Below are 115,343 nucleotides of genomic sequence, written 5' to 3' on the forward strand. Positions count from 1 at the left end.
GCCGATTGTGACAGTTTTATGAAGAAAGCAATTGACAGCTATTCTTGGCTCATGCAGCATTTGCACACGCTTGCAAAGGCGGGCGACGTGGAGGCGTCGTCATAGGAGGAGGAAAATATGCGTTCGATCAAAATAGCTGCAGCCGTGTTTGCAGCGAGTGTGTCCTTTGTTGCCTACGCCGCACATGCCGCCGGCGATCTCAATCTCATCTGCTCCGCAGACGTCGTGATCTGCGAAATGATGAAGGATCGCTTCGAAAAGGAAACGGACATCAAGGTGAACATGGTTCGGCTTTCGTCGGGAGAAACCTATGCCAAGATCCGGGCCGAGGCGCGCAACCCCAAGACGGACCTATGGTGGGCGGGAACGGGTGACCCGCACCTGCAGGCGGCGGCGGAAGGTCTGACGCAGGAATATAAGTCGCCAATGCTTGACCAGCTCCAGGATTGGGCAAAGCGCCAGGCGGAGAGTGCGAACTACCGCACGGTGGGCGTCTATGCCGGTGCGCTGGGCTGGGGCTACAATAGTGACATTCTTAAACAAAAGGGATTGAAAGAGCCGAAATGCTGGGCTGATTTGCTCGACCCTTCCTATAAGGGCGAAATTCAGATGGCGAACCCGAATTCATCAGGAACAGCCTATACTGCGCTTGCCACTCTGGTTCAGATCATGGGGGAGGACAAGGCATTCGATTATCTCGGCAAACTGAACGCCAATATCTCGCAATACACGAAATCCGGTTCCGCGCCGGTTAAGGCTGCAGGCCGCGGCGAGACGGCGATCGGCATCGTTTTCATGCACGATGCGGTTGCCACGGCCGTCGAAGGTTTTCCGATCAAGGCTGTCGCACCCTGTGAAGGGACCGGTTACGAAATCGGTTCGATGTCGATCATCAAGGGCGCAAAAAATCTCGACAACGCCAAGAAATGGTATGACTGGGCTCTGACGGCGGACGTCCAATCCCATATGAAGGATGCAAAGTCCTTCCAGCTTCCGTCAAACAAATCCGCCGAGGTGCCGAAGGAGTCCCCGAAGTTCGAGGACATCAAGCTGATCGACTACGATTTCAAGACCTACGGCGAGCCGGAAAAGCGCAAGGCGCTGCTTAGCCGCTGGGACAAGGAAATCGGCGCGAAGGCAAATTGATGTTCCAAGCCGCAGCGCATGGACGGCTGCCGAAGAAGTGGCCGGCCATCGAAGCGCGGCAGAGCCGGGAGCGCATTCAATGAACAACAATAATAGCAGGCTGGATGTCGCTCTCGTCTCTGCATTTGCCGCCCTGATGCTGCTCCCGTGGTATCGGATAGAAGGCGGCTTCTTCGGCTTTGACTGGCTGTCTGATTTCCCCGGTGCCGCCTCCACAGCGCCCGGGATCTTTCAGATCGTCGAGCATGGCCGATGGTGGCTCGCGATCGCCGTTCTCCTTGTTCTGATTGGCGGCATCGCGCGCTTCCTCCCTGACCCGTCGAAACGCGGAACCCTTCTTGTCTGGACAGGCGCCCTCGGCATTCTCTTCCTCGGGATCCAGGGTCTGGCGATCGGCTTTACCGGATGGAGCTGGACCATAAGTGAAACGCTGTTCGGCGCTCTTCCCGACGGCCAGCCTTCGATGGGCGCCGGGGCCGTGGTTGTCGGCCTCATCTTCGTGCTCTTCTTTTCCTTCGGCCTTGCAGAACGCGGCACCATGAAAGGTGACGCCTTTGTGATCAGCGCGATCACAATGCTGGTTTTTCTGGTGACGATCTTTGTCTTCTATCCGATCGGCAGCATGTTCGTTGGCGCTTTCCAGGATTTCGACGGATCCTTCAAGCCGGATGGCTTCATCAACAATATTCAGGATTCGTCGATCTGGAGTCTCGGCTGCGTAGTGGGCGGAGAACGCTGCGGCGTCGCATGGCGAACGCTCTGGCTGGCAATCATGACCGCCACGGGCTCAACGGTCCTCGGTCTTGCTTTCGCACTCGTGGCGACCCGCACGCAGTTCCCGTTCAAGAAAGCGCTGAGGCTGTTGACGATCCTGCCGATCATAACGCCTCCCTTCGTGGTCGGCCTTGCCCTGACCCTGCTCTTCGGCCGCGCCGGCGTTGCCACGCAGGCAATTTCAGCGTTGCTCGGTGTCGAACCTGGCCGCTGGCTTTATGGTCTCACCGGCATTTGGATCGCCCAGGTTCTGTCCTTCACCCCAATTTCCTTTCTCGTGCTGATCGGCGTCGTCGAGGGAGTAAGCCCCTCGATGGAGGAAGCCTCGCAAACACTGCGCGCCAACCGTTGGCGCACCTTCTGGCGCGTCTCGCTGCCGCTGATGAAACCGGGTCTGGCGAACGCCTTCCTGATCGGTTTCATCGAAAGCATGGCGGATTTCGGCAATCCGCTGGTCCTCGGCGGCAGCCATGGTGTGCTTTCGACCGAGATCTTCTTTGCCGTGGTCGGTTCGCAGAACGATCCGACGCGCGCCGCTGTGCTGGCCATGATCCTGCTCTGTTTCACGCTGACGGCCTTTCTCGCCCAACGGCTGTGGCTGTCCGGCAAGAATTACGCAACCGTCACCGGCAAGGGCGATTCCGGTGCGCACATCGCCTTGCCGCGTGGCCTGTCGATCGCCATCCATGCGATCGTCATTCCGTGGATAATGTTTACGATCGTCGTCTATGCAATGATCCTCTTTGGCGGGTTCGTCCGCACCTGGGGCCTCGACAATACGCTGACATTCGAGCATTACGCCCGCGCCTTCTCGATTGGTTTGCGCGATGACGGTGGGCTGGCGTGGACCGGCGTCGCCTGGAATTCGTTCTGGACGACGATGGAAATCGCCTTGATCTCCGCTCCGCTCACTGCCGCGGTCGGCCTTCTGACTGCCTATGTCATCGTCCGACAGAGGTTTGCCGGTCGGAATCTCTTCGAATTCGCGCTGATGATGAGTTTTGCGATCCCCGGCACTGTCATCGGCATCAGCTACATCATGGCTTTCAATCTGCCGCCGCTTGAAATGACCGGCACGGCGCTGATCCTTGTTGCCTGCTTCGTCTTTCGCAATATGCCTGTCGGCGTGCGCGGAGGGATTGCCGCCATGAGCCAACTCGACAAAAGCCTTGACGAAGCGTCCCTGACGCTTCGCGCAGACAGCTTCCGCACAATCCGTAAAGTCATCCTGCCGCTGCTGCGACCCGCGATAACGGCCGCCCTCGTCTATTCCTTCGTGCGCGCAATCACGTCGATCAGCGCCGTCGTCTTCCTCGTCAGTGCGCAATACAACATGGCGACATCCTATATCGTCGGCCTTGTCGAGAACGGTGAATATGGCGTGGCGATCGCCTATTCCACCACGTTGATCGTCGTGATGATCACCATCATTGCAGGCTTCCAGCTTCTGGTCGGCGAGCGGCGTCTAAGGCGCGTAAATCGTGTCGCCCTTGCGGCGCCTGATGCCAAATCAGCGCCCATTGGTCAGGAGAAAACCGCATGAGCGTCAACAAACCCGGTTCTGTCGTCTTTCAGAATGTGCGCAAGAATTTCGGCGCCTTTACCGCAATTGCCGATCTGTCTCTGACGATCGAACCCGGAACACTCGTGACCTTGCTCGGGCCTTCCGGATGCGGCAAGACCACGACCTTGCGCATGCTGGCGGGCCTCGAACATCCCTCGGCGGGCCGCATCCTCATAGGCGGCAAGGACGTTACCATGCTGCCGGCTAACGAGCGCGACGTCTCGATGGTTTTCCAGTCCTATGCACTTTTCCCGCACATGACCGCGCTCGACAACGTTGCCTACGGTCTCGAATCCTCCGGCCTCAAACGTAAGGAGGCCCGCGAGCGTGCCGAGGACGGTCTGAAGCTCGTCGGCCTCGCCGGCATGGGCCAGCGTCTGCCTGCCGAGCTCTCCGGCGGCCAACAGCAGCGCGTGGCCGTCGCCCGTGCACTGGTTCTCGAGCCGCAGGTTCTGCTTCTCGACGAACCGCTGTCGAACCTCGATGCGCGCCTGCGCCGTCGGGTGCGAACGGAAATTCGCGAGTTGCAGCAGCGCCTCGGCTTCACCGCAGTCTACGTGACGCACGATCAGGACGAGGCGCTGGCCGTTTCCGACCAGATCATCGTCATGAAAGATGGTGAAATCGCCCAGCAAGGCGCACCGCGCGATCTTTACGATAAGCCGGCATCTGCCTTCATCGCCGATTTCATGGGTGAGGCTAACGTTGTCCCGTGCGACATCGTCGGCATCGAGGGTGAGAAGGCAACGATCAATGTCGAAGGGCTCGTGCATCACATTCACGGTCATAATGTTCACCCCGGCCCAGCACAGCTCGCGGTGCGACCGAACGCCATCACGCTCTCACCTCGAAACGGCGGCGCCTTCAACGGTCAGATTACCCATGCCGCCTATCTCGGCGACCATGTGGAATATGAAGTCAAGACAAAGAGCGGGACCCTCTTTGTCGTCGATCCGGCGGTTGAACGGGAACTTCAGCCTATGATGGAGGTGGAGATCGGCTTCAAAGATCGCGGTATAGCCATCATCGGCGCCTCAGCGCCACGTCGTTCATCAAGGGAAGTTATTACATGACATCAATCGTTCCGGGCCTCAAAGCGCGGCTGGCACTGACGGAAGAGATCGCCGAAGAAGCCGGCTCGCTGGCACTCGAATACTTCAATCGCCGCGAAACGCTTATTGTCGAAACAAAGCGCGATCTCCAGGATGTTGTGTCGATCGCCGATCGGGAAGTGGAAAATCTCATTCGAGCGCGCCTTCGCGAAGCGTATCCCGACGACGGCATTCTCGGCGAAGAATATGGCCTGGAAGCAGGAAGCTCGGGCTTCATCTGGGTCGTCGACCCAATTGATGGAACCAGCCCTTTTGTGAATGGCATGCCGAACTGGTGCGTGTCCATCGGCCTCCTGCATGAGGGCATGCCGGTGATCGGCGTCATCTACGCACCCTGCCACAAGGAGCTTTATTCCGCAGCGCTTGGCCATGGCGCCACGCTCAACGGCAAGACGCTCAAGCTCGACACGACCCGCAATATCCGAAACGCCGTTACGGGCATCGGCGCCAATAACTATGTCACGCCTTCTGCCGTTGCGAAAATTGTCGAAGATCTGCTTTCGGCGGGCGGCAACTTCATCCGCAACGGCTCGGGTGCGCTGATGCTCGCCTATGTCTCGGCTGGGCGGCTGGTCGGCTATTACGAACCCTATATGCACGCATGGGATTGCATGGCGGGTTATTGCCTCGTGAAGGAAGCCGGCGGCTGGTACCAGCCCTTTCCTACGGAAGGTGACCGGCTGACGAAAGGAGCGCCGGTTCTTGCCGCTGCCCCCGGTGCCGTCGACGATTTACGACAGGTAGCTGGCTTATAAAAAAAGCTGGCCGGGGACCTGTTCTGTGCTGGACAGAGAACAAAGCGGCGCTAGCTTGCGTTGAACACGTTTGCAACGCTAGTGCGCCCGTCCTCGGGTGCCACTGTTGCGCAAGATTTCCGCCGCGATCGAGGAGGGTCGCCCGCGGAAGGGTCAGAAGCCGGCTGTGCCGGCCTCGTCAAGGGACAGGGAGGAAAAAATGTCCATTCGTACAATGCTCGTATCGACGGCCGCTATCGCCCTTTCGCTCGGGTCGACATCGCACGCCTTTGCAGCGACCGAGCTGCAGTGGTGGCACGCCATGGCCGGCGCAAACAATGAGGTGGTCGAACAGCTGTCGAAGGAGTTCAACGAGAGTCAGAAGGAATACAAGATCGTTCCGGTGTTCAAGGGCAGCTACCCCGAGACGCTGAACGCCGGCATTGCAGCATTCCGCGCAAAGCAGGCTCCGGCAATCCTTCAGGTTTTCGACGCCGGCAGCGGTGTGATGATGGGAGCGGAAGGTGCGATCATGCCGGCCGCCGAGGTATTGCAGAAGGGCGGATATACGTTCGACAAGTCGCAGTATCTGCCCGGCATCGTGGCTTACTATTCAAAACCGGACGGCACGATGCTGTCGTTCCCCTATAACTCATCCTCTCCCATCCTCTATTACAACAAGGACACCTTCAAGAAGGCCGGCCTTGATGCGGAAAATCCGCCGAAAACCTGGCCCGAAGTGTTCGAGGCTGCCAAGAAGATCAAGTCGAGCGGTGCCGCTCCCTGCGGCCTGACCTCGACGTGGCTTACATGGATCCAGACGGAGAATTTCGCGGCCTGGAACAACGTCGCCTATGGGACGGGCGAGAACGGCCTTGCCGGGGTCGACGTCACGCTCGAGTTCAACTCACCGCTCTTCGTACAGCATTTTCAATCGATCGCGGATCTCGCCAAGGATGGTGTCTTCCGCTATGGCGGACGCACGTCCGAAGCCAAGCAGCTGTTCACGTCAGGGGAGTGCGGCATCATGACGGAATCCTCCGGTGGCCTGGGCGACATCATCAAGACGGGCATGAACTACGGCATCGGTCAACTTCCCTATTATGAAGGCCATGGTCCGCAAAACACGATTCCCGGCGGCGCCAGCCTCTGGGTCTTTGCCGGCAAGAGCGACGAGGAATACAAGGGCATCGCCGAATTCTTCCACTTCCTGTCCCAGACAAAGATCCAGGCCCGCCTGCATCAGGTCTCCGGCTACATGCCGGTGACGATGGCCGCCTACGAGGAAACCAAGAAGTCGGGTTTCTATGAGAAAAACCCCGGCCGCGAGACGCCGATCCTGCAGATGATGGGCAAGGCACCAACGGAAAATTCGAAAGGGGTTCGCCTCGTGAACCTGCCGCAGGTCCGTGACATCATGAACGAGGAATTCGAGGCAATGCTTTCGGGCAAGCAGGATGCAAAAGCCGCACTCGACAAGGCCGTGGAACGCGGCAATGCCGCCATAAAGCAGGCTGTTAGCCAGTAATCACCGGCGTCTCCCCGTCCGCAGCCGAGGGGCCTGCGGGCGGTTCCTTCATGTCGAGGAGGCCGCTGTGCAGCGCGTCGTTTTTCCGAACAAGATACTTCCCTATTTCCTGCTCGCCCCGCAGATCATCCTGACCCTTGTCTTCTTCTTCTGGCCCGCAAGCCAGGCGCTCTATCAGTCGACACAGCGCGAGGATCCCTTCGGCTTGAAAAGCGGCTTTGTGGGGTTCGCCAATTTTCGCAGCGTTCTTTCGGATCCGAATTACCTTCATTCCGTGGAGGTCACGATTATCTTCAGCATACTCACGGCGCTTCTCGCGATGGTGCTGGCTCTGGCGCTCGCCGCCGCCGCCGACAAAGTCGTACGGGGTCAGACCTTCTATCGTACGCTGTTGATATGGCCCTACGCCGTTGCCCCCGCCGTCGCGGGCATGCTCTGGCTCTTCATGTTCAATCCGGCAATGGGTACCTTCGCCTATCTCCTGCGGCGCAACGGCTTTCACTGGGACCCGCTTTTGAACGGTCCCCAGGCCATGACCCTCGTTGTCGTTGCCGCGGCCTGGAAGCAGATCAGTTACAATTTCCTCTTCTTCGTCGCGGGTCTGCAGGCGATCCCTAAATCGTTGATCGAGGCAGCCGCAATCGACGGCGCCCGCGGCAGCCGACGCTTCTGGACAATCGTCTTTCCGCTGCTGGCGCCGACAACCTTCTTCCTGCTCGTCGTCAACACCGTCTACGCCTTCTTCGACACCTTCGGCATCATACATTCGGTGACCGGCGGCGGACCGGCCAAAGCCACGGAAACACTGGTCTACAAGGTCTACAACGACGGCTTCGTCAACCTCAATCTCGGCTCTTCGGCGGCGCAATCGGTGATCCTGATGATCATCGTCATCGCGCTGACCGCATTCCAGTTTCGCTTCGTCGAGAAGCGCGTGCATTATGCGTGAGGCCGAGAGATGATCGAAAATCGCCCGATTGCCACTCTCCTCGGCCACCTGATGCTGGTCATCGGCATCATCATCGTCGCTTTCCCGATCTATTATACCTTCACCGCCTCGACGATGACTTCGGCCGAGATCATCCGCCCGCCCATTTCGCTGCTGCCCGGCGGGCATTTCGCCGAGAACTACGAACAGGCCATCGCAGGTGGCGTCGAGCGCGTGGTCGGCGTCAGTCTGGAGCGGCTCCTGCTCAACACCTTCATCGTGGCGACGGCGATCGCCGTCGGCAAGATCGCGATTTCCTTCCTTTCCGCCTTTGCGATCGTCTTCTTTCGCTTTCCCTTCCGGATGGTCTTCTTCTGGATGATCTTCATAACGTTGATGCTGCCGGTCGAGGTACGGATCCTTCCGACCTACAAGGTCATCGTCGATCTCGGCATGATCGATACCTATGCCGGATTGACCCTGCCGCTGATGGCATCGGCGACGGCGACCTTTCTCTTCCGCCAATTTTTTATGACCATCCCTGGCGAGCTGGTGGAGGCAGCCCGAATCGACAATGCGGGTCCCTTCCGCTTCATGCGCGACATCCTGCTGCCGCTGTCGAGAACGAATATCGCCGCTCTTTTCGTGATCCTCTTCATCTATGGCTGGACACAATACCTTTGGCCGCTGCTCGTCACCAATGACGCGAAGATGAACACGATCATCATCGGGCTCAGAAAAATGATGGATTTCGCAGATGCTGCAACGCCATGGAACTTTGTGATGGTCACCGCAATCCTCGCGATCATCCCGCCAATCATCGTCGTGGTCCTGATGCAGCGCTGGTTTGTCAAGGGACTTGTGGAGACCGAGAAGTAATGGCCAGGATTAGCCTCAAGGATGTGCGCAAGACCTATGCCGGCAACATCGAAGCCATCAAGGGCGTGTCTCTGGATATAGCTGACGGTGAGCTGGTGGTGCTCGTCGGTCCCTCTGGATGCGGAAAGTCCACGCTTCTGCGCATGATCGCGGGGCTTGAAGGCATCACTGGCGGTGAGATCGTGATCGGTGCGCGCGTCGTCAACAAGCTGGAACCCTCCGAACGCGATATCGCCATGGTTTTCCAGAACTACGCGCTTTATCCCCATATGACGGTTCGCCAGAATCTCGCCTACGGGCTGAAGAACCGCAACACGCCCAAGGACGAAATCGAACGGCGGATCAAAAAGGCGGCCAAGTCACTGGAGATCGAGCCATATCTCGAGCGCAAGCCGCGCCAGCTTTCGGGAGGCCAACGTCAACGTGTCGCAATGGGTCGCGCCATTGTTCGTGAACCGGCAGCCTTCCTCTTTGACGAGCCTCTGTCGAACCTCGACGCCAAACTGCGCGTACAGATGCGTGTGGAGATCAAGCGGTTGCAGCGCGCGCTCGCGACGACAAGCGTCTATGTAACCCACGACCAGATGGAAGCGATGACGCTTGCCGATCGTCTTGTCGTCCTGAACGGTGGCAGGGTCGAGCAAGTCGGTACGCCAATCGAGCTTTACGAAAAGCCTGCAAGCACTTTCGTCGCAACCTTCATCGGCTCTCCATCGATGAATCTTCTGGAAATCGCCGGCAACTTCATTATGCCTGCGGCAGTTTCGATACCGCCAACCACTGCAACGATCGGGATTCGACCGGAGAACCTTCGCCTCGCTGTTCCTGGGCGGCAGGCCGATTTCACCGCCGAAGTTCGCGTGGGTGCGGTCGAACTCGTTGGCGCCGAAAGCTATGTGCACAGCGCACTGCCAAATAAACGGGACATTGTCTTCCGCGTTCCCGGCCGCTCACCGATCTCGATCGATGAACGCCTTTCGATAGCGGCAGATCTTCAGGATTTGCACTTTTTTGACGAGGAGGGGCATCGGATTTCAATCGCTTAGAGCCGGATGATTTAGGTCGAATTGCCCTGAAATCTCAATCCGTCCCATCCACAGCTGCTCTTCACGAGACCATCGCGGTCAGCCAATAAGAGAACGCAGAAATAGCAGCCGCTGCAGGCAAGGTTATCACCCAGGCAACCACGATATTTCCTGCCACTCCCCATCGTACTGCCGAGACGCGTCTTGCCGCCCCGACCCCGATGATAGCGCCGGTAATCGTATGGGTCGTCGAAACGGGGATACCGAGCCAGGTTGCGCCGAACAAGGTGAGCGCACCGCCGGTTTCGGCGCAGAAGCCTTGCATCGGGTTCAGGCGCGTGATTTTTGAGCCCATTGTATGAACAATGCGCCAGCCGCCGAAGAGCGTTCCGAGTGCCATTGCAGCCTGACAGGAGAGAACCACCCAAAGGGGTACGTGGAACTCGCCACCGAGATAACCTTGCGAATAAAGAAGCACCGCGATGATGCCCATCGTCTTCTGGGCATCGTTGCCGCCGTGGCCCAGTGAATAGAGCGAGGCCGAAAGGAACTGCATTCCTCGGAAGGTACGGTCCACGGCAAACGGAGTCTGGCGGACGAACATCCAGGACACGATCAAAATAAGCAGCAGTGCGAGCAGAAAACCGATCAGCGGCGACATTACGATCGCGCCCGCAGTCTTCAGCAACCCGCTCCAGACAATTGCACTGAGCCCTGTCTTCGCAACGCCGGCTCCAACGAGACCTCCGACCAGCGCATGAGATGAACTGGAGGGAATGCCGAATATCCAGGTGACGATGTTCCAGATGATCGCCCCTATCAATGCCGCAAATATAACCTGTGGCGTGACGATCATCGGATCAATGATGCCGGTGCCCAGCGTCTCGGCCACATGCAGACCGAAAAAAAGGAATGCAATGAAATTGAAGAAGGCGGCCCAGATTACCGCATAGTGCGGCCGCAGCACACGCGTTGAGACGATGGTTGCTATCGAATTGGCCGCATCATGCAGGCCATTGAGAAAATCGAAGAACAGCGCGACGACGATGAGGCCGGCAAGCAAAGGGAGGGCGAGGGCAGTGTCCATCAGACATTCTCAATGACGATGCCGCTGATTTCATTGGCGACGTCCTCGAACCGATCGACGACCTTTTCCAGCTCACCGTATATTTCGCTACCGATCATGTAGGCCATCGGATCGCTTTGCCCGTGGCGGCGAAACAGATCCTTCAATCCCTGATCGTGCAACTCGTCCGAATGGCCCTCCACGCGCGTCACTTCTTCAGCAATTGCGGCAAGGCGCGCGGCATTTGCATTCATGCGGTGAAGAAGGGGGATTGCCTCGGCGATGAGACGGGCGGCCTGCACCACCGTCTTGCCCATCTCCTGCATACCCGGGTCGAAACTGTTCTGCTCGAACAAGCGGATCGTCTTGACTGCTTTGTGCATCATGTCGATCGCATCATCCATGGACTGGATCAGATCCTTGATGTCGCCGCGATCAAAGGGCGTGATGAAGCTGCGCCTGATGGCCTGCATGACCTCCCGGGTAATATCGTCTGCTTCATTCTCAAGCCGGACGATCGTTTCGCATTGATACTGGATGTCCTTTCCGGCCAGCAGATTGTCCAATGCTTCCGCAGCACCGACGGTGACACGGGAATGCTGCTCAAATAGATCGAAGAAGCGATCCTCACGTGGCAATAGCTTACGAAACCAGCTTAACATCAGCACTCCACCGACTCTGTCATCAAAGTGTCATAAAGGAGCGGTTGCGAACTGAAAAGTGTACGCTTCGTCATGCGGCCAGCTCAGCCGTCTTATCCTCAAAGCGGAGGCGGCGGTTCCCACCCAAAACACTGCGGCCGCGGCAAGAGGAGGGAATTTGTCGGTCGTAAGGCCTTTAAGGGCAGGGCCCGCGGGCGCGTTGCCCGATTTTCCCGCTTCTGGGCCGCAGATTCATTCGCGGTCGGCTGACATGATTGCCTTACGGGCCTGGCCCCAGTCTTGACCGGCGGGAGCAGGGAACCTTGGCGGCCGCCCCGTGTTAGCTCTCCAGCAAGGAGGAACTAACATGGGCACAAACAGACCTAAAGATGGTGCTGGAACGGCCGATCAGTCTCCACGTTCATATCCCCGAAAAGACGCTGAAGGCCAGTTTGCAAAGTCGCAGGCCGATCGAAAAAGTTCAGGCGTGCATAGCGCAAAGCCGACCGTGGTAACTGGTTCGGAAGATGCGACCGTTCATCGTACTCCGCCTGGCAAAAAGAAAGAGAAAGACTGGGATCTGAACTACGACCCGGCTGAGATGAACGAAGGTAAGTCGCGTTGAGGCGGGTTCCCTACGCTGTCATAGCGCGCCCATAACCCGCAGGCGGTCTTATTATTGGGACCCGGGGAGTTGCCCGGGACTTCCTGGGCCGGCAGGGAGCCGATCTTCGGTGTTCTGCCGGTCGGGCGGTACGCTCGGAGCGGTATCCGTGTTTGTCTGGATCCAGTACCCGATCGCCAGAGCGATGAGCAGAACGACAACGGCACCGATGATGGGACCAATCGCTTGTTTTTTCGCCATCGGATTGCCTTTCCTTATCCGGGGGACAGAACAAGGCAAATCACGTTAGGTTCCTTTCTATGCCCGTACTAGAGCGGGATTCCGAAAACTGTGCGCGGTTTTCGGGGCGACATCCAGCTCTAACCTTTAATTGAGAGGCGGATTCAGATTTCAAGGCGACTCGACCTGAAATCATCCGGCTCTAGCGCCGCCTCGTTGTGGAAGTCTACTTGCGCCGAGCGTCTCACCCACTCGGCATGCATCCTGTTGCATCCCTGTCTGACGCTCGAAGCCACTGATAAGCAAATATCGCCCACAAGCGCGGGACCCTTGAAGTCAGTCATTTAGACAATAAGTCATTTCTAATATACAAAAAGGGGGGCCACATGCTGACTGGAGACCGTTCCACATTCTTGGTGGAGATTTTCGAGGCTCCGACGCCCGATGCCGGTATCTACACCTGGGACATCGTAAAGAACCTCTTATTTGCCGATGCCGCGCTCGCTGATCTGTTCGGGCTCGATCCGGAAGAGACCGTGCAAGGTCTTCCGCTCGAAACATACCTGGATCGTGTCCACCCTGGCGACCGGCCAACCCTCGCGAAAATCATCAGTCAAACGATTATCGCTGAGACGCCGCAGCAGACCGTATATCGCGTGCAAGGTCGTGATGGATCATATCGATCGGTGGCCGCATTCGGTCGCGCATTCCGCGATAAAACTGGGACGCCTATTCTCTATTCCGGCATTGTCGTTCCGGCCGATGAGGTAATAGACGGCGGAACATTGTCTCATTAGCCTCGATCAATTCAGTCGAGCGCGACGGCTTTTTACTTGCGTGTCGGGGAACCGGGCGATCAAAACGGCTTTTGCATTTTAGATCTGGCTGATATAGTGAATTTTTGTTGCGATCACATGGGGCGTATCATGTATCGCGTTGTGGCATGCTGTGTCATCTTGACAGCTCTCGCAAGCCTCGTTGCTGCAGACGAGGATGACGTTGCGACGGGAGAGCGGCTGGCCGCGTTTCTGCGGGCGGGTCGCTCCGTCATCTCTAGCCACCAAAAACTGATCAACGATGCATCGATCGGCAAGAAGAACCTTACCGGCCAGCGGGTGGTCGATGAGGCGCTCGTCCTCTATCGAGAAAGCAAGGCCGTGCCGCCCTCGACCGCCGGGCTTAGCGAACTGGACAAGCAGCTGTTCGATGCGCAGGTTGAGGCGATGCGCGAGATCGTCGACGAACAGCAGGAGGTAATCGACGCGAAGGGCGTCGGCTTCAAGGGGCTCATTCCGGCGACCTTTGGCCGGCTGGTCAACGAACGTTTCGAGGAGAAAGTCGGCAATTTGGCGCGGATGAAGGTCACGGCTCCCGAGGAGCTCGTGCGTAACCGCAAGGCGCGGCCCGACGAATGGGAGCAGCACGTCATCGACAGCAAGTTCCTGGCCGCCGGCTGGCCGAAAGGCCAGCCATTCGTCGAGGAGGTCGACGTGGAAGGACGCAAGTCATTCCGAATGCTCATTCCCGAATATTATTCCGCATCCTGCCTGACATGCCATGGCCAGCCCAAGGGCGAGGTCGATATTACCGGCTATCCGAAAGAGGGGGCGGCCGAGGGCGATCTGGCAGGCGCGATCAGCATCACGCTGTTCAAATGACCGCCCTTGACGCCATCAGGGCAATGTTCGGCCGCCTCGCGGATCGGAAGATCCCGCTTCGGCTTATCTGCCTTTCGGCCGCGCTGCTCGGAGCGCTGCTGATAAGCGTTGCCTTCATGGCGCACGACTTGCTCGACAATCAGCAGCGGGTCGAGGAAGCAAACGCCCGTTTCCACATGTTCGACGAGGCCGCCAGGGCACATCGGCATTTCAGCGAGGTGCGCTACTGGCTCACCGATCTCTCCGTCAGCCTACTGACGCTTTCCGAGCGGCGGGCAAACGCGGCTCGGGTCGCTCTGGAAGAGGATTTGAGCCGCATCAAGGTTTTTGCGCCCGATGCTGCAGAGACTATCCAGCAGGGTTCGGCTGCGTATTACGAGAAGGCCATGCAGGCCGTCGATGCCTATACGGCGGACAACAGAGTGATAGGAAACACGCTGTTGGCAGCAGCACGGGCCCATAGCGACGAGATCGACAGTGTGCTGACGGCGCTCGAGGAGCGCCTCAAGAGCGAGGCGGACCGGGCCCGCGATGCAGCGGCCGTTACGGCGCGGAATACCTACACCCGTGCCCTGACCGCGGTGGGATTCATCACGATTGCCGGTGCCGTCATGACCTGGCTCATACTCCGCTCGATCCTGGTGCCGCTCGGCCGCCTCGATCGGGCGATGGTACAGCTGACGGAAGGGCAGGAGAACGTCGAACTGCCACCGGACGGCCGCGACGAATTCGGACGGTTGTCGACCACTCTGCGGCTGCTGCGCGACAGCCAGGCCGAACGTCGCCTTCTCGAAGCAGCAGCGGAGCAGCAACGCAACACGATCATCACAGCGATCGAGACCATTCCAGACGGCTTTGCCTTCTTCGATGCGGAGGATCGCCTGGTCATGGTCAACCAGCGCTATCTGGAAATATTCCCTGAGATCGCCGATCTCATGACGCCGGGCAGGACCTTCGAGGAGATCATGCGGGCGCAGGCCGAGCGGGGGACTGCAGAGATCGACGATGCCCGCGTGGAGGATTGGGTGCGCGAAGCATTGCGGCGCCAGCACGATCCTCGTGGCATGGTCGAGCGGCAATTCGCCAACGGCACATGGCTGCGCATTGCCAAGCGCAAAACCCCGGAAGGCGGTACCGTCGCTGTCTATACTGACATTACCGATTTCAAGCATCGTCAGGCCGAACTGGAGCAGGCGCGCCGTGGCGCGGAAGTTGCGAGCGAAGAGAAGAGCCGTTTCCTCGCCTCCATGAGCCATGAGCTTCGCACACCGCTGAATGCGATCATAGGCTATAGCGAGATGCTGATTGAAGATGCCAATGATCTCGGCCAGGCTGGTTTCGTCGCCGATCTCCAGAAAATCATAGGGTCCGGACGCCACCTGCTGGCGCTGATCAATGACGTGCTCGACCTATCCAAGATCGAGGCGGGCAAGATGGAGCTCTATGTCGAGCGCCTCAGCCTGCGCCAGCTTCTCGTCGAGGTCGAAAGCACCGTCGCGCCACTGATCGCAAAGCGCGGCAACCGCCTGACGGTCGCGGCTGAAGTCGAGCCCGACGAGATTGAGACCGACAAGACCAAGCTGCGGCAGAACCTGTTCAACCTTCTGTCCAATGCCGCCAAGTTCACCGATAACGGCGAAATCCGGCTTAGCGTCGAGCGCCTTGCGGACGAGAGCGGCGACTGGTTGGAGTTTTCGGTCACCGACAACGGCATCGGGATGACCGCCGAGCAGCAGGCCAAGCTGTTCCAGGCCTTCGTGCAGGTCGACTCCTCCACGACCCGCAATTATGGAGGCACCGGCCTGGGGCTGACGATCACCCAACACTTCGTCAGGATGATGGGCGGGAGCATCGAAGTGGAGAGTGAGGCCGGAAAGGGATCAACCTTCCGCTTCAGGATTCCTGCGACCAGCGGCGCCCAAGCCGTACGGGAGGCTCCACCACCGATCGAGGCACCGCAGAGCCCGCACAGCCACGGCACAATCCTGGTCATCGACGACGAAGCGCGGGCGCGCAAATTCGTCTCGGATGCGGTCCGCGGTGCCGGTTTCGACGTGGTCGAGGCCGAAGGCGGCGAAGAGGGAATGGCGATCGTGCGACGATCGCGTCCGGATGCGATCGTCCTCGACGTGATCATGCCAGGACAGGACGGATGGTCGGTCCTGCGGGAGATCAAGTCGGACAGATCGCTCTGCGATATCCCGGTGATTTTGGCGACCGTCGTCGCCGACCGCGAAATGGGGCTGGCATTCGGAGCGGCGGACCATCTGATCAAGCCGATCGATCCGCAGCAACTCGTGGACACACTGAACGCCGTTGCCGGCGACGGGCGTCATGATGTGCTGGTGGTCGACGATGACCCAGCGACGCGGGAGCTCTTTCGCCGTGTGCTCGCCCGCGAGGGCTGGCGTGTTCGCGAAGCGAGCGACGGCAGGCGCGGCCTGGAGCAGCTCGAGGCGAGCCGTCCGACTATCATGATCCTCGATCTGATGATGCCGGACATGGATGGTTTTGCGCTGCTGGAAGCATTGCAGGCACGGGAGGACCTTACCGATCTTCCCATCGTCGTTGTCACCTCCAAGGATCTGAGCCGTGATGAGCTGGATTGGCTCGGCCTGCGCGCGAGCGAGATCGTCAGAAAAGGAGGCAAGGGCCGGGCCGATCTGATTGCCGCCCTGAAACGGCATGTACGGCTGAGCGAAGATGCCTGAGGAACCGAACGCATGGTCAAGATCCTTCTGGTTGAAGACAACGAGATGAACCGCGATATGCTTTCCCGCCGTCTCGAAAAGCGTGGATATGAAGTGGTAATCGCGACCGATGGTCTTGCCGGCGTGGAAGCGGCTGCGAAGACGAAGCCCGATATCGTGCTGATGGACATGAGCCTGCCGGTGATCGACGGCTGGGAAGCGACACGGCGGATCAAGGCGGATCCGGCGACCTCGGCCATACCGATCATCGCACTGACGGCCCATGCGATGGCCGGCGACCGACAAAGGGCCATGGAGGTCGGTTGCGACGACTACGACACCAAGCCGATCGAACTGGCCGCACTGCTCGATAAAATCATCCGCCTGACCGGAGGATGACGTCTTGGCCCAGTCCCGTGACATCAGACGTCGTGCCTATATCGCCCGGATCGTGCAGAAGATCATCGATCCGGCCCAGGCGATCCTGGGGTATCAGGAGCTCATCGTCGAGGAGATCCGCGAGACGGGGGTCGTCGAAGCTCTTCCCGATCTGGAGAAGGTGCTCGATGCTGCGCGAGAACTGAATCGGTTGATCGACCGGCTCCTCGAGACGGAGCATCCCGACACTGCGACCTCGCCGACAATCGACAGGCTGTTGCGTCACGATCTGCGCACGCCGATGAACGCGATTCTCGGCTATTCCGAAATGGTCATCGAGGATTGTGGGGAGGCATTGCCGGAGCGGCTGTCGGCGGATATCGGACGGGTCATCCAGGAGAGCCGGCTGCTGCTCGATGAGATCGATCGGACGCTCGATGCGCCTGCGCGCGATGCCGAGGAAAGATCGGAAAACATTGCGGATGCAATGATCGCGGCCAATCTTGCGCAAGCCATTGCCGCGAGGCCGGCCGTGCCGCCGGAAGAGGCCGGGCGCATCCTCATCGTCGACGACGCTGCCTCGAACCGCGAGGTCTTGGCGAGGCGCCTGGGGCGCGACGGCCATATGGTCGCAGTCGCCTGTTCCGGCAAGGAGGCGCTCCGCATTCTGGAGACGCAGGAATTCGATCTCGCACTGGCCGACATCCTCATGCCCGACATGAACGGCATCGAGCTCCTCGCCCGACTCAAATCGGACGCGCGACTGCGCGAGATTCCTGTCGTGATGATCTCGGGTCTCAAGGACAACGAGGCGGTCATTCGCTGCATCGAAGCCGGAGCCGAGGATTATCTGCAGAAACCGATCGATCCGGTCTTGCTGCGGGCCCGCATCACCGCCTGCCTCGAGCGTAGCCGCTGGCGCGAGCGGGAAAGACGGTATCTTGCCCAGATCGAATTCGAGAAGGAGCGGACGGACGCGCTGCTGCATGCGATCCTGCCCGGACAGGTGGTCAAGCGGCTGGCGGAAGGAGAGGAGGTGATCGCCGACCGTATCGAGATGGCGACGATCCTTTTTGCTGACATCGTCAATTTCACGGAGTTTGCCGCGCGGACGCCGGCAAATACGGTGGTGCAGAGGCTGGGGGAGCTTTTCTCCCGTTTCGACGAACTCGCCGACCAATATGGCATCGAAAAGATCAAGACCATCGGGGATGCCTATATGGCTGCCGCCGGTTTGCCCGATCCCCGCCCGGATCACGCCCCGGCCGCCGTCGCTTTCGGCAGAGCGCTGCTGGCCGAAACGGCCAGAACCATGGGACCGGAGCCGCCGCTCCGCTTGAGAATCGGGATCAACAGCGGCCCGGTCATCGCAGGTCTGATCGGTCGCAAGCGCTTCGTCTACGACGTGTGGGGACATACGGTCAACGTCGCAAGCCGCATGGAATCCTGTGGAATTCCCAATCGGATCCAGATATCGCAGAGCACTTTCGATGCCCTTGGCGAAGGTTGCGCGAACGCCCATCGTGAAGTCATGGAGATCCGCGGCATCGGAAAATACACGACCTATCTGCTGTCTTGATGCCGCGCGGCCTTCCTGCGTGCGCTGCAAACGTAATCAGTTCTCCCTTGGCTCACATCGTGTTGACATAAACGGGGATATTAATCGGGGACCTGGCAACCAGTATGATGCTGGACGCCCGTTTCCATACGTCTTGGCGCAAAATGTCATGACAGACTTCTCTGTGGATAGGCATAGCGATGGTCAAGCATGTCCTCTTTTCCATTCTCGATTTTGCTCCGGTGCGGGCCGGCGAGACTGTGCGCGATGCTCTTCACCAAACGGTGCAGCTGGCCAGACTGGCCGAAATGTTGGGGTTTCGGCGGTTTTGGGTTCCGGAACACCATGGGATACCCCTCATGGGAAGTGCGGCCACGGCGGTCGTCATTGCGCATATCGCGGCGCAGACATCCAAGATACGCGTCGGTTCCGGTGGCGTGATGCTTCCGAACCATTCGCCCCTGGTGGTAGCCGAACAATTCGGCACTCTGGAATGCCTCCACCACGGCCGGATCGATCTTGGAATAGGGAGGTCCTCCGGGAGCGCCACCCCCGCCATAGCGAAGGCGCTGAGGTACACGCCGGAGGCGCGCGATCGATTTCCTGACGATGTACGAGAGTTGCAGTCCCTGTTCGCCAAGACGATGCCAGACCAGGCTGTTGAAGCTGTACCTGGAGCAGGGCTTGAGATTCCGATCTGGTTGCTCGGATCGTCTACGTTCTCTGCACAACAGGCGGCAATGCTTGGGCTGCCGTTTGTATTTGCAACGCAGATTGGCCATGATGAGCTACACCCAGCCCTTGATGCATACCGTTCTAATTTCAAGCCATCTGCAACGCTGGCTTCCCCCTACGCAATGATTTGTTCAATCGCGGTGGCAGCCGACACGGATGAGATAGCGGAAACGCTCTTTTCCTCGGCCAAGCAACTGTTGATTGGCGGCCTTCGCAAGAACCATTCCGACCTGCTTCAGCCCCCCAGGGACTTTTCGATCTCGGATGAGGAGAAGACCATGCTGGAAAAATCGTCGCGTCATGCCATTGTCGGATCGGCAGAGACCGTTGAGCGCCGTATTAGGCAATTGATACAGGCGACCGAGGCAGACGAGCTTATGTTTCTTTCATTTATCCACGACCTGACTGCACGGCAGCGATCACTTGAGATCTTGAGCCATGTGCAGGCCAGAATAGGCGGGTGACGAGAGAGCAGTTAGCTGAACAACGGCCCAGCGCGTTCATCTCTGGGCACTCAGTTTCAAGTCCCGGCGAATATGGACCTAGATCAGGATGATTTCAGGTCGAATCGGCCTGAAATCTGAATCCCTATCTACATCAATAGTTAGAGCGGGATTTCAGCCGAAAACCGCGCACAGTTTTCGGCATCCCGCTCTACAGCGCCGTGCGTCTTATCAGACGCACAAAGGTCGCTGTAGCACTTTGAATTGCTGCATGTTTTTTCCTCAAATCGGCTCCGATTTAAGGAAACATGCAGTAGCGCAGGTTGCCGGAACGCGACAGGCCATTTCACCGCGATTGGCCATCAGGAATTTCCTGGACCCGTCAGGCGGCGTTTTCGCGCAATCCGTCGTTCCGGCGCTTGTTGCGAAACACATAGGCGACGATGGCCGCATGCATCAGGACGGCCGATCCGAAACCCAAAACATGATGGCCGAAACCGGTACCGGGGGCCGCGGAAATCTCGGTGAGAGCCCAGAGGGACAGCGGCAGGAAGACGATGATCGCAGTCACCAGTCCCGGATTATAGCGGCGAAGCACGACGGTCGGGCCAACATGCACCAGTGCGTTGACCAGCGTCAGATAAACGGCAACGAGTCCGAAGCCGGGCGCGATCTTCATCGCAAGCCAGAGCGACAGGGCGATGACACCCCAGACCCCCGGAACGTTGATCAGGAAGATTGCGCCATCCGGCAGGACCATTTGCCCGCCGCCGATCTGGCGATTGATGAAGGCGCCGAAGCGACCGGCATCGTGTTCCTCGAACTGATGTAGCATATAGGCCGGCAATTGCAGGAAAGTGGCGATCAGCGGCCAGGACCAGCCGCTGACAATGAGCGGCGCCAGCGCCAGCAGAAGGAGGCCTGCGAGCGAACCGCCGTAGACCCAATGCTCGATAACCCGCCTGATCGCCCCCATCAGACTTCCATCACGTCTTCAAAGGATTCCGGGAAATTCTGCCGCGCTACCTTTTCGTCGATCACCAGCATCGCCTCATAGGAAGTCGGATCGAAATCCTTGTCCGTCGCCACCACTTCCCGCCCAAAGAGCAGGTTCAGCCGGGCGGCATCCAGATTGCCGCGCTCGAAAGGCTTCGCCCCGAAATGGTGCCAGAGCGCGTGCAGGAAGGCTGCGTCGACCCGGTGTTCCGGTGAGCCCGGTCGGGCGCGGCGGGGCAGGGCCTTGATCGGCGTCACGCCCTTGGGATTGGCGCGGCGGATGGTGAACTGAATGCCCGTTCCCGGCATGCCTGATGGAAAGCCGCGGTGCTTCGTCATATCGGGAAGCTTCGCCATGGCTACTGCTCCTGCCTCACAATGCGATCGTATCGTGCTGCTTCTAATGGGGGCGGGCTGGTTGTTCAATCCCGGCGGCAGTCCAGGTGCCGCAAAGCTCACCGACCCGGCGTCGACGGCGGCAATCGCACCTTCCACCAGGTTCATGCGGGGTGAGCCGGTGAAGCCTGCGACGAAGGTATTGCGGGCGGTTGTAGAGCTCGAGACGGGCGCCCACCTGCGTCGATGACGCCGCGCCGGAGCACCACTTTGATGGTAACAGCCCCGACGGCGTATCGCTGGTTCCGGCAACACGATTTTTCCGCGTGACAATTGCCAGCTGCATGATTACATACGCGGCATGTCGTTCACGTCCGTCTATGCATCGCGATTTTATGCATACCGCTGCTCTCAGCGGATGCGGGTCCGTGCGTAGCTGAAACAAAGCCACGACATCACCCGAACAGCCGCTAGTCTACCTGGCGGCTTTTTTGTCCCGCACGGTATGACCAACAGGAGCCATGCCAGTGCCTAATACCACCGCAAATATCGTTGACGATCTTCGCATCGTCGAGATCAATCCACTCACCACTCCCGCTGACATCATTCGCGAAATTCCGCGCGATGACGCCGTCACGGCAACCGTGACCCGGACGCGCGATACTGTCCATCGCATTCTGCATGGTGGGGACGACCGCCTGATCGTCGTCATTGGCCCATGCTCCATTCACGATCCCGTCGCAGCAAGAGATTACGCCAACCGGCTGGAGGAGCAACGGCGACGCTTCAGCGACGATCTCGAGATCATCATGCGCGTCTATTTCGAAAAGCCGCGGACCACCGTCGGTTGGAAGGGCCTGATGAACGATCCGCATCTCGACGGCACCTACCGCATCGAGGAAGGGCTGCGGATTGCACGGCGCCTGCTTCTCGATATCAATGAAATGAACCTCCCGGCCGGCTGCGAATTCCTCGACACGATCACCCCGCAATACATTGCCGACCTCGTCAGCTGGGGCGCGATCGGCGCGCGGACGACCGAAAGCCAGGTGCATCGCCAGCTTGCCTCCGGCCTCTCCTGCCCGATCGGCTTCAAGAACGGCACCGACGGCGGTGTCGGCATCGCGCTCGACGCCATCCTGGCCGCATCGCAGCCGCATCATTTCCCGGCGGTGACGAAGGACGGCCGAGCCGCGATCGCCGCGACGACCGGCAACGAGGATTGCCACGTGATCCTGCGCGGCGGCCGGAGGCCGAATTATGAAGCTGCCGATGTTGCGGCGGTGTCCGCGGAAGCCGCAAAACGCGGCCTCGAGCCCCGTATCCTCATCGATGCCAGCCATGCCAACAGCGGCAAGGACCCGATGAACCAGCCAATGGTCGTCAAGAACGTCGCGGAACAGATCGCCGCCGGCAACGGAGCAATCAAGGGCATGATGATCGAAAGCAATCTGGTGGCGGGCCGCCAGGATCTCGTCCCGGGCAAGCCGCTCGTCTACGGCCAGAGCATCACCGACGGCTGCATCGACTGGGACATGTCCGTTGCCGTGCTGGAAGATCTGGCTCGATCCGCTCGTGAGAGGCGCAAGGCGCGCGGGTAAGGGGGGCGCTTCATCGCAGAAAGAGAAAGACCGCTCCAGGGAGCGACCTTTTCTGAACGTCGAAGGCTTGCTGAAGGATTTGATGAAAGGCCGCGTTCATTCGAACACTTCCGATAAGCATTACTTATCGGAAGTGAGGCATGGCCTGGAGCATCATAGGCGGTGACGAACTTTAATCACGTAATAGAGTTCGTTTAGCAAACTATTTACCATGATTTCAATGACTTACAATTTCGCAAATTGCCTCTCCAGAGCCTACTGCGGCCCATCGCGGACGCCGGCATCGCACTCGCCCGTCTCGACGAACGCATCGCCCGTTCGCCGGTCGGTGACGGCTTTCTCGAGAGGATGCATTTTGCCGATGTCGGAGCGATTCTGTAAGTGAAGGCCATTGCGTTCACCTGCGGGAAAAGCGGCGAACAGGCGTTGTTGAAACAACGTGACATCGCCTTTAGGACTGTTGTGAACTGCCTTACCAGCCATAGCTGAAGGTAGCACCACTGCCGTTATCCCCATCCTGCACCACGTCGGTCTCAGTATTTCGCCCATACTGGAAAATGCCATAGGCATTGTTGTTGCCGTTCTGCCGCAAGGTCGCGGAATGACCATTGCCCCGCTGCCGGATGAAGCCGAGGTTGCCGCGGCCGGCCTGAGCGATACCAGCCGAGTTACCCCGGCCCAGTTGCCGGATGTCGGCATCTTTCAGGCCGCGGTAGAGCGAATAGACGCGCAGCCCGGTTGAAAAAAGACCCGCATCCTCGGCATTGTCCGGTGCGAGGTTGAACGAGATCCGGCCGCCGGCATAGGCTGGCGCAGACAAGGCTACTTGCCCCAGGCTCCCGGCAAGAAGAGTGACGGTAAGGATCTTAAACACGTTGCGGGTCATTCTGATCTCCATTTCCGGCTGCCTTGGCCGATGATCAACTTTCGCATCTTGCAGCTGAACCCAGTCGGAATTGCCCGTTCAGTTGTCGTTCAGTCGTTCGGCCTGATTGAAAGCAAAAGGACGCCGGAAACCGGCGCCCTTTTAGGAAAATTGCAGAGTGTGGAGGTCGATTAGTTGCCGCCGATCTGCTTCGTGCAGCTGAAACTCTTATCCCCGATCACGACATCCAGTGTGGCTTTGTATTTGGTTCCTTTGGAGTCGAGCGAGACCGAACCAAGGATTGCCGCATGTCCCCCTATGGCATCAAAATCGCCACTCTGGTTGATCGTGGAGCTTCCGCCGTCTCCCGCTTTTTCGACATGGAAGGTGTAAGTCCCGCCGACATGCTTGTCGGCGTGGACGAGCGCATCCAGTCTCACCATACCTGCTCCAGGCGTTGCTTTGATTTCGCAAAGCTGCGCCCCGTCAGATTGGTTGGCAGTCGTCATGGCGGCAACCGCGCCAACGGGAAGCAGGACCAGCGCGAGAATCGTCATCGCGCGGCGCGGATGTTTGACGCTATTTGGCATGGGTCGTTTCCCTTAATGGTCTGCTGTTGCGATCCTGACCTCTTTCACGTCATCGTGCAGCCGCTTACGGGCAGGCCTGGACGAAGGCCGCGACGTTGCCGTTGCCGCCCTGGCTGACATTGGCGCTGCAGCCATGGCCGACCTGGACGCCTGCCGCGATGTTGCCATTGCCGTCCTGGGTAAGGATGGTCGTATGGCTGGAGCCAAATTGGCCGATGCCCGCTACGTTGCGGTCGCCGTGCTGATAGGTGGCGCCATAGTTGTCATTGCCTTCCTGACCGACAGCTGAAAGATTATGACGACCATATTGATGGCCGAGAATCCGGTTGTAGCCACCGTGCTGGTAGGTTCTGATCCGGTTTCCGTATCCCTCCTGCTCGCCACCGGCAGAATTCGACCAGCCATATTGTTCGATACGCACATCATTGGCCATGGCGGGGGCTGCGGCGGTGATGCCGACGAGAGCGACGAGTGCGGTTGCAATGATAGACGTGCGGATCATGACTATGTCTCCTCAGGCGGATAAGACCGCGGTTGAACGGCTTTCTTCTAGACGCTCCGTTTGGAACGGAAGCTGAAGGCACCATTCAGTCGGGGTTCATTCGCGGAGATCGGCGCCCCCTCCTTGCGGCCAGCAAATTCGATGCCCCCTCGTCGTTTTCGGTTGGCCATTTTCACGTGCCGCAGCAAATGCGCTTTGCCGGCGATTGCAACCCGGCAGCTACTTTCAACGCCTATATGTCGGAGATCCCTGCAGGTCAGATAATCGAAGGCACGTACTATCTCCGGGGCACCAGCCAACGCGCTGATGTATTCTTGCTGTTGTGCGAAGGGCAGCAACGTCAGGCGGGCGGCGCACATCCTGTACGGTCTTCGCCAGTGGGCTAACGAAGGCCTTCCGCTACGACGAAGAATCCTCAGACCAATCCGTTTCAAGTTGCGGACTGGCATGGCATCAATCTTCGCGACAAGATCATAGCTTGAGCGGCCATCGGTCGCGACATAGAGGTCGCAATCGTACGGGCCGTACATGCCTGGCCAGGAAGTTTTGACAATATGCCAACCGTTCCGGGTCGCCCATCACAGACAAAATAACGCAGACAACCTATACGATTCTTCACGCGTTGATCCCGGCTCTCTCACCGCGCGACGACTTGCCAGACGCCCCAGCCCGAGGACGTTGATGTCGGCGGCTTGCGAAGGACAGACTTGTCTTCAGTTTCGCTTCAGTTACGCCTAATCCAGCGCTCATAAACGATAGCTAAATAGCGATGCAAAGCTCGCCAGCCGTCTCTGGCGAAAACTCATACAGCTGGCCCCGACTTTGCGGGGGGCTCACAGTGAACTGCATCACATGTTGATTGGAAGAAACTGTATGCCTTCTCTTCTTTGGACAATAGGGCTGTCGTCTAACAAGACGACCTGGACATTCTTTGCCGTTGTGCTGGTTCTGGTCGGTATCGCTTCCGTAAATCCAGTCGAAGCGCAAGGTTCCCCTGAAAAGAGAATAGCGTTCGTCGTGGGCAACGCCGCCTATAAGGCAGGCGTCTTACTGACGCCCGCCAACGATGCCGGGCTCATTGCACAAACGCTGCAGGCGGCCGGCTTCGACGTGATCGGCGCGCGCGACCTCGACCAGAACGGATTGCGCGACGCGATGCGGGACTTTCTGACGAAAGCGAATGCATCGGGACCCAATACCGTCGTTTTCGTCTATCTGGCAGGCTATGGCGTGCAATATCAGGGCGATAACTATTTCGTGCCGGTCGACGCCCAGATCGCCAATGCCACGGATGTGCCGGTCGAAGCTCTGCGGATAACTGATCTCACGAGATCGCTGGCCGGCATCAACAATCGCGGCAGCATCGTTGTGCTCGATGCAGCAAGAGCCAATCCATTCGTGCAGTCCAATCAGCCGCTGGCCGGTGGTCTGGCGCTCGTCGATCCGGACGCCAATCAGCTGATCGCCTTCAATGCCGCGCCGGGCACGGTCGCCCCGCAGGAGGCTGGCCCCTATGGTTCCTATGCCCATGCCCTGGCGGAAATGATCCGCATCGGCGGGATTTCGCTCGATGATGTGTTTGACCGGACACGGTTGCGGGTCAGCGATCTGACCAAGGGCGCGCAGATTTCCTGGAATGCCTCCAAATTCAGGAACGCCTTCACGTTTTTCGATCGTGTTCCCAATCCGCCGCCCGCCCAGGTGTCCAGCTACGACAATGCCGCTATCCGGACGAAGCCGATCAGCGATTTCGACGAACGCGATGCCTATTTCGCCGCACTCGATCGCGACACGATGCGTGGTTACGAGGATTTCCTGGCAGCCTATCCGAACGACTCCATGGCAAGGCGGGTGCGCGCGATCATTGCAGCGCGCCGCGAAGCGATCACCTGGCGCGAAACGTCGAATGCGGATACGCCGGAGGCGTATTGGTCCTACCTGAGACGTTATCCGCGTGGTCCCCATGTCTGGGATGCCCGCCGTCGTCTGGAGCATTTCGAGGCAGCACTCGAGCCGCCCCCGTCCTTTTCGGTGATCGAGTATGACGTGCCGCCGCCGCCACCACCGGAAATCGTCTATGTCGACCGGCCTGTTCTGTATTTCGATGATGCCGACTTTGGTTATGCGCCGCCGCCGCCAGTCGTCTTCCTGGCACCGCCGCCGCCGGATTTCGTAACGCTTGCGCCGCCCAGACCACCGGTCGATCTCTACGTGCTGCCGGCGCCGGTCTTCGTTCCGGTCCCCGAATGGGTTAAACCCCCGCGTGATATCGCGCCGCCCGAAAACAACATCATTTTCAACAACATTCACAATACGGTCGTCAACAACACGGTTGTCAACGAGAGCGAGGCCGCGCCGGCTGCGCCCGGATTGACGACAGGAGAAAAGCTCGCCCGCGCAGCCGTCATCGCAGGGGCGGGTGCAGCTGCGCTCCACGTTGCCTTGCCGCCCTCGGTACAGAAAAAGGCTGCGGTTTTGCAAAAGCAGGTCCCGGTCGCAGCCGAGAAGCCGACACCTGCAGCCGGTTTGGCGCCGGCGCCCGTCCCTTCGGTCCAGCCCCAGACACAGGCACAACAGCCGCAGACACCGACCGGAAGTGCTGCCACCCACACACTTCCCGGTGCCAACGGCCAGCCGCTGCCGCCTGCCGGCAAGCTGGCGAACGAGCCGCAAGCGGCTCCGGCAGAAAAAACGCAGCCGCCCAAAGCAGAGCCCAATACGGCTCATAATCCGACGACGGTCGCGCAACCGCCGCTTCAGAGCGCAAATCCCGACGCGCATGCGCTCCCAGGTTCAAAGGGCCAGCCGCAGTTGCCCGAGGCCAATGCGCCTGCCGTCAAAGGTCAAAGCCAGATCGCCAAGACCCCTGCACCGACCGCAGCTCCGAATGCGCAGCCGAGGGAAGGTGTCGCAGCCCCGAAACCCGACGCTCACGGCCTGCCGACAAAGCCCGCGGCACCGGCAATTATTGACAATACGCCAGCAAAACCCAGCGTTCCCAATAGCAGCGAGCCGCAGCTCGGCAATCTGCACCATGTTGTTCCGCCACCGTCTCGAGAGGTCGCCCCGCCGCCATCCTTGCCCAGGGAGCCGCATGTTGCAGCGCCGGCGCAGGCACCTGCTCTAAAACCACAGCCCGAACCCAAGATGCAGGTCGAACCCAAGCCCCAGGCTGAGCCCAAGCCCCAGCCTCAGCCCAAGCCGGCGATCGTCGAGCCGCAGGCGAAGAGACCGCCGGCCGCAGAAAAGAAGAAGTGCGGCGCTCCGGATCTACCTGCATGTCCCTAAGGCAGTTGGCATAGAAGAGAAAATTGCTTTAAAAACTGCAGCGGCGCCGCCTCCGAAAGTGGGATCGTTCGCTGACGTTCGCGGCGGAGCAGGCAACTCGGATCGCCGCGGTGAGTTTAGGCGGCGACCGACACCAGAAACAGATATCAGCGACGTGTTATCAGGTCGGGATTTGTGTTTCGATATCTGGCCGTCGGCGGATACGAGTGATCCCATTCAGAGCGATCGCAATGAGTATGGGCCGCAATCAGTACAAAGTCACCGACAGCCCTGTACATCAGCGCACCAATGATGCCGCCGATCAGGAAGGCAAGGATCGTGTGCAGATGTATCAGCAGCTTGCCAAGGTTGTGCTCTGCCTCGCTCGATCGTTCCTTGCCACACAAAAATATCGAAGGCGACGCCACCGGGGCATCGGAAATCCGGGTGCGACTGCATTTTGCAGTCACTTCGGCTTCTTCCTTGGACTGGCGAACCGCTTGTTGTAGACGTCCTCGGTTGCATCAGAGCCCGCGAGACTTGTGTGACGCTTAGCTACCAGCTTTGGGTTCGAAGCGTTCTCAAGGAACGCCATGGGTCATTTTGACTGATAAATTGCCGCGAAAGTTTGAGAACTTGCGCGATTGCGCCCCGGCGGCTAGCGCGCTCCGCAGGTCAAACCATTGTCGCCCGTCCATGCGATGCGGCCTATATCCCGTATAGCGCAGAATGATTATGCATGCGGTCGACCAACCCGCAGTTGGCGGAGTGGACGGTACTCTCGATCGGTCTCTTAAAGCCGGCCGAATTCATCGAGCAGATCCTCGAGCGTTTTCCCCTGAGCGACCCTCTCCCGAGTCTTCTGCTCGCGTTCGGCCTGTTCGCGCGCCGCTTCGAGGACCACTTCCGCCATCGGCATTGGGACGACCGTCACGCCGATCGTGTCGGCCACTACGAAATCACCCGGATTGACCGTCACCCCTCCGCACTGGATCGGCACATTGACAGAAAGCTCCTCCTTGCGTCCGGAATACATGGTGTGGGTGCCGCGCGCGGTGATGGCGCGGGTCCAGATTGGCCATCCTATGTCGCGCAGCTCATCAATGTCCCGACCGGCGCCGTCGACGATCATGCCCCGGATGCCACGATTGCGCGCAAGGCCGCCCATCAGCCCGCCGCAAACCGAAGTCTGGCGATCGCCTCCGGCATCGACCACGATGACGTCCCCGGCCCCGCTCATCTCGATTGCCCGCAGCGGGTCCACGAGATCGCCGGGCGAAAGCTGGACCGTCACCGCCTGTCCGACGATCTTGGCTGGGAAGGCCGGCTTGATCTCGGAATCCATCACCCCCTGGCGGTATTGGGAATCTGCAAAAACGCAGGAGGCGCTATAGCACTGGGCTACCGCATCGAATTTCGCGGTGAGCGCAGGATTGCGCTCGAAATCGTTGAACAGCTTCAGCATCTTAACCTCTTTCAATCCTGCTGGAGGTCACCGTCTTGCCCGTCCAGCGTCACTTCGTTCACCGGATTGAGCGGGCGCTCGCCCTTCAGCACGCGAGCGACCTCCGAGGCGGCCGTCTCGCGGGCGAGCCCGATCGATTCCTCGGAATAATAAGCGACATGGGAGGTGATGATCACATTTTCGAGCGAGAACAAAGGATTGCCGGAGGGGATCCAGTTCCTGAGCTTTGCCGGCTCTTCCTCGAGATCGTCGAGACCGGCACCGGCAATGCGCCCCTCAGCTAGGGCTTTGGCGAGAGCACGGTTGTCGATCGTCGGGCCGCGGCCGGTATTCACTATGATGGCGCCGTTCCTCATCTTCGCAAGCTCGGCCTCGCCCAGAAAATGGTGCGACTCGGCCGTCATCGGCACCTGCATCATCAGATAGTCCGAGCGGGCAAGGATCTCGTCCTTCCCCACAAGCGCGACCCCCTTCGCTTCAGCGATGCCTTCGGCTAGGTAGGGATCGTAGGCGATGATCGTGACGCCGAACGCCTTGGCGCGCTCAGCTATCGCCTGGCCGATCTTGCCGAAAGAGACGATTCCCATGGTGCGGCCCTTGAGCCGACAAACGGGTTTACCCGTCTGCCAACGCCAGATGCCGTTGCGGATCGCCGCGTCATAGCGAATGAGCTTACGGGCGAGCGCCAGCCATAGCGCGATGGCGTGGTCGGCTACCTCGTCGGTGCAGTAATCGCGGACATTGGTAACGAGGATCCCCTTCCGGGTCGCGGCCTCGACGTCGACAATGTCCACGCCGACGCCGTAGCGCGCAATCACTCGGCAATGCTCCATGCGATCGATGGTCGCCGAACCCACACGGGCATATTGATTCATGATCGCATCGCAGTCGCGCGCTTCTTCGAACAGCTCCTCCTCCGACTTGGCCTGCAGGGCGACAACCCGGGCTCCCGCCGCTTCAAGGATCGGCAGCTCAATGTCAAGATTGCCGTAGTCGTAGTCGGTGATGACGACCTTGGGTTTGCGCGCCATGCTCGCTCCCTTCAGACGTAGGCGCCGGCCGAATAGGTGAGCTCGTAGGAATGGCTGTAGAGCTCGATGATGTTGCCGAACGGGTCCTCGCAATAGACCATCCGGTAGGGCTTTTGCCCCGGATAATAGAACCGCACCTGCTTCATCCGCTGCCGGCCGCCGAGCGATTCGATGATCTTGACCCGCTCCTCGAGATTTTCGTCCTGCAGGCAGAAATGGAAAAGGCCAGGCCGCCAATATTCGAATGGCTTTTCCTCCGACGCCGTTCTGGGGAATTCGAAGAGCTCGATACCGATGCCGTCGCCTGTCGCGAGATGGGCGATGCGGAAGCTTCCCCACCCGGGACCGAACACATCGTCGCACATCTGTCCGATAGCGCTGTCGTCGTGCCGGATTTCGGTCGGCTGCATTATCACGTAGAGGCCGAAGGCCTTTGCGTAGAACGCGACCGCCTTCTCGAGATCTGGGACGGTGACGCCGATATGGGAAAACGTGATGGCCGTCATTGCGCTTTCCTCCTTTCCTGCCGTGCGCCCCGCGCCGAGTGCAGCAGACTGAGGGCCCAGACGAATCCGCGGCTGAGTTCGCCGCGCCACATGTCGATCCCCACGGCCAGAACGATAATCGCGCCGATCACGACATTCTGCGTGGATGTCGCCACAGCATTGAGGTTCAGTCCGTTCTGCACGATCGTTACCGTCAGCGCACCGAAGAGAGTGGCGACCATATCACCGCGCCCGCCCGCGAGGCTGGCGCCACCGATCACGGCTGCGGCAATCGCCTGTAATTCGAGGCCGGCGCCGTAGTTGGGCGAGCCCGAATTCAATCGCGCCGCCATCAGAACCGCTCCGATCGCCGCCATCAGGCCAGCCAACGTGAACGCGCAAAGCTGGATATGCCGCACCTTGATGCCGGATAGCCGCGCCGCCTCGGCATTGCCACCTACCGCATAGATCGAGCGTCCGAGGCGGGTGCGCCGCATAAGCCAGTGGGCGATCGCGAAGAACAGAACAATATAGATCAGGGGAAGCGGAATGCCGGCCAGTCTACCGTAGAACAGCGGCTCGAGACGGTCCGACGCCTCGAAGACGGGCGAGCCGTTGTTGAACATGAATGCCAGGCCGCGATAGGCGCTCAGGCCGGCGAGAGTGGTAATGAAGGCCGGAATGCGGAGATAGGCGGTGATCGCTCCGTTGAGGGCGCCGATCGCAGCGCCGGTGGCGAGAGCGAGCACAAGGGCAGGCCAAAATCCGAAGCCCCAGAATTTCAGCATCATGGCGAGCAGCATCGTCAGAAGCGCGATCATCGATCCGGGGCTCAGATCGATGCCGCCGACGATGATTACCGCCGTGGAACCGATCGCCACGAGAGCGACGATGCTGACCTGAAGAGCGAGATTGTTCAGGTTGCCTGGGGTAAGGAAACGGTCCGTCGTGGACATGACGAGAAGCGCAACGACGATTGTGGCGATCGCCGGGCCGGTGACGGGTAGGAAAAACAGACGCTTCATGCCGCATCCTGCCTTTCTCCGGCGCCCATGAGCTCGGCCTTGGTCAGCGTCTTCGCCTCAGCGATGCGGATGATGCGGCCCCGCCGCACGATCGCGATGCGATCAGACATGGCGAGTAGCTCCTTGTCGTCGGAGCTGATCAGTATGACGCCTCTCCCCGTTGCAGTCAGCTCGTTGATCAGCCGGTAGATGGCGACCTTGGCACCGACATCGATACCTTTCGTCGGTTCATCGAGAATGAACACCTCGGCATTGGCGTTCAGCCATCGCGCGAGCAGGATCTTCTGCTGGTTGCCTCCCGACAGCCGCCCGACCAGCTCGGTTTCGGCGGCACGGCTTACTTGCAGGCTGCGGATGAGATCGCCCGCAACCTTGCGCTCGCGCGCAAGGTTGAGCCAGAGACCACGGTCGAGATCGGCGAGGCTTGCGGCAGTGATGTTCTCCGGGCCGGTGAAGTTGAAGAACAGGCCGTCGATATTGCGGTTTTCGGTGAGGAGCGCGATGCCGGCGGCGATTGCGTCCGCTGGGCTACGAATCACTTGCGTCTTTCCATGCAGCCGAATTTCTCCCCCGGCCAACGGCACCACGCCGAATAGGGCGCGCGCGATAGCGCTTCGGCCGGAGCCGAGCGGCCCGCCAAATCCAAGCACTTCGCCGCGGCGGAGAGTGAAGCCCACGTCATGGAGCGCGGGATCGGCGGAGATGCCGCGCGCTTCCAGAAGCACCTCGCCGTGCCTGCAATGGATCTTCGGGTACTGCTCCTCCATCTCCTTGCCGATCATGAGCGAGATGATGGCGCCGACATCGAGCGGCGTGTGGCCGGCTCCGCTGACAATGCGGCCGTTGCGCATGACGCTGACCACGTCACAGAGATCGACAACCTCGTCCAGCCGATGGGAAACATAGAGGATCGCCGCGCCGTTTTTTCGTGCCCGCCTGAGAAGCTCGTGCAGATGCTCGATCTCCGTCACCCCGAGCGCCGTGGTCGGCTCGTCGAGCACAATCAGGCTCGCCCTCGCCGCTATCGCCTTGGCGATTTCCACAAGCTGCTGCTGCGCGACCGGTAACTCGCCGACCACAGCGTCCGGAGGGATGTCGAGCTCGAGCTCCATCAGGGTTCTGTGCGCCGCCTCGCGCATGGAGCGCCAGTCGATGCTGAAGTAGCTGCCGAGCCATCGCCCTAGGAACACATTCTCCGCGACAGTCAGTTCAGGAACGAGAGAAAACTCCTGAAACACCGTGGCGATACCGAGCGAGCGGGCCGTGAGCGTGCTGTCGAGCGTGACGGGCGCACCCGCGTGCAGGATCATGCCTCCGTCCGGCTGGTGCGCGCCTGAAAGCGTCCGGATAAGAGTGGTCTTGCCGCTACCATTCTCGCCGACGAGCCCGTGGATCTGGTTCCGGCGAAGCGCGAGCGAAACATTGTCATTCGCCAGCACCACGCCGAATGCCTCGCTGATGCCCCGCAACTCCCAGACGGTATCGCTGTCCACGCTCATAACTTCACCATGTGTCCGTGTTGCTCCAGCCGGGATCCAGCGATCTGCCATGCTCCTGCGCATCAATATGCCTTGGAGGGCATCGGATAGAGCGTTTCGGGGTGGCGCAGGATGTCGATCACGTTGTTCTTGTCGACGATCTGCGTCGGGGTCTCGACCCAGCCGCCCGGATATTTGTTATCAAGGACATCGGCGGTGATGGCGAGCGCGATCTGGCCCATCACAAAGGGCGTTGTGTCGACCGTCGCGGTGACGTTGCCGGCGGCGATCTGCTCTAGGCCGGCGCCGGTATCCCCGTCATTGCCGAACAATAGAAGGTCGGTGCGGCCGAGCGCTTTCGCAGCCTGCGCGGCGCCCATGATCTCGTAATCGTTGGCAGCGAAGATCAGCTGGATATCGGGATGGGCCTGCAGCATGTCCATCGCGGCGGCGTTACCGCCCTCGACGTTCCACTTGCCGTCTAGGCTGGCGACGACCTTGAAATTCGAGCCCTTGATGGCGTCGACGAATCCGCCCACCCGCTCGGTCGAATGATAGCCCGGCTGCCCCTCCAGAATCCCGACGATCATCGGCTTTCCGTCAGTCAGTTTCAGGGCATATTCGCCGAGCTTGTGCGTGCCCTTGCGCTGCGAATAGCCGACCACCGCGTGGACAGGGGCAGGAAAGTCGGGAATGTCGGAATTGACGATCACCACTGCGATTCCGGCATCCACCGCGCGCTTCACCAGGGGAGCCGCCGCGTGTTCGTCATGCGTCGAGAGGATGATCGCATCGACGCCGCGCGTGATCACGTCCTGCAGCATGCCCATCTGGCCGTTGATGTCGGCTCCGCTTTGCGGCGCGAGTAGGAAGGTGTCTATGCCGCGCTTGGCAGCCTCCTTCTTGATGCCCTCGCCGATCGCGATGTAGTAGTTGAACTCGGTTGCCGGCGGCATGTAGGCGATATGAGCCCCCTTCGATCCCTTGAAGCTCTTGATTGGAGCCTGGGCCGACGCCTGAAGCGGTTTCGGCGCTGGGTAAGGGGGTTCCTGTGCCCAAGCGGCTCCAACCGCCAGCCCTATGGCAAGCGCCAGACCGGCAGCGAGAATTTTCATTGCGTTTCTCGTGACGTTCATCCTGTTCTCCCTGGGCGTTGCGCGCTTCCTTTTGTTGTTTCTCATCCGGCGAAAGGCTGGTCTGCGAGGCCGCGCACGCCGGGCCGGAATGCAAAAAGCGCCCCGGCCGTCGGCCCCGCTGCGAGCTGCTCCGGGGTCATGGCCAGCCGTGACGTGGTGATGTAGAGCGTATCCAGTTCCGCTCCGCCGAAGGCGCAGCATGTCGGTTTCAAGACCGGCACCTCGATTGTCCGGTCGGCCCTGCCGTCGGGAAGGATGCGGACGATCCGTTGGCCTTCCCAGACCGCGTTCCAAACAGCACCCTCGGCATCCACGCACGAGCCGTCCGGAATGCCGGCTTCGCCCTGAAAATCCTTCAGCACGCGGCGGCTGGAGGGGAGGGCTGTACGAGGATCGTAGTCATAAGCCCAGATCGTGCCAGCGAAGGAGTCGGCGAAATACATCGTCCGCCCGTCCGGCGAAAAGCAGATGCTGTTGGCGCACCCGACCCCGCTGATGATGGTGGATACCGATCCGTCTGGATCGACGCGCACGACGGTGGAAACCGGCTCCGAGGAACCCTCGTTCATGCCGCCGGCTATGAAGCGGCCTTGGCGATCGGTGCGGCCGTCGTTGAGGCGCGTGTCCGGCTTGTCGGGCTCGAAGCGATGGATAGAGGACACTGTGCCGCTCTCCGGATCGAAGAACGCAATTTGCTTGGCGAAGGCGACGATGAACCCTCCGCTCCGCCGGGGCGCGAAGCAGCACGCGCGGTCCGGCATGGTAACAGAACCGGACCTGTCGGACTCAGGCTCGTACCACCAGAGATGCCAGCCATGGATATCCGTCCACCAGACGCGGCCGTCCTTGGGGTTCCACAGCACACCCTCGCCGTGCTGGTTGTGGCAATCAAGAAGAAGCTCAGCCCTGTCCATGCGATCCTATCCCGGCGCTCCTAAAGATTGGCGCGCCGCATCAAACCGCTTGTCCCATGCGCTGGTGTCTGGTATACCACATTCCAGATGGCAGACAAACCGAAAAAATACCGCAATCCCGGCGTTCGGCGCATTGAGCGCCCCAAATCGCTGGCGCAGACGGTTCTTTCCCACCTGCGCTCGTCGATCATTCACGGCGACCTCGAACTCGGGCAGCCGCTCTCGGAGCGGCAGCTCGCAGATGATCTCGGCGTCTCGAAGACCCCGGTGCGCGAAGCGCTCGCTCAATTGCGCCATGAAGGTCTGGTGCTCATCTATCCTCAGCACGGCGCGTTCGTGTTCACGCTCAGTGCCCGCGAAGTCCACGAGATCTGCGAGTTTCGAAGCGCGGTCGAAGCGGCAGCGCTGAAGCTCGCGATCTCGCGCAATCCTGAGACCTTCGCGGCCGATCTGGGGGCGGTGGTCACGGAGATGGCGGCGGCCCAACAGCGCGGTGATCAGCGAGCCTATCTAGAGCTCGACACCCGCTTTCACGCCACCTTCCTTGAGCATTGCGGCAACAGCTATCTGCGCGACGCATACGAACGCAACGTCGGTAAGATCGCCGCTCTCAGGACCCATCTCGCGACCAAGCCGCTCCACACTAAGATGTCGTTCCGCGAGCACTGCCAGATGCTGGAGACGGTGCGGCAGCGCGACCTCGCCGCGACGCTCGCCATCCTGGATGTCCATATCGGGCGGACGCGGGAGACCTATTCGGCCGAGATCGAGGACATAGCGGCTGCCGACAAGGAGGTTTCGGAGGCGATGTGATGGCCGAGCCGCTCCTTCGATTAAGCGGCATTTCACGCTCGTTCGGAGTGACCCGGGCGCTCCAAGGCATCCATTTCGAATTGCTAGCCGGCGAAATCCACGCGCTTTTGGGCGAGAACGGTGCCGGGAAATCTACACTGCTCGGCGTGTTGTCAGGGGTCGTCGCGCCCGACGTAGGCTCGATCGAGATAGACGCTCGACCGGTCACAATCGATACGCCCGCAAAGGCGCAGGCGCTTGGCATCGGGACGGTTTTTCAGGAGCTTAGTCTCGCTCGCGCGCTGACGGTCGCGGAGAATGTCTTCGCCGGCCGCGCACCCACCCACTTCGGCCTTGTTCAATGGCGCGAGCTAAGGTGGAGGACGCGGGAAATTCTGGCTGAATTCGGAGTCGAAACAGACGTCGACCGGCCTGTGGAGTGGCTGCCGGCCGGCATGCGTCAACTCGTGGAGATCGCCAAGGCGCTGTCGCTCAGCTCGCGTATCCTGCTCCTCGACGAGCCGACCTCCGCGCTCGATGCGGTCGAGGTGGAGGCGCTCTTTCAGGTCTTGCGCCGCCTCAAGGAGCGCGGAATCGGCATTATCTATGTCACTCATCGCATACCCGAGGTCTTCCGCATTGCCGACCGGATCACGGTCTTGCGCGATGGGCGGCTGGTGAGCACAAATCATACGGACGCGATATCACCCGATCTGGTGGTGCAGGACATGGTCGGCCGCCACTTCGCGGCGCTGACGGCTCCTTCGGCTCAGGCCGGCGGTGGGGTCGCGCTGAGGGCGCGAAACTTGGGACGACGAGGCGAGTTTTCAGGCGTCGACCTCACCCTGCGCTTCGGCGAAGTGGTGGGGTTGGCGGGCCTGATGGGTGCACGCCGGGACGAGCTTGCGCGGACTTTGGCGGGAATCGTTCCGGCTCATTGCGGCACGATTGAAGTTCGCGGACATCCGGTGCGCTTCCATGATGCCCGTCACGCGATGAGGCTCGGCGTCGCCTATGTGCCTGCAGACCGGAAGGAGGAAGGGCTCTTTGTAACGAAATCGGTCGTAGACAACATAATCGCAACAGCCCTTGGCCGGTTCAGCCGGCACGGCCTGCTCAACGCGGCCGCGGGCCGCGAGGCGACGAAAAAAGCCGTCGAGCGCTTCCACATTCGGGTCCCCGGGCTTTGCGCGGCGGCCGCCAAACTCAGCGGTGGTAATCAGCAGAAACTGATGATCGCGAAGTGGCTGGAAAGGAGGCCCGAGATCATCATAATCGATGAGCCGACCAGGGGCGTCGACATCGGCGCCAAACAGGACATCCATCAGGAAATCCGCCGCCTCGCCTCCCAAGGCAAGGTTGTACTGTTCGTCTCATCCGACCTGCCCGAACTCTTTGCGCTCACCAACCGCATCATCGTAATGCAGCAGGGCCGGATCGCGGCAGAGCTCGAGACTGCAAGCGCAACCGAAGAGCTCGTCATGGCCTTCGCTGCGGGAACACGAGGCTATAACAGCGGAGCGGTGGCATGAGAGCCGAGAACATGGGCCGCCTTACAGTTCAGCTGGCCTGCAGGCAGTTCCTGCGTCTCATCATCGAGACGCGCGAATTGACGCTCGCCCTTCTCATCGTGGCGCTCATCATGGCCACCTGGCTCGCCTCTCCCTTCTTCTTCTCGATGGCCAATTTCCGAGCGATCACCGTCGGTATGGCGCCGACCGCCATCATCGCCATCGGCATGACGATGCTGCTCGCCTCGGGCGGTTTCGACCTGTCCGTCGGCTCCGTTCTCGCGCTCGCAAGCACCATCGTGGCGTTGCTAATCATCGACGGCTGGCCGATCCCGCTCGCCGTCCTGGCCGCGCTCGCGCTGGGCGCCGCGATCGGATTGGCGAACGGACTGGTCATCACCAAGATCAACGTCAACCCGCTTGTCGCGACCCTCGGCTCAATGTCGATCGCGCGAGGGATAGCACTGGTGCTCACAGAAGGTTTTTCTTTGTCAAACCTGCCGGCCACCTTTGCGTGGGCCGGCAAGGCGCAGTTTATTGGCGTCCCTTTCCTGGTTTGGATCACGCTCGTGCTGGTTGTCCTGTCCGATCTGGCCATGCGGCATGTACGTTTCTTCCGCCAAATCTATTACGTCGGATCGAATGAGAGGGCGGCGCGCCTGTCGGGCCTGCCTGTCGACCGTGTCCGCATCGTCGCCTACGTACTCTCGGGCCTGCTTGCCGCGTTCGCCGGCGTGCTGCTTGCCTCCAGGCTGATGAGCGGCACCCCTACCGCTGGCGCCGGGCTTGAGCTGCAGGTTCTCGCAGCCGCAGTGATCGGCGGCGCCAGTCTGCGCGGCGGCGAAGGGACGGTTCTCGGCGCCTTCCTCGGCGTCATCTTCGTCGCCCTCATCAACAACGCCATGACCATGCTGGCAGTATCGATCTACTGGCAGATGATTGTCACCGGCACCGTGCTGGTGGCCGCGGTCGCGCTCGACATGCTCGTGCGCCGCGGCAAGGAATGAACCGTCGTCTCGACGGTTCAAGGCAAGGGAGGAAAAAATGACCACACTTGACATGGATCGCCGCGATCTTCTGATGTTTGGAGGCCTGGGCCTGGCGGGCCTCAGCCTGCTGCCTGGCTTCAGAGCGGAGGCGTTGGCGCAGGGAGCCGGGATGGAATATGTCTTCTTATCCTGCGTCACCCAGGTTCCATTCTGGGTCGACCATCGCAAGGCGCTCGAAGATTGCGCGAAGCTTCTGGGCGTCAAGACAAGCTTCACAGGGCCGCTCGATTTCGACACCGCCGCGCAGGCGCGCCAGCTCGATGAGCTCATCGCCAAGAAACCCGCGGGCCTGCTTATCTTCCCCGCCGATGCCGCTGCGCTCACGCCAGGCATCGACAGGGCAGTGGAGGCTGGCATTCCCGTCGCCATGATCATCGGCGACGCGCCCGGCTCAAAGCGCCAAATCTATCTCGGCATTTCCAACGTTGCGGCTGGCAAGGTCGGCGGCAAGATGCTTGCCGACGCGATTGGCGGAAAAGGGAAGGTGCTGCTCGGCTCGTTCCCGGCACCCTCCGTTCTGGAGCGTGTGGAAGGCTATAAGGCCTATTTCAAGGAGAACGCGCCTGGGATCGAGGTCGTCGATGTCGTCAACGACAAGGCCGACCCCTCTTACGCGCCGACCGCCTACAGCCAGGCTCTGCTTGCCCATCCGGATGTGATCGGCGTCGGCGGCACCGATGGCGACAGCGGCAAGGGGGCTGCGATTGCGGTCACCGAAGCCGGCCTCCAGGGCAAGGTGAAGATTGTCGCCATGGATCGGAACGACGACATGCTGCCCTATATCGAGGATGGGACCATCGTGGGATCGGTCGTGCAGAAATCCTATGTCGAGGCCTTTCTCGGTGTGTATCTGCTGCACTGGCTCAACACAGGCGCCATGAAAGTGGTGCCGGACCATAAAGCCGCAGGCATCAATCCACTACCAGAGAAGGTGGAGACCGGCGTCATGCAACTCACCAAGGCAAACCTGGCGCAGTTCAAGCACTAGCTAAGTCTAGCAGCGTTTTCGAAATGGGCTATGCGATGTCGAGCTTTGGTGGCTCTTGTGTGAGGTGATGGACGGCTCCAGACGAAGCAGGCATGGCAGTAAACGACGGGACAGGTCAGTTGTGTCATCATACAGCAAAAACAATGACATAAGTTGCCAAGTTTCATCTCGTCCGGCGCGCCACTGCGCTCGGATTGTTGGCATCAGCCGCCTGCAGACAGCGCGCACCGAAGTCCGGCGCCGCTATCGTCCCGTCTCCACCCTGAGCCCGTCGGCATCAAACAAATGCCACTGCCCCGGACGCGGCGCGATGGACAGTGTATCCCCGCGCTCCACCCGGCTCTGACCTTGCTGATGGACCAGCATCGGTTCGCCATTGGCCAATGTGCAATGCAGGTAGCTGCTGGCGCCGTGATGCTCGGCGACGCTCACGGTCACCGACCAGGATTGACCGGCCGGGGCATCGAATATGAAATCCTCCGGCCGCATGCCGAGGGTGGCTTTCTGGCCGACTGCGAGTTGCGCGTGTCCGGGCAGGACGAGCGGCGGCAGTCCGGGTGCCGCAAAGCTCACTGAATTGGCGTCGACCGCGGCGATCGCACCTTCCACGAGGTTCATGCGGGGGGAGCCGATGAAGCCGGCGACGAAGGTGTTGCGGGGGCGGTTATAGAGATCAAGCGGCGCGCCGACCTGCTCGATGACGCCGCGGCGCAGCACGACGATCTTGTCGGCCATCGTCATGGCCTCGATCTGGTCGTGCGTGACATAGATCATTGTGTTGCCGAGCCGCTCATGGAGCTTGGTGATCTCCACGCGCATCAGGACGCGCAGCTCCGCGTCGAGATTGGATAGCGGCTCGTCGAAAAGGAAGATCTTCGGGTCACGAGTGATGGCGCGGCCGATCGCGACGCGCTGGCGCTGGCCGCCTGACAATTGCTTGGGCCGCCGCTCCAGCAGCGTATCGATCTGCAGCATCTTGCCTGCCGCTTCGACCCGCCGGGTAATTTCGTCCTTCGGCATGCGGAGATTTTCGAGCCCGAAACTCAGGTTCTCGCGCACCGTCATGTGGGGATAGAGTGCATAGGACTGGAAGACCATGGCGACGCCGCGGTCGGCGGCGGGCGTCCTGATCACGCTCCTGCCATCGATGCGGATATCGCCGCCGCTTGCTTCCTCAAGGCCTGCGATCATGCGCAGCAGAGTGGATTTGCCGCAGCCCGAGGGGCCGACGAAGACGACGAATTCGCCGTCTTCGATATCGAGGTCGAGGCTAGGGATGACCTCCAGGCTGCCGAAGGATTTGCGGACATTGTCAAGAACGAGATTTGCCATGGATCGAACTCACTTGATGCCTGTGGAAGCGATGCCGGTGGTGATGTAGCGCTGCAGGAAAATGAAGGCGCAGGCGAGGGGTAAAGCAGTCAGCGTGGTCATGGCGAGCAGCAGGTCATAGCGGACCTCGAACTCGCCCTGGAAGGAATTGAGAGCAAGCTGCAGCGTGTAGACTTCGCGCCGGTTAAGCACGATCAACGGGAGCAGGAAATCGTTCCAGCGGGACAGGATCGAGAAGATCGCCACCACCGCCAGCGCCGGAGAGGAAAGGGGCAGGATGATCCGCCAGAAGATGCGCCATTCGCTGGCATGGTCCATGCGGGCCGCTTCGATCAGCTCGTCCGGAATGGTCAGCATGTACTGGCGCAGCAGGAAGACGCCGGTCGGAGTCGCCACCGTCGGCAAGATCACGCCCCAGAGATTTCCGACAAGGCCGAGTTCGGCGACGATGAGATAGGTCGGGACCAGAACGACGGTTGCCGGAATCATGATCGTCGAAAGGATTGAGATCAGGGCCACGCCGCTGCCGGTAAAGCGGTATTTGGAAAGTGCGAAGGCGGCCATCGAATTCATGATGAGTGTGATGATCGTGGCGACGAGTGTGATGAACAGGCTGTTATAGACGTAGCGGCCGAGCTCCTGGCCGGAATTGGCGACAAGTCCCGTATAATTCTCGACCGCGAAACGAACCTTGCGGACGGGCACGGCATCGGCGACTGCGACAGTGACACGGCCGGCGCCGGGATTGTCCGGATCGATCATTTGTGCATTGCGCCCGACCCTGCGGATCTGTGCCAGCCGGTCCTTGGTGCCGTCCTTCATGGTCACATCGTAGAGCGGCAGCGGCTGATCGTAGCCTTCGACCATTACCGTTTCGTTGGCATAGGGCAGGATGGTCGGTGGAAACTCCTGAAGGTTGGCCTGCGTCTTGAACGAGGAAATGACCAGCCAGGCGACGGGCGTGAACATGATGAGGAGGCCGAGCACCAGAAAGCCGTAGGTCAGCACATCGGATACATCGAGCCGGTTGCGCCCGCGCCGGCTGAAAAGAAGTCCGCTCACGGAGGTCTCGGGTTTGGAGAGCGCGGTATCAGCCATTCTGGGTACTCCTGGACAGGCGAAGCTGCACGCCGGTGAAGATCAGAAGAACGATGCCGAGGAGGATAGAGGCCGCGGCGGCAAGGCCGAAATTGCGCGGCTGAACGGCAAATCCGATCTCGTAGATATATTGGACCATCAGCATGGTGGCCGAGCCGGGCCCGCCGCCCGTCAGGACATAGAGTTCGTCGAAGGTCTGGACGGACCGGATGACGCAAAGGACGAAGACGACGAGGAGAACCGGCTTCAGCAGCGGCAGCGTTATGCGGGTAAAGACGCGCCAGTTGGTCGCCGAATCCATCTTGGCCGCCTCGTATACATCCTTCGGGATCGACTGGAGGCCGGCAAGCAGGATGATCGTATAAAAGCCCATATGCGCCCAGACCGTGACGAAGACGGACCAGAAGAAGGCGGTGTCAGGGAAGACGAGCCAGTTGACGGACGGAAGCCCCGCCCATGTCAGGAGACCGTTGAGCGCGCCATTGCGCTGCAGGATCCATTGCCAGGTCAGCGCGACGACGACGGGCGAGAGCATGACCGGGAAGAAGAAGACGCCGCGGAAGAAACCGCGTCCCTTGATCTCGCGATTGAGGCAGATGGCCGCAAGCAGGGCGACGCCGATCATGCAGCAGACCTGGATGGGAACGAAGACGAGGCTGTTTTTGAGCGCACGCCAGAAGAGATCGCTCGAGCAGGTCGAGGGATCGAGATAATTGCGGCAATCGAAGAGCGTCGCGTAGTTGGACCCGCCGACGAAGGGCCGTTCCTGCGGGTAAAGCCGGTCACTGCCGGTGAACGAATAATAGACGTTGATCAGCACCGGAAGGAGAGAGAAGAGCAGAACGGCAACGAGGTTCGGCAGCAGGAAAACCCACGGCATCCGTTTGATGCCGAGAAGCTTTTGCAGCCCCATCATGACCGGCTCGATGATCCGTGCCGGCAGAGCGACAATCCCGCTCGCTGCCGTTGCGACCTGGCTCCGTGCGCTCATGGCTCTCTCCTTGCGGCTGTGTCACTTGCCGGCGGCTGCCTGGATGGCGAGGTTCACGTCCTGCTGGACGCGATCGAGTGCCGTGTCGACGTCGAGTTCACCGTTGAGCACCTGGCTGATGCGCGTGGTCAACGCGTTCATCATGGCGCGCTGATAGCGCCAGCCCTGGAAGCGATAGGCGGCTTGAGTCATCTTCGGCACCTGGGCGATGAAGGTCGACAGCGACTGCTGCGTGCGCTCGGATGCGCCTGGATAGGTGACGCCGCTGTCGATCAGGCTTTTGGCTGCGGGAATCTCAACCGATGCGGCGATCACCTCGGCGGAATTCTTCGACTGCGCCATGTAGTTGATGAACTTTCCGACAATCTCGGGATGCTTGCTGTGCTTGAAGCCGACAAGGGCTCCGCCGCCCGGCATGACCGTGCAGGACGAAGGACCGCAGGGGGCGGGCACGACTTCCCAATCGAAGAGATCGCCAACCTCCTTGTCCATCTGGTTCAGCGTCCAGGAACCGCCGAAATAAAAGACCGTCTTGGCGTTCAGGAAATCCGAGAACAATTCCCGGTGCGTGGCGCCGCCGACGGCACCCCAGAGATCCATCGGCATCGTCTTGTCCTTGTGCCAGGCGACGAACTGCTCGACGGCGTCATGCAGGCCCTTGTCGATGACCGGTTTGCCCTGATCGTCCACCAGCTGGGCCCCGTAGCTGATCGCGAGACTCGCGAAGCGGTGTCCGGAACGATCCATCTCCATCGGATATTCGGTGCCGGTTGCCTGAGCGACCTTGCGCGCGGCGTCTGCCCATTCGGTCCAGGTGGCGCCTTCCTTCGGCACCGGTACGCCTGCCTGCTCGAAGAGGGTGAGGTTCACATAGGCGCCATTGACGGTAAGCGACGTCGGCATCCCGTTGATCGCCTTGCTCGTCGGATTGGCGCCGCGCAGCCATTGCAGCGTCTGCCCGTATTCCTTCTCGAACAGATCCTTGTCGACGTAGGGGGTCAGGTCGAGATAGTAGCGGCTCAGTCCGCCGAGATCCGTGATGATCGCGCCATCCGGGCCTTCCCCGGATTCAAGCTGCACCGGCAGACTTTCGACGATCGTCTGGTAGCTGACGGTTTCGAGCTTGATCGTGATGCCGGGATTTTCGGCCTCGAAGCGCTTGGCGACAGGCGCCATGGTAACGCAACCAAAACCGATGTCATCGCAGTAAAAGGTCACTTCCTGCGCCCGGGCGATACCGGTTGCAGTCATGACCGCCAGCAGACCAAGCGCTGCCGACAGGCTGATGCCGGATGCTTTCATTTCTTCCTCCTCCTCCAAGGTCGGATCTCGTGCGGACTGGACGCCTTACGATTACGCTAAGCCTTGTCTGGTCTTACCAGATTGTCAACTGACAATATTTGTGAAAAATGCATGACAGAAAAATCAATCACTTCGGCCGTAAAAAACGAGAACACCCGGCGCGAAACCGGCTTGACAGGGAGAGGTTTTCGGTATCTGGTCTGACCAAGGCTTATGGCGTGCGAGGATAGCGCCAGGAGTATCAGCTCAGGAGGAAGTGCTTGCGATGCTAAGATTTGCCGTCGTTGGGATAGATCATGGACATATCTTCGACCATGTAAAGGGATTGCTTGCCGCAGGTGGCGAGTTCGTCGGCTATTGCCCGCAGACCTCGGTGCCGGCGCTGCTCGAGAATTTCCGGAAGACCTATCCGGATGCGCCGGCGATCGACCGCGAAAAGATCTTTGCCGATCCCTCGATCGATGTCATCTGCATCGCCTCAATTCCGCGCGACCGCGCCGGTCTCGCCGTCAGGGCGATGAGAGCGGGCAAGGATGTGATGATCGACAAGCCCGGCCTCATCACCTTCGCCCAGCTCGAGGACGTCAAGAAGGCCGTCGCGGAGACCGGCAAAATCTTCTCGATCTGCTTTTCCGAGCGCCATTGCGTGCGATCGGCGGTCAAGGCCGGCAAGCTCGTGGCGGAAGGCGCCATCGGCAAGGTGGTCCAGACGATGGGAATGGGGCCGCATCGGCTGCAGCTCCCCACGCGTCCGGACTGGTTCTTCGATCCGGAAGCCTTCGGCGGCATCATCGTCGATATCGCCTCGCATCAGGTCGATCAATTCCTGTTTTATACCGGTTCGACCAGCGCGGACGTCGTTGCCAGCTCGATCGGCAATTTCGGCATGCCGCAGAAGCCGGCCTTCCAGGATTTCGGAGAGCTTCTCCTGCGCTCCGACAAGGCATCCGGCTATATCCGTGTCGACTGGTTCACGCCGGAAGCTTTGCCGACCTGGGGTGACGGCCGCCTGACCATTCTCGGCACCAACGGCTATATCGAGCTGCGCAAATATATCGATATCGCCGGTCGTCCGGGCAAGGATCATCTGTTCCTCGTCAACGACAAGGAGCTCACCTACATCGACTGCAGCACGGAAAAACTCGATTATTTCGAAGCCTTTACCGCCGACGTGCGCGATCGCACCGAAACGGCGATGACGCAGCAGCACGTCTTCGAGGTCTGCCGTCTTTCGCTTGAGGCCCAGACCAGGGCGGCAAGGATTACGGCCCGTTAAGGAGGATGATATCATGACGAAAAAATTACGCGTCGGCGTGATCGGCGCCGGTATCGCCGCGCGCCATATGATCGGCTACGACTGGAACAAGGATCTGTTCGAGGTGTCGGTTCTTTGCTCGCTGGATGCGGATCGCGGCGAAGCGCTCTGCGAAAAGCATGGCATTCCCGAATATACCCAGGATGCGAACGCGCTCTTTGCGCGCGACGATCTCGACATTATCGATGTCACGACGCCACCGGATTCCCATTTCGAGTTTTGCAAGAAGGGTATTGAAGCGGGCAAGCATGTGATCTGCGAAAAGCCGCTTTTCGGCTCGATCGCCGATGTCGACGAGATGGACCGGATCGTTGCCCGCTCCGGCAAGAAGCTGATGCCGATCTTTCAGTATCGCTACGGTTCGGGGCTGCAGAAATTGAAGCGCCTCATCGAACTCGGCCTGACCGGCAAGCCCTTCATGACCACGATCGAGACGCATTGGTGGCGCGGGCCGGCCTATTACGAGGTGCCGTGGCGCGGCAAGTGGGCGACCGAGCTCGGAGGCGGGCTGCTGGGCCACGCGATCCATGCACATGACATGTTGAACTACGTGCATGGCGCCTGCGCCGAGGTCTTTGCCTATGGAGCGACCCTGGTCAACAGGATCGAGGTCGAGGATACGATGGCGCTGGCCGTCAAGATGCAGAACGGCTCGCTTGCCACGCTGTCGATGACGCTCGGTTCGCGCAAGGAGATTTCGCGGCTGCGCTTCTGCTTCCATGATCTCGTCGCAGAGAGCATACTCGAACCCTATACCATGGGCCGCGACCCATGGGTATTCACGGCAGGGACCGAGGAACATCAGCGGCGGGTGGACGAGGCGCTTGCCGCCTACGAGCCCAACGAAGACGGCTATACCCGGCAGTTCCAGCTGTTCCATGAGGCCATCGGGGCAGACAAGGAACCGCCGGTGACGCTCCAGGATGCGCGCAATTCGCTCGAGCTGGTGACTGCCGCCTATCATTCACAGCGCACCGGCCGGCCGACGCCGATGCCGATTGCGCCCGATCATCCGCTCTACCGGTCGTGGTTGCCCGAGGAAGAGCGGCGCCTCGCCGCCAGCGCCTGAAGCGCGCGGAAGAAGAGATCGCGCCGCCACGTGAAAACGACCCATTGGCGGCGCGCGCAAGGAGACTATCATGGAGAGTGCCGGATACGGATTTCGGTTGTCGGGCGAACAAAGGCTGTATCAGATCGTAGCGCGTCGAATTGCCAAGATGATCGAAGCCAATGCGAAGGATCCGGCCTGGCGCATGCCGTCGGAAAGAGAGCTGGCGGAAGAGCTGCAGGTGAGCCGTCCTGTCGTGCGTGAGGCCGTCATCGCGCTCGAAATGCGCGGGATCGTCGAGGTGCGGGGAAGAACCGGCATCGTCGTCCTGCCGGCGCGTGTCAACCAGATCAATTTCGACAGGATAGGCACGGATATCGGACCTGGTCCGTTCGAACTGCTGGAAGCGCGGCTGGCTGTCGAATCCAGCGCTGCGGCGATGGCGGCCGAACGCGCCACCAGCTACGACATCGCCGTGCTGGAGGAATGCATCGCCCAGATGCAGCATGAAACCGATGTGATGCTGCTCAACGAAAAGGGCGATCGCGACTTCCACATGACCATTGCCAGGATGACGGGCAATGCCATCATCGTCTCGATCATCGAGACGCTCTGGGAGCAGCGCGACGAGTCGATGATGTGGAAAAAGCTCCATGAGCATATTCATGCCCCGAGCGTGCGCCCGCTCTGGATCGGAGATCATCATGCGATTGTCGCGGCCCTGCGCATCCGCAATCCGGATGCGGCCTACAAAGCCATGGCGCGGCATATCCGCAATGTCAGCAACGAACTGCTGGAGGCCAACGAGCGCGGGCGGTTCGCACCGGAGCTGATGCCGGCCGACAGCCGGAAGGTGTTCTAATCCATGCTCAAATCATTTGAACATGTCGGCATGACCGTCAGCGACATGGACCGCACGATCGCCTTCTACTGCGACTTGCTGGGTCTTCGGTTGCATCTGCGAAAGGTGACGGGGGAGGGGGCGGATCTTGCCTTTCTCGATGCCGGCGGCGGCATGCTCGAAATCATCGCGCCGGCCGCCGGTGCGAAGCGGGCGGAGGACGTGCCTGATGGAAGGGCCGGGCTTCGTCATCTCACCTTTCTGTTCGAGAGCGTCGAAGACACCTTCGCCAAGCTGGAGGCCGCAGGCGTGGAGGTGGTCGAGCGGCCGCGCAAGGCGTTCAATTCAGAGGTGCTCCATAAAGTCGCGTTCCTGCGTGACCCGGACGGCATCCTGATCGAGCTTGCCGAAAGGGCCGACTGAGTCTCAGAATGTTTTCTGAGAAGGCTATCTCTAAGCTGTAAGCCCTGGCACCGGAACGAGCCGGGGTGAGGTGGCTTTTTCCTTGGCCGGGTGGGAGTAGGCGCAAAGAAAAGTTCGTACTGCGTTGCGCGCCGCACTCTCCAATTCCTCATCCGTCGGCGTGCCGCCCAGCAATGTGATCATCTGCAGATCGGCATTGCCCAATGCGACGAATTGACGGGCGGCGACATCGAAATCGTCGATCTTGAGGACGCCGTCTTGGCCGAGGCGCGCAAAAAGGGCTGCGAGCGCCGAGTTAAGCTTGCAGGGGCCTTGCTGCCGCCACGTTTCGAACAGATGCGGGTAGCGTTCGCCTTCCATCTGAACCAGTTTGCGTAAAAACTTGCCGTCGTGGTTGCAGACGCAGTTCTTGTTAAGACGGACGGAGAATGCCGCCAGATCCTCTTCCAGGTTGTCGGAATTTTCGGGAAAAGTCGACAATATCGAAAACAGCGTCGCATTCATGCGCGCCATGACATCCTCAACCACGGCCATGAACAGCGTTTCTTTTTCGCCGTAGTGATTATAGACTGTCTGCCGTGAAACGCAGGCTCCCATCGCGATTTCGTCGATGCTCGCGGCGGCAAAACCTTGACGGCAAAATACGTCGGCAGCAGCTTCCAGGATCGACAGGCGCTTTGCGCATTGCCCCCTTTGTGCGGGCCCTGTTGCCGTCCTTTTCGATGCCATGCGGTTTTTCATGAAATCAAGATAATGCGTATTGACGTTTTAGACAATGGTGTCTAATTTTACATGTGTGTCCAAATTTGTGGACGCATTGGCTCGTAGAACATGACGCATCCTCCCAAGTTCCGCGTTCCCGCTGCAGCCGATCATCCCTGAACCCTTCGAGAGCAATGCGACGGAGAAACAATCCGGTTTCCTTGTCGCGGTTTATGAGAGATCACCTATGACGGCCTCCTTTTTTCGCATTGCGCTCATTCTCGGCCTGCTTTCAGCTATCGGTCCTTTCGCCATCGACATGTATCTTCCGGCGCTGCCGTCCATCGGCAAGGATCTCGGTGCGCCTGATAATGTCGTGCAGATGAGCCTTTTGTCCTTCTTTATCCCCTTTGCCATTTCTCAGCTCTTTTATGGGCCGCTCGCCGATATGTGGGGCCGCAAGGCGCCGCTTTATATCGGCATCGGCCTGTTTGCGGTGGCAAGCATCGGCTGCGCGTTGGCAAGCAATATCGAAACGCTGATTGCCTTCCGCTTCCTCCAGGGGATCGGCGGGGCGGCCGGCATGGTCATTCCGCGAGCCATCGTCCGCGACATGCATACCGGCGTGCAGGCGGCCCGTCTCATGTCGCTCCTGATGCTGGTCTTCAGCATCTCGCCGATCCTGGCGCCGCTGACCGGCAGCGCGGTCATCGCTTTCTATGGCTGGCGCGGCGTGTTCTGGGCCGTGATGATCGCCGCGTTGATCGGGCTGGTTTTGTTGTCGACGCAGTTGAAGGAAACACGCCTCAAGGAGCATCGCGCAGAAAGCGGCCTTCGCAGCGCCATGGCCGCCTACCGGCATCTGTTTACGGATCGCAACTTCCTGACCCTGACCTTCATCGGCGGCTTCGGCATTTCCAGCTTCCTGGTCTATCTGGCGAACTCGCCCTTCGTGCTGATCAACCACTACGGGCTGACGCCGACCCAATATAGCTTTGCCTTTTCGATCAATGCGGTTTCCTTCTTTGCGGTATCGCAATTGACCGGCTGGCTCGGGGAGCGCTTCGGCCTGGTGCGGGTGATGCGCATGGCCGTCACGGCGTTTTCGTTCGCCATGGTTGCCATGGTCGTGGTCATGAGCCTCGGCTTCAATCAGTTGCCCGTAATGGCGGTCTTCCTCTTCATCGGCTACGGCTTCCTCGGGCTCGTCATTCCGACGACCGGCGTGCTTGCGCTCGAAGACCACGGCGAAATCGCCGGCACGGCGTCCGCCCTGATGGGAACGCTTCAGTTCGTGGCCGCGGCCGTTGCCATGGCGATTGCCGGCCTGTTCTTCGATGGCACGGCAGTGCCGATGGCCGCCGGGATCGGCCTTTGCGCCGTCTGCGCCTTTGTGCTCACACAGGCAACGATCGGCCGGCGCCGCGTCGTGGCGGCGGAATGATCGGGTCTCGGCGAGCGCAATAATATAATAATAATGAGTAAGGAGGCGCCGGTTGGGCGCCGCCTTGTTTTCTTATATGAGCGATACCGCTGGTTTTTAGCGTCTAATTGATTATCTTCGACCTCGACGGTCTCGTCCATGCGTCATGGATTTCAACCGCAATGGATTGCCGGTCGACGAGGCGCTACGGGCGGCGCTGCAACGAATTCTTGTTCCTTGCCGATTCCGATGCCTTAGGTTGCATTTGCCTTATGCAACCGTTGAATGCTTTACAGGAATTCGGCAACTTATATATCGTATATTATTAAATCGCGTGGATAGTGGGCCTTGCATATTGCTGCGTCGCCAAATCGCGCGTACGAATCATTATCGGGATCAAGTATTGATTCTGAGTGAAAACGACCCATCTGACAGATGATGGTGATCGTGTCAACCTCTGACTGAGGCGTTATTGCAGAAGCAAGCTATCGAGGCGCCATGTACAACAACGATGTGCTGTTTAATGCATTCGCCCGTTCTTTCGAAGCACGGCGCGAACATGAGATGTTGTTCCCGGAATACCTAGAGGCGTGCCGGGACGATCCTCTAATGTACGCCAATTCGGCGGAGCGGCTTCTGGCCGCCATGGGGGAGCCTCAACTTATCGATACCGCCAAGGATCCACGGCTCGGGCGGATCTTCATGAACCGGACAATACGCACTTATCCGGCATTCACAGGCTTCTTTGGCATGGAGGAGACGATCGAGCGGATCGTTGCGTTCTTCCGCCATGCGGCTCAAGGGCTGGAGGAGCGCAAGCAGATCCTCTATCTGCTCGGGCCGGTCGGCGGCGGTAAGTCATCACTTGCCGAACGACTGAAATCGCTGATGGAAGTCCACCCCATTTACGTGCTGAAGGCCGGCAATGAACTGAGTCCCGTCTTCGAGAGCCCGCTCAGCCTCTTCGATCCGGTGACGATGGGATCGATGATCGAGGAGCGCTATGGCATCCCGCGTCGGCGGCTGACCGGTCTCATGAGCCCGTGGTGCCTGAAGCGGTTGGAAGAATTTGGCGGCGACATCTCTCGGTTCCGCGTGGCGCGAATCCAGCCCTCCCGCCTTCGGCAGATCGCCGTTTCCAAGACCGAGCCAGGTGACGAGAATAACCAGGATATCTCCTCGCTGGTCGGCAAGGTCGATATCCGCAGGCTTGAAAGCCTCGCCCAGAGCGATCCGGACGCCTATAGCTACTCGGGCGCACTCAACCGCTCCAATCAGGGCATTCTCGAATTTGTCGAGATGTTCAAGGCGCCGATCAAGATGCTGCATCCGCTGCTGACGGCGACGCAGGAGGGCAACTATATCGGCACTGAGAATATCGGCGCCATTCCCTTCTCGGGCATCGTGCTTGCGCATTCCAACGAAGCCGAATGGCAGACCTTCAAGTCCAACAAGAACAATGAGGCCTTTATCGATCGCATTTGCGTGGTCAAGGTGCCCTATTGCCTGAGGGTCACGGAAGAGCAGAAGATCTATGAGAAGCTCATCCAGGAATCGGAGCTGAACAATGCGCCCTGCGCGCCTTCGACGCTCGACACGCTGGCGCGGTTCAGTGTTCTGTCGCGATTGACGCGGCACGAAAATTCGACGCTCTTTTCCAAGCTCAGGGTCTATGACGGCGAAAGCCTCAAGGAAACCGATCCGCGGGCAAGAAGTGTCCAAGAATACCGCGATGCGGCTGGTGTCGATGAGGGCATGGACGGCATTTCGACACGATTTGCCTTCAAGGTGCTTGCTGCGACGTTCAACTATGATACCGCCGAAGTCAGCGCCGATCCGGTGCATCTGATGTATGTGCTCGAACAGGCGATCCGACGCGAGCAGTTCCCCACCGAGACGGAGAAGCTCTATCTTGAATTCATCAAGGGTGAGCTTGCCCCGCGCTATGCCGAATTCATCGGGCACGAGATCCAGAAGGCCTATCTGGAATCCTATGCGGATTATGGTCAGAACCTCTTCGATCGTTATGTCGACTATGCCGATGCCTGGATCGAGGACGTCGATTTCAAGGATCCGGATACCGGCCAGCTGCTCGATCGCGATCTTCTCAATCAGGAACTGACCAAGATCGAGAAGCCCGCAGGCATCGCCAATCCGAAAGATTTTCGCAACGAGGTCGTTAAGTTCTGCCTGCGGTCTCGGGCGAGCAATGCCGGCAAGAACCCGAGCTGGACGAGCTACGAAAAGATCCGTGAGGTCATCGAGAAGCGGATGTTCTCCCAGGTCGAGGATTTGCTGCCCGTCATCTCCTTCGGTTCCAAGAAGGATGGCGAAACGGAGAAAAAACATGGAGAATTTGTCGATCGCATGATGGATCGGGGGTATACTGAGCGCCAAGTCCGTCGGCTCGTCGAATGGTACATGCGTGTAAAGCAGGCAGGTTGAGCGCAACAAGGAAGAAGGAATGCATATTGTTGACCGGCGCCTGAACCCAGGCGGCAAGAGTCTGGAAAATCGCCAGAGGTTTTTGCGGCGAGCGAAGGCGCTGGTGCAGAAAGCGGTCTATGAATCATCCCAAAACCGTGACATTCAGGACATACTGAAAGGCGGTGAGATCAGCATTCCTATCGGCGGAACGGAGGAGCCGCGCCTGCAACGGGGCCCCTACGGCGTCCGCGAGCACATTCTCCCCGGCAACAAGACCTTCATCGAGGGCGACATCCTTCCCCGGCCCGATGGGGGAGGCGGCAGGTCCCGGCAGGGCGGAGAGGGAAGCGACGAGGATGCCTTCCGTTTCGTTCTCACGCGCGAGGAATTCCTCGACCTGTTCCTGGACGACCTCGAATTGCCGGATCTCGCCAAGAAGCGCCTGACCACGACCGATCAGCCCAACCCGGTCCGTGCCGGCTATTCGGTAACCGGTTCACCGTCGAACCTTGCGGTCAATCGCACCATGCGGCTGGCGATGATGCGCCGCGTGGCGTTGCGTCGTCCAAAGCCGGAGAAGGTTGCTGAACTCATCGCCGAAATCGCCGAATGCGAGGACGAAGAGCGCAGGCGGGTTCTTGAAGCGGAAATTCAGGCACTGGAATCGAAGGTACGACGCATTCCCTATATCGATCCGATCGATATCCGTTACCGCCGGTTCGAAAACGAGCCGAAGCCGGTTGCCCAGGCGGTCATGTTCTGCCTCATGGACGTGTCCGGCTCGATGTCCGAACATATGAAGGATCTCGCCAAGCGCTTCTATATGCTGCTCTATATTTTCCTTACCCGGCAGTACCGACGCGTCGAGATCGTCTTTGTTCGTCACACTGACGTCGCAGAGGAAGTCGACGAGGAAACCTTCTTCCGCAGTCCTGCAACGGGCGGAACGCAGGTCTCGAGCGCGTTGGAAACGATGCGCCGTATCGTCGCGGATCGTTATCCGCCGTCGGACTGGAACATCTATGCGGCCCAGGCATCCGATGGCGACAATACCCACTCCGACAATGCGACGACCGCCGCACTCCTGACCGATGCGATTTTGCCGGTCTGCCAGTATTTCGCTTATTTGGAAGTCAGCGAGCCGCGCAGCATGCCCTATGGATCCGACTCAGCGCTCTGGTCGCTCTATGAGCGCATCCAGAGCGAATGGCCGATATTGTCGATCCGCAAGGTCAGTGATCGCAGCCAGATCTACCCGGTTTTCCACGAACTCTTTCAGCGGCGATCGGCGGAAGGCAGGGTCAGTTCATGACGAAATTGTTGTTCGAGGGAGCCGATTGGGATTTCTCCGCTATTCAGCGCATTCATGATGCCTGCGAGGAAGTGGCCATCGGCGAGCTCGGTCTTGATATCTACCCCAACCAGATCGAGATCATCACGACGGAGCAGATGCTGGATGTCTATTCCTCGATCGGCATGCCGCTCTTCTACAAGCACTGGTCCTTCGGCAAGCATTTCGCCCATCATGAGGCTTTCTATCGCAGGGGGCTACGGGGTCTCGCCTACGAGATCGTCATCAACAGTTCGCCCTGCATTTCCTACCTGATGGAAGAAAATACGGCGACGATGCAGGCGCTTGTCATCGCCCATGCCGCTTTCGGTCACAATCACTTTTTCAAGAACAACTACCTGTTCAAGCTCTGGACCGATGCCGAAGGCATTCTCGATTATCTCGATTTCGCCAAGGGCTATATCTCGCGTTGCGAGGAAAGGTATGGCCATGCCGCCGTCGAGCGCGTTCTCGACGCTGCGCATGCCTTGATGTCCCATGGCACGCACCGTTATGCCGGCAAGAAGACCCTCGATCTTCGCGAGGAAGAACGGCGTGAAAAGGAACGGCGCGAGCACGACGAACGCATTTTCAACGATCTCTGGCGCACCGTGCCGACCGGGCACCACAGAAAACCGTCGAACCTGAACATGGAGCGGCGCCGCGCGCTTGCCGGCCTTCCGCAGGAAAACATTCTCTACTTCCTCGAAAAGACCGCACCGCGCCTGAAGCCATGGCAGCGCGAAATCCTGCGGATCGTGCGACACGTCGCCCAGTACTTCTATCCGCAGGGCCAGACGAAGGTCATGAACGAAGGTACTGCCACCTATGTTCATTATCGCATCATGACCCGCCTGCATGAAAAGGGTCTCATCAGCGACGGCAATTTCTTCGAGTTCCTGAAATCGCATACCAATGTCGTCTTCCAGCCGGCTTTCAACGATCCGCGCTATTCCGGCCTCAATCCCTATGCCATCGGCTTCGAGATGATGCAGGATATCGAGAGGATCGTAACCAGGCCGGAGCAGGAGGATCGCCAATGGTTCCCCGAGATCGCCGGCAGCGGCGATCCGATGGCGGTTCTGCGCGACCTCTGGGCGAATTACCGCGACGAAAGTTTCGTCGCGCAGTTCCTCAGCCCTCACCTGATGCGGCGCATGCGCCTCTTCCATCTGACCGACGATCCGGCCGAAGAGGAGGGCTTGCTTGTCGCAGCCATCCATGACGAGCGCGGCTACCGCCGGATCCGGCGCGAGCTTTCGCGCCAGTATGACATTGGCTGGATCGATCCGCATATCGAGATCGTCGATGTCGACCTTGCCGGCGACCGGCGGCTTATTCTGAGACATACCGTCCTGAACGGCGGACTGCTCGAGGAAAAGGATGCCAAGCGCGTCCTGCAGCATCTTGCCGATCTCTGGACCTACGATGTTCTTCTGGAAGAGGCGGACGAAACCGGCACGGTGCTGAAAGAGCATCTGGTCAGCCCCGGCAAGGCATCACTGGCAGCCTGACGGCGGGCAATCACGCCGCAAATTTCCGGTATCGCGTAGCAAATGCTGCTACAGGCAGCTTTGGGACGTTTGGCGGCGGCAATCCCAATCGCTTCACTTTAGCTTCTTCCGCCATTCGCTCTAGCGGCTCGCGGCAGGTTACCGCCGCGCTAATGCATGTCGCGCAAAGTGTGCGATGCGGTCAAGCCGTGCTCCGGACCGCCCAGGCAGCACTCATAAACCCGCGAGGACCGTCATCGCCATCGCAGCCAAGATAGGCTGCTCTCGCCGCGTCTCGAAGACGATCGCGCCTCACCTTGGGCAACGCTTCAAAAAAGGCTGCGAAGGTACCTTGCCCGTAAACCTTCGGATGCCAGAAATCCTCGAAACTGGCATAGTTCATAGGGATTGTGAGCATCGTTTCGGCAATTCCTGTAAAGCCGGCACTTTCGAAAACCTCACGCAATTCGCCTTCGGCCGTCAGCGGCCGCCTGCCGGATGGCACACCTCTGCCGGCCGCCTCCGGCTCGAGCGCGAGGACCGTATCCCAGAACAAGCGCCAACTCGGCATGCCGGCGTAGGACCAGACTGCAGCCGCCGCGGTTGCACCCGGCCGCAGAACGCGCCGCATTTCCCGCACTGCTCGATGTGCATCGGACACAAAATGAAGCACCAACAGTGAATAGACGGCGTCGAACGCCCGGTCTTCGTAGGGCAAGGCACAAACATCGCCCTGCTGCACCCTTATCCTGACATCGGTCGTGCGCGAGCTAAGGACGGCCACGAAGTTTTCCTCGAAGTCCAGGGCTTCGATGGCTTCCAACCCAGGGTAAGCCGCCAAGGCGAGCGTCAGGCTGCCGGTACCACATCCCGCGTCGAGGACGCGACCGCGGGATGGCACGCCCGCAAAATCGAGGAATGGCGCAGCCAGCCGCCGGCTCCAGCGCCCCATGCTGGCTTCATAAGCGTCTGCACCTTTGGCGACGAAGTTAGATGGCATGGGCTCGCTGACTCTCCCGATCCGTCTGAGTGACGCGCTTCTATCGCTGCGCGACTATAGCGCATGGTCGGACAGTCCAATATCTCCAAGCGGGACGATACACTTTTTTGAGAAATGGAAGCACATCTGCCGTCGCGCAGATCGAATCCTATGCGCATGGCGAAGCGGTAATCGGGCGGCAAAGTCGCTGTCAATCACCCGCTTCGTGATCGACGATCCGACGAAATCCCGTAACCAGTGTCAGCGATGACCTTGCCAAATTGACGCATGTCAAGGCGCGAGCTTGCGACAGCAGTTATACTTTTCTATGATTTCAGAAATTTCTGAAATTACTGTTATATGGAAAAACCAATGAACCTGCCTCCTCTCGTCCAATCCTTCGTTCTGCACTTTGGTGAAATGGGTTCGCGCTGGGGTATCAATCGCACGGTGGGGCAGATCTATGCCCTGCTCTTCGTTTCCCCCGAGCCGCTTTGCGCGGAGGAAATCGTTGAAGCGCTGGGCATATCGCGCTCCAATGTCTCCATGAGCCTGCGGGAGCTGCAGACGTGGAACCTCGTTTTGTTAAGGCACAAGCCGGACGATAGGCGCGACTTCTTCACGACGCCTGATGACGTCTGGCAGATCCTCAGGACGCTCGCGGAAGAGCGCAAGAAACGTGAGGTCGATCCGACGCTCTCGGTCCTGCGGGAAATCCTGATGCAGCATCCCGCCAGCGAAGCCGAGCGTCACGCGCAGGTGCGCATGGGGGAAATGTACGGTCTTATCGAGAGGCTGACCCACTGGTACCAAGACGTAAAACAACTTGAAACAGAACGGCTTGCAACGCTACTCTCCCTTGGCGCGAAGGTGACGAAGCTTTTGGAGGCGAAAGACCGGGTTGTTTCGCTCGGGCGCAATCGCCGCTCAAAACCTGCGAACAGGAGTTAGTGCTATGACCAGTGCTTTCTTCGACGCAAATGAGGTGCAGGAGAGCGGAGCCGGGCCATCGGCAGCCGATGCGGAGGATGCCGATCCTGTCCCAGCCCGCCGCAAGCGCGCTGCCCCGAAAGATTTGAGGCTCACTCGCGCTGCATCTCTTCAGACCGTCGCTTCACTGCTCTGGATTCCACAGGCAGGGGCAGTTGCCTATGCGGTCGGCGCGATCGCCGACGATCAAGGACTTCCTGCCGTCTTCTGGCCTGCCGTCATCGTCTTCATTTTCGGCGGTCTAAAAACCTGTCTCGACGCGGCCGGCGGCCGCATTGCTTTTCGCGCGGCCCGCAGTCAATTGACCCGGCGGCGGCAGCTGGTTACGGCAGCTCTGGCCGCACGTTCGCCGATCGACATTGGTCGACCCGCTTCGGGCCTTGCCGCCAGCGTTCTGGGAGAGCAGGCGGAGACGATCGCACCTTATCTTGCACGGTTCCAGCCGGCGCGGATGAAGGCGGTGGCCACTCCGTTGCTCATCCTGCTCTGCGTCATTCCTTTCTCCTGGCTGGCTGCGATCATTCTCCTGGTCGCAGCTCCGCTCATCCCGCTCTTCATGGCGCTGATCGGTTGGCGGGCCAAGGCCGCGAGCGAACAACAGCTCGCCGAGACGGGCGGATTGAACGCCTTCCTGCTCGACAGACTGCGGGGTCTTGCAACGATCCGCGCGCTCGGTGCGGTCGATCTCACGGCGAAACGATTGCTCGCTGACGCGGATTCCCTTCGGCAACGGACCATGGCAGTGCTTAAGATTGCTTTCCTGTCCTCTGCCGTGCTCGAGCTGTTTTCCGCCCTCGGCGTCGCGATGGTGGCCGTCTATGTGGGCTTCAGCCTGCTGGGGCAGATCGGATTCGGCGCCTGGACAAGCGGATTGTCGCTCACCGAGGGCCTCTTCATCCTTCTGCTGGCGCCGGCCTTTTTCGAACCCTTGAGAGAGCTTTCAGCCGTTTGGCACGACCGCGCGGCGGGAGAAGCGGCACTCGAGGCCATGGAGAGACTGTCGTCCCCCGATGTCGCCGTTCCAGGCGCGAAAGATGAGATCACGGTATCCAAAGCGAGCAGTCGCCAACCGCTGCCGGTTCGACTCGAAGAGGCGAGCTTCCGCTACGGCGAGGGCCGGCCCTTTGTCCTTGATCGTTTCGATCTCCATGTCGAGGCTGGAGAGCATGTCGCTCTGCTCGGTGTCAGCGGATCCGGAAAATCCACGATTCTCTCGCTGATCGCAGGACTTGCGCAGCCCGCATCCGGCCGGGTGATCATCGGCGATATGGATTTGACTGAGCAAAACGCCGCCTCCCTGCGCGGCAAGATCGCCTGGCTCGGCCAGAGGCCGCATATCTTCGCCGGCACGATCCTGAGCAATATAGGGCTTGGACGCCGCGAGATCGGTCGTGGCGAAATAGCCGAGGCAATCGATTTCGCAAAATTGGGTCATGTCGTCGATGCCTATGGAACAAAGCCGATCGGTGAGGGGGGTATCGGACTTTCCGGTGGAGAAGCGATGCGGCTGGCGCTTGCAAGAGCGGGCGTCACGCGGGGCGCTGGAATATTGCTGGCGGACGAACCTACAGCGCATCTCGACGCGGCGACGGCGAACGAGATTGGCGAAAGTCTTCTTGCCCTTGCGAAGGGTCGCACCCTGATCGTCGCAACCCATGATCCAGTGTTGGCTGCCCGAATGCACCGGGTCATCCGCCTCGGCGATGAAAGGCAGGAGGCTGCGGCATGATAGAGGGCCTCAGACACCTTCTACCGGTCATCCGCCTGTTTCTGACCGAGCGGTCCCGGACGCTTTTGATCGGCGCGCTATTGTCCGCAGCGACGGTCATGGCAGGTATCGCTCTGCTCGGCCTTTCGGGCTGGTTCATCACCGCCACCGCAATTGCGGGGCTTTCGACGGCGACCGCCATCACCTTCGACGTCTTCGCACCCGCCGCGGGTATCCGCCTCCTGGCGATCGCACGCACGGCCGCCCGCTATGGCGAGCGGCTGACGACGCATGATGCCACATTACGTGTGCTTGCTGCCCTGCGCGAGAGGCTGTTTCGCGGCTGGTCGGCCCCGGGGGCAGCGGCAATCCTGCTGCACCGCCCGGCAAGGCTGCTCTTCCGGCTGACCGCGGATATCGATGCGCTCGATTCTCTCTACCTGCGTGTGCTGGTTCCCGCTGCCGCTGCCGTCAGCGCGGCTGTTCTTGCCGCCATTACCCTCGGCCTCATGCACCCGCTGTTCGGTGTCCTTGCGGCTCTCTGGCTTCTCGCAACAGGTCTTGGCATACCGATCTTGGCGGGAATGCTGGCCCAAAAGCCCGCTCGCCGGCGTGCCCATGCGATTGAAGCCCTTAGATCGCGCACCATTGATCTTGTCGCCGGGCAGACCGAGCTCATGATCGCCGGACGGATCTCCGCACAACAGTCCGCAATCGCGGCTGCGGACGGACGTCTCGCCGAAGCGGATGATGATCTGAACCGGATCGAGACGGGTGTTGTCGTCGGTTTCGGCCTGGCAACCACCGTTCTCTTGACGGGCTCGTTGCTGGCGGTTGCGCTGCTCTCTCAAATGGGTGCCATAAGTCCTCCAGTTGCAGCACTCGGCCTGCTGATCGCCTTTACGGCCGTCGAGCCCTTTGCAGCACTTCGCCGCGGCGCCATGGAACTTGGACGAACGATTCTTGCCGCGCGTCGCGTCGCGCCGCGGCTTCGACCGTCGGCGGACGTGAAGAGACTACGGGCTCCTGCCGCTGATTTTGCTTTCCACTTATCCCGCGTAACAGCGCGGCCCGCCGGCGCGGCTGCGCCGACGCTGCATGACATTACGCTGTCGTTGGGCCAGGGCGAGCATCTTGCCGTGATCGGCTCCAGCGGTGCCGGCAAATCGACGCTGCTTGCCCTGCTGGCCGGGGAGATTTCGCCCGAGAACGGCACCGTTGAATGCGTTCCAGCCACCCTGCTGACACAGCGCACCGAACTGTTTGAGGACACGCTGCGCGACAATCTCAGGCTTGCCGATCCTCTGGCCGACGACGGCAAGCTCAGGCACGCCCTTGCCGCTTCCGGACTTCTCGCAGACGTCGCGGCACTTCCGCGCGGGCTTGATACGCGCCTTGGCGAAGGGGGTCTTGGTCTTTCCGGCGGACAGGCGCGGCGTCTGTCACTCGCGCGGCTGCTGCTCCGTGACACGCATCTGTGGCTTCTGGACGAGCCGACCGAGGGACTTGATGGGGAAACAGCGCGTGACGTTCTAAGTCGACTGCTCCTGGCGGCGCAAAACCGGTCGCTGGTCATTGCGACCCATGTCAGGCGGGAGGCCGCCATCGCCGATCGGATCGCCGTTATCGAGCGCGGCAGGATCACCGATATCCACCGCCGAGGCGAGGCGGGCTTCGATGCCGTACTTGCCCGGCTGAGGCCGGACTGAAGAAGCAGAATGCGACTGCGAAACAGCAATGTATCCCGTGGGACCGTGGGAGAAAGACAATGGAACTCGACATCGTGGCGCTATCGCGCCTGCAATTTGCCCTGACCGCCCTCTATCACTTCCTGTTCGTGCCGCTCACGCTCGGACTTTCGGTACTCCTCGCCATCATGGAAACCGTCTATGTCATGACGGGGCGCACCATCTGGCGTCAGATGACGAAATTCTGGGGCACGCTTTTCGGCATCAACTTCGTGCTCGGCGTGGCGACCGGCATCGTGATGGAATTCCAGTTCGGCATGAACTGGAGCTATTACAGCCACTACGTCGGCGACATCTTCGGTGCGCCGCTCGCCATCGAAGGCCTGATGGCCTTCTTCCTGGAGGCGACCTTCGTCGGCCTGTTCTTCTTCGGCTGGGACAGGCTCTCCAGGGTCGGTCACCTCGTCGCCACCTGGGCGGTGGCGCTGGGCTCGAACTTCTCAGCGCTCTGGATCCTGATCGCCAACGGCTGGATGCAGAATCCGGCCGGTTCGGCGCTCAACCCGCAGACGATGCGAATGGAGATAACCAGCTTCTTCGACGTCCTGTTCAATCCCGTGGCGCAGGCGAAGTTCGTCCATACCGTCTCGGCAGGCTATGTCTGCGCCTCGATCTTCGTCCTCGGTGTCTCGGCCTGGTATCTGCTCAAGGGCCGGCACATCGAGCTTGCAAAACGCTCCATGACTGTTGCGGCTTCCTTCGGCCTTGCTTCGGCGCTCTCCGTGGTCGTGCTGGGTGATGAAAGCGGATATCTCTCGACCGAGCATCAGAAGATGAAGCTCGCGGCGATCGAAGCCATGTGGGAGACAGAACCGGCACCCGCCCCCTTTACCGCCTTCGGCTTTCCGGATCTTCAGGCGCGCGAGACCCACTATGCAGTCCGTATCCCCTGGGTCATGGGGCTGATCGGCACCCGCTCGCTGACGACAGTCATTCCAGGCATCGCGGAACTGGAAGAGCATGCCAAGACCCGCATCCGCGACGGCATCAAGGCCTATGACGCCCTGATGCAGATCCGAGCGGCGCCGACGCCGGACGGTGTCGCGACGGAGGTTCGCACGTCCTTCGAGGATCTCGGCCATGAACTCGGCTATGCGCTGCTCTTGAAGCGCTATGTCGACGATCCGCGCCAGGCGACCGAGGAACAGATTGCCCAGGCTGCAAGGGATACCATTCCCCATGTCCCGACGCTTTTCTGGACCTTCCGCATCATGGTCGGGCTCGGTATGTTTTTCATCCTGCTGACGGCGACCTTCTTCTGGCTCTCCGCTCGGCGGCAGCTCGACCGCTATCCCATCCTGTTGCGCATCGCCGTCTTTGCCATTCCGCTGCCATGGATCGCGATCGAGTCGGGCTGGATCGTGGCCGAGTTCGGCCGCCAGCCATGGGTGATCGAAGGCGTCCTGCCGACGGCAGTGGCCGTTTCCAATCTCGGCGCGTCGATGGTGTTGACGACCATTCTCGGCTTCACCGGCATCTATACCCTGCTCTTCATCATCGAGATGAGCCTGATGCTGAAAGCGATCCGCAACGGGCCGGAGCCGGACGAGAATCCGGAAGCCGAGCTCATTTCCGAAACCATCATTCCAGCGGCGGAGTGAAACGCCATGATTCTCCACGAACTTATCGACTACCAAACTCTGCGCGTGATCTGGTGGCTGCTGATGGGCGTGATCCTGATCGCGTTCGCCATGATGGACGGCTTCGACCTCGGGATCGGAACATTGCTGCCCTTCGTCGCCCGCACCGATACCGAGCGCCGGATCGTCATCAATACGGTCGGACCTGTCTGGGAAGGCAACCAGGTCTGGCTCATTCTCGGCGGCGGCGCCATCTTCGCCGCCTGGCCACCGCTCTATGCCGTATCCTTCTCCGGCTTCTATTTCGCGATGTTTGCCATCCTCTTCGCGCTCATCTTGAGGCCGGTCGGCTTTAAATATCGATCGAAACGCGAAAGCACGGCATGGCGGAACGGATGGGATTGGGCGCTTTTTGTCGGCGGTTTCGTGCCGTCGCTTATCCTCGGCGTTGCCATCGGCAATGTGCTGCAGGGTGTACCTTTCCGCTTTGCCGATGACATGCGCGTTTTCTACGAAGGCTCGTTCTTCGAGCTCCTTAATCCCTATGCACTGCTTTGCGGCCTGCTGTCCGTATCGATGATCGTCATGCATGGCGCTGCCTGGCTGGAACTGAAGACGTCCGGCCCGGTTGCTGAACGGGCTCGCAACTATGGCAGGATCGCAGCCCTTCTGACGATCGTGCTTTTCGCGCTTGGCGGTCTTGGCCTGTGGCTTGCCGGCGAGGGCTATCGCATCACCAGTGAAATCAGCCCGACCGGCCCTTCCAACCCGTTGCTGAAGACGGTGGCGCGCGACGGCGGTGCGTGGTTCGTCAACTTCGAGGCACATCCGTGGCTATTGATCGCACCGATCCTCGGCTTTCTGGGCGCGGCGGGAACTTTTATCGGCATGCAGATGCGCAAGGATGTGATGCCGCTGCTGTTCAGTGAACTGTCGATCTTCGGCATCGTTTCCACCGTCGGCGTCTCGATGTTTCCCTTCATCCTGCCGTCCTCGCTGGATCCGAGATCGAGCCTGACGGTGTGGGACGCTTCGTCCAGCCATCTGACGCTCTTCATCATGCTTGTGGTGACGCTGATCTTCCTGCCGATCATCATTGCTTACACGAGCTGGGTCTATAGGGTTCTCTGGGGCAAGGTCGACGAGAAAATGGTGAACGACAAGGGCGGTCACGCTTACTGAGGAGGTTGGACAATGTGGTATTTCGCCTGGATTCTTGGCCTGCCGCTCGCAGCCGCCTTCGCCGTCCTTAATGCCATGTGGTACGAACTGATGGACGACGAGGCGAAGAAGAAGCTTCAAAAAGGCAAGTAGCGTGACGGAGCTGTGGCAGTAGCGCTGCCGCAGCTCCTTTTCGTGCGGCTGCCTGAGTGCAAGAGTTGCCCCTTATTTGTCGGCACCAATCAGAAACTTTGACTCACTTCGACATTCCGCCGTGCCTCATCAGCGGTCAGCGCCTGCTCCCGCGTGCCCGAAACGATGATCTCGAGCACCTCGTGCTCATCGGTATTCTTGATGTAGCGGTCGCCGACATATTCGCCGCGCTTCAGCACCATGACGCGGTCGCCCACGGAGAAAATATCGATGAGGCGGTGCGAGATGATGATCTGCGCAACCCCTTGTTTCTTAAGTTCCAGCATGGTCTCGAGCAGACGTTCGGTTGCCATGACGGAAAGGTTCGCCGTCGGCTCGTCGAGGATCACGACGCGCGGGTTGAACGAAATCGCGCGGGCAATCGCCACCGATTGCTGGCGGCCTCCTGAAAGGCTTTCGACTTTCTGATAGACAGAATTCACGTCGACCTTCAGCCGTTTCAGCACGCTGTCGGCTTCCGCATACATCTTGCGACGATTGACAAAGAGGCCTTTGAGCGGCCAGCGACCGAGGAAGATGTTCTGGCCGACATCCATGTTGCCGCACAGCGCAAAATCCTGATAGATCATCTCGATTCCGACGTCCCGGCTTTCGTGTGGACTCTTGAAGTGTACCGGTTGTCCGGCAACGAAGATTTCGCCGGCATCGCGTTGATAGGCGCCGGTCAGGATCTTCATGAGCGTCGACTTGCCGGCCGAATTGTCGCCGACCAGACCGAGAATCTCGCCAGGATAAAGCACGAGGTCGACATTGCGGAGTGCCTGGACTGCTCCGAACGCTTTTTCGATGCCGCGCATTTCGACGATAGGTTCAGGGGATGGCGCAACGTCAGCCATAGGCGGTGTCCCGTGTTCGAGTGGCTTGTTCGCGGCGGAGCCGCAGGCGTCCGAAGATCTTGGCCTGGCGTACCCAGATATCGATCAGCACCGCGACGATAAGGATGAGTCCGATGAAGACGTTGATCCAGTGTTGCGGCATGCTGAATCCCTGGACGTTGAGCTGCATGAGCGCGCGTACGAGCGTGATCACGGCCGCGCCAGCGAGCGCGCCGATCATGCTGCCGTAGCCGCCGAAGATCGAGCCGCCGCCGATGATGACGGCGGCGATGGCGTCCAGTTCGCGGAACTGACCGGCAACGGGGTTGAAACTGCGAAAATAGGCGACATTGATGATCCCGGCCATGGCGGCACAGAATGCCGACAGCATGAGTGCGATGAAGCGCACCCTGTTGGTGTTGATGCCCGCATAGGCGGCGGCGCGAATGTTGCCGCCAGTGGCGTAGATCCTTTGCCCGAAGGGCATGTATGCAAGTACGACGCCGGCGATGAGGGCGACAAGAAACATCCAGATCGTCTGGACGCTGACCACTTCCGCTATGCTGCGTAGGATTCCTGGAGGCAGCGCGACATAGAAATGGAGGAGGATGTCATTTACCTTGCGGCCGAGCAGGTTGTAGGTCTCCGGCCAGCCGGTCAGTTGCTGTCCGGCCACAAACCAGGCCGCCAGTCCGCGGGCGATATAGTACATGCCGAGCGTGGCGATGAAGGCGGGCAGCTTGAAGCCAACGGTGACCACCGCATTTATGAGACCGGCGGCCATCCCCGCAAGAAGGCCCATCGCGATTGCGGTGATGGGATCGGCGCCAAGAACTTTCAGGAAATAGGCCGCCGTACTTCCGGCAAGGGCGAGCACCGATCCGACAGAGAGGTCGATATCGCCGGCGGCGATGACATAAGTGAGCCCGATCGCGATCAGCGCCAGCTCGGTATAATTGAGCAGGATCGCGAAGCTGTTCGACAGGTTCCACCAGTAGTCGGGTCGGAGGACGACTCCCGTAAGCCACAGCAGAACGGTGAGGATGATGGCCAGCGAATCGCGTCGGCTGAAGAATTTTCCAAATGCGGTTGTTGACATCGCCATGTCGGCTGCCATGGCGCCCTTGGTCTGGACGCCCTCGAGCGCAATCCCGCCGATCTCATAGGCCGGAGGTGGCGGTTTGCCGCGAAGCCATGCCCAAAAACGCGCCGCCAGCTGGCGCCGGATGAGGTAGGGCTCGATGAGCACGGCGATGACGAGAAGCATTCCGAGGAAGACCGGCACTGCGCCGACCGGCAGCGAATAGATAGCATTGACCGTCACCTCCTCTTCTCCCATCTTGATGGTGCGCGTGATCGGCCAACCCTCGCGCAGGACCTTGTCGAGCAGGACGACCAGGAGCGCGCCAAGGCAGGATCCGGCCATGCGGCCGCGGCCGCCGAGGATCGAGGCGCCGCCCAGGATGACGGCGGCGATGACGGTCAACTCGAGGCTGACGCCGTATAGTGGGGTCACGCCCTTGTCCTGGGTCGCCGACATCAGGCCCGCAAGCGTCGCGCAGAGCGACGAGATCAGGTAGGCACGGATACGCACCCAGTTCGTCGGTATGCCGGCATAGACTGCCGCCTGTTCATTGCCGCCGGTTGCGAACGTCTCATATCCCCAGCGCGACTTGGCCAGCGCGAGGGCACCGATGACAGCGACAATGACGAAGATGATGATCTGATTGTTGAAACCGAGGACGTTTGTCTCACCGAGATGGAAGAATAGCGGATAGTCTTTCGCCTTGCCGGGATAATAGATCGCCTGGCCATGCGTCAGCGCAAGGACGAACCCTCGGCCGATAAAGAGCATCGTCAGCGTGGCGATAAAGGCGGGGACTTTCAGGGCCGTGACAAGCAGGCCGTTGGCGAGACCGATCGCGACACCGAGAATCGTACAGAGGATGATCGATGTCAGGACGTCCAGGTCGAGGAAGCTCGGTGCGAACAGCCGGGCGAAAACCACGGCGATCAGGCCATAGGTGGAACCAACCGAGAGGTCGAGATCCTTGTTGACGATGACAAAGGTCATTCCGACTGCAATGATGGCCACTCGGGAGGTGTCGCGAAGGAGCGCATGGAAAGCCTCGGCCGACCCAAAGAAAGCGGGGTTGACGATGGCGCCGCCGAGATAGAGCAGCAGGAGCAGCATGATCAGTCCTGCCTCCCAGCCGCCGATCAGTTGGGATGGTGCGCGGTCGAGCCGTGTCGTCGCGTTAGGCTCCATGGGGGTTCTTCTATCCGGCTATCGCGTCACACGCTGCGGGAGAATTCGCGCCCTCCCGCAGCAATTTGAAGCGCTGCGCGCGACATCAATTCTCGAAGCGCTTGCCAACATCTCCGACCGTATCCTTGGTCACGAGTTGGGCGCGTGTGTCGAGATTGGATGCCGCGATGCCACGATCGATCTGCAGATAAAGCTGCATGACAGGCCAGAAACCCTGCAGGAATGGCTGCTGTCCGAGCGCACCGGTCAGGTCGCCGCTTTTCAACGCATCCTGCTGGGCGGGACCGAGGTCGAAGCCATAGGCACAGATCTTGCCCGTCATCCCTGTCTGGGCGACTGCCTTGGCAAGTGCCGGCGTAAACACGTTGTTGCCGGCAAAGGCGCCGACCACGTCACCGCGCGATTCGAACAGTGTGACGATACCATTCACCGGATCGTTCGGGTTCGTGTCGATACCCGTGTTTTCCGGTCCCGCATCAACCTTAAAGTTTTCGAGCTTGCCCGAATCCTTGAGGCCCTTGACGATGGCGTTGAAGGCCGATGTCACGCGGTTGTTCACCTCGATGTTGCCCATCGCGGTCGAGGAGGGTAGCACGATCGAGCCCTTTTCGATGCCCTTGTCCGCCAGGCATTTGACCAGCGCTTCACCGGCGATCGCGGCGGCGGACGCATCCTGGCCTGTGTGACCTATGCCGCTTCGGTCGAGTATGGTTCCATCGAAGGAGTTGGTCGTGGCAACGGGAATGCCCTTTGCTTCGGCGGCCTTGACGATGTCGTTATAGGCACCCGCCTGCGGCGTAGTCATGATCAGCCCGTCGATCGTCGGGTCCTGCACGATCTGGTTCAGGATTTCGATCTCGCGAGCAGGGTCGTCGGTTGGTGATTCCGAGCCAAGCAGCAGTATCTTGGCACCGATGAGGTTACCGGCGACAGTCGCGCCGACATAGACGGGATCAAAGAAACCGTTGCCGGCCGTGTGCGTTACAATTGCGAAGGTCAGATGCCCATCGGCCGAATGGAAATCCTTCGTGCCGGATGCTTCCTTTGCGGCTTCCTCGAAATTGTAGCCGCCAACCGCCTTCTCGACGCTGCCCGATTGCGCGAAAGCTTGCGAGACGCCGAGCGATACCGCCGCGGTCGATGCCGCGAGCAACAAAATTCGCCTCATGATTGGTCCTCCCTTACCGAGTGCGGAAAGCCGTTCGAGCGCACTGATTGAGTTGTTCGAATGCTCCCCTCTATATTTTATAACACACTAATATGCTGTGCAAAATCGGCAGAAGTAAAATGGTGACGCCGATATATCGCGCCGCATACGGAGCTAAACGCTGATGCAGCGTTGAGGTGGGGCCGGATGCATGGGGTTACAATCAGGCGCTGACGTAAGCCTTCTGTCGTTTGGCAAGAAAAACCGAGCGTCGCGGACTGGCCGGAATGGCTTTGTCCATTACTTCCTCTCGGGCCCATTGTAGCGCAATGTATCTGGACGCCGGAAACCTACATCATCATGCAAATCCGATGGATCGCGACACATCGGGGATACATGGAAAGCGTCTTCCTGCAGTTGTAACGAATTCATTTGGAGAGAGACCAGTGTCTGAAGAAATCAATCATCATCGGCGCCGCTTCTTCGGTGTTGCGGCAATGACCGTTGCTGCCACCCAGTTCGGCATGATCGACGCGGCGAGCGCACAGACCGGCGCGCCCAAGCCTGCAACCTTGCCTGCCATCAAGCCGGGGACGAACACGACTTTTGCCGCGTTGAAACAGATTGATGCCGGCGTCCTTAACATTGGCTACGCCGAGGCCGGCCCGGCGGATGGTCCTCCCGTCATTCTGCTGCATGGCTGGCCGTATGATATCTACAGCTATGTCGACGTTGCTCCCTTGCTGGCATCGGCCGGCTATCGGGTGATCATTCCCTATCTGCGCGGCTATGGCACGACGCGCTTTCTATCGGATAAAACGCCCCGAAACGGCCAGCAGTCCGTGGTGGCCGCGGATATCATCGCCCTGATGGATGCCCTCAAGATCGAGAGGGCGACGGTTGCCGGTTATGACTGGGGAGCGCGGACAGCCAATATCATGGCTGCGCTTTGGCCGGAACGCTGCAAGGCCATGGTTTCGGTCAGCGGCTATCTGATCGGCAGCCAGGAAGCCAACATGATGCCGTTGCCGCCAAAGGCCGAGCTTCAATGGTGGTATCAGTATTATTTCGTAACGGAACGCGGTCGGGCCGGCTACGACAAATACCGACGCGATTTTTCCAAGCTGATCTGGCAACTCGCTTCACCGCAGTGGAACTTCGATGATGCCACGTTCGAGCGCAGCGCGGCAGCCTTCGACAACCCCGATCATGTCAGCGTCGTGATCCATAATTATCGCTGGCGTCTCAGCCTGGCTGAAGGCGAGCCGCAATATGAAGATCTCGAGAAGAGGCTCAGCAAAGCCCCGTCGATCAGCATCCCGACGATCACCCTCGAAGGTGATGCCAATGGTGCGCCTCATCCGGATCCCGCATCCTATCGCAGCAAGTTCACGGGCAAATATACGCACCGTACGATCACAGGCGGCATCGGCCACAACCTGCCGCAGGAGGCTCCCCAGGCATTTGCCGAAGCCGTGATTGAGGTCGACGGATATTGACCGAAGTGCCGCGGATATGACGTTACCGCTTACGGCGTGCCAGCGGGCACGCCGCTCGTGTTTCGAAATATAAGTTTGCATAATAATTATTATGATGATAATTAAATGCTACGGCGGTCTCGGCTGCGCCGTCCTGCACGAACTGAAGGCACCTTATAATGGACCATATCGATCACATCCTGATCGTTGATGACGATCGCGAAATCCGGGAACTGGTTTCGAGCTATCTCAAGAAGAATGGCCTGCGCGTGACTGTCGTGGCAGATGGAAGGCACATGCGGTCATTCCTCGAGGCCAACGCCGTCGATCTCATTATTCTCGATGTGATGATGCCGGGCGATGATGGCCTGGTTCTGTGCCGCGAACTGCGCGCCGGCAAACACAAGGCGACGCCGATCCTGATGCTGACGGCACGAAATGATGAGACGGATCGCATTATCGGCCTGGAGATGGGGGCGGATGACTATGTGGTAAAGCCCTTTGCCGCGCGCGAACTTCTGGCACGCATAAAGGCAGTTCTGCGCCGGACCCGCATGCTTCCTCCAAATCTTCAGGTGACGGAGGTCGGCCAATTATTGGCCTTCGGCGAGTGGCAACTTGACACGATCGGTCGAAACCTGCTCGATCGGGATGGGACGGCAATAGCGCTGAGTGGTGCAGAATATCGCCTGCTTCGCGTCTTTATCGATCATCCCCAGCGCGTCCTCAATCGGGATCAGCTCTTGAACCTCACGCAGGGGCGTGACGCCGAACTGTTCGACCGCTCCATCGATCTTTTGGTGAGCCGGCTGCGTCAGCGTCTGGGTGATGATGCGCGAGAGCCGACCTACATCAAGACCGTCCGCAGCGAGGGCTACGTCTTCTCGATGCCGGTCGAAATTTCGGAACTTCGCCAATGAATGCGGTTGCAATGCTTCGGCATTTGCGGCCTTGGCCGCGCACTCTGGGAGCAAGGCTGTTCCTGATCCTCCTTGCTGGCCTGACGATTGCCCATGGTCTTTCCTTTAGCGTTCTGTTTCTGGAACGCTACATGGCGGCCAAGGCGGTCATGCTCGGCACGCTTGAAAATGACGTCGCGACTTCGATTGCCATTCTGGACCGCCTGCCGGCGCACGAACGGGCGCAATTGGTGGATCGGCTCGATCGGGGCAGCTATCGCTTTGTGTTGGGCACGGGGCTCGCCGGCGTCGCCGAACTGCCAAAACGCGATGCCGAGATCGCCGCGAAAATACAACAGGCCGTCGGCCAGAATTATCCTGTCCGGGTCGAGTCCATACCCGGTGACGGCAAACGCCTTCAGGCGCATCTGACCTTGAGCGATGGAAGTCCTCTGACGATCGACGTGAACCCTGCCGGAGTCATGCCGTTGGCGGACTGGCTGCCCTATGTTCTTGTCGCACAGCTCGTTCTTCTCGTCCTCTGCAGCTGGTTTGCTGTCCGCCAGGCGATACGTCCTCTGGTAAACCTCGCCAGGGCCGCCGATACGCTTGATCCGAACAAGAAAACGCCACGGCTGAGCGAAACGGGACCGAGGGAAGTCGCCTATGCCGCCACGGCCTTCAATGCGATGCGCGATCGTATCGCGCATTATCTTGAGGAAAGAGTCCAGATCCTCGCTGCCATCTCCCATGACCTGCAAACGCCGATCACACGGATGAAGCTTCGTGCCGAAATCGCAGAGGACTCGGTCGAAAAGGAAAAGCTGGTTCAGGATCTTGGCGAAATCGAACGTCTGGTAAAGGAAGGCGTGGCCTATGCGCGCAGCGCCCATGGCAACAGCGAAAAGTCAGCTCGCATCGACATCGGTTCTTTCATCGAGAGTCTTGCCTATGATTACCAGGACACAGGCAAGGCTGTAGAGGTGACCGAAAAGATCGATGGTGCAATAGTAACCCGACCTCACGCGCTGCGCCGCATCCTGACCAATCTCGTCGATAACGCGCTCAAGTTCGGCGGCAGCGCAGAGATATGCGTGCAGAGAGATGCCGACGAGCAGATCGTCATCAAGGTACTCGACCGCGGCCGGGGGATTCCGGAAGACCAGCTCGAAGCTGTCATGCAGCCATTCTTCCGGCTTGAACAATCCCGAAACCGGGGAACCGGCGGGACCGGGTTGGGCCTGGCCATCGCCCAACAGCTAGCTGTTGCGATAGGCGGCGCACTCAGGCTGCGCAATCGGGAAGACGGCGGGCTTTCCGCGGAGATCTCCATCCCTCGGCAAGCGTGAACATCTTCCAACAAAGTGTTCTCACCGCGTATGCGCTCAGCCGTCAATGGTCGGCCTTCAGCTGCGGTACTCTGCCATTCTGCCATCTGTCCGGCTTTAGCCGAAACTCCCCTGTTCTGACGTCATCCCAGCTGAAACCGAGGCTTATTTCTCACTTCTAAAATTCCTGTTATACCTTATTGTTATCAAAGGCAGATGGGCAAAGATCGTCGTGGTCAATAACAAGGTTCGTTGACCTTCAGGGTGCCCGAGTCCTGATCCGCGAGGCACCATGAGCTTAGAGCCAGTCGGCATCGCAACGATACTCGTCGGCCTATGTTGTCTGCTGGCCGGACTTCGCCCAGTCGTCTTCACTTTTGTGATACTTACCGTCCTTGGAGCAGCGGCGGCAATCGTGGTCGGCTCCGCAAGCATCCAGCCCGCCCACCTGTTCCTTATGTTTCTCGCATTTGCCACTTTGTCTCATTGGCAAAAATTTGGGATTGCACTGAAAGCTCTGGCATTTCCGCAGCCGGGATTCTGGTTTGCCTGCCTCCTCGTTTATGGTGCCGCCACGGGCCTGTTCTCACCACGATTGTTCGCCGGCACAATGGAAATTATACCGCTGGGCGTCTCGGAGTATCCGGCGAGCGACAGCGGAACTGTGCCGCTCGGCCCGGTGTCCAGCAATTTGACCCAAGTGATTTACCTGACCGCAGATCTTTTCTGCTTTTTGCTGATCATTGCGGTCGGTTCGACGCGCTCGGGCATTCAAGCAATCGCTGCGGGCCTTGTCGGCTATGGCTTCGCAAATACGGCATTTGCGCTACTTGATCTCGCCACCTATGCAACCGGCAGCCAAGATTTGCTGCAATTTATCCGCAACGCGCAGTACGCGATGCATGAAGATGTTGTCGTGGGCGGGCTCAAACGCATTGTCGGTTCCTGGCCCGAGGCATCCGCTTTCGCGGGATCGACGCTTGGCGTCATTGGATTCACGGGGACAATGTGGCTTTGTGGCCGAAGTGCGGGCTGGACTGGGCTTCTCTGCCTGGCTTCGATCGTCCTTACCGCTCGGTCAACATCTTCCGTCGGTATTCTCGCATTACCGCTTTGCCTGTTGCTCCTGTATGGAACGGCAATCGCCCGGTCCGGCCTAAATAAGAGCAGCCGCAACAGCTCCGCAGTCGTTCTGTTCACGCCGCCCATCGTCATTGCCGTCGCGCTGATCGTTATCCTCAGTGAAACGATATACGCCTGGGTTTACGACTATTTGGATCTGCTGATCTTCAGCAAGACCACGTCTGCTTCCGCCATGGAGCGTGGATCCTGGAACATGCATGCCTACGAAAACTTCTTGGCTTCATCAGGGTTGGGCGTTGGCCTGGGTACCAACCGCACGTCCAATTTCCTTCTGGCGCTCCTTTCGAATGTCGGCGTGCCGGGAACGACCTTCTTCTTTCTCTTCGCCATTTCCGCTCTGTCGAAACGGCGCGGAACCCCGCGTGATTATGCATCGGATGTTCGGCTCTCGGCCCGGAATGGTTGTTTGTGCCTTCTGGTTGGATCAATGGTCGCCGGCGCAACGGTCGATCTCGGATTACAGTTCTTTATCCTTGCGGGACTGGCTTGTTGCGTGCCGCAACCCGAGGGCCAACGGTCGCAATCCATCAGCACTGACCTGACTTCAGTGGCTCGGGAAACTTGAGATCATTCAAGGATTTCAAAAGGCAACTGCCCGTCGCGTCCCATGCTCGCGGCTACAGCGCCGTGCATCGCATCAGACGCACAAAGGTCGCTGTAGCACTTTGAATTGCTGCATGTTTTTATCCTTAAATCGGTTCCGATTTAAGGATACATGCAGTAGCGGGGTGCCAAAAAGTGTGAGCGGTTTTCGGCATAAATCCCGCTCTAACTCTCTGTTTTTACGAAATTCCGAGCGGAAACCGTTTCGCACTTTTCCTGGAACTGCTCTAAGAGTACGCGTGAAAATAGTCGACACGCATATGCGTGAGCATGTCTTCCTGCCGCAGGTCTTGCGGATAAGGCACGTCAGAGCGCAAGGCGAGCGTAAGCAGTGGCCAGAAGACGTCACCAAGCGCGTCCACCTCTTTGGCGCGCGTGATCGTCCATTCGGCCGGACGCCCCGTCTTCGTATCTATAATCGGCTGGCGTTCGAAGAAAGGTGTGCAGTTGGTATCCGTCACGAGAATGCCGTAGCGGCAATATTCCTCCGTCATGTCCACGCTCGTTGGAACCCCGGTTCCTTCATGATGCTCACCCGGCTTGCCCCATTCGTGTAGATAGGCCCCGTATAAGGTGGGCTCCCAACCCTTGTGCTCCACAACGTCGAGCTCAATGCTCGTTTGCGGGTAAAGGATGCTGCGTCCGTTCATCATCCAGAAAGCAGGCCAGGTAAGCGGATGCCGGGGAAACAACATTCTTGTCTCGAAATAGCCTCGGCGCCAGCCCTTCAGTATCGTCCCGTCGATCTTCGCAGTCTGCATACTGCCCGATATCCACTGGTATTCGGCAGAATCATTGCCGTAATAGTGCGGAACATTCATCTTTCGCCCTATATATTTGGCCGATATCTGAAGAGCCTTGCCGTCGATCGCCTTTGGATCGTCGACGATGGCGTAGGGATTAAAGCCCTCCTGGCCAGTGGCCCTGGCAAATGCCGATCTTCCGTAGAAGCCCGGATCTGACTTTGTCGGTTTTGGACCGGCATCCCAAACTGACCAATCAAGCGTGCTGAAGTCATCGGCGAAAGCGAGCGTTCGACCGACTGTTGGATCCTCTGTGTCGGCCCTTGCTGCAGAATAAGTCCACAAGCCGCAACCCAGTCCAAATATGCCGGCTGAGCCCATCAAAAAGTTACGACGAGAGATCGGTGACATTGTCGTAAATCCCCTTCAGACAGCGGCCAGTGTGCTGTGAACTCCACTTGCTGCGAACAATGCCTCGGCGTGCACATCTATGACGCGTTCGGAGCTGAATCTGTCGACATAACCCTGCCTGAACGTCGCGTGCATCCGCTCGGGTCGTAAGTTGTCGCAGTAGTAAATCATTGCTTCGACAAGCTTATCGTTGTCGTCGATAGGCACCAGGCGCCCCAAACGATCGTCAACCAGAATGTCGCTCGGGCCAAATTCGCAATCCGTTGCGATAACAGGGAGGCCGAACCTTAGTGCTTCGGTTATCGCAAGCGACCAACCTTCCCATCTCGACGTCGAGACATATACGTCGCTGGTCGACAGCGCCAGATGAGGGTTGTCCGGGTGGTGCTCTATGACGACCGCCTCTTCAAGATCAAGGCGTTTGATATCTTCGCGTATGCTGACCTCGCCGGCGCCATAGCCGACGATCTTCAGCCTGGCGTTCTTGCGGACCTTATAAAGAGCAGAGAATGCGTTCAGAAGAATGTCCTGGCCCTTCTGGAAGCAAAACCGCCCCACATTGACAAAGACAATCTCAGATTGCGATCGCGTCTCTATTTGGCCGAGATCGAATTTCCGAACGGGATTGGGCAACCAATAATCTGGCGTCCGGCTTCCAAACATGGTCCTGAATGCAGCGAGCTGCCGTGGAGACGTGCCAAACACCGATGCGATGCGCCGCAAAAAGAACAGCTTCATCATCAGGAACAGGATCTTTGCCTTGATGTGACTGCGCTCCAGTCGCGGATTGCCATGGAGGTGAACTGCGAAATTCCTTCGCATCCCGATGCAGGAGGCCATGCAAATCACGGTCGGCTCTATCTGCGGCACTACGATCAGATCGTAATCCTTAGCCCCGATAACTCGCCTAAATTTCAGCATCAGATCTATTCTGCTGCGTGCAACAGCTTCAATTTCATTATATTTCCGTCGTTCTGTCGGCCTGTTGTTGTGAATAGATGTGTAAAGGACGTCCACGTCGAACAGGTCTGAATACTTGTCCATCAGGCTCGAACATATCGAGTCCACGACCCTTTCGATGCCCGCAAAGGAGGATGTGCCAGGTTGGATGTAGAGTATCTTGAGGCGCTGTCCTGCAAGCCGTTTCTGATCCAGCATCTCTGCTTTTACCTCCATAGATATACACCATCCTGAGCAGTACAATCGATGTCGTATGGTATAAGCAGATAAAACAGGAAGGACTTAAGTCATCTTTTTGTGATTTGTTAGTCCAAGAGGAGCGAGATTTCTCATATCGCTCACAAAAATATTACCCGTGGCGATTCATAATCCAGCAGAAAAGATAGCCGTTATTGTGGCAATCACTGGAGATACGATTGTTGCTGGGCGAAGTGTTGCGTTGTGCAGCTTGATCGGTCCAAAGCGGAGAAAAGAAGCGCAATCCGACAGGCACTGCATGGAAAACGTCGCGGGAGAGTAATCAATGGGAGCGGACGAGGGTCCGAACCGTGTGATGGGTCTCTACCGTAAAGCCGCCCCTGATGGCGCACATACATAGGCTCCCATCAGTCTGCGGGAAACTTGGATCTGATCTTTAAGTTTCCTGGTTCTCTGTCCTTGGCGCGGGCTTTGACATAGAAGAGGTAAAGCAGCCCATGCACCACAGCGTAACCAGCTTCGAGAACGGCCCCGTAGAAAAAGGCCCACATCGCCGTCGTCAGCACTGGATGCCCTGTGCTTATGCTCGCGGCAGCAAAGACGCTCATCACTAAGAGTACCAACAGGGTAAAGATTAAAACGGGTACCCTCAGCCCGCACAGAGCGCCGACTGCGAATGAAATAGCGACGGTCCAAGCCATCAAAATTATTTAACTCCAATCAACTGACTGCGCTATCACAGTAGATTAGTTATCACGCAATAATTGTCTTCGTGCAAGTCGAAATCGCCTCCCTTCAAGAGCTCCTCGGGCAATCTTGAAGTAAAGCGAGAGATGACGCTAAGGTCCGCCGAGGTTGTTGGCCGAGGTCAATGAGGGAGAGGACGCATCCCGCAACTTCTCCACTCGAATGACGTCGCCTGGCGCAACCGGGTCATTGTCAGCAACCGGCATCGTCTGCATAGTGCCATCGACGACTCGATCAATTTTGGTGACGAATGCTGGCTCCGTTGCCATAGCGACGAGTGCGGGAGCGCGAATCTCAATGTTCCTGAGCAGCGCTCGCGCTGTCCGCGTCTTCTCCAGATTCGCCGCTAGTTGATCGCGCAAGTCTGCCGCTTCCGTAAGCGTGGTCGTACGATAACGGTCAATCGCATTTGTGGTGTCTTGATCCAACTTTGCCAGGTCCTGCTGCGTCGTTACCATCGCCAGCGACACGTCAAGACTCCGGCTCTCCAAGTCTGCAAGATTCTGATTGGCGCCAAGCTGTCTGGCGGAAATCGTCAGTCCTTGTGAAATCAGCTTGTTGACAGATTCCAGATCTTTGTTGGCCAGTTCAAGCTGCTTGGCAAGCGTCGATCCTTTCGACTTCAGCGTTTCGATTTGGTTCTCGGCGAGAACCTTTGCCCGACTCAGTGCGCTGATTTCGCTATTCAGCGCGCGCTGACGAGTATCAAACAGTGCTTGCTCTTCCTCGATCATTCGAGCAATTGCCGGCTCTTCCGCCCGAGACGTGAGCTCCGGTGGAAAGGTGACCTTAGTCTCATTTTTCAAGACTGCATCGACACGGGACTGGCGAGCCAACAGGCCCAAACGCTCAATTTCCAACGTACGCAGATCACCCTCAGCGGCCACCGCATCGCGCTGAAGACCCATGATGTCGGGGTCCCTTGAGCCAAATCCTCCTGCCATACTCAATGCCTGAACGACGGTGAGACCTGGGCTGTAGCTATACTTTCCGGGATTGGTCACCATGCCCGTAACGAAAAAGGGTCGGTATTCCGACACCTCGACTGAGGCATTCGGGCGTTTTTGTAGCCCAATCTGCCGCTGCAGGCTTTCTCCTATGGCGTCCGCAACCTGCTCCAGTGTCCTGCCCGCAGCTGGTAACGCGCCAATGATAGGAAGCGACAAATTGCCAGCCGGCGATATTGCAAACTCTCCCGTCAGAGGCACCCACTCGTACGCAGTCCCCGAGCTTGGGCGCCATTCGAAGACGCGGATTTTCAGTGTATCCTGCGGACCTAAGACGTAGTCCTCGGCCATCGCACCGGAAGCAACTAGTGTGAGGGTCGTGAGTGCAGCGATTTGCAAACACCTGCACGCTGAAAAAAAGCTGTGCCAAACTGCGGTCGTGGCCCTCGCCGGCATAGCTTTCACACATCTTGAAGCATCAGATCGCATATGCGGTTCACTCCAAATCAGCCGACTGCAGCACGATAGCCTTGCTCGAAAACGCCAAAGGCAGGTCGAGATGGCTGCTGAGGCATCGACCTGCTGACAAAAGACTGGAACTTCTCGGCGAAAACCTCGCTCCTAAACTCGGATGCCCGGGATACGGAATCGGCCGGATTGAGATCCATTTTTTCGAGGCGCTCGACCGCATCGATCAACGCTTCAACGGTCTGGGTGGCAAAGAAGGTTCCCGTCTTGTCTGCCACAACGGTCTCGGTGGCTCCGCCGCGTCCAAATGCAATAACCGGGCGGCCACTCGCCATGGCTTCGACCGGCACGATTCCGAAGTCCTCTTCGCCCGGAAACACCAATGCTTTGCAATGCGCATAGTGGTGCTTCAGGACCTCGAATGGCTGAGATCCCATGACCGTCACAGTCGGCCCTGCCATTTTGCGGAGCCGCTGCAGCATTTCACCGCCACCGATGACAATGAGCCTGGTCTTCAATCGGTTAAAGGCCTCGACGGCAAGATCGGGCCGTTTGTAGCTCACCAATTCGCCGACCATCAAATAGTAGTCTCCTACCTCATTGGGAGGGGCAGGGCGAAATCCCTCCGTGTCGACTGGCGGATGGATTACTTCCGATTCCCGGCGATAATAGCATTTGATACGACGAGCGACGGTAGCCGAGTTCGCGACAAAATTGTCCACTCTGTTGGCCGTTCCGACATCCCAGGCCCTGAGGTAGTGCGCCAGCGGCGGCATCATCAGCTTCGTCATAGTGCCGGAGTCGCCGTAATACCTGTTGTACATGTTCCATATGTAGCGCATCGGAGAGTGGCAATAACAGATGTGGACGGCGGACGCGGCAGGTATAATTCCTTTCGCAGGACCAGATTCGCTACTGATTACAAGGTCATAGTCCGTCAGATCGATCTGCTCCAGAGCCATCGGCATCAGTGGAAGATACTTTTTATACATTCTCTTTGCGAATGGCAGGCGATCAATGAATGTTGTGCTAACCCTATGAAACTTAATGGGTTCCGATACTGCGGACAAATCATAGACATGCGTATAAATATCAGCGCTCGGGTAAATATTACAAAGAGCTTCAAGAACTTTTTCACCGCCGCGCATGCCTACCAGCCAGTAGTGAACGATTGCTACCCGCATGGATCCCTCCAAGCCGCGATAACACCATGAATGTTACTGAAGATTATACTTCCTTTGCCCATGGTATTGCGTTTTTGGGTTGATCTTAGGAAGAAATATGCCAGCTATCACAACGAATTATCGGCTTAGTATATAAGGACAAGCACGACAGCCATGTGGATGATGACATCCGTTAATTATGCAGTGCAACAAATCTATTGTCAAACAATTTGCTAATTGTTAGTCTAAATTACAGTTGGGGCTGCAGTCTGCCATACATACTACTTCTGGCCAGTATATAATACTTTCGGATTAAGCGAGGAGTATGAAGATGAGAGACATCAATGTCAGCCAGGATGTCGACAAGATAGGCGGGACGCCGCCGCTCCGGGGAGGGCAAAACCGACGAGCGGTTGTGAGCGAGGAAAGCTCCCGGTTCCTATCAGATTGCTTAAAGTTCGGCCTCGATACGATCGTAGCGACGATCGCTCTTATCGCTGTGCTGCCAATGATCGTGATGGTCATTGTGCTTCTGCTGTTGGTCCAGGGGCGTCCGATTTTCATCGCGCACCGGCGGATCGGCAAAAACGGAGTTCTGTTCTCCTGCTACAAGTTTCGAACAATGGTTCCTAACGCTGACGAAGTGCTGACCCGATATCTTTCAGCCAATGGGCAAGAAAGAACAGAGTGGGCAGCCACCCGCAAGCTTAAGAACGATCCCCGCGTCACCCCGATGGGCGCCGTGTTGCGCAGAAGCAGTATTGATGAGGTGCCGCAACTCTTGAACGTCATCCTCGGCCAGATGAGCTTGGTCGGACCTCGCCCTATTGCTGCAGCCGAGGTGGAGCTCTACGGCAACCACTTTGCAGATTATATCAAGGTTCGTCCTGGCCTTACCGGTCCTTGGCAGGTGAGCGGACGGAGCGATACCAGTTATAGCAAACGTGTCGAACTCGATGCGAGGTACGTTGCAGAGCGCTCGTTTGGAGGTGACATCGTGATCATGGCCAAAACAATTCCGGCCGTGTTGCGCGCTCGTGGCAGCTATTGACCCTTCGCGGGCGACTATCTCGACTGGGTTGGCGTCCATGGGCGCCAGGTCGAGGATCTCGTCTCATATGAACTCGGGTATACGAAGCCAGGATTTATCCGTTGGAATCACGTCTTCCCCACATACTCCGGTCCGGTCACGTCGGAAATGGGCGCCGCACCGCCGTCGGCGATACCGAGCTCTGCACGATCAAAGGACAGATGGAACTCTCGGCGACACTCGGCTATCACGGAGTTGCGGTATGAGTTCCACCAAAGATGTTGCAGTCAATGGCCGCTTTCTTTCGCACAATGAAACCGGTGTGCAACGTTATGCTTTCAACGTGCTCCAGGCTCTCGATGCCATTCTTGCGGATGACAAGGAAATACCGATCTTGGCGCCAAAACGGGTGCAGGATCCGGGATTTCGCCGATTGCCGCTCGTCAAGTCAGGGCATTTATCGGGTCATATTTGGGAGCAAATTGACCTGCCTGTCCGGTGGAGCGGACGCCTCTTAAACCTCTGCAATACGGCGCCTGCTCTCAAGGCAGATCAAATCGTCTGCATTCACGATACGCATATCTATTCAACCCCGGAAAGCTATAGTCGGGCGTTCCGTACGGTTTACCGATGCCTGCAGCCATTGTTGGCGCGCCGGTGCGCACGCATCGCGACTGTCTCTCACGCCGCTGCACGCCAGCTCGCACGATACCTGCCAATTCACATCGACGATATCGTGGTGTTGCCAAATGGTCATGAACATGCGCTTGGCTGGAAGCCGTCGCGTGCACAGATTGCAAAGAAGCTCGTCGAGGAAGTGATTTTGCCGAGAAACCGGCAATATATCCTAGCGCTCGGCTCTCGCGCACGACATAAGAACCTCGGTCTCCTTGTTAAAGCTGCCGATGCCTTGGACGCCTTGGGAATTGACGTTGTTATCGCCGGCGGCAGTGCCGGGATCTATCTTTCGACGGCACTGCAGCAGAGATCGAATGTTCACTTCACAGGGCGAGTCTCGGATGACGATCTCGCCTATCTGCTGCAGAGGGCTTTGTGCCTGGCTTTTCCTTCGCTGGCAGAGGGCTTTGGCCTTCCTATCATCGAGGCAATGGCGCTAGGCTGCCCGGTCGTCGCCGCGCGATGCGCCAGCATGCCTGAGGTGTGCGGCGACGCAGCACTGCTGGCCTCCCCCTTTGATCCGGCGGAATGGATAGCGCACATCCGCAACATCAAGGAGTCCAGCCAGCTTTCAAGCGAGCTTGCGGGACGGGGGCTCGAACAGGTTCGTCGCTTTTCCTGGTCACAGACCGCAAGCGGCTATCTGGATCTGCTTGAGCAGCCAACGAGGCAAACGGCTCGCTGTGTAACAAGCCGGCCTGCCCCTCTTCGCACGGCGGTGGTTATCGCCACACGGGGGCGGCCGGAAATCGTTGGTGCGACGGTGAACCATCTGCTCGCCACGCAAACCGCCAAGCCCGATGCGGTAATTGTTTCCTGCGTGGAGACCACGGACGCCGGCGCTCTTGCCGGAAAGCCGGAGGTGATGGTGGTCAGGAGCCGGCCAGGGCTGGCCGCGCAGCGCAATGCCGCCCTGGCACGGTTGCCGCCCGGCACGGAGATCGTCGCATTTTTTGATGATGACTTCGTTGCGGACAAAAACTGGCTGGCCGTAGCGATCGAGGCCTTCCGTGACGAGAGCCAGGTTGTGGGGCTGACCGGAAGCGTGATTGCAGATGGCATCAAGGGTCCAGGAATTGAATTCGAGGAGGCGCTTGCGAGATTGAGTTCGGCTCCGCGCGGCAACAGCCGCTGCTGGACGGAGCCATACAGTCCCTATGGCTGCAACATGGCCTTTCGCGTCGCGGCGATCGGCGAAACTCGTTTCGATGAGCGGCTGGTTCTCTACGGTTGGCTTGAGGATCGGGACTTTGGCGCGGCGCTTTCCAAGCGCGGCGGACGGCTCGTCAAGTGCGCGGAAGCCTTTGGGGTCCATATGGGTGTCAAGGGCGGCCGAGTGAGCGGCGAGCGCCTGGGTTATTCCCAAATCGTCAATCCGATCTACATGTTGGGCAAAGGTACGATGACAGGTAGAAAAGTCGCAGATCATATCTTTTGCAACATGGCCAGCAACTTAGCTCTGTCTGCGTGGCCCGAGCCTTTTATCGACAGACGCGGCCGATTCAAGGGAAATTTAATCGCGATTGGTGATCTGCTGCGAGGCCGTGTGGAACCTGAGCGCGCTGCTGCGATCCCGATCTTCAACGTCATCGGACAGCCAATCGAGTAGGTGCAGGGGGATGTCTAACGATCCATGGCCTATCGAGCGCGCTTTACGGATATGGCCCGTGGGCGGCGCTTCAACGGAAAATGTCAGCGACGGGCCAATTGCTCTCTTGCGCTCGATGAGCGTGCTTGCCTGGCGGCACAAGACCAGACTTATCTTCTGCACGGCTGCCGGCATGGTTTTGGCTGCCTTTTACGCCCAATCCCTGCCGCGTACCTATAACGCCACCGCAACGCTGTTGCTGGAGTCGCGGCAGGCCCCCAGTCAGAATGCGGTCGCGCAGCAATTCCTGGACTCGAACAGGGCAGACAGCGAGTTGCAGATTATACGCTCGGAGCGCCTGCTCTCTGCGGTTTTCCAAAGCCTGAATTTGGCGGATAATCCGGAATTCAAACCGCAGCCCCCTGGCCCGGTCGACGTTCTCCTCACGGGCGCTCGAAGTTTCGTCCGATCGCTGATGGGAGTTGATACCAGGGAATTCGCCAAAGGTGCCCGAGCCGCAACGAATGGGGGTGAAACCAGCGCCGAATTTGAAAATGATGCTCATCAGGCAGCATTTTCAGCATTCATTGACAAGGTCTACGCACGAAGGGTGGGCCAGTCATATGTTATCGAAATCGACTATACCTCCTTTAATCCGGAATTGCCCGCGCGCATCGCCAATGCGATTGTCTCTGGTTATATTCTCCAATCAGTGGCCTCCAAGGAGCAACTGACGCGGACGGGAACGGATGCGTTGCAAGGTCGCCTCGATGCGTTGAACGCGCAGGTCGATGCTGCAAAAGAAGCCATGAGACAAGGCTTGCTGCCGGCGATCCCGACGCCCGATTCCGAAGTCCGCGTCATTGGCGCCGCCCTACCGCCCCTGGGGCCTTCCGGTCCGCGCTCGTCCCTGATTACCGCCTTGGGCGGCCTTCTTGGGCTGTTTTGCGGCATTTCCACCATTGCGTTCGGTCTCGTTTTTGACCGCAGGGTCCGAGGCGCGAAAGAATTGATGCAGGACACGGGGGTTGCATGTCTGGCGTGCGTTCCAGACAAAGGCAAATGGGAGGGTATTGAGTGGCAGACGGACAATCAGCCCGACAAATATGCGGTCGCTATTCGTGACATGAGAACGGCTATCGATATCGCCTGCGCGTCGCAACGCAACAAGCAAAGCCTTGTCATTGCGCTCGTGGGCTCAAGAAGCCGCGACGAGGTTTCGGCACTCTCTTCCAGCCTGGCACAGCTGATCCGCAGCAGCGGCCGGTATGTGACACTCTTCAAGGCACCGTCGATCAACAGCCATGATGTTGATGATACACTCGCCGATCCCGCGGGCTCTCTGGCAGACGCGGCGGTGTTCGGCTCGCATCCCGACCAACTCGCCTTTCAAACACTGGACGGCATCGCCGTTCTGCCGATCCGTTCGAAGAACCCCTATATCAATCTCGTTGCCGATTTCCATCATCCCCATGTCTTGCGAATACTGTCTGCCGCGCGGGAAAACGGCGATGTGGTCCTAGATCTACCTGACCTCGACAGCTCAATGGATGCGCTCGCGCTTGCAATGTACGCCGATGCGGTGGTGGTCGTTGCAACGGCAGGACGGACGACGACGGACGAGGTCAAGGAAATGCTGGAACGTCTGGGGCGTGCCAGCGCTCATGTCATCGGCACCGTGATCAATAAGGCGCGGACGTGACCCGCCGAAAACGAAGCAGACCGGCCGCTGCCCTAACGACCGGCGCAGCTTTGAAGACTAAACAACCAACGTAAGGTCGATGTAGCATGTCGGACCCGAGACTTGCCGTCATCATCACCTGCTGGAACTACAAGGACTATGTCGGACGTGCGATCGACAGCGTCGCCTCTCAGGGCCGCGACGATTGCGAGCTCGTGGTTATCGACGACGGCTCGACGGATTCGTCTTGGGATGTTATTCGAAATTCGGGTGCGGCGGCCTACCAGACTGAAAACGGCGGGCAACGCAAAGCGTGTCTTTACGGTCTCAAAAAAACACGCGCGCCGTTCGTGATGTTTCTCGATGCAGATGACGAACTCCTGCCGGGTTCCCTCGCCACGATCCTATCGAAGCTGGACCACGACGTCGCAAAGCTGCAGTTTCCCTTGATGCGTATTGACAGCGACGGGAATGTCATTGGCGATCCGGTTCCATCACTACGGGATTTTCGCGGTCGTCAGCTTGTGGACGAGATATTGCGGGAGAGTGTCTACACGACGCCGCCAACATCCGGAAACGTCTTCAGGCGCGACATCTGCTATCTTCTCGAGGAAGCGCATTACGACCGCGCGGTCGATGGCGTCATCCTGTTTGCTGCCCCATTCATGGGTGAGGTTGTCAGTCTTTCCCAACCCTTGGGGCTTTATCGTGTTCACGACAGCAATGATTCAAGTTTCGGGTCGCCGCTGGATCCTCAGTTGCTGAAGCGCGATCTCAGCCGTTTCGTGGACCGTGCGAACCACTTGCGCCGAATTCTGTCGCGGCGCGGCCAGGCGCAGGGCCTTGTCTCCCCCGAAGACACGTATTTCTATCTCGAACACCATTTCTATCTTGCGATTGCCGAGGGGCGACGCATATCGGCGGCAAATCTGTCGCGGTTGCTCAAGCGCCTTTGGATCGCAGCATACTGCCCGTTGAGTACAAAAGCCGTGATAACGGTGTTCCTGATCTTAACTGCCTTGCTTCCAAACGAGCGAGCACGCGCTGCACTGTCCTATCGTCTGGAAGCTGGCAACCGGTCGACGATTGGTCTCTTGCAGGCGTTATTCTCTCCAAGAAAGTGTCCCGCAACGCCGTGAAGGGAAATAGCACTGCCCACAGATAGAAATATCGCAGCATTCGACGCTTATCCGAGCCAGGCCAAACAATGGAAGGATCAAATGTTGGAATCATTGGAGCAGAAAAAAGAACAAGAGCACCTTGAAAACAGACGCTTTCTCGTCCTCGCCCGCGTCGGGGACAAATCGTTGCACAAGGGGTGGCTCACGGATAGCTCGGTCTTACGGACGTGGGATCTGCAGCTGAACTCCTACGGCAAAGACGAGAGCCTGTTCCAGGACGGCGATCTGCCCACCGTATTCGACTATGGCACCAAATGGGACAGCATCGTCCGTCACTTCAGGGCCCGCCCGGAACTTTTCGATCGCTATGAATATATCATGCTGCCGGACGATGACTTGCTGTTGAAGGCTGCCGATATCAATCGATTGTTCGAGATCGCTGTGCAATATGATCTTACCATGGCTCAGCCGGCGATGACGTTGGAGAGCTATTTCTCCTATCCCATAATCTTGCGTATGCCGGGCTTCCGCCTGCGCTACAGCACCTTCCTCGAATCGATGGCCTGCTGCATCAAGTCGTCCTATCTACGCAGCATTCTTCCGATCTTCGAGCGGCATTACTCCGGCTGGGGAACCGACCTTGTCTGGGCCTTGTTGATGAAGGATCCCGCCTTTCGCGCCGCGATCGTGGACGAGGTGCCGATGACCCATACCCGGCCGCTCTATACAGGTCCGATCTACAATACGCTTGCAGCGGCCAAGGTCGATCCGAGTGAGGAGGTGCGCAGGGTGCGGGCGAGTTTCGACAACCTGCCGCCCGGGATGCAGGTTTACGGCGGGTACCTGGCCGATGGCCGGCGGGTCGGTCCTTTCTGGGCGCGGATCCGGAATGCAATCGGGCTCTTCTCTGTCGCAGGACGCTCTAGGACCCCCTATCTTGCCTATCGTATGGGTTGCGGTCTGCTGATGCGGGCCTTCACCCGGCTGCGCTACCGTCCTGAGCAGTTGCGCGCCGTTGCGGGATCCGCCATGGCGGAGCTCGGTTTGGGTGCGCCGCCGATTCCATCGGCCCGCGACATGGCTCCTTCCGACGCGACACTTCCCGGCACGAGGCGTTCCAATACCGGCTAGCCAGGAGCAAAGCATCGCAACCTGACATATTCTGACGAATCCTGGCGACGGTCTCCCTGGAGCTGGGACGATTTCAGGTCGAATCAATCAGAAAACTAAATCAATCTCTGAAAAAAAGTTGGAGGGGATGTCGCCCGGAAAGCGCGCATACTTTTCGGCGTCTCGCTCTAATTTCCCCGACCGAGCGGATCTTGGCGAGACAGGTATCCGAGAGGAGGCGAGGCTTCCCGCTTTGCCGGCCATTGGGGCACCGCGAGACGGAGATTAATCCTAAAGAACAAGTAGGGTTAATCCTGAAGAACAAAGGTCAGTCTGGAAGCATGAAGAATCTGGAGAGGAAGCAATTTGCATGCAGCGATAGTTGTTGCGAAGCAAAACTAATTTGAGTAATCTAAAGTAGAACTTGCTAATTTTTAAAGGCCATCAACTTCGAATTCAGCACGTCTCTGGACTTAGAGAACAGCCCCTCAGGTGATTGGCGATGAAAGCAGTGTTTCTTGCGGGGGGATTGGGGACGAGATTGTCCGAGGAGACCTCGACCCGACCCAAGCCCATGGTCGAGATCGGCGGAAAGCCGATCCTCTGGCATATCATGAAGATATACAGCGCCCATGGCATAAATGATTTCATAGTTTGCCTAGGCTACAAGGGCCATGTAATTAAAGACTATTTTTTCAACTATTTCATGCATTCCTCCGATGTGTCCTTTGATCTCAGGAACAATACATATGAAATCCACGGGCGGCGGGCGGAACCCTGGCTTGTCACGCTCATCGACACTGGGGACAAGAGCGAGACCGGCGGGCGCATCAAACGTATTCTCCCCTATGTGGCGGAAGAGGAAGTCTTCTGCCTGACTTATGGTGACGGTCTGTCGAATATCGACATCACGGAGACGATAGCCCTTCACAAGCGGGAGGGTCGTCTGGTCACGTTGTGCGCAACCCAGCCGCCGGGGCGTTTCGGCAACCTGCGGACGGACGGAGCGCGCGTCCTGACCTTCCGCGAAAAGCCGGCCGATGAGGGTCGGATCAACGGTGGGTTTTTCGTCATGAGCCCCAAGGTCGATGACTATATCGAAGGGGACCTGACCGTCTGGGAGCGTGAACCGCTGGAACGGCTTGCCCGGGAAGGCCAGCTCACCGCTTACCACCACGATGGCTTCTGGCAGCCGATGGATACGCTGCGCGATCGCCATATCCTTGAGAGCCTTTGGGCCAGTGGCCAAGCCCCCTGGAAGATCTGGTAGCTTTTCGCAAAGCCGCCCGAACAATCGAGAAAAACATCATGTCGAGACTGCGATAGTTGGAACAGATCCTGAGAGGTTTCCATGAATATTCTGATAACTGGAAACATGGGCTATGTGGGCCCGGTCGTAACGGCGCACCTGCGTAACGTTTTTCCCGATGCGCGCTTGATCGGTGTCGACAGCGGCTGGTTCGCGCATTGCCTGACAACAGGTCATCGCCTGCCCGAGGTTAGTCTTGACGAGCAATGGTTCAAGGATGTTCGCGATCTGACGCTTGGGGATCTGGAGGGGATCGATGGGATCGTACACCTCGCCGCCGTGTCGAACGATCCGATGGGGAACCGCTTCGAGCGTATCACGGAAGCCATTAACTTCAGGGCAAGCGTGCGACTCGCCGAGCTGGCCGCCGGGGCGGGGGTGAAGCGATTCGTCTACGCCTCGAGCTGCAGTGTTTACGGCGTGGACGATGACCCTCGCCCGCGCTGCGAACGCGATCCGATTAACCCGCTCACGGCCTATGCGCGCTCGAAGATTGCGACAGAGGAGGCTCTCGCGCAGATGACGGACAGCCGCCTGGTGGTCACCAACCTGCGTTTCGCCACCGCCTGCGGCTGGTCGGACCGCCTGCGCCTCGACCTCGTTCTGAACGATTTCGTGGCAAGCGCCCTTACCACCGGCGGGATCGCGGTGTTGAGCGCTGGAACCCCCTGGCGGCCGCTGATCCATGTGAAGGACATGGCACGGGCCATCGAATGGGCACTCGTTCGCGACGCGGACGAGAATGGCGAGGTCCTGACCATCAATGCTGGATCCGACGACTGGAACTTCCAAATGGCGGAACTTGCCCATGCGGTTGCCAAATCACTTGGCGGGATCAATGTCTCCATCAACCGGGATGCGCAGCCGGACCGGCGATCCTACCGCGTGGATTTCAGTATGTTCAAGCGGCTGGCGCCGCAGCATGCCCCGCGCGAAACACTGGATAGGTCAATTCAGGGCTTGATATCCGGTCTGAACGCGATGGGCTTCAACGACCCGGACTTCCGCAATTCCCATTTCATCCGCCTGAAGACCCTGATGCAGAACCTGTCCAGCCAGGCGCTGACAGAAGATCTGAGATGGCGCAGCAGGACAGAGCAGCCGAACGAGAGGGTCGCATGATCTTTCATGAAACCCCGCTTGCCGGAGCGCACCTCATCGAGCTCGAGAGACGCGCAGATGATCGCGGGTTTTTCGCGCGGGCATATTGCCAGAGGGAATTCGAGGCTGCCGGCCTCGTCACGAATTTCGTGCAGGTGAACAACCCTTTCTCTGTCAAGCGTGGTACGCTGCGGGGTTTGCACTATCAATTGCCTCCGGCCACCGAGGCAAAGGTTGTGCGATGCATCCAGGGCGCGCTTTATGACGTCATCGCCGATGTGCGCCCGCAGTCACCGACCTTCGGACAGTGGTTTGGGGCGGAGCTTTCGGCCGAGAACCGGCTGACGATGTATGTGCCGCGGGGCTGCGCGCATGGCTTCGTGACGCTCACGGACGGTGCCGAGGCGCTCTATATGGTCAGTGCCTTCTACTCACCGGAAAACGAGCGCGGCATTCGTTATGACGATCCGTGGTTCGACATCGAATGGCCCGTCGAGCGGATGCAAGTGTCCGAAAAGGATCAGCGTTGGCCGCGTTTCGATCCAAACGCACCCGACACGGAGCGGCTTCGCGATCTTCCATAGCGCGCAGCGGCGGGGCAGGCCTTACCGGAATGGCATCGCCCGGGCATATCCCGGGGTATCGAAGGCGGAAATCGGAGAGTTGCACAATGATCATTGTCGATAATCTGCTTAAGAAAAGAGAGAACGAGGGCGTCACCATTCGCGTTGGAATGCTTGGGGCCGGCGTCTTAGCGCGCGGCATCACGAACCAGATCGTCAATTCGACTCCGGGCATGAGGCTTGTTGCAATTGCCAACCGGACGCTCGCCAATGCCGAACGCGCCTTTCGGGAGGCGGGGATCGAGAAAATCGAAACGGTCACGAACCCACGCGCGCTCGAAACGGCGATCACCGCGGGGCATGCGGCGATCGCCGAGGATGCCGAGCTGCTGACCGGCTGCGAATTGATCGATTGCCTGGTCGACGCAACCGGCGCGATGGAATTCGGTGCGCGCCTGACGATGAGCGCGATCCAGAACGGCAGGACGTTCGTCTCCATGAATGCCGAGCTCGACGGGACGATCGGCCCTATCCTCAAGCGCCATGCTGACAAGGCAGGTGTGTTGTTGACCGGAAGCGATGGCGACCAGCCGGGCGCGGAGATGAATCTCTATCGCTTCGTCAGGCAGCTCGGTCTGACCCCACTTGTCTGTGGCAATATCAAGGGACTTCAGGATCACTACCGCACGCCCGCCACCCAGGCGGAATTTGCCAGACGCTGGGGACAGAATCCCTATATGGTGACGAATTTTGCCGATGGCACCAAGATCAGCTTTGAACAGGCGCTCGTGGCGAATGCGACGGGCATGACTGTGGCAAAGCGCGGCATGCTGGGCTATGAGCATGCGGGCCATGTGGATGAAGTCGTGACCCGCTATGACCTCGAAATGCTGCGGGAGCTCGGCGGGATAGTGGACTACGTGATCGGCACGCGCCCTGGTCCCGGGATCTTCGTGTTCGCTACCCATGACGATCCGAAGCAGAGACATTTCCTCAATCTCTACAAGCTCGGGGAGGGGCCGCTCTACAGCTTCTACACTCCCTATCACCTATGCCATTTCGAGGTGCCGATCTCCATCGCCCGCGCTGTCCTTCTGCGGGACCCTGTGATTCAACCGCTTGCAGGGCCCAGGGTTGAGGTGATCACGACCGCCAAGAGGGATCTAAAGGCCGGCGACATTATCGACAGATTGGGTGGCTATTGCACGTATGGGCAATGCGAAACTTATGCCGTTTCACGCGCCGAGAAGCTATTGCCAATCGGGCTGGCCGAGGATTGCCGCCTGCGTCGCGATGTGCCGAAGGACACGGTGCTGACCTATGACGATGTGGAGCGTCCGCCCGGGCGGCTCATCGACAAGCTCCGCGCAGAGCAGGATGCCGTCTTCCCTGCTTAGCGCTTCAACCTGGAAGCGGTGAACCGCGTTTCCCGTCAACGATCGTCCGCCAGTTCAAGTCGCCCGTGGCCGATTACCAGCTTTAGGCCAAGCGCAAAGAGCACTGCGACATAGACTGCTGCTCCCGTAGTCGCGACTAAAGCGAGCTCGCCGATATCGTTCCAGCCCCAGGCGAATATCGCCCTGCGCAGCACGACAACAACAATCGCCATCGCCGCAGCGGCGAGGGCGACTTTCCAGATGTTCCGTAGCTGAACAAGGATTCCAAGGCCCAGTAGCTCCTTTGCCTTGGCCAGATACCAGGCGAACATTATGCAGGAAAGCACGATTTTGGCGATGGCCAAGCCCTCGGCGGCGTACAAATAGAACCCGACCGATATCAACACGACCCGAATGCAGAGGTCGATCGCGTTGAGCCTGAAAATCATGTCCGGGCGATCAAGCGCAAGGCTGACGGAATATACAGTCTGGAAATAGGGTATCGGGATCACAACCAGTGCAAGGAGGCTTAGGAACGGAGCCGCGTCCTTCCACTGTGGGCCCAGAAGGAGATCGGTCGCAAGGTCAGCCGTCAGTGAAATTCCAAGAGCGACAGGCACGGAAACAAGCATGGCAAAGCGCACAGCCTTGAGGAAGGCGAGCCTGACCCTCTCTGGATCGGAGCTGATCAGCGCAAATGCAGCCATTACCGGCTGCAAGGCCGGCCCGATAATGGTTTGTGTCGGCAAGACCGCCAAATCGCTCGCCACAGCATAGCGGCCAAGCGTCGCCTTGTCGGCAGCGGCTCCAATAAGGAAGCGATCTGACTGCCAGTTCAGCGCGGAGATTAGCTGGGCTAAGCTGAACCAGCCGATGAAGCCGGCAAAATCGGCAAGACGGCTCAGCGTCAGGGACGGACGGTACGGCGCAATTGCGTAGGACAACAAGCTGGCCGCCACCGAGGCTGCGACAAAATTGGCGGCGATCGCCCAATATCCTCCTCCCAAAAGGACGGTGACCGTGGCAGAAGCACACGCACAGGCCTTGCCTACCGTTTCCATCAGGAAGGTCTGCCTAAAACTCAGCTGGCGAGCAAAGTGTACCATGGCAGGGCTGGCAAAGCCTCTTGCGAGGGGGCCGAGCGCCAGCACCGCAACCAGCGGGACAAGCGTTGGATCGTTATTGATGGCGGAATAGGGCCAGGCGGCGACCAGCACAACCAGGGCCATCACCACACTTCTAATAACGCTCAGGGTGAAGCCGGTATCCAGATGACTTCGATCAATGGATTTGAGCCGCACAAGCGCCTGCGCGATCGGCACTTCGAGCACAGTATCCACGACGACGACAAAAGCTGTCCCGAGGGCCGCCGTACCGAAGTCGGCTGGTGTCAGAAGCTGTGCGAGAATGAGCAAGGTAACAAGATCTATTATCCTGCTGACAAAGCGGGATAACACAAGCCAAATGGCCCCTTTGAGCGTTGCCAACGTAAGCACTATTGTTCGAGCCCTATCCTCGCAGCTCGCGTCTGAGCACGAGAAGATTACATGTGATTTCTGCCCCCCGCCATAATTGCGACCTTACGGCACCAATTTCCTTGCTATTGCCGGACACTCCGACGATCCAGCCAACCGGATCGGACAGGCGCCATCAGCTCAATCCCGATTTACACCTAGCTCGACATGGCGCCGCTGAACACTAACCCTAGACGCCAGATGGTCGGCCAACCTCAACGACATCGCTACCGCCGCCAGCGTCGGATTGGCTTGGCTGGATGTTGGAAAGACCGAGCTTCCGGCGATAAAAAGGTTGGGAATGTCGTGGACCTGGCAATCGCCATCGACAATCCCTGTTTGCCTGGACCGGGACATGCGCGTGAGACCGAGTTGGTGATAGCCGTCGATTGCTTGTGAACCAACCCACTCCTCCAGGGCGTCGGCAGGCTTGAGAAACGTCAAATGCCCGATGCTATTTCGGCCGAGCCACTCCGACAACAGATAATGCGCCTTTACGACTGAGTGGAAATCATTGTGCGAGTATCGAAAATCGACGTCGAGCCGATGGCAGCCATTCGCGTCCTTCTGGTTGCTAAGCTTGATGCGACTTTCCCATAATGGGGTCTGCTCGGCATGATAGCGCAGAAGGTAGGTGTTGGTCGGGCTTGGAATCGAAAACTGAGGGTAGCGTTCGGGAGTTAAGAGTTTGCCAGCGAGCAGCCGCGAACTGCCGTAAGCAGCCTGCATCGGATGCGCCAGGATGTTTCTCAGGTGTGCGTTGAACGCTTCACGAACCGAAATAGAATTGCGAAAGACTGGATCTCGTGCGCGCCGCGCTATGTGGCGCGCCACGAGAAAAAGCGAGGCTGCGCCGTTGCCCCCGATGACCTCATCCGGACGTAGGCTATCCGGCCCGAGCGTTATGTTCAGGAGCCCGTGCTCTCGCTGGATTCCGGCTGTTGGCTGAAGCCGGTCCCGAATGACAGTTTTGGTCTGTGAAACTCTGAACAGAAACGGCGCTGCGTTGGATGTCCGCGCAAAGGAAATCGACGCAATCTCACCGGCAAGGTGGCCCATGTAAAAGCGGCCAAGAGGACCGCCAGCGCCACCAAAAAGGCGCGCCTTTTGCAGCTGCAATTCAAGCAGGAGCCGCGTGTTCTCCCGTCCTCCGCCGGCAAAAACAAAAAAAGGCGCCGTTATCAGCCGCGCCTTGCGCCTGGCAACGCACGTGAGAGCCATCAGTCTGGCGGAGTCCGCATCGACGTGCATCTGAGTTGCTGTGCAATTCTTGCAGATCATCAATGAACGGTTGTCGCGTAGAGCGTGATAGTTGGCTCTCGCGACATTGCGGATGCGTGCCCAGCTTTCCCGCGACCGTGCGAAGACAAGATTCTCACCGCTCTGAAAGTTCTCAGAGAAGTCGGCTGTCAGCACTTTCCGGGCTGCGCCGTAATATGGCTTAAGCGCGGAATGCGGAATGGGCCAACCGCCCTCGCTCACGTAATCGCGAGGTTCGAAGTCTATGTCGTCAAATTCAACGCAACGTCCGCCCCAACGCAGCGACGTTCCACCAAGAGCCCTGACGACGGTCGCCTCGGATGAGTGATGATGGTCATCATTGTATGATGCGAGCGCGGACACATCACGGCTGCGCTTTCTCGGTCGGTCGCCCCCCGATTCCACCATCAGTGTACGCACGCCTTTGCTGGCCAGAGAGAGGCCCAACGCAAGGCCGACGGGTCCGGCACCGACGATGCAGACCTCACACCAAAGATCAGGCAAAACATCCAAATCAACGAACATCGAGTGAGAGAAAATCCTTTCAAACGCGAGGAATTGACTCATCAATTCGGTGCTCCAGACTCCGCAACGGCAACCAAAGCAGTTCTGGACTCGTGGAGATTCAAATGCAGCAAGCCCGAGAAACCGAGACGTTCGGATGTCACGGGTCTGCCATCTAACAGTCGATTGGAAGCAATCCGGATTGCTTGAAATGTAATCTTGACGTCCAAATCTGGACGGTTGTTTGCGCGGCCTCACTCGGATGCCGCACCGCAAAGCCATTTCAACCACTGTAGGGAGGCTGTCGGGGAGGTGCCCTCCAAATTTTCCCCTACAGCCTGCTATTGCAAAGCAGCATAGCAACTTACAATAAGTGCGTCCAGCTTAAACAAACAATTTGGCAGAAACGACGAGGTGGGCAAGCATCGCTCGAATTTATACTGGAGGCCGGAAGGATTCGAGGGTAATATCACGTCAACTGTAGATCGGGATTGAGCTGGAATTCGCAGACTGCGCGAATTATTCCCGCGTTGCAAACATCACCGGCGCCTCAAAGAAGTCGTCGTCTCACTTCTGCGCAAGAAGCATTTATAGGCGGGCCGGGATACACAGCCGCAAACGGGACATCTTCAGGAAGGCCAAGGACTATGGCGATCATCGATTTGCATTCGTCCGTGAACGAGGAAGTACTCCCTCTCCTGCAATGTGACATATGCGTGGTCGGCTCGGGACCGGCAGGCAGCACGATTATGCGGGAGCTGTCGAGCTCTAACCGCCAAATCGTTCTCCTGGAAAGCGGAGGCGCGGAACGAAATGTTGAGATCGATACCCTCAACGAGATCGAAAACGTTGGTCGCGCCCGCGCCAGTGATCAGTGGTCCGTTCGCAATCGGGTCCTCGGCGGCAGCTCTTACACCTGGGGCGGACGGTGCGCCGGCTTCGACGCCTTCGACTTTGAAGAGCGCGAATGGGTACCTTATTCAAGTTGGCCAATCGCTCTGACTCAGATAATCCCCTATCTCGATCGCAGTGCTTCCCATCTCGGACTGGCCATGGGCAGTGGCTTTAGTGACGAGCGGTTTTGGGAGATCGCGCAGCGCGCGCCTCCGAATTCTGAAGTTGATCCTGCTCTCCTTCTGCCATTTTTCTGGCAATTCAGCAGGGACGACGCGGAGGCGTACCCTTTCGAGTACATGCGCTTTGGTCGGCATCTGCCCAGCCGCCTCGGGCCAAACGTGACGCTGGTGACCGGAGCAACCGTGTTACGGGTCCTGCCGGTGGAGTCCGCAACCTCTGTGCAGGGCGTCGAGTTTGCAACACTCGACGGACGCAAGCACAGGATCACCGCACCCACGGTCGTCCTTTGCGCTGGTGGCATCGAAAATGCGCGCATACTTCTAAACTCCGACACGGTAACTCCAGCCGGTCTCGGCAACGACCATGACCAGGTGGGGCGCTATTTGATGGATCACCTGCGTGGTCCGGCGGCATTCTTCAAGGTAGGCGGCTCGCGAGCCCTGCAACGTCGCTTCGGACGCTACAATGTCAAGGGTCACCTTTTCAGGGCCGGTCTCAGGCTCAGCCCTGATGTTCAGCGGAAGGAATCGCTGCTCAACTGCTCCGCGTGGCTTGGGGAAATTCTTGCATGGGATGACCCATGGGACGCGCTGAGACGGTTCGCGGGTCGGGCGCCGATTTTCCCTCAGGATGCGGTAAGTCTTGTGAAGAACATCCCGTTGATGTTGCGTGGGGTCGTGGACTATTTCGGAGCCCGCAACGGCTTTCCCCGCAAGCTTGATGAGCTTACCCTGGACTGCATGTGCGAACAGGTTCCCGATCCGGACAGTCGCATCACTCTCTCTGACAGACGGGACCAACTGGGAATGCGATTGCCGAAGATCGATTGGCGCAGCCATCCGGAAGAGTCGCGCACCATGCGAAGAATGGCGGAACTGGTCGCCGAGGAGTTCCCGACGATCGGCCTGCCTAAGCCTGTCCTGGCTGACTGGGTTCGTGAAGGGGCCGAGATTCCGTCAGCCTTCGTCGATGTTGCGCATCCGACCGGTACCACCCGCATGTCGAGCGATTCCACCAAGGGTGTTGTCGACGTCAATTGCGAGGTCCATGGTGTTTCGGGATTGTTCATTGCGGGAAGTTCGGTCTTTCCAACGGTCGGGCATTGCAATCCAACGCAAATGATCGTCGCGATGGCGGTCCGGATGGCCGACCATCTGAAGACGCGCAAGTCAAATTCCACTCCCGGCAGGGCGGTGATGCATGCCGTCAGCCCCTAAGAGAGTGCTTGTTACGGGTGCAACCGGGCGGATCGGCCGCGTGGTTGTCGCCGACCTCCTTGAGCGCGGCTATCTCGTTCGAGCGACCACGTCGGGAAATAAGGTCCCCCCCGACTACGGTCCTGCAATGGAATGGCGAACAGTCGACTTCCTTGAGGAAACCGCTTTCGATCCTGTGGTTGAGGGCTGCGATGGTATCGTGCATCTTGCTGCGGAGCTCGGTCGAAAGGACCGCATGGGGCGTGTGAATGTCGAAGCGACGCGAGCACTGGCGCTGGCCGCCGAACGTGCGGAGATACCCGTCTTCTGTTACACAAGCTCGGTTTCGGTTTACGGAAGCGGACTTGCCAGAGCTATTACTGAAGATTCTCCGGTCTTGACGCATGATCGTGACGTGCCGTCCGAGTACTGGGCGCTTGATTATGTGCGCGAATATGGGCGGACGAAGCTTGCAGGCGAGTTGGCGCTTCGAGAGGTGGCCTGCAAGGTCCGATACTTTGTTTTCCGACCAGCCGTCGTGGTCGACGTCTCGCAGATCATTGGCATACGCGACTGGAACCCGGTCAAACGGATGCTAGTGGCCCATCGCCATGCCCACCACATCTATGTGGGCGACGTCTCGGACGCGCTGATCTGGTTCATGGAACGTGGATGGGAGGGAGCTGCAAGCGCCGGGGGCGTCGAGGTCTTCAACCTAGCTGAGGACGAATTCGCCGAGCCAAGGCATATCGATTTTATGCGTAAGGCATTTGCCGCAAGCGGCGATCGCCGCTATCGCACCGTCAACGTTCCATGGATTGCAGACTGGCTGCGCGACTTCTTACGATTCCGCACGCTTCCGCTCAGAAACCCTCTCTGGCGAATGAGATTTTCAAACAATCGTCTGAAAGCCGCCGGTTACCGTTTCCGGTTCGGGATGGCAAAGGCCGAGAAACTTGCGCTGGCAACCTTGCGCGAGCAGTCCCAGCAACATCAGGGATGAGGGGTTGGCCGAGTGCAGGACAAAAACACACAGTGACGCAAGACTAATCGAGACTCATGTAACAGGCTTTGGCTCTGTGGCGCTATCTGCTGCCTTCCTATCAGTACCAGTGCGGCGCGCGGATGAGCTGGCTGATGGATAGGGTGCTCGCTCGCCCCATTCGTTTGTGCAAACGTGCCGTGAGGCCCCTAACGACATGGGCCATTTCAAGCGCCGGGAGTAGCGCAGATTTTAGGTGCGGGAAATCGCGGGCGATCGCTCCTTCTCGCCAGAGCTGCGACTTCACCGATCTTAACTTGTGAACGATGTCGGAAGTTTCTGACTGATTGAGGACAGGCACGCTTTCGGATCGGCCGAAATCGATCGAGCGCGGGCCTGCAGCCAGCAAGACCATGTCGGATGGGTTCGGATTGGTAATGGCCAGCTTCAGGCGTCTCCACGCCGCATCTGCTTCGCGCATCACGTCAGCGCCGCTACTGACTCCATCCACATATTGGAGGACACCGGAAAGAAGCGGATTACCGGCGGCCACATCGAGCTTGCCGTAGGCGATCTCCCCACAATTGCCGTTGATACTGCCATCGGCGGCTTCCTCCAAATGCCGGACCGAAGGAATGGCGGGCTCGAAGAGGGTCTCGATGATCTGCCAATATCTCAGAATTACGGTTTCGATCTTGAGAGGATTATAGAGGTTCTCTTCGACCACCAATCCCGTTACATGCGAAAAGTGCTCTTCGCTTAAATCTTTGTAATTGCAGCGCGCGAATTGAATGCTTTCGAAGCGCCGGTCAGGCAAACCCGCCGTCACAAGCCGTTGCGTGCTGCCATAGAGTCCGGTGTCGCAGAGTATAATGCGCTCCGCCGAGCCGCAGATGTCTTCCAGGTGACGGATGAACAAGGCGTTTTGCCTGCCGATATCTTCAAGGACCTCTCGACCGGAAGGCGTGTCGAGCATCGCGAAGAAGTGCTGAGGGACAAAGTCTTCCTGCCAGGGCGCCGGAAGCTGGTAGTGACGGCTGCCCAATGCCTCGGCCACCTCGGAGAAGCTGTTCGTCTTAAACTCGCGCGCCAACTCTTCCAGTACCGCAGAGCTCCGTCTTATCAGTGCAGAGCGCGCGGCAATGAGGCGTGAAATCAAGATATTATCGCGTCTGATTTCGAGCGGGAGACCGAGCTTGTCGAGCAGACGTTCGAACGCTTGCCGGATACCGATCCCTCCCCTTGCACAAAATAGCAGGGAAGCGTTGCCCTGCGCATCTGCCTGAAGGGCATAAAGCCAGATATAGAGGCAGAACTGGGCAACGATCGGTCCGAAGACCTCGCGCCCAAAGGAGACGTCATCGCCCAGGGCAGGAGGGCGATAGCCAAGCGAAGTCAGTTGCCGACGAAACCTTCTTAACGCCTCCGTGCGCGCTCCATCTGCCTGGGAGGCATGTCGCCTGAGCCACCCCTTGGGAATGTGTATCGTATTGATGCCCATACTCGCCGGCACTGAGCAGTCAGCCAACTTGTCATCACCGATATGCAAGATGCTTGATGGGGACACTGCTTCAGCCTCCAGGACAGCTGAAAACAATCCGCCATGTCTTTTACTCGCGCCGACGTCAGCGCTTGCATAGATCTTGTCGATCAGGTTCGGACCATGAAAGTGGTTTATCAGGTCAGCCACGCTTTCGGTCGGCAGACCGGTGTCAGAGACAGCGATGATTCGGATGCCATCCTCCCGATGCCGCCGCAGAGCCATGGCCAGGGGACCGTTCGCCGACAAGGAGGCTTTCTCAATCGCGTTCTCAATCGCCAATCGTCTTTCAAGCAAATGAGGAGGAAGACCGAGCATTGCTAATTGCCGAGAGACCACGTCTGTCAGCCGCACCTCGCCGATGCCGCCACCAGTGTTTAATGCACGGTAAGCAAAGCGTTCAGCCAGCAAGCGAGCGCGCAAGAGCTCCTCGGCGCTGATCGAAAAGCGGTACTCCTTGAGGAGCTGTGCAAAACATCGTTCGCCTGCCATCAGAAGGGAGCGCCGGGACTTTGGCTGGCGGAGCAGCAAGGTGTCAAAGACATCCGTGGAGATCAAATCTATGCCGCTCAAGGGGCGCTGAAGATGGTTGAGGCTTCGCCGCAGCATTGGATATCCCTTCGCCGCCGGTCAGTTCCACCTACATCACGGACAAGAGACTGTCAGGAGTCCCTTCGACCGAGACAGCAAAAGCTGCTAGTATGGTTGCGTAACCTGTGAAATGATATCAGCATCAACTGAGATATGGCAAGTCATAATTCTATTTACTCTTGAGTTATTAAGTATCTTGATTAAATAATTCAACGATCGATTGTTTTTTATTGAAATAATATTCTGTTAAAAGTATCGACTTTTGCTTGAATGAACTATGTACATGCTAAGGAATTCGTCATCTTGATGCGCGGTATCAGGGAATTATCATCGATAGCGCAAGCCATTGGATCATATACTTGTCCACAGCACAGCATTTTGATCTTTCTGTTAAAGCTTGCGTCCGTCTTCTATGCACGTTTTCTTCGAAGAGCGGCCGGAGGCACGGATTGGCTGTGCGCGTTAATACTGAAAGGATCGATCGCCAAGGGTGCCCTTGATCGGCACTCTGCAATTGCATTGAAACTGCCATCGGCAGCACACGAGAGTGGCGCAGGTGAATAGTGCCATTTAGGGTTAGCTCGTCACCGAAGCGGCAGTTCTGGTATGCTTGTCCTGCCAAAGGCAAGTCCAACGACGGGGTATGCGTCATGCGCATTTTGCAAATCCTCAATCATACTCTACGCCTGAACGGTCATGTGCATGCGGCTGTCGATCTTGCCTGTGCGCAGGCAAAGCTCGGTCACCAGGTGTGCGTCGCAAGCGGGGGAGGTGATTTCGACAGCCTGTTGCACATGCATGGCATCCAAACGGTGATCGTTGACCACAAGAGAAAGCTTCCGAACTTGGCAAGGGGTCTGTTTTCCTTGCGCCGTCATATCCGGGCCTTTCGTCCTGACATTGTCCACGCGCACATGGTGACGAGTGCAGTGCTGGCCTATCCGCTATGTAAGCTCTCAGGCATTCCCCTGATTACGACAGTGCATAATGAGTTCGAAAAAAGTGCAACGCTGATGGGTCTCGGGACACGCGTGATTGCGGTCAGCGAGGTTGTCGGCGCATCGATGCGGCGGCGTGGTGTTGCCGTGTCGAAGCTCCACGTGGTTCTGAACGGAACTATCGGATCCTGTCGGTTTGAAGGCCGCTCGAAAGAGCCGGCGGCACTGCAGTCGCCCAGCATCCTTTTCGTCGGGGGACTTCATCCCCGCAAGGGACTGCCGGATCTTTTTCAGGCATTCCAAATCGTGCACCAGAACTTCCCCTCCGCGCGTCTCTATATCGTTGGAGACGGCCCTTTCAGGGAAAACTATAAGGATATGGTCGCCACATGGGCCTGCGCTGAGGCTGTCAACTTTCTCGGTTCGACGGACGATCCATTCTCTTACATGTTGGGTGCGGACATCTTTGTCCTTCCTTCTCATGCGGATCCTGCCCCTCTGGTCTTGTCGGAGGCGCGAGAGGCGCAATGTGCGATCATCGCGACCGAGGTTGACGGTATCCCCCAATTACTGGAGCACGGTGAAGCAGGGCTGCTTGTGCCAGTGCGCAATCCGGAAGCCCTCGCAACAGCGTTGATCGGCATGCTCGAAAAACCGGAACTGATCGATGAGTGGAAAAGAAAGAGCCAGATACGGATCGAGAATCTGAAAATCGATCGGGTCGCCAATGAGACCATGCAAGTCTACCTGTCGGCACTGTCGCGGGGTAAAGCTATTGAAGCGAAGGCTGCGTAAGACAATAACAACCAAAGCGGCGCGCTCCTGTATCCCAATGTAACGGTCGGCCATTCTCCAACACTTCATTACACTTTCGCCCGATCAGGACACACGCGGGATACGTCTCCCTCGCCTTATGCGATCGGCGGCTTAGTCCAGCCGTTGCGCCCAAAGCGGTTCGTAATTGCGAACGGTAGACCGCTTGGCCCTTTTCTTCGAATTGCCGGGCGGCCGATCAATCGCTCTAAAGGAAACGATGATGCTCCTTCTCGCTATTGCCTATCTCGGAGGTGTGCTGACGATCCTCAGTCCGTGCATCCTTCCGGTGCTTCCTTTCGTCTTCGCGCGTGCGGGACAGCCGTTCCTCAAAAGCACGCTGCCTATGCTCGTCGGAATGGCAATGACCTTCGCCGTCGTAGCCACGCTTGCCGCGGTCGGTGGTGGCTGGGCGGTTCATGCCAATGAATATGGCCGGTATCTCGCGATCGCGCTGCTTGCCGTCTTCGGTGTGACCCTGCTGTCACCGCGGTTGGCGGAAATCCTGACGCGTCCGATCGTCATATTCGGGAACCGTCTTTTGAATTCGACCGGTGTATCACGTTCGGCTCCGTCGGCCGGGAGCTCGCTGTTGCTTGGTATCGCAACCGGCATGCTCTGGGCACCCTGTGCCGGACCGATCCTCGGCCTCGTGCTGACTGGTGCGGCCCTGCAGGGCGCGAATATTCAGACGACGCTCCTGTTGCTTGCCTATTCGGCCGGTGCGGCCACCTCGCTCGCCGTTGCTCTTCTGATCGGCGGGCGCGTCTTTGCGCGAATGAAGCAATCGGTCGGCAGCAGTGAACGCATTCGCCAAGGCCTTGGCGTCGCGGTGCTTGCCGGCGTCGCTGCGATTGCGCTTGGCCTCGATACCGGTTTTCTCGCGCGCCTGTCCTATGCGAGCACATCGACATTCGAGCAGGCCGTCCTCAACAAACTGAACACCGGTTCGTCGGATGCGGCAGGCACTCTGGTCGCGAGCAACGGCATGATGCCGGCAGCAGGCGATGTCCGTCAGAATTTTCGCAGCGACTTGCCCGTCGAGGGTCGGTTTCCCTCGCTTGACGGTGCGGTCGAATGGTTGAATTCGCCGCCGCTGACGACCGAGCAGCTCCGCGGCAAGGTCGTGCTTGTCGACTTCTGGACTTACTCCTGCATCAATTGCATCCGCACCCTTCCCTACACACGCGCCTGGGCCGAAAAATACAAGGATCAGGGGCTCGTGGTCATCGGCGTCCATTCTCCGGAATTTGCATTCGAAAAGAAGATCGACAACGTCAAGGGCGCGACCAAGGACTTCAAGATCGGCTATCCGGTCGCTATCGACAACAACTTCAAGATCTGGCGGGCATTCGAAAACAACTATTGGCCAGCCGCTTACTTCATCGATGCAAAGGGGCAGATCCGATATCACCATTTCGGCGAGGGTAACTACGAGGAATCGGAAAAGGTCATCCAGGAATTGCTTGCCGAAGCTGGTAGCCAGAAGGCTGAGAGCAAGCCCGTAACACCGGATGCGAAAGGCGCCGAGGCGGCGCCTGACCTCCGCAACATCCGATCCGGCGAGACTTACATCGGCTATAGCCAAGCCGCGAACTTCGCATCTCCCGAAGGTCTAAAGACCGGCGATTCCCGGGATTATTCGATAGGAGAACTGGGACTGAACGACTGGGGTCTGATCGGCAACTGGACCGTGGGGCCGGAGCAGGCAACTCTCAATAGGGCCGGCGGCGGCATCGCTTACAAATTCAGCGCCCGCGATCTGCATCTTGTCCTCGGGCCGGGCGCCAATGGCAAACCGGTGCGGTTTCAGGTGAAGATCGATGGCAAGCCACCGGGCGAAAGCCATGGTGCGGACACCGATGCCGAGGGTAACGGCACCGTCACCGAGACGCGCCTCTATCAACTCGTGCGGCAGGCGGGTGACGTTGGGGAGCGGACCTTCGAGGTCCGCTTCCTTGACCCGGGCGTTGAAGCGTTTGCTTTCACCTTTGGATGAGGAGGGGATCCCGGCAAGCAGCATACTGGGCGCCGCGACAACGATGCTGTTGGCGCGCTGCTGCAGGATCTGCTTGCCATTCTCCGGTTCGATGGTCCGCTCGCCGGCGTCGTTTGTAAATCAGGTTCGTTACGATAGGGATCGAAGCCTTGACATGTGTGCGACTGAGTAGCCTTTTTATCAAAGGGAGACGGATCATGAGCGTCAAATCGTCGATCTCTCTAACCGAGCAGCAGGATGCGTTTGCTCGCTCGCTTGTTGATACCGGGCGGTATTCGAGCCTGAGTGCGGTTCCTCAGCAAGGTTTAGAACTCCTTCGGCAAAAGATGGAATCCGAAGCGGTAGAGACAGAGGCGCTTCGCAAACTCATCCGCCGTCGATTAGACGGACAGGTGATTTCAGGTGCGGAAATGGGAGAGCGGATCGAAGACATGATCGAGCGGAAACGGCGAGCTCTTCGTGTGGAAGATTGAATACTCAGGCGAAGCAGATCGCGATTTCGCGCGATTTCGAGCTTATCTTCGATTACCTGTTCGATACCTATCACAGTCTGGGGGATACTTCCGACGAGGCTTTGGAGCATGCGGCCGATAGGGTTCGCGGCCTCCGTTCGGCGATCGATCGATTAGTTGAAAGTCCGCTCATTGGAACATTGCGGTCGGACATTCATCCCGGGATTCGATTTTTGCGACGCGACAAGGCTGCGGTTTGATTTCTACCGATAGAGAATCGCCGCACGATCGTCTTTGTTGCCGTCTTCTTCGACGTTCGGGATCATATCAGACATATGATGGCGCGAATGCTCGAGGGCTAGGAAGCCGGCCGACCACACTTGGGAAGCGGTGATTCTGCCGGGGATCTGTCGCTTGGCAGTTAAAGTGAGAAGGGCTGTTTTAGTCAGAGTTTGCACTCAGTTCAATCGAACCGCGGACCGGACAGCTAGGCAGCTCTTTGCCGCTATACCCGCACCGGAGCCTGTCCAAAAGGCCTAAATTCCCGACCGAAACTACTTTGTTGAGCTGCAAGCCGATCCGCGACTACGGATTTCGGCGGTTCCGGACCGCATGTTTAGACAATTCGTTCATATTATCCGCTCTTTGCCGCCATGTTACGGATTCTGCATTCGCGCCAGTCGCTTACCGGTATCCCCAATTTTCGCTGGGAGATGAGGCAAAGCCGCCTGGGGATGCAGATCGGGATTGCTGTTTCGGGCCAGGAAGATGGAGCACCGTCGCGAGATTGATGGACTTCGGGCGATTGCGGTGGTGCCCGTCGTCCTGTCGCATTCCAACTTCTCCATCTTTCGCGGCGGCTTCGTTGGCGTTGACATTTTCTTCGTCATTTCCGGATTCCTCATAACCGGGATCATTATCGAGGAGCTGGACAAAGGTCGCTTCTCCCTTGCCCGCTTCTATGAGCGGCGCGCTCGCCGCATTCTGCCGGCGCTGTTCGTCGTGCTTCTCGCCAGCATTCCTTTCACCTGGCTCTGGATGCTGCCGGACACGCTGGAGAATTTCGGGCAGAGCGTCGTGGCGACACTGCTCTTTGCAAACAACATTCTGCTTGCCAAGACGAGCGGCTATTGGGATCTCGAGGCTGAATTCAAGCCGTTGCTGCATACATGGAGCCTCGGCGTGGAGGAACAGTATTACCTGCTCTTCCCGCTGCTCATGCTAATCCTGTGGCGGTGGGGGCGTAAACCTGCGCTCGTCGCCATCACGGTGGTCCTCGTGGCGAGCCTTATCTCGTGCGAGATCAGCAGACGCTATCATCCAGCGGCGAATTTCTACCTGACGACGTCGCGGGCCTGGGAACTGCTGTTCGGTTCTCTGTGTGCTTTCGCCGGATTCCACCTTGGACGGAAACACAACGAGGTGCTTTCCGCCTTCGGCATGATCCTGATTGCCATTGCAATATTTGGCTACGACAGCGATGTGCCATATCCATCGATCTTCACCCTGGTTCCCGTTGTCGGAACGGGACTTGTCCTGCTGTTTGCGAGACAGGGAACGGTCGCATGCCGCATTCTGTCGCTATCACCGCTCGTCGGGATTGGTTTGATAAGCTACAGCGTCTATCTCTGGCACCAGCCGCTCATCGCGCTTGCGCGGACCTACAGCCCTGATCCGCCCAGCGCTGCCGCGATGTCGATGCTGGTGACGGCGACCTTCGTGCTTTCATGGCTGACCTGGAAGTATGTAGAGACGCCTTTTCGCGATCGTTCCATCACACCGATCCGGACGGTCTCGGTGGGGCTTGCAACTGTGGCAACGGTCCTCATTGCAGCGGGATTAGGGGCGCACCTGACACATGGATTCCCTGCCCGTTTCTTCAAGGGAGTTGACGCCCGAGAACTCTTCATCGCCTACAATGAAAGCGTCTTCCGCTTCAAGGTGGACGAATTCCCGGATGACGGAAGGCGCAATGTGCTCGTCATGGGTGACAGTACAGGACGCGATTTCGTCAATATGATCGAGGAGGCCGGCCGCCGGAAGGATTATAACCTCGTCTACCGCGACGACTACGAATGTTCCGGCAATGCTCCACCCACGCCCACGCTTTCCCGGCTCTTCAACAGGGCGGATGTCTTCATCCTGGTCTATCTCGCGGAGAATTGCGCCGCGCGATTGACGGCAGATATCGGCAATGAGAACGCAAGCAAGGTGATCGTCGTGGGTCCGAAGCACTTCGGCTACAATCTCAATCCCTTTCTGCGTACGCCTCTGGAGGAGCGCGCCAGCGCGAGGGTGAAGCTCATGCGGTTCACGCTCGATGAGAACGACATCCAGCGTTCCACGCTTCCCGCTGGCAGCAAATTTGTCGACCTGATACGGTTGGTCGGCGACGGCGCGACCATGCCGGTCTTCGACGAAAATGGCTTGTTCCTGTCGCAAGACAGAGTCCATCTGACAAAGCAGGGCGCGATATATTTCTCGAAGCGCGTTTTCTCCGATCCCGCCCTTTCCACACTGAACTGAAAAGCGTTTGGTTCGGACTTTGACGTATCGAGATTCGGCGGGTCGTTATTCCCACGGGAGCCGGCATCAACATTCGCCAATGGCGATCAAGTCTCCTCCTTGCTGGCCTTGACCAGATTTTCCCGAAGCTGAGTAACCGCTTTCTGAAGCTTTGGAAATTCCTCAGGCGTCAGGCCCGAGGCTTTCACCGTCACCTCACCAAAGCCGAAGCCTTTCTCACGCAGGCGGCGGCCGGCATCGGTCAGCGAAATACGAACGTTGCGTTCGTCCTCGCTGTCCCGCGTCCGCCGAAGGTAACCCATGGCCTCCAGGCGCTTCAGCATCGGGGTCATGGTGCTCGGCTCCAGAAACAGTTTCTCGCTCAAGCCTTTCACCGTCTGTTGATCCTCTTCCCACAGAGAGATGATCGTTATGTATTGAGGATAGGTGAGGCCAAGCTGATCCAGGACGGGCTTGTAGACCCGCGAGTAAGCAAGGTTGGCCGAGTAGATCGCAAAGCACATGAAGTCTGCCAGCCTGGCGGTCTCGTTGCGGGACGTGGTCTTCTTGGTCATCGGATTCTCCCGAAGGTATAAATAATTATGACGCGAATGATTATCGCGCTTGTAGACTCCTTGCGATCCAGGTACTACTGTCGCAATAATAGTTATTATAATAATCATTATCTTGGTATCATCAACCCGTAATGATGCGGTGCGTTCCAGCCCAAGCCAAAAGGAGATCGATTGTGAGACTGTATGAGAACGAATTCTCTTCTGCCGCGTCCCGCGTGCGCATCGCTCTTGCCCTCAAGGGGTTGAATGTTGAGAGGCAGCCGATCAACATCTTTGGTATGGAAGCCGAAAGCCGGCAAGCCGCCTATCTTCAGGTCAATCCGCAAGGGCTTGTGCCCGCGCTGTTGACCGACGAGGGCACCTTGATCACGCAATCGCTTGCCATCATCGAGTACCTCGATGAGCTTCACCCTGAGCCGCCCTTGCTGCCGAGAGAACTCGTGGCCAGAGCTTTTTCGCGCTCCGTTGCCCTGGCGATCGCATCTGAGATCCACCCTCTGCTACCTCCGAGGGTTGGCGCCCGTCTCAGCACCATTCCTGGAATTGATGCAAATGGCATCGCCGACTGGAATCGCCATTGGATCAGTGAAGGGATGGCTGCCCTTGAGACGCTGATCGCGGAGCGGAGAACAGGCCGGTTCGTCGTCGGAGATAGGCCGTCGGTGGCTGATGTCTTTCTCTTTCCGCAGACGTTCGGCGCCGAGCGACTCGGACTGGATGTCAATCAGTGGCCTAATATTGCTGAAATCGTATCCAATCTTCGAGCGATCCCGGCATTCGCCGGCAACGCTCCCTCGGCCAGGAAATAAACAACACTCGGTGTGCGTGTCCTGGCCCCTGTGCCGATGGCGAGTGTCCCTTGTATCTCCATGTATCCGCCCGCCTTCCCGCCAGCAATTCGTTACACTTTTGGCTGCGGGATACCTCTTTTCCGCCTTATGCCGCCCAGTGGTTGGTCAGCAGCCATTGCGCCTCGGGGCGGAACGGACTTATCACGATCTCATTTACTTCAACGTGGTGGACAACGGTGCGCACTTCGCGGCCTGGGAACAACCGGATCTCTTCAGCAGAGAAATCCGCGCGGCGTTCCGCTCGCTGCGCTAGCGCGGGATACCGGAACGCGCGTGCGGGCTTGGACGGCCTTCAGACGATCAACCAGCAAGGAGGATTGCGGCGAGAGATTGCCGCAGTCGTCCTTGCTCAGCTCCCACAAAACTGAGCCTGCCGATTTGGCACCAGCAAACGCCTCCGTCACCGGTGGATCACTCCGAGGCGAGCGAAGTGATCATAGATGCGCCTGGAGTACTCGGCCAGCTCAGGTTCCTCACCAAGCGCAACGGGGCGGGGTCTTGGAAGATCGATCCTGATTTCCTCGACGACATGGCCGGGCGATGGGGCCATGACCAAAACCCGATCGCCGAGGCCGACGGCTTCCTCGACGCTGTGCGTGATGAATAACACGGTAGGACGTTCGGTGATCCACAGCTGTTCGAGGTCATGGCGAACCTGGACGCGCGTGAGCGCATCCAGGGCACCGAACGGTTCGTCCATAAGGAGAACCGACGGCTTCAAGACGAGCGCCCGGGCAAGCGATACGCGCTGGCGCATGCCGCCCGACAGCTGGCTCGGATACCGATTGGCAGCTTTTGTCAGCCCCAGCCGCTCGAAAAGCTGTTCCGCTCGTCTGCGGATGGGATCGAGCGGAAGGCCCCTGATAATCCCCTGAAGCAGAACATTATCCATCGCCGTGCGGAATTCCAGAAGCAGGTGATCCTGGAATGCGATACCTACATCGGTAAGCGCGCCCGCCAGGGGCTTTCCACCAACCCTGATCTGGCCGTTCGAAGGATCAAGGAGTCCGGCGACCATGAGCATCAGCGTGCTCTTGCCGCATCCGCTCGGCCCGACGACCGATACGAATTCTCCGGGCTGTATATCGATGGACGTTGGCTGGAGTGCTTCAAAGCCGCCGAAGACCTTGTTGACGCCATTGATCTGGATTCTGACACCGCTGATGTCTTTGTCGGCAATGTCTGGGCGATTGGATGCAAGTGTGGACTGCTTCATGGGTCTCGTCACTTCAGAGGGCAGGAGCGCAATTCGGATTCAGGCGGCAGGTAGTCATAGGTGTAATAGGATGCCGCCTCGACGTTTCCCGGCAGAACGCCGATCTGATTCAGGATCTTCACGGTGTCCGACCACTGCTCGGGCGTGGCCTTGCCGACGAACTTTGCGCGGTTGACGCACATCAGATACTTGGTGGCCTCCAGCTGAGCGGGCGCCTGTTCCTCGGATGCATCCGGGAACATTGCCTTCATCGCGGCGACGGCTGCGTTCGGATCGTCAACGGCCGCATACCAGCCCTTCAGGCTTGCCGCCACGAACGCCTTCGCAATATCGGGATGCTCCTTGAGGAAGCTTTCAGAGGCGACGATCGACGTCGAAACCGTCGGCGCGCCGTGATCGATGAACGGGAAGTCCGTCGTCTCTGCTCCAAGGTCCTTCAGCTGGATTGAGAAAAAGTCGATTGAACCGAGGATCGCATCGACCTGCCCCTGCATGAGGGCGGCGACCATGGATTCCTTCGGCATGTTCACGGCTTTGATGTCCGTGTCTTTCAAGCCGTTGGCCGCAAGCACGAGTGGAAACATTGCCGCCTGCGAACCACCGTTCGGAATGGCGACCGAATGCCCCTTCAGCTCCGCTACAGAATTGATCCCCGTTTTCTTGAGAGCCGTAACCTGGTTCGGGTTACCCTGAAGGATGGTGGCAAGGACCTTGATTTTCGCTCCATCGGAGACGAGTTTCATGACCGGCGCGGAATCGGCGAAGCCGATATCCGCCTTGCCGGCGGCGATGAGCTGGGCGGTGATCTGCGAACCATTGCCCGGCTCGATTTTGACGTCCAGGCCGGCATCCTTGTAATAGCCGTTCTTGACGGCAAGTTCGAAGCCTGCGTTGAAGCCGGCCGCCGGGTAGTTGAGCCAGAAGGTCAGGGGTGTCGGATCGGCGGCGGCTGCCGGACCGGCGAAGGCTGCCGCGACCGCCGCAACAGCTGCCGCTCGCAGCAGGGCTTTCGATTTCGACAGGAATGTTGCTGTATTTTTCATGTTTCTCCTCCTTTTACATTTATGCTGAGTTCAGTCTGAATTGCGGTTTCTGCGCCACGGGGTCATCAGGTATTCGACGACCTCGACGATGCTGTTGAGACCCAGGCCGATGATCGTCATGACAAACAGGATCGCGAAGACGAGCTTGGTATCCATGACACCGGTTGCCTGCAGCAGAAGGTAACCAAGACCCTGGTTCGCGCCGACAAATTCGGCCACGATCGCGGCGGTCGCGGCGATGGTCGCGGAGGTCTTCAACCCGCCAAAAATGACCGGCAGGGCGGATGGGAAGCGAAGGTAGCGGAACGTCTGCCAAACGGTCGCCCCCATCGACCGGGTGAGATACAGGAAGCGCTGATCCAGGATCTGGAACCCCGATATGCTTGCCAGAAGCAGCGGAAAGAAGGTCAGCAGCAGCGTCAGCATTACCTTGGATGTCGGGCCAAATCCGATCCAGACGACAAACAGGGGTGCGATTGCGATCTTCGGCACAAGCTGGATGAAAACCAGCAACGGATAGAGCATCCGTTTGGCTGTTGGTGAAAGCGCGATAAGCAGACCGAGCGGGATTGCCGTAACGATGGAAAGGGCGAAGCCGAACACGATTTCCTGGATCGTGACCAGCGAGTGATTCCAAAGGCTTTGACGCTGGCTGACCAGCTCCGGCAGCACCGCGTGTGGCGGTGGCAGAAGATAGGCCGGAATATTGAATACGACGACTGCGAGCCACCATAGGGCGATCAGCGCCACGAAAACCAACGCCGACAGGAAGGCCGAACCAATCCAGCCCGACATTTTTCCAGCAAACAGACTACCGTTCATTTCATTTTCTCCCTAGGCGAATTCAGTGCCGGCATGCGCGGACGCCCGCCCGCCCGTGACAATTCCGAAAAAATCGAGAACGATTCCCGCCTGGCCTTGCACCATGGCTGCTCCACCGACATGCGGGCATCCGAGGCTTGCCGCCAAGGCAAGCAAGGCGGTACCTTCCTTGCGCGGCACGATGTCGACAACAGCAACCTTGGAAGTCAGGTCGGGAAGATCGACCGGAAGCCCGTCCTGCGGATCCAGTCCGACCGGCGTTGCATTGACCAGGATCTCCGCATCTCCGATCTCCGGTCGCCCCACCTCGAGCTGGCATGCGGGATAGAAGCTGGCCAAATCGCACGCCAGAGCTGAAAGACGAGACCGATCCGTGTCGAAGATGGAAAGGCTTGCCGCGCCGTGTTCGGCGACAGCGTGGGCGATCGCACCGCCGGCGCCGCCGGCGCCCAGGAGCTTGATCCGGCTTCCGCTGACGCTGCGGCCCAAACCCTCGATGGCCTCGATGAGGCCGTCGCCGTCGAACATTCCGCCGGTCCAGCTGCCGTCCTGTTCGCGGCGAAGCGCATTCACGGCGCCGATGCGGCCGGCCATCACGCTGACCCGCATCGCCAGATGCAGGGCTCTTTGCTTGAATGGATAGGTAATGACGATGCCATCCAGATTCGCGGTTGCCTGGAGCCCGCGCATAACCGCCTCGAAATCCTGTGTCGGCGCATGCCACGGCACCATCACGGCGTTCACTCCGGCTGCTGCAATTCTCGCATTGTAAAGGGCTGGTGAGCGTGCCTGTGCGATCGGATCTCCAACGATCGCTAACAATCGCGTTGCGCCATCGATCACGACGTTTCGCGCAGAACTCGCGTTTACCATGATTGAACGCTCTTCCAAGGGATCCTCCGCCCAAGCATCGACACTTGCCAATCGGCGATTGCCCTATCGTGGCGACCGCTTTCGATGAAGCTCATGTAACTTATGTATCCGTTTACATGGCTGATGGTTTATGTCAAGCAGTTCAATGCGACTGTGGCCGCGAACTGATGGTTAACAGCCAAATATTATATTTATAGGCCAACATTTGCCGGAATTTGGGTGATTTTGGCATGGCTCTGCGCCGGAGAACGCGTTTGTACTCTAGTCGGTATGGAGGAAATATATGTCCAAGGAGGAATTCAAAATGTCATCTGGTTACAGCGATGGCCCCGCACCGAGTCCGGGATCACGAGGTCATGCGGTCGTCACCGGTGGCGCAAGCGGGATCGGTTGGGCGACGGCGCTGGCGCTCGACGCGCGCGGTTTTGATGTTACGGTCGTCAGTCTTGAGGATGGCCTGCCTTCGGGGCAACGCCGGATAGGCTATCTGCAGGCCGATATTTCAGACATTTCGACGCATGCTGCCATTGTTGCGGCCGTGGCGAAACCAATATGCCTCGTAAATTGCGCCGGCGTTACCTCGCTGATGCGTGGAGACATGTTGGATCTGACGCCCGAAAGCTTCGACAGGGTAATGTCGGTCAATCTTCGCGGCACATTTTTTCTCACTCAGGCATTTGCCAGACGTATGCTGACGCACGCTGACGATGGCGGGTATCGGTCGATCATCTCCGTCGGGTCGATCAATGCCGATGTCGTGGGCGAAAATCGCGCAGACTATTGCATGTCGAAAGCAGCACTTGCCATGATGTCGAAGCTGTTTGCCGCGCGTCTGGCGGAGCGGGGGATCATGGTTCACGAGGTGCGGCCTGGGGTGATCAGAACGCAGATGACGGCCGGTGCGAAGCAGAAGTACGACGGGCTCATCGATGACGGCGGTGTACCGATGAACCGTTGGGGCGAGCCGGAAGATGTCGCCGCGGCCATCGCCGCACTTGCAAGCGGCGCATTTCCTTATGCCACCGGGATGTCGATCGATATCGCCGGAGGTCTTCAACTCCACAGGGTATAGATGGCTTTGACAAGCTCAGGTGTTTCGGACCTGCTGACTGCAGGTTCCGCGTTCGGTTGCCGTGGAGTACCTGCGGATCCTCGTAATCGGTTACAAGCGAATGCTATTTTTCGGCGCCGGGCGCAGCCGTCGATGCCCGAAAGATAATCTCGGGGCTGCATTCGAACTGGGTTTCCTCCTGCCGCCCGAATATTCGCCCGAGAATATAGCGCGCCGCCCGCTGGCCAATCTTGTCGCTCGGTACGCGAACCGTCGTGATCGGCACCGGCAGTTCCGTCATGATCTCGATGTCGTCATAGCCGACGATCGAGACGTCGCGCGGGATGGAGAGCCCCATCGCAAGCGCCTCAAGTTCGGCACCGACTGCATGATAGGCATTCCCGCAGATAACGGCCGTCGGACGCGGCGAGCCGCTCATGACACGGCGAAACAGCGTCCTGGCTTCTGATATGCTGGCGAGTTCCTTTGCCATCTGATAGGGCCAGGCCGTAAGGCCATGCGCGCTCAGGGCGTCGCCGACGCCTGCGAGGCGTTCGGCCGCGCGATCATTGTTGACCGTGGACTGCCAGATGACTCCGAAACGCCTGTGACCCAGACCGATCATGTAGTTGGTGACGTCGTTGAGGGCCTTGCGATTGTCCGGCCCAATCGAGCGTCCGTGCGTCTCCTTGCTGTAAACAAAGGTGTTGATGGAGGGGACGTTCTGCCGATCGAGAAACTTCTGAAGCTCGGGATGGTGCTCGTTTCCCACAAGAACGATCCCATCCACCCCGCGCTCGACGAATTTCTTGACCTGCCTGAGTTCCTGTTCCGGATCATACTCGGAACAAGCAAGAAGAAGTGTGTAGCCCTCGATCAGAAGCTCGCTTTGCAGGATATTGGCGGTGCGCGCGAAGTCGCCGTGACTGAGCGTCGGAAATACCGCGCCCACCGCTCTGGAACGTCGGGTGGACAGGGCGCGGGCGGCCGCATCCGGAACCCATCCGAGATGGTCGATCACCGCGGTGATGCGCGTGCGCAGCTCTTCGGAAACGACTTCCGGCCGGTTGATGGCGCGCGAGACGGTAGCAGTCGATACGCCGGCGGCCCGGGCGACGTCACGCAGACCAACGCCGCCGCCGGTCTTGACCCGCTCCGGGTCTTTCGGGGCCTTTTTCCTGGAATTTGCCGTCCTTATTCGGGCGGATTGTTGTGCCATCAGTGGTATCTGCCTGAAGCTGAACTGTGGGAAGCCGGGATGTTATGGCAATCACGATATCCCGGCAACTGCCACATGCAAGCGTTTACACAACCTTCTGTTCCTGGACGCCCAGTTTCTCCACGCCCAATCGCATCGTGTCGCCGCGTTTGAGGTAGCGCGGCGGCTTCATGCCAAGCCCAACGCCCGGAGGCGTGCCGGTCGTGACGATATCGCCCGGCTCCAGGATCATGTACTGGCTGAGATAGGAGACGAGCGTGCGAATGGAGAAGATCATTGTGCGGGTCGATGCGTTCTGGACGCGCTCGCCGTTGACTTCGAGCCACAGGGAAAGCTGCTGCGGGTCTCCGACCTCGTCCGGCGTGACGAGCCACGGGCCGATCGGCCCGAAGGTCGGGCAGCATTTTCCCTTGACCCACTGGCCTTCTCGCTCGAGCTGATATTCACGCTCGGAAACATCATTGCAGATGAAATAGCCGCCGACATGGTCCAGTGCCTCGGCCTCAGACACATAGCTCGCTCTGCGAGAAATGACGAAAGCGATTTCCACCTCCCAGTCGGACTTGACCGAGCCGGGAGGCAGAACGACGTCGTCAAACGGGCCGACGATGCAGGAGCGGGCCTTATTGAATAGAATCGGCTCCTTCGGGATCGCGGCATCGGTCTCGGTGGCGTGGTCGGCGTAGTTCAAGCCGACGGCGATAAAGTTGCCGACGTCGCCGACACATGGACCGAGACGCGCGCCTTCCGGAGCAAGAGGCAGGGCATCAATGTCGACCTCTATCAGTTTTGCAGATAGTCCATCGCCCAGCGTCGTGCCCGTGACGTCCTTGACGATGGAAGAGATGTCCCGAATACGGCCTTCGCCGTCCAGGACGCCAGGCTTTTCCTGCCCTGATTGACCAAAGCGGACCAGTTTCATTGTTATGTTCCTCGCTGTTATCGATCTGGGAATTTTGGGGGAAGCTGAGACGCGGAAAGAGCATACTGCAGCGCATAGATTCCGCCGCGCTGCTCAGGATCGGCGCCATGTCCAGTGAGAACCTCGCCAAGCGACAGTTTCTTCTCCAGACGTTCGAGCGCCTGCAGATCGACGGCCTCGATCAGCAGGATCCATGCGGCGATTTCGTCAGCCCTGTCGCGAAGCTTCTTTTCAGCCGTCTGCCGATTGCTGGCAGCGCTGTCGCCCTGTAGCAGATGAAATCCGACGATACCCGCAATTCCCAGGGCTTTATCCGCTGTCGCTTGAAGCCGCTCGATGAAGGATTGCGGCTCGCGCGCGGTAGAGAACCGTACGGTCATCATGGCTGCTCCGTCGCCCTGTCCCTTGCTCAGTGCCACTTTACAGATTGTCCGCGAGGTGTCGGTGAAATGCGCCACCACCGCCTTGGTCCAGGGCGACGGCGAGTCCAATCTTGTGAGGTAGGCCGGAGAGGACAAGTCGCTTATGGTCTCCGTCTCATAGAAGTTGAAATATTTCGGATGCCCCTCGGTGGCGACATATCGGCGACCGCGAAGGAAGCCGGGAAGCCCGACGCGCTCCGGGATGTGCTCGCGGACGTGCCAAGCGACGAACTCTTCCTCTGCCTCGGGCGCGATCCCGTTCCA

The 115,343-nt window shown here is 58.8% G+C and carries 100 protein-coding genes and 1 pseudogene (1 of these 101 cut by a window edge); 61 read left to right on the plus strand and 40 right to left on the minus strand.

What is annotated here, in order from left to right:
• Positions 1-117: 117 nt before the first annotated feature.
• From AAE029_RS00615 to AAE029_RS00650, 8 genes are all read left to right on the plus strand, one after another.
• On the plus strand, positions 118-1,146 hold the full coding sequence (locus AAE029_RS00615; RefSeq protein WP_371070845.1) for an ABC transporter substrate-binding protein: 1,029 nt from the start codon (positions 118-120) through the stop codon (positions 1,144-1,146).
• A gap of 79 nt (positions 1,147-1,225) precedes the next feature.
• Entirely contained in the window at positions 1,226-3,463 is a 2,238-nt protein-coding gene (locus AAE029_RS00620) for an ABC transporter permease (RefSeq protein WP_371070846.1), read from the plus strand.
• The gene (locus tag AAE029_RS00625) at positions 3,460-4,557 is read left to right on the plus strand and encodes an ABC transporter ATP-binding protein (RefSeq protein ID WP_371070847.1); all 1,098 of its coding nucleotides are present in this window, start codon (positions 3,460-3,462) and stop codon (positions 4,555-4,557) included. Before AAE029_RS00620 ends, AAE029_RS00625 begins: the two co-directional genes overlap by 4 nt.
• Positions 4,554-5,351, plus strand: a complete 798-nt coding sequence (locus AAE029_RS00630; RefSeq protein ID WP_371070848.1) for an inositol monophosphatase family protein — start codon at positions 4,554-4,556, stop codon at positions 5,349-5,351. The genes AAE029_RS00625 and AAE029_RS00630 overlap by 4 nt, the downstream gene beginning before the upstream one ends.
• A 214-nt stretch (positions 5,352-5,565) precedes the next feature.
• Positions 5,566-6,858, plus strand: coding sequence for a sn-glycerol-3-phosphate ABC transporter substrate-binding protein UgpB (gene ugpB / locus AAE029_RS00635; protein ID WP_371071518.1), 1,293 nt, complete (start codon positions 5,566-5,568; stop codon positions 6,856-6,858).
• Positions 6,859-6,925: 67 nt separating this feature from the next.
• Positions 6,926-7,807, plus strand: a complete 882-nt coding sequence (ugpA, locus tag AAE029_RS00640; RefSeq protein WP_371070849.1) for a sn-glycerol-3-phosphate ABC transporter permease UgpA — start codon at positions 6,926-6,928, stop codon at positions 7,805-7,807.
• A 9-nt stretch (positions 7,808-7,816) separates the two neighbouring features.
• A complete protein-coding gene (gene ugpE / locus AAE029_RS00645) occupies positions 7,817-8,665 on the plus strand; it encodes a sn-glycerol-3-phosphate ABC transporter permease UgpE (RefSeq protein WP_371070850.1) in 849 nt (282 codons plus the stop codon).
• Positions 8,665-9,711: a sn-glycerol-3-phosphate import ATP-binding protein UgpC gene (locus tag AAE029_RS00650; protein WP_371070851.1), complete on the plus strand. Its 1,047-nt coding sequence runs from the start codon at positions 8,665-8,667 to the stop codon at positions 9,709-9,711. The genes ugpE and AAE029_RS00650 overlap by 1 nt, the downstream gene beginning before the upstream one ends.
• Before the next feature lie 61 nt (positions 9,712-9,772).
• Here AAE029_RS00650 and AAE029_RS00655 read toward each other — a convergent pair whose 3' ends face one another.
• Both AAE029_RS00655 and AAE029_RS00660 read right to left on the minus strand, forming a co-directional pair.
• A complete protein-coding gene (locus AAE029_RS00655; protein WP_371070852.1) occupies positions 9,773-10,777 on the minus strand; it encodes an anion permease in 1,005 nt (334 codons plus the stop codon).
• A complete protein-coding gene (locus AAE029_RS00660) occupies positions 10,777-11,418 on the minus strand; it encodes a DUF47 domain-containing protein (protein WP_371070853.1) in 642 nt (213 codons plus the stop codon). The genes AAE029_RS00655 and AAE029_RS00660 overlap by 1 nt, the downstream gene beginning before the upstream one ends.
• 346 nt (positions 11,419-11,764) lie before the next feature.
• On the opposite strand from AAE029_RS00660, the gene AAE029_RS00665 reads away from it, so the two are divergent.
• Positions 11,765-12,022, plus strand: a complete 258-nt coding sequence (locus AAE029_RS00665; RefSeq protein ID WP_371070854.1) for a hypothetical protein — start codon at positions 11,765-11,767, stop codon at positions 12,020-12,022.
• 51 nt (positions 12,023-12,073) lie between these two features.
• On the opposite strand, the gene AAE029_RS00670 is transcribed toward AAE029_RS00665, so the two are convergent.
• On the minus strand, positions 12,074-12,262 hold the full coding sequence (locus tag AAE029_RS00670; protein WP_371070855.1) for a hypothetical protein: 189 nt from the start codon (positions 12,260-12,262) through the stop codon (positions 12,074-12,076).
• Between the two features lie 365 nt (positions 12,263-12,627).
• Between AAE029_RS00670 and AAE029_RS00675 the strand changes: the two genes are divergently transcribed.
• From AAE029_RS00675 to AAE029_RS00700, 6 genes are all read left to right on the plus strand, one after another.
• Positions 12,628-13,038: a PAS domain-containing protein gene (locus AAE029_RS00675; protein ID WP_371070856.1), complete on the plus strand. Its 411-nt coding sequence runs from the start codon at positions 12,628-12,630 to the stop codon at positions 13,036-13,038.
• Positions 13,039-13,167: 129 nt separating this feature from the next.
• A complete protein-coding gene (locus tag AAE029_RS00680) occupies positions 13,168-13,899 on the plus strand; it encodes a DUF3365 domain-containing protein (RefSeq protein WP_371070857.1) in 732 nt (243 codons plus the stop codon).
• Positions 13,896-16,610, plus strand: a complete 2,715-nt coding sequence (locus AAE029_RS00685; protein WP_371070858.1) for a response regulator — start codon at positions 13,896-13,898, stop codon at positions 16,608-16,610. Before AAE029_RS00680 ends, AAE029_RS00685 begins: the two co-directional genes overlap by 4 nt.
• Before the next feature lie 12 nt (positions 16,611-16,622).
• Complete coding sequence (locus AAE029_RS00690; RefSeq protein WP_371070859.1) at positions 16,623-16,988, plus strand: response regulator; 366 nt, start codon at positions 16,623-16,625, stop codon at positions 16,986-16,988.
• 4 nt (positions 16,989-16,992) lie between these two features.
• On the plus strand, positions 16,993-18,546 hold the full coding sequence (locus tag AAE029_RS00695; RefSeq protein WP_371070860.1) for an adenylate/guanylate cyclase domain-containing protein: 1,554 nt from the start codon (positions 16,993-16,995) through the stop codon (positions 18,544-18,546).
• A 179-nt stretch (positions 18,547-18,725) separates the two neighbouring features.
• Entirely contained in the window at positions 18,726-19,724 is a 999-nt protein-coding gene (locus AAE029_RS00700; RefSeq protein WP_371070861.1) for an LLM class flavin-dependent oxidoreductase, read from the plus strand.
• A 361-nt stretch (positions 19,725-20,085) separates the two neighbouring features.
• Here AAE029_RS00700 and AAE029_RS00705 read toward each other — a convergent pair whose 3' ends face one another.
• Together AAE029_RS00705 and AAE029_RS00710 are read right to left on the minus strand one after the other, a co-directional pair.
• Positions 20,086-20,679, minus strand: a complete 594-nt coding sequence (locus AAE029_RS00705; RefSeq protein WP_371070862.1) for an HXXEE domain-containing protein — start codon at positions 20,677-20,679, stop codon at positions 20,086-20,088.
• Entirely contained in the window at positions 20,679-21,056 is a 378-nt protein-coding gene (locus AAE029_RS00710; protein ID WP_371070863.1) for a hypothetical protein, read from the minus strand. Before AAE029_RS00710 ends, AAE029_RS00705 begins: the two co-directional genes overlap by 1 nt.
• On the opposite strand from AAE029_RS00710, the gene AAE029_RS00715 reads away from it, so the two are divergent.
• Positions 21,055-21,285: a hypothetical protein gene (locus tag AAE029_RS00715; protein ID WP_371070864.1), complete on the plus strand. Its 231-nt coding sequence runs from the start codon at positions 21,055-21,057 to the stop codon at positions 21,283-21,285. The two genes, AAE029_RS00710 and AAE029_RS00715, sit on opposite strands and share 2 nt — an antisense overlap.
• Before the next feature lie 277 nt (positions 21,286-21,562).
• Positions 21,563-22,636 (plus strand): 3-deoxy-7-phosphoheptulonate synthase, encoded by a 1,074-nt coding sequence (locus tag AAE029_RS00720; RefSeq protein WP_371070865.1) that lies wholly within the window; start codon positions 21,563-21,565, stop codon positions 22,634-22,636.
• A 255-nt stretch (positions 22,637-22,891) separates the two neighbouring features.
• On the opposite strand, the gene AAE029_RS00725 is transcribed toward AAE029_RS00720, so the two are convergent.
• The 4 genes from AAE029_RS00725 to AAE029_RS00740 all read right to left on the minus strand — a co-directional run bounded on the left by AAE029_RS00725 (position 22,892) and on the right by AAE029_RS00740 (position 24,593).
• Positions 22,892-23,119: a hypothetical protein gene (locus AAE029_RS00725; RefSeq protein WP_371071549.1), complete on the minus strand. Its 228-nt coding sequence runs from the start codon at positions 23,117-23,119 to the stop codon at positions 22,892-22,894.
• Positions 23,109-23,522, minus strand: a complete 414-nt coding sequence (locus AAE029_RS00730; RefSeq protein ID WP_371070866.1) for a curlin — start codon at positions 23,520-23,522, stop codon at positions 23,109-23,111. Before AAE029_RS00730 ends, AAE029_RS00725 begins: the two co-directional genes overlap by 11 nt.
• Positions 23,523-23,692: 170 nt before the next feature.
• Positions 23,693-24,091: a curli-like amyloid fiber formation chaperone CsgH gene (csgH, locus tag AAE029_RS00735; protein ID WP_371070867.1), complete on the minus strand. Its 399-nt coding sequence runs from the start codon at positions 24,089-24,091 to the stop codon at positions 23,693-23,695.
• Between the two features lie 64 nt (positions 24,092-24,155).
• Positions 24,156-24,593: a curlin gene (locus AAE029_RS00740; protein ID WP_371070868.1), complete on the minus strand. Its 438-nt coding sequence runs from the start codon at positions 24,591-24,593 to the stop codon at positions 24,156-24,158.
• 32 nt (positions 24,594-24,625) lie between these two features.
• Between AAE029_RS00740 and AAE029_RS00745 the strand changes: the two genes are divergently transcribed.
• The 3 genes from AAE029_RS00745 (at position 24,626) to AAE029_RS00755 (ending at position 28,369) form a co-directional block, all read left to right on the plus strand.
• A complete protein-coding gene (locus AAE029_RS00745) occupies positions 24,626-24,979 on the plus strand; it encodes a hypothetical protein (protein WP_371070869.1) in 354 nt (117 codons plus the stop codon).
• A gap of 487 nt (positions 24,980-25,466) precedes the next feature.
• The gene (locus AAE029_RS00750; protein ID WP_371070870.1) at positions 25,467-27,881 is read left to right on the plus strand and encodes a caspase family protein; all 2,415 of its coding nucleotides are present in this window, start codon (positions 25,467-25,469) and stop codon (positions 27,879-27,881) included.
• A gap of 230 nt (positions 27,882-28,111) precedes the next feature.
• Positions 28,112-28,369, plus strand: a complete 258-nt coding sequence (locus AAE029_RS00755; protein ID WP_371070871.1) for a hypothetical protein — start codon at positions 28,112-28,114, stop codon at positions 28,367-28,369.
• Between the two features lie 284 nt (positions 28,370-28,653).
• Here AAE029_RS00755 and AAE029_RS00760 read toward each other — a convergent pair whose 3' ends face one another.
• The 7 genes from AAE029_RS00760 to AAE029_RS00790 all read right to left on the minus strand — a co-directional run bounded on the left by AAE029_RS00760 (position 28,654) and on the right by AAE029_RS00790 (position 35,394).
• Entirely contained in the window at positions 28,654-29,325 is a 672-nt protein-coding gene (locus tag AAE029_RS00760) for an RraA family protein (RefSeq protein ID WP_371070872.1), read from the minus strand.
• A gap of 11 nt (positions 29,326-29,336) precedes the next feature.
• Entirely contained in the window at positions 29,337-30,356 is a 1,020-nt protein-coding gene (locus AAE029_RS00765; RefSeq protein WP_371070873.1) for a C-terminal binding protein, read from the minus strand.
• A gap of 11 nt (positions 30,357-30,367) precedes the next feature.
• Positions 30,368-30,862: a lactoylglutathione lyase family protein gene (locus AAE029_RS00770; RefSeq protein ID WP_371070874.1), complete on the minus strand. Its 495-nt coding sequence runs from the start codon at positions 30,860-30,862 to the stop codon at positions 30,368-30,370.
• Positions 30,859-31,866, minus strand: a complete 1,008-nt coding sequence (locus tag AAE029_RS00775) for an ABC transporter permease (protein WP_371070875.1) — start codon at positions 31,864-31,866, stop codon at positions 30,859-30,861. Before AAE029_RS00775 ends, AAE029_RS00770 begins: the two co-directional genes overlap by 4 nt.
• Positions 31,863-33,365: a sugar ABC transporter ATP-binding protein gene (locus AAE029_RS00780; RefSeq protein WP_371070876.1), complete on the minus strand. Its 1,503-nt coding sequence runs from the start codon at positions 33,363-33,365 to the stop codon at positions 31,863-31,865. The genes AAE029_RS00775 and AAE029_RS00780 overlap by 4 nt, the downstream gene beginning before the upstream one ends.
• Positions 33,366-33,427: 62 nt before the next feature.
• Entirely contained in the window at positions 33,428-34,480 is a 1,053-nt protein-coding gene (locus tag AAE029_RS00785) for a sugar ABC transporter substrate-binding protein (protein WP_371070877.1), read from the minus strand.
• Between the two features lie 41 nt (positions 34,481-34,521).
• Positions 34,522-35,394 (minus strand): SMP-30/gluconolactonase/LRE family protein, encoded by an 873-nt coding sequence (locus AAE029_RS00790; protein ID WP_371070878.1) that lies wholly within the window; start codon positions 35,392-35,394, stop codon positions 34,522-34,524.
• Positions 35,395-35,481: 87 nt separating this feature from the next.
• Between AAE029_RS00790 and AAE029_RS00795 the strand changes: the two genes are divergently transcribed.
• From AAE029_RS00795 to AAE029_RS00810, 4 genes are read left to right on the plus strand one after another with little or no spacing between them, the layout of a single operon-like run.
• Positions 35,482-36,207, plus strand: a complete 726-nt coding sequence (locus tag AAE029_RS00795; RefSeq protein WP_371070879.1) for a GntR family transcriptional regulator — start codon at positions 35,482-35,484, stop codon at positions 36,205-36,207.
• Entirely contained in the window at positions 36,207-37,718 is a 1,512-nt protein-coding gene (locus AAE029_RS00800; protein WP_371070880.1) for a sugar ABC transporter ATP-binding protein, read from the plus strand. Before AAE029_RS00795 ends, AAE029_RS00800 begins: the two co-directional genes overlap by 1 nt.
• The gene (locus tag AAE029_RS00805) at positions 37,715-38,704 is read left to right on the plus strand and encodes an ABC transporter permease (RefSeq protein ID WP_371070881.1); all 990 of its coding nucleotides are present in this window, start codon (positions 37,715-37,717) and stop codon (positions 38,702-38,704) included. The genes AAE029_RS00800 and AAE029_RS00805 overlap by 4 nt, the downstream gene beginning before the upstream one ends.
• 37 nt (positions 38,705-38,741) lie before the next feature.
• Positions 38,742-39,734 carry a substrate-binding domain-containing protein gene (locus tag AAE029_RS00810; RefSeq protein WP_371070882.1) on the plus strand — a complete coding sequence of 331 codons (993 nt, stop codon included), beginning with the start codon at positions 38,742-38,744 and terminating at the stop codon, positions 39,732-39,734.
• Positions 39,735-39,977: 243 nt separating this feature from the next.
• Here AAE029_RS00810 and AAE029_RS00815 read toward each other — a convergent pair whose 3' ends face one another.
• The 4 genes from AAE029_RS00815 to AAE029_RS00830 are packed head-to-tail and all read right to left on the minus strand — an operon-like array spanning position 39,978 to position 44,457.
• On the minus strand, positions 39,978-41,066 hold the full coding sequence (locus tag AAE029_RS00815; protein ID WP_371070883.1) for an ABC transporter ATP-binding protein: 1,089 nt from the start codon (positions 41,064-41,066) through the stop codon (positions 39,978-39,980).
• Positions 41,067-41,075: 9 nt separating this feature from the next.
• Positions 41,076-42,164, minus strand: a complete 1,089-nt coding sequence (locus AAE029_RS00820; RefSeq protein ID WP_371070884.1) for a carbohydrate ABC transporter permease — start codon at positions 42,162-42,164, stop codon at positions 41,076-41,078.
• Positions 42,157-43,155 carry a carbohydrate ABC transporter permease gene (locus AAE029_RS00825; RefSeq protein WP_371070885.1) on the minus strand — a complete coding sequence of 333 codons (999 nt, stop codon included), beginning with the start codon at positions 43,153-43,155 and terminating at the stop codon, positions 42,157-42,159. The genes AAE029_RS00820 and AAE029_RS00825 overlap by 8 nt, the downstream gene beginning before the upstream one ends.
• A 21-nt stretch (positions 43,156-43,176) precedes the next feature.
• Positions 43,177-44,457 (minus strand): ABC transporter substrate-binding protein, encoded by a 1,281-nt coding sequence (locus tag AAE029_RS00830; protein WP_371070886.1) that lies wholly within the window; start codon positions 44,455-44,457, stop codon positions 43,177-43,179.
• Between the two features lie 265 nt (positions 44,458-44,722).
• On the opposite strand from AAE029_RS00830, the gene AAE029_RS00835 reads away from it, so the two are divergent.
• From AAE029_RS00835 to AAE029_RS00850, 4 genes are all read left to right on the plus strand, one after another.
• The gene (locus AAE029_RS00835; protein ID WP_371070887.1) at positions 44,723-45,733 is read left to right on the plus strand and encodes a Gfo/Idh/MocA family protein; all 1,011 of its coding nucleotides are present in this window, start codon (positions 44,723-44,725) and stop codon (positions 45,731-45,733) included.
• A 13-nt stretch (positions 45,734-45,746) separates the two neighbouring features.
• Complete coding sequence (locus AAE029_RS00840; protein ID WP_371070888.1) at positions 45,747-46,841, plus strand: Gfo/Idh/MocA family protein; 1,095 nt, start codon at positions 45,747-45,749, stop codon at positions 46,839-46,841.
• A gap of 70 nt (positions 46,842-46,911) precedes the next feature.
• A complete protein-coding gene (locus AAE029_RS00845; protein ID WP_371070889.1) occupies positions 46,912-47,682 on the plus strand; it encodes a FadR/GntR family transcriptional regulator in 771 nt (256 codons plus the stop codon).
• Positions 47,683-47,685: 3 nt separating this feature from the next.
• Positions 47,686-48,084 carry a VOC family protein gene (locus AAE029_RS00850; RefSeq protein ID WP_371070890.1) on the plus strand — a complete coding sequence of 133 codons (399 nt, stop codon included), beginning with the start codon at positions 47,686-47,688 and terminating at the stop codon, positions 48,082-48,084.
• 30 nt (positions 48,085-48,114) lie between these two features.
• Here the strand turns inward: AAE029_RS00850 and AAE029_RS00855 are convergent, their stop codons facing one another.
• Positions 48,115-48,813 carry a TetR/AcrR family transcriptional regulator gene (locus AAE029_RS00855; protein ID WP_371070891.1) on the minus strand — a complete coding sequence of 233 codons (699 nt, stop codon included), beginning with the start codon at positions 48,811-48,813 and terminating at the stop codon, positions 48,115-48,117.
• A gap of 220 nt (positions 48,814-49,033) precedes the next feature.
• Between AAE029_RS00855 and AAE029_RS00860 the strand changes: the two genes are divergently transcribed.
• From AAE029_RS00860 to AAE029_RS00875, 4 genes are all read left to right on the plus strand, one after another.
• Positions 49,034-50,230, plus strand: a complete 1,197-nt coding sequence (locus tag AAE029_RS00860) for a multidrug effflux MFS transporter (RefSeq protein ID WP_371070892.1) — start codon at positions 49,034-49,036, stop codon at positions 50,228-50,230.
• Between the two features lie 477 nt (positions 50,231-50,707).
• Positions 50,708-52,654: a PrkA family serine protein kinase gene (locus AAE029_RS00865; RefSeq protein ID WP_371070893.1), complete on the plus strand. Its 1,947-nt coding sequence runs from the start codon at positions 50,708-50,710 to the stop codon at positions 52,652-52,654.
• Between the two features lie 19 nt (positions 52,655-52,673).
• Positions 52,674-53,948, plus strand: coding sequence for a YeaH/YhbH family protein (locus AAE029_RS00870; protein WP_371070894.1), 1,275 nt, complete (start codon positions 52,674-52,676; stop codon positions 53,946-53,948).
• Positions 53,945-55,480, plus strand: a complete 1,536-nt coding sequence (locus AAE029_RS00875; protein WP_371070895.1) for a SpoVR family protein — start codon at positions 53,945-53,947, stop codon at positions 55,478-55,480. Before AAE029_RS00870 ends, AAE029_RS00875 begins: the two co-directional genes overlap by 4 nt.
• 181 nt (positions 55,481-55,661) lie before the next feature.
• Here AAE029_RS00875 and AAE029_RS00880 read toward each other — a convergent pair whose 3' ends face one another.
• On the minus strand, positions 55,662-56,459 hold the full coding sequence (locus tag AAE029_RS00880; protein WP_371070896.1) for a class I SAM-dependent methyltransferase: 798 nt from the start codon (positions 56,457-56,459) through the stop codon (positions 55,662-55,664).
• 351 nt (positions 56,460-56,810) lie between these two features.
• Between AAE029_RS00880 and AAE029_RS00885 the strand changes: the two genes are divergently transcribed.
• The 6 genes from AAE029_RS00885 to cydX are packed head-to-tail and all read left to right on the plus strand — an operon-like array spanning position 56,811 to position 63,778.
• Positions 56,811-57,389, plus strand: coding sequence for a GbsR/MarR family transcriptional regulator (locus AAE029_RS00885; RefSeq protein WP_371070897.1), 579 nt, complete (start codon positions 56,811-56,813; stop codon positions 57,387-57,389).
• 4 nt (positions 57,390-57,393) lie between these two features.
• A complete protein-coding gene (gene cydD, locus AAE029_RS00890) occupies positions 57,394-59,157 on the plus strand; it encodes a thiol reductant ABC exporter subunit CydD (RefSeq protein WP_371070898.1) in 1,764 nt (587 codons plus the stop codon).
• Complete coding sequence (locus AAE029_RS00895; protein WP_371070899.1) at positions 59,154-60,845, plus strand: amino acid ABC transporter ATP-binding/permease protein; 1,692 nt, start codon at positions 59,154-59,156, stop codon at positions 60,843-60,845. The genes cydD and AAE029_RS00895 overlap by 4 nt, the downstream gene beginning before the upstream one ends.
• Positions 60,846-60,904: 59 nt before the next feature.
• Entirely contained in the window at positions 60,905-62,485 is a 1,581-nt protein-coding gene (locus tag AAE029_RS00900) for a cytochrome ubiquinol oxidase subunit I (protein WP_371070900.1), read from the plus strand.
• A gap of 6 nt (positions 62,486-62,491) precedes the next feature.
• Complete coding sequence (gene cydB / locus AAE029_RS00905; RefSeq protein WP_371070901.1) at positions 62,492-63,646, plus strand: cytochrome d ubiquinol oxidase subunit II; 1,155 nt, start codon at positions 62,492-62,494, stop codon at positions 63,644-63,646.
• Positions 63,647-63,658: 12 nt separating this feature from the next.
• Positions 63,659-63,778 (plus strand): cytochrome bd-I oxidase subunit CydX, encoded by a 120-nt coding sequence (cydX, locus tag AAE029_RS00910; protein WP_371070902.1) that lies wholly within the window; start codon positions 63,659-63,661, stop codon positions 63,776-63,778.
• An 89-nt stretch (positions 63,779-63,867) separates the two neighbouring features.
• Here cydX and AAE029_RS00915 read toward each other — a convergent pair whose 3' ends face one another.
• The 3 genes from AAE029_RS00915 to AAE029_RS00925 form a co-directional block, all read right to left on the minus strand.
• Complete coding sequence (locus AAE029_RS00915; protein ID WP_371070903.1) at positions 63,868-64,674, minus strand: ATP-binding cassette domain-containing protein; 807 nt, start codon at positions 64,672-64,674, stop codon at positions 63,868-63,870.
• Positions 64,667-66,922, minus strand: a complete 2,256-nt coding sequence (locus tag AAE029_RS00920; RefSeq protein WP_371070904.1) for an ABC transporter permease — start codon at positions 66,920-66,922, stop codon at positions 64,667-64,669. The genes AAE029_RS00915 and AAE029_RS00920 overlap by 8 nt, the downstream gene beginning before the upstream one ends.
• An 85-nt stretch (positions 66,923-67,007) precedes the next feature.
• Positions 67,008-68,090: a substrate-binding domain-containing protein gene (locus tag AAE029_RS00925; RefSeq protein WP_371070905.1), complete on the minus strand. Its 1,083-nt coding sequence runs from the start codon at positions 68,088-68,090 to the stop codon at positions 67,008-67,010.
• 425 nt (positions 68,091-68,515) lie between these two features.
• Between AAE029_RS00925 and AAE029_RS00930 the strand changes: the two genes are divergently transcribed.
• The 4 genes from AAE029_RS00930 (at position 68,516) to AAE029_RS00945 (ending at position 73,482) form a co-directional block, all read left to right on the plus strand.
• A complete protein-coding gene (locus tag AAE029_RS00930) occupies positions 68,516-69,568 on the plus strand; it encodes an alpha/beta fold hydrolase (RefSeq protein WP_371070906.1) in 1,053 nt (350 codons plus the stop codon).
• A 158-nt stretch (positions 69,569-69,726) separates the two neighbouring features.
• The gene (locus tag AAE029_RS00935; protein ID WP_371070907.1) at positions 69,727-70,467 is read left to right on the plus strand and encodes a response regulator; all 741 of its coding nucleotides are present in this window, start codon (positions 69,727-69,729) and stop codon (positions 70,465-70,467) included.
• Positions 70,464-71,795 (plus strand): ATP-binding protein, encoded by a 1,332-nt coding sequence (locus AAE029_RS00940; RefSeq protein ID WP_371070908.1) that lies wholly within the window; start codon positions 70,464-70,466, stop codon positions 71,793-71,795. The genes AAE029_RS00935 and AAE029_RS00940 overlap by 4 nt, the downstream gene beginning before the upstream one ends.
• A 394-nt stretch (positions 71,796-72,189) precedes the next feature.
• The gene (locus tag AAE029_RS00945; RefSeq protein WP_371070909.1) at positions 72,190-73,482 is read left to right on the plus strand and encodes a hypothetical protein; all 1,293 of its coding nucleotides are present in this window, start codon (positions 72,190-72,192) and stop codon (positions 73,480-73,482) included.
• A gap of 265 nt (positions 73,483-73,747) precedes the next feature.
• Here the strand turns inward: AAE029_RS00945 and AAE029_RS00950 are convergent, their stop codons facing one another.
• From AAE029_RS00950 to AAE029_RS00965, 4 genes are all read right to left on the minus strand, one after another.
• Positions 73,748-74,644, minus strand: coding sequence for a 1,3-beta-glucanase (locus AAE029_RS00950; RefSeq protein WP_371071519.1), 897 nt, complete (start codon positions 74,642-74,644; stop codon positions 73,748-73,750).
• 45 nt (positions 74,645-74,689) lie between these two features.
• On the minus strand, positions 74,690-75,850 hold the full coding sequence (locus tag AAE029_RS00955) for a glycosyltransferase (protein ID WP_371070910.1): 1,161 nt from the start codon (positions 75,848-75,850) through the stop codon (positions 74,690-74,692).
• Between the two features lie 821 nt (positions 75,851-76,671).
• Complete coding sequence (locus tag AAE029_RS00960; protein WP_371070911.1) at positions 76,672-77,877, minus strand: polysaccharide biosynthesis/export family protein; 1,206 nt, start codon at positions 77,875-77,877, stop codon at positions 76,672-76,674.
• Positions 77,878-78,032: 155 nt separating this feature from the next.
• A complete protein-coding gene (locus AAE029_RS00965) occupies positions 78,033-79,178 on the minus strand; it encodes a glycosyltransferase (RefSeq protein ID WP_371070912.1) in 1,146 nt (381 codons plus the stop codon).
• Between the two features lie 310 nt (positions 79,179-79,488).
• On the opposite strand from AAE029_RS00965, the gene AAE029_RS00970 reads away from it, so the two are divergent.
• The 10 genes from AAE029_RS00970 to AAE029_RS01015 all read left to right on the plus strand — a co-directional run bounded on the left by AAE029_RS00970 (position 79,489) and on the right by AAE029_RS01015 (position 90,735).
• A complete protein-coding gene (locus AAE029_RS00970; protein WP_371070913.1) occupies positions 79,489-80,208 on the plus strand; it encodes a sugar transferase in 720 nt (239 codons plus the stop codon).
• A gap of 101 nt (positions 80,209-80,309) precedes the next feature.
• Positions 80,310-80,453 carry a hypothetical protein gene (locus AAE029_RS00975; RefSeq protein ID WP_371070914.1) on the plus strand — a complete coding sequence of 48 codons (144 nt, stop codon included), beginning with the start codon at positions 80,310-80,312 and terminating at the stop codon, positions 80,451-80,453.
• Positions 80,450-82,474, plus strand: coding sequence for a glycosyltransferase (locus AAE029_RS00980; RefSeq protein WP_371070915.1), 2,025 nt, complete (start codon positions 80,450-80,452; stop codon positions 82,472-82,474). Before AAE029_RS00975 ends, AAE029_RS00980 begins: the two co-directional genes overlap by 4 nt.
• A 115-nt stretch (positions 82,475-82,589) precedes the next feature.
• On the plus strand, positions 82,590-84,155 hold the full coding sequence (locus tag AAE029_RS00985) for a Wzz/FepE/Etk N-terminal domain-containing protein (RefSeq protein WP_371070916.1): 1,566 nt from the start codon (positions 82,590-82,592) through the stop codon (positions 84,153-84,155).
• Between the two features lie 86 nt (positions 84,156-84,241).
• Positions 84,242-85,273, plus strand: coding sequence for a glycosyltransferase family 2 protein (locus AAE029_RS00990; protein ID WP_371070917.1), 1,032 nt, complete (start codon positions 84,242-84,244; stop codon positions 85,271-85,273).
• Between the two features lie 81 nt (positions 85,274-85,354).
• Positions 85,355-86,386, plus strand: coding sequence for a DUF707 domain-containing protein (locus tag AAE029_RS00995; RefSeq protein ID WP_371070918.1), 1,032 nt, complete (start codon positions 85,355-85,357; stop codon positions 86,384-86,386).
• Positions 86,387-86,867: 481 nt separating this feature from the next.
• Positions 86,868-87,635: a glucose-1-phosphate cytidylyltransferase gene (gene rfbF, locus AAE029_RS01000; protein ID WP_371070919.1), complete on the plus strand. Its 768-nt coding sequence runs from the start codon at positions 86,868-86,870 to the stop codon at positions 87,633-87,635.
• Between the two features lie 81 nt (positions 87,636-87,716).
• Positions 87,717-88,796: an NAD-dependent epimerase/dehydratase family protein gene (locus AAE029_RS01005; protein WP_371070920.1), complete on the plus strand. Its 1,080-nt coding sequence runs from the start codon at positions 87,717-87,719 to the stop codon at positions 88,794-88,796.
• Positions 88,793-89,359: a dTDP-4-dehydrorhamnose 3,5-epimerase gene (gene rfbC / locus AAE029_RS01010; protein WP_371070921.1), complete on the plus strand. Its 567-nt coding sequence runs from the start codon at positions 88,793-88,795 to the stop codon at positions 89,357-89,359. The genes AAE029_RS01005 and rfbC overlap by 4 nt, the downstream gene beginning before the upstream one ends.
• 86 nt (positions 89,360-89,445) lie before the next feature.
• Entirely contained in the window at positions 89,446-90,735 is a 1,290-nt protein-coding gene (locus AAE029_RS01015) for an NAD(P)H-dependent oxidoreductase (protein WP_371070922.1), read from the plus strand.
• A gap of 35 nt (positions 90,736-90,770) precedes the next feature.
• Here AAE029_RS01015 and AAE029_RS01020 read toward each other — a convergent pair whose 3' ends face one another.
• Positions 90,771-92,210, minus strand: a complete 1,440-nt coding sequence (locus AAE029_RS01020; RefSeq protein WP_371070923.1) for an oligosaccharide flippase family protein — start codon at positions 92,208-92,210, stop codon at positions 90,771-90,773.
• A 159-nt stretch (positions 92,211-92,369) separates the two neighbouring features.
• Positions 92,370-94,055: a GMC oxidoreductase gene (locus AAE029_RS01025; protein WP_371070924.1), complete on the minus strand. Its 1,686-nt coding sequence runs from the start codon at positions 94,053-94,055 to the stop codon at positions 92,370-92,372.
• Positions 94,056-94,639: 584 nt separating this feature from the next.
• Between AAE029_RS01025 and AAE029_RS01030 the strand changes: the two genes are divergently transcribed.
• Both AAE029_RS01030 and AAE029_RS01035 read left to right on the plus strand, forming a co-directional pair.
• A complete protein-coding gene (locus AAE029_RS01030) occupies positions 94,640-96,286 on the plus strand; it encodes a GMC oxidoreductase (protein WP_371070925.1) in 1,647 nt (548 codons plus the stop codon).
• Positions 96,270-97,268 carry an NAD-dependent epimerase/dehydratase family protein gene (locus AAE029_RS01035; protein ID WP_371070926.1) on the plus strand — a complete coding sequence of 333 codons (999 nt, stop codon included), beginning with the start codon at positions 96,270-96,272 and terminating at the stop codon, positions 97,266-97,268. The genes AAE029_RS01030 and AAE029_RS01035 overlap by 17 nt, the downstream gene beginning before the upstream one ends.
• Before the next feature lie 100 nt (positions 97,269-97,368).
• Here AAE029_RS01035 and AAE029_RS01040 read toward each other — a convergent pair whose 3' ends face one another.
• Complete coding sequence (locus AAE029_RS01040) at positions 97,369-99,396, minus strand: hydrolase (RefSeq protein WP_371070927.1); 2,028 nt, start codon at positions 99,394-99,396, stop codon at positions 97,369-97,371.
• A gap of 632 nt (positions 99,397-100,028) precedes the next feature.
• Here AAE029_RS01040 and AAE029_RS01045 point away from each other — a divergent pair.
• The 5 genes and pseudogenes from AAE029_RS01045 to AAE029_RS01065 all read left to right on the plus strand — a co-directional run bounded on the left by AAE029_RS01045 (position 100,029) and on the right by AAE029_RS01065 (position 106,106).
• The gene (locus AAE029_RS01045; protein ID WP_371070928.1) at positions 100,029-101,111 is read left to right on the plus strand and encodes a glycosyltransferase family 4 protein; all 1,083 of its coding nucleotides are present in this window, start codon (positions 100,029-100,031) and stop codon (positions 101,109-101,111) included.
• 241 nt (positions 101,112-101,352) lie between these two features.
• Positions 101,353-103,128: a cytochrome c biogenesis protein DipZ gene (locus AAE029_RS01050; protein ID WP_371071520.1), complete on the plus strand. Its 1,776-nt coding sequence runs from the start codon at positions 101,353-101,355 to the stop codon at positions 103,126-103,128.
• A gap of 197 nt (positions 103,129-103,325) precedes the next feature.
• The gene (locus tag AAE029_RS01055; RefSeq protein WP_371070929.1) at positions 103,326-103,601 is read left to right on the plus strand and encodes a type II toxin-antitoxin system ParD family antitoxin; all 276 of its coding nucleotides are present in this window, start codon (positions 103,326-103,328) and stop codon (positions 103,599-103,601) included.
• Positions 103,588-103,942 (plus strand): annotated as a pseudogene (locus AAE029_RS01060) (type II toxin-antitoxin system RelE/ParE family toxin). Before AAE029_RS01055 ends, AAE029_RS01060 begins: the two are co-directional and overlap by 14 nt.
• Positions 103,943-104,348: 406 nt before the next feature.
• Complete coding sequence (locus tag AAE029_RS01065; protein WP_371070930.1) at positions 104,349-106,106, plus strand: acyltransferase family protein; 1,758 nt, start codon at positions 104,349-104,351, stop codon at positions 106,104-106,106.
• An 86-nt stretch (positions 106,107-106,192) separates the two neighbouring features.
• On the opposite strand, the gene AAE029_RS01070 is transcribed toward AAE029_RS01065, so the two are convergent.
• Entirely contained in the window at positions 106,193-106,660 is a 468-nt protein-coding gene (locus AAE029_RS01070; protein ID WP_371070931.1) for a MarR family winged helix-turn-helix transcriptional regulator, read from the minus strand.
• 173 nt (positions 106,661-106,833) lie between these two features.
• On the opposite strand from AAE029_RS01070, the gene maiA reads away from it, so the two are divergent.
• Complete coding sequence (gene maiA, locus AAE029_RS01075; protein WP_371070932.1) at positions 106,834-107,469, plus strand: maleylacetoacetate isomerase; 636 nt, start codon at positions 106,834-106,836, stop codon at positions 107,467-107,469.
• Positions 107,470-107,911: 442 nt separating this feature from the next.
• Here the strand turns inward: maiA and AAE029_RS01080 are convergent, their stop codons facing one another.
• From AAE029_RS01080 to AAE029_RS01095, 4 genes are read right to left on the minus strand one after another with little or no spacing between them, the layout of a single operon-like run.
• Positions 107,912-108,727: an ABC transporter ATP-binding protein gene (locus AAE029_RS01080; RefSeq protein WP_371070933.1), complete on the minus strand. Its 816-nt coding sequence runs from the start codon at positions 108,725-108,727 to the stop codon at positions 107,912-107,914.
• A gap of 8 nt (positions 108,728-108,735) precedes the next feature.
• Positions 108,736-109,770 (minus strand): ABC transporter substrate-binding protein, encoded by a 1,035-nt coding sequence (locus AAE029_RS01085; protein WP_371070934.1) that lies wholly within the window; start codon positions 109,768-109,770, stop codon positions 108,736-108,738.
• A 30-nt stretch (positions 109,771-109,800) separates the two neighbouring features.
• Positions 109,801-110,592: an ABC transporter permease gene (locus AAE029_RS01090; RefSeq protein ID WP_371070935.1), complete on the minus strand. Its 792-nt coding sequence runs from the start codon at positions 110,590-110,592 to the stop codon at positions 109,801-109,803.
• A 12-nt stretch (positions 110,593-110,604) separates the two neighbouring features.
• The gene (locus tag AAE029_RS01095) at positions 110,605-111,483 is read right to left on the minus strand and encodes a shikimate dehydrogenase (RefSeq protein ID WP_371070936.1); all 879 of its coding nucleotides are present in this window, start codon (positions 111,481-111,483) and stop codon (positions 110,605-110,607) included.
• 286 nt (positions 111,484-111,769) lie between these two features.
• Between AAE029_RS01095 and AAE029_RS01100 the strand changes: the two genes are divergently transcribed.
• Positions 111,770-112,537: a 3-ketoacyl-ACP reductase gene (locus AAE029_RS01100; RefSeq protein ID WP_371070937.1), complete on the plus strand. Its 768-nt coding sequence runs from the start codon at positions 111,770-111,772 to the stop codon at positions 112,535-112,537.
• A 103-nt stretch (positions 112,538-112,640) separates the two neighbouring features.
• Here the strand turns inward: AAE029_RS01100 and AAE029_RS01105 are convergent, their stop codons facing one another.
• The 3 genes from AAE029_RS01105 to AAE029_RS01115 all read right to left on the minus strand — a co-directional run.
• Positions 112,641-113,735 carry a LacI family DNA-binding transcriptional regulator gene (locus tag AAE029_RS01105; protein ID WP_371070938.1) on the minus strand — a complete coding sequence of 365 codons (1,095 nt, stop codon included), beginning with the start codon at positions 113,733-113,735 and terminating at the stop codon, positions 112,641-112,643.
• An 85-nt stretch (positions 113,736-113,820) separates the two neighbouring features.
• Positions 113,821-114,657: a fumarylacetoacetate hydrolase family protein gene (locus AAE029_RS01110; RefSeq protein ID WP_371070939.1), complete on the minus strand. Its 837-nt coding sequence runs from the start codon at positions 114,655-114,657 to the stop codon at positions 113,821-113,823.
• 17 nt (positions 114,658-114,674) lie between these two features.
• Positions 114,675-115,343, minus strand: the 3' portion of a protein-coding gene (locus AAE029_RS01115) for a hypothetical protein (RefSeq protein WP_371070940.1). The gene runs 33 nt beyond the window's last position; 669 of the gene's 702 nt are visible here — the last part of the coding sequence; the start codon falls outside the window, past its right edge — the gene reads right to left on this strand; the stop codon is at positions 114,675-114,677.

It is taken from the genome of Sinorhizobium sp. CB7, from assembly GCF_041357635.1.
Lineage (GTDB): Bacteria > Pseudomonadota > Alphaproteobacteria > Rhizobiales > Rhizobiaceae > Rhizobium.

Bases quoted from the DNA above. Each gene is read 5' to 3' on its own strand.
- AAE029_RS00615 (WP_371070845.1), top strand. From the start codon at position 118: ATGCGTTCGATCAAAATAGCTGCAGCCGTGTTTGCAGCGAGTGTGTCC.
- AAE029_RS00620 (WP_371070846.1), top strand. From the start codon at position 1,226: ATGAACAACAATAATAGCAGGCTGGATGTCGCTCTCGTCTCTGCATTT.
- AAE029_RS00625 (WP_371070847.1), top strand. From the start codon at position 3,460: ATGAGCGTCAACAAACCCGGTTCTGTCGTCTTTCAGAATGTGCGCAAG.
- AAE029_RS00630 (WP_371070848.1), top strand. From the start codon at position 4,554: ATGACATCAATCGTTCCGGGCCTCAAAGCGCGGCTGGCACTGACGGAA.
- ugpB (WP_371071518.1), top strand. From the start codon at position 5,566: ATGCTCGTATCGACGGCCGCTATCGCCCTTTCGCTCGGGTCGACATCG.
- ugpE (WP_371070850.1), top strand. From the start codon at position 7,817: ATGATCGAAAATCGCCCGATTGCCACTCTCCTCGGCCACCTGATGCTG.
- AAE029_RS00650 (WP_371070851.1), top strand. From the start codon at position 8,665: ATGGCCAGGATTAGCCTCAAGGATGTGCGCAAGACCTATGCCGGCAAC.
- AAE029_RS00655 (WP_371070852.1), bottom strand. From the start codon at position 10,777: ATGGACACTGCCCTCGCCCTCCCTTTGCTTGCCGGCCTCATCGTCGTC.
- AAE029_RS00660 (WP_371070853.1), bottom strand. From the start codon at position 11,418: ATGTTAAGCTGGTTTCGTAAGCTATTGCCACGTGAGGATCGCTTCTTC.
- AAE029_RS00665 (WP_371070854.1), top strand. From the start codon at position 11,765: ATGGGCACAAACAGACCTAAAGATGGTGCTGGAACGGCCGATCAGTCT.
- AAE029_RS00670 (WP_371070855.1), bottom strand. From the start codon at position 12,262: ATGGCGAAAAAACAAGCGATTGGTCCCATCATCGGTGCCGTTGTCGTT.
- AAE029_RS00675 (WP_371070856.1), top strand. From the start codon at position 12,628: ATGCTGACTGGAGACCGTTCCACATTCTTGGTGGAGATTTTCGAGGCT.
- AAE029_RS00680 (WP_371070857.1), top strand. From the start codon at position 13,168: ATGTATCGCGTTGTGGCATGCTGTGTCATCTTGACAGCTCTCGCAAGC.
- AAE029_RS00685 (WP_371070858.1), top strand. From the start codon at position 13,896: ATGACCGCCCTTGACGCCATCAGGGCAATGTTCGGCCGCCTCGCGGAT.
- AAE029_RS00690 (WP_371070859.1), top strand. From the start codon at position 16,623: ATGGTCAAGATCCTTCTGGTTGAAGACAACGAGATGAACCGCGATATG.
- AAE029_RS00700 (WP_371070861.1), top strand. From the start codon at position 18,726: ATGGTCAAGCATGTCCTCTTTTCCATTCTCGATTTTGCTCCGGTGCGG.
- AAE029_RS00705 (WP_371070862.1), bottom strand. From the start codon at position 20,679: ATGGGGGCGATCAGGCGGGTTATCGAGCATTGGGTCTACGGCGGTTCG.
- AAE029_RS00715 (WP_371070864.1), top strand. From the start codon at position 21,055: ATGGCTACTGCTCCTGCCTCACAATGCGATCGTATCGTGCTGCTTCTA.
- AAE029_RS00710 (WP_371070863.1), bottom strand. From the start codon at position 21,056: ATGGCGAAGCTTCCCGATATGACGAAGCACCGCGGCTTTCCATCAGGC.
- AAE029_RS00725 (WP_371071549.1), bottom strand. From the start codon at position 23,119: ATGGCTGGTAAGGCAGTTCACAACAGTCCTAAAGGCGATGTCACGTTG.
- AAE029_RS00730 (WP_371070866.1), bottom strand. From the start codon at position 23,522: ATGACCCGCAACGTGTTTAAGATCCTTACCGTCACTCTTCTTGCCGGG.
- csgH (WP_371070867.1), bottom strand. From the start codon at position 24,091: ATGCCAAATAGCGTCAAACATCCGCGCCGCGCGATGACGATTCTCGCG.
- AAE029_RS00740 (WP_371070868.1), bottom strand. From the start codon at position 24,593: ATGATCCGCACGTCTATCATTGCAACCGCACTCGTCGCTCTCGTCGGC.
- AAE029_RS00750 (WP_371070870.1), top strand. From the start codon at position 25,467: ATGCCTTCTCTTCTTTGGACAATAGGGCTGTCGTCTAACAAGACGACC.
- AAE029_RS00755 (WP_371070871.1), top strand. From the start codon at position 28,112: ATGAGTATGGGCCGCAATCAGTACAAAGTCACCGACAGCCCTGTACAT.
- AAE029_RS00760 (WP_371070872.1), bottom strand. From the start codon at position 29,325: ATGCTGAAGCTGTTCAACGATTTCGAGCGCAATCCTGCGCTCACCGCG.
- AAE029_RS00765 (WP_371070873.1), bottom strand. From the start codon at position 30,356: ATGGCGCGCAAACCCAAGGTCGTCATCACCGACTACGACTACGGCAAT.
- AAE029_RS00770 (WP_371070874.1), bottom strand. From the start codon at position 30,862: ATGACGGCCATCACGTTTTCCCATATCGGCGTCACCGTCCCAGATCTC.
- AAE029_RS00775 (WP_371070875.1), bottom strand. From the start codon at position 31,866: ATGAAGCGTCTGTTTTTCCTACCCGTCACCGGCCCGGCGATCGCCACA.
- AAE029_RS00780 (WP_371070876.1), bottom strand. From the start codon at position 33,365: ATGAGCGTGGACAGCGATACCGTCTGGGAGTTGCGGGGCATCAGCGAG.
- AAE029_RS00785 (WP_371070877.1), bottom strand. From the start codon at position 34,480: ATGAACGTCACGAGAAACGCAATGAAAATTCTCGCTGCCGGTCTGGCG.
- AAE029_RS00790 (WP_371070878.1), bottom strand. From the start codon at position 35,394: ATGGACAGGGCTGAGCTTCTTCTTGATTGCCACAACCAGCACGGCGAG.
- AAE029_RS00795 (WP_371070879.1), top strand. From the start codon at position 35,482: ATGGCAGACAAACCGAAAAAATACCGCAATCCCGGCGTTCGGCGCATT.
- AAE029_RS00800 (WP_371070880.1), top strand. From the start codon at position 36,207: ATGGCCGAGCCGCTCCTTCGATTAAGCGGCATTTCACGCTCGTTCGGA.
- AAE029_RS00805 (WP_371070881.1), top strand. From the start codon at position 37,715: ATGAGAGCCGAGAACATGGGCCGCCTTACAGTTCAGCTGGCCTGCAGG.
- AAE029_RS00810 (WP_371070882.1), top strand. From the start codon at position 38,742: ATGACCACACTTGACATGGATCGCCGCGATCTTCTGATGTTTGGAGGC.
- AAE029_RS00815 (WP_371070883.1), bottom strand. From the start codon at position 41,066: ATGGCAAATCTCGTTCTTGACAATGTCCGCAAATCCTTCGGCAGCCTG.
- AAE029_RS00820 (WP_371070884.1), bottom strand. From the start codon at position 42,164: ATGGCTGATACCGCGCTCTCCAAACCCGAGACCTCCGTGAGCGGACTT.
- AAE029_RS00825 (WP_371070885.1), bottom strand. From the start codon at position 43,155: ATGAGCGCACGGAGCCAGGTCGCAACGGCAGCGAGCGGGATTGTCGCT.
- AAE029_RS00830 (WP_371070886.1), bottom strand. From the start codon at position 44,457: ATGAAAGCATCCGGCATCAGCCTGTCGGCAGCGCTTGGTCTGCTGGCG.
- AAE029_RS00835 (WP_371070887.1), top strand. From the start codon at position 44,723: ATGCTAAGATTTGCCGTCGTTGGGATAGATCATGGACATATCTTCGAC.
- AAE029_RS00840 (WP_371070888.1), top strand. From the start codon at position 45,747: ATGACGAAAAAATTACGCGTCGGCGTGATCGGCGCCGGTATCGCCGCG.
- AAE029_RS00845 (WP_371070889.1), top strand. From the start codon at position 46,912: ATGGAGAGTGCCGGATACGGATTTCGGTTGTCGGGCGAACAAAGGCTG.
- AAE029_RS00850 (WP_371070890.1), top strand. From the start codon at position 47,686: ATGCTCAAATCATTTGAACATGTCGGCATGACCGTCAGCGACATGGAC.
- AAE029_RS00855 (WP_371070891.1), bottom strand. From the start codon at position 48,813: ATGGCATCGAAAAGGACGGCAACAGGGCCCGCACAAAGGGGGCAATGC.
- AAE029_RS00860 (WP_371070892.1), top strand. From the start codon at position 49,034: ATGACGGCCTCCTTTTTTCGCATTGCGCTCATTCTCGGCCTGCTTTCA.
- AAE029_RS00865 (WP_371070893.1), top strand. From the start codon at position 50,708: ATGTACAACAACGATGTGCTGTTTAATGCATTCGCCCGTTCTTTCGAA.
- AAE029_RS00870 (WP_371070894.1), top strand. From the start codon at position 52,674: ATGCATATTGTTGACCGGCGCCTGAACCCAGGCGGCAAGAGTCTGGAA.
- AAE029_RS00875 (WP_371070895.1), top strand. From the start codon at position 53,945: ATGACGAAATTGTTGTTCGAGGGAGCCGATTGGGATTTCTCCGCTATT.
- AAE029_RS00880 (WP_371070896.1), bottom strand. From the start codon at position 56,459: ATGCCATCTAACTTCGTCGCCAAAGGTGCAGACGCTTATGAAGCCAGC.
- AAE029_RS00885 (WP_371070897.1), top strand. From the start codon at position 56,811: ATGAACCTGCCTCCTCTCGTCCAATCCTTCGTTCTGCACTTTGGTGAA.
- cydD (WP_371070898.1), top strand. From the start codon at position 57,394: ATGACCAGTGCTTTCTTCGACGCAAATGAGGTGCAGGAGAGCGGAGCC.
- AAE029_RS00895 (WP_371070899.1), top strand. From the start codon at position 59,154: ATGATAGAGGGCCTCAGACACCTTCTACCGGTCATCCGCCTGTTTCTG.
- AAE029_RS00900 (WP_371070900.1), top strand. From the start codon at position 60,905: ATGGAACTCGACATCGTGGCGCTATCGCGCCTGCAATTTGCCCTGACC.
- cydB (WP_371070901.1), top strand. From the start codon at position 62,492: ATGATTCTCCACGAACTTATCGACTACCAAACTCTGCGCGTGATCTGG.
- cydX (WP_371070902.1), top strand. From the start codon at position 63,659: ATGTGGTATTTCGCCTGGATTCTTGGCCTGCCGCTCGCAGCCGCCTTC.
- AAE029_RS00915 (WP_371070903.1), bottom strand. From the start codon at position 64,674: ATGGCTGACGTTGCGCCATCCCCTGAACCTATCGTCGAAATGCGCGGC.
- AAE029_RS00920 (WP_371070904.1), bottom strand. From the start codon at position 66,922: ATGGAGCCTAACGCGACGACACGGCTCGACCGCGCACCATCCCAACTG.
- AAE029_RS00925 (WP_371070905.1), bottom strand. From the start codon at position 68,090: ATGAGGCGAATTTTGTTGCTCGCGGCATCGACCGCGGCGGTATCGCTC.
- AAE029_RS00935 (WP_371070907.1), top strand. From the start codon at position 69,727: ATGGACCATATCGATCACATCCTGATCGTTGATGACGATCGCGAAATC.
- AAE029_RS00940 (WP_371070908.1), top strand. From the start codon at position 70,464: ATGAATGCGGTTGCAATGCTTCGGCATTTGCGGCCTTGGCCGCGCACT.
- AAE029_RS00950 (WP_371071519.1), bottom strand. From the start codon at position 74,644: ATGGGCTCAGCCGGCATATTTGGACTGGGTTGCGGCTTGTGGACTTAT.
- AAE029_RS00955 (WP_371070910.1), bottom strand. From the start codon at position 75,850: ATGGAGGTAAAAGCAGAGATGCTGGATCAGAAACGGCTTGCAGGACAG.
- AAE029_RS00960 (WP_371070911.1), bottom strand. From the start codon at position 77,877: ATGGCCGAGGACTACGTCTTAGGTCCGCAGGATACACTGAAAATCCGC.
- AAE029_RS00965 (WP_371070912.1), bottom strand. From the start codon at position 79,178: ATGCGGGTAGCAATCGTTCACTACTGGCTGGTAGGCATGCGCGGCGGT.
- AAE029_RS00970 (WP_371070913.1), top strand. From the start codon at position 79,489: ATGAGAGACATCAATGTCAGCCAGGATGTCGACAAGATAGGCGGGACG.
- AAE029_RS00980 (WP_371070915.1), top strand. From the start codon at position 80,450: ATGAGTTCCACCAAAGATGTTGCAGTCAATGGCCGCTTTCTTTCGCAC.
- AAE029_RS00985 (WP_371070916.1), top strand. From the start codon at position 82,590: ATGAGCGTGCTTGCCTGGCGGCACAAGACCAGACTTATCTTCTGCACG.
- AAE029_RS00990 (WP_371070917.1), top strand. From the start codon at position 84,242: ATGTCGGACCCGAGACTTGCCGTCATCATCACCTGCTGGAACTACAAG.
- AAE029_RS00995 (WP_371070918.1), top strand. From the start codon at position 85,355: ATGTTGGAATCATTGGAGCAGAAAAAAGAACAAGAGCACCTTGAAAAC.
- rfbF (WP_371070919.1), top strand. From the start codon at position 86,868: ATGAAAGCAGTGTTTCTTGCGGGGGGATTGGGGACGAGATTGTCCGAG.
- AAE029_RS01005 (WP_371070920.1), top strand. From the start codon at position 87,717: ATGAATATTCTGATAACTGGAAACATGGGCTATGTGGGCCCGGTCGTA.
- rfbC (WP_371070921.1), top strand. From the start codon at position 88,793: ATGATCTTTCATGAAACCCCGCTTGCCGGAGCGCACCTCATCGAGCTC.
- AAE029_RS01015 (WP_371070922.1), top strand. From the start codon at position 89,446: ATGATCATTGTCGATAATCTGCTTAAGAAAAGAGAGAACGAGGGCGTC.
- AAE029_RS01025 (WP_371070924.1), bottom strand. From the start codon at position 94,055: ATGAGTCAATTCCTCGCGTTTGAAAGGATTTTCTCTCACTCGATGTTC.
- AAE029_RS01030 (WP_371070925.1), top strand. From the start codon at position 94,640: ATGGCGATCATCGATTTGCATTCGTCCGTGAACGAGGAAGTACTCCCT.
- AAE029_RS01035 (WP_371070926.1), top strand. From the start codon at position 96,270: ATGCCGTCAGCCCCTAAGAGAGTGCTTGTTACGGGTGCAACCGGGCGG.
- AAE029_RS01040 (WP_371070927.1), bottom strand. From the start codon at position 99,396: ATGCTGCGGCGAAGCCTCAACCATCTTCAGCGCCCCTTGAGCGGCATA.
- AAE029_RS01045 (WP_371070928.1), top strand. From the start codon at position 100,029: ATGCGCATTTTGCAAATCCTCAATCATACTCTACGCCTGAACGGTCAT.
- AAE029_RS01050 (WP_371071520.1), top strand. From the start codon at position 101,353: ATGCTCCTTCTCGCTATTGCCTATCTCGGAGGTGTGCTGACGATCCTC.
- AAE029_RS01055 (WP_371070929.1), top strand. From the start codon at position 103,326: ATGAGCGTCAAATCGTCGATCTCTCTAACCGAGCAGCAGGATGCGTTT.
- AAE029_RS01065 (WP_371070930.1), top strand. From the start codon at position 104,349: ATGGAGCACCGTCGCGAGATTGATGGACTTCGGGCGATTGCGGTGGTG.
- AAE029_RS01070 (WP_371070931.1), bottom strand. From the start codon at position 106,660: ATGACCAAGAAGACCACGTCCCGCAACGAGACCGCCAGGCTGGCAGAC.
- AAE029_RS01080 (WP_371070933.1), bottom strand. From the start codon at position 108,727: ATGAAGCAGTCCACACTTGCATCCAATCGCCCAGACATTGCCGACAAA.
- AAE029_RS01085 (WP_371070934.1), bottom strand. From the start codon at position 109,770: ATGAAAAATACAGCAACATTCCTGTCGAAATCGAAAGCCCTGCTGCGA.
- AAE029_RS01090 (WP_371070935.1), bottom strand. From the start codon at position 110,592: ATGAACGGTAGTCTGTTTGCTGGAAAAATGTCGGGCTGGATTGGTTCG.
- AAE029_RS01100 (WP_371070937.1), top strand. From the start codon at position 111,770: ATGTCATCTGGTTACAGCGATGGCCCCGCACCGAGTCCGGGATCACGA.
- AAE029_RS01105 (WP_371070938.1), bottom strand. From the start codon at position 113,735: ATGGCACAACAATCCGCCCGAATAAGGACGGCAAATTCCAGGAAAAAG.
- AAE029_RS01110 (WP_371070939.1), bottom strand. From the start codon at position 114,657: ATGAAACTGGTCCGCTTTGGTCAATCAGGGCAGGAAAAGCCTGGCGTC.